This is a genomic window from Coprococcus phoceensis (genome assembly GCF_900104635.1).
Lineage (GTDB): Bacteria > Bacillota > Clostridia > Lachnospirales > Lachnospiraceae > Faecalimonas > Faecalimonas phoceensis.
The window spans coordinates 1667462-1782804 of sequence record NZ_FNWC01000007.1 but is presented as its reverse complement, the minus strand read 5'-3'; the positions used below and the strand labels follow the sequence as shown (position 1 = coordinate 1782804).

At 41.7% G+C, this 115343-nt stretch carries 97 protein-coding genes, 1 tRNA gene, 5 pseudogenes and 1 other annotated feature (2 of these 104 running past the window's edge); of the genes and pseudogenes, 85 read left to right on the top strand and 18 right to left on the bottom strand.

Annotation, left to right across the window (positions count from 1 at the left end; genetic code table 11):
* From BQ5364_RS12425 to BQ5364_RS12320, 24 genes and pseudogenes are all read left to right on the top strand, one after another.
* A protein-coding gene (locus tag BQ5364_RS12425; protein ID WP_004611458.1) for an ABC transporter ATP-binding protein crosses the window boundary here: on the top strand, window positions 1-1347 show its 3' portion. It extends 426 nt beyond the left edge of the window; only the last 1347 of its 1773 coding nucleotides appear in the window; its start codon lies off the left edge, out of view; it ends in the stop codon at window positions 1345-1347.
* 1 nt (window position 1348) lies between these two features.
* Window positions 1349-3082: an ABC transporter ATP-binding protein gene (locus BQ5364_RS12420; protein WP_071144397.1), complete on the top strand. Its 1734-nt coding sequence runs from the start codon at window positions 1349-1351 to the stop codon at window positions 3080-3082.
* A gap of 23 nt (window positions 3083-3105) precedes the next feature.
* Window positions 3106-3912 carry a class I SAM-dependent methyltransferase gene (locus tag BQ5364_RS12415; RefSeq protein ID WP_044986622.1) on the top strand — a complete coding sequence of 269 codons (807 nt, stop codon included), beginning with the start codon at window positions 3106-3108 and terminating at the stop codon, window positions 3910-3912.
* A 218-nt stretch (window positions 3913-4130) separates the two neighbouring features.
* A complete protein-coding gene (locus BQ5364_RS12410) occupies window positions 4131-5093 on the top strand; it encodes a helix-turn-helix domain-containing protein (protein ID WP_330673895.1) in 963 nt (320 codons plus the stop codon).
* A 126-nt stretch (window positions 5094-5219) separates the two neighbouring features.
* A complete protein-coding gene (locus BQ5364_RS12405) occupies window positions 5220-5831 on the top strand; it encodes an MptD family putative ECF transporter S component (protein ID WP_055151428.1) in 612 nt (203 codons plus the stop codon).
* Window positions 5828-6529, top strand: a complete 702-nt coding sequence (locus BQ5364_RS12400; RefSeq protein WP_004611453.1) for an energy-coupling factor transporter transmembrane component T family protein — start codon at window positions 5828-5830, stop codon at window positions 6527-6529. The genes BQ5364_RS12405 and BQ5364_RS12400 overlap by 4 nt, the downstream gene beginning before the upstream one ends.
* A 10-nt stretch (window positions 6530-6539) precedes the next feature.
* The gene (locus BQ5364_RS12395; RefSeq protein WP_004611452.1) at window positions 6540-8018 is read left to right on the top strand and encodes an ABC transporter ATP-binding protein; all 1479 of its coding nucleotides are present in this window, start codon (window positions 6540-6542) and stop codon (window positions 8016-8018) included.
* 2 nt (window positions 8019-8020) lie between these two features.
* Window positions 8021-9847, top strand: coding sequence for an ABC transporter ATP-binding protein (locus BQ5364_RS12390; protein WP_004611451.1), 1827 nt, complete (start codon window positions 8021-8023; stop codon window positions 9845-9847).
* Window positions 9840-11573 carry an ABC transporter ATP-binding protein gene (locus BQ5364_RS12385; RefSeq protein WP_004611450.1) on the top strand — a complete coding sequence of 578 codons (1734 nt, stop codon included), beginning with the start codon at window positions 9840-9842 and terminating at the stop codon, window positions 11571-11573. The genes BQ5364_RS12390 and BQ5364_RS12385 overlap by 8 nt, the downstream gene beginning before the upstream one ends.
* A 148-nt stretch (window positions 11574-11721) precedes the next feature.
* Window positions 11722-12147 carry a metal-dependent transcriptional regulator gene (locus BQ5364_RS12380; protein WP_071144762.1) on the top strand — a complete coding sequence of 142 codons (426 nt, stop codon included), beginning with the start codon at window positions 11722-11724 and terminating at the stop codon, window positions 12145-12147.
* Window positions 12148-12642: 495 nt separating this feature from the next.
* Window positions 12643-13147, top strand: a pseudogene (locus BQ5364_RS18860) (recombinase family protein); the annotation flags it as partial.
* 72 nt (window positions 13148-13219) lie between these two features.
* Window positions 13220-14251 (top strand): annotated as a pseudogene (locus BQ5364_RS18855) (PDDEXK nuclease domain-containing protein).
* On the top strand, window positions 14248-14574 hold the full coding sequence (locus tag BQ5364_RS12370; protein WP_004611445.1) for a hypothetical protein: 327 nt from the start codon (window positions 14248-14250) through the stop codon (window positions 14572-14574). The pseudogene BQ5364_RS18855 and the gene BQ5364_RS12370 overlap by 4 nt, the downstream one beginning before the upstream one ends.
* Before the next feature lie 46 nt (window positions 14575-14620).
* Window positions 14621-15562, top strand: a complete 942-nt coding sequence (locus BQ5364_RS12365) for a DUF1848 domain-containing protein (RefSeq protein WP_004611444.1) — start codon at window positions 14621-14623, stop codon at window positions 15560-15562.
* Window positions 15563-15712: 150 nt separating this feature from the next.
* Window positions 15713-17545 (top strand): NAD(P)-binding protein, encoded by a 1833-nt coding sequence (locus BQ5364_RS12360; RefSeq protein ID WP_071144761.1) that lies wholly within the window; start codon window positions 15713-15715, stop codon window positions 17543-17545.
* Window positions 17539-19311 (top strand): [FeFe] hydrogenase, group A, encoded by a 1773-nt coding sequence (locus BQ5364_RS12355; RefSeq protein ID WP_071144396.1) that lies wholly within the window; start codon window positions 17539-17541, stop codon window positions 19309-19311. Before BQ5364_RS12360 ends, BQ5364_RS12355 begins: the two co-directional genes overlap by 7 nt.
* Before the next feature lie 183 nt (window positions 19312-19494).
* Window positions 19495-20139: a pyridoxamine 5'-phosphate oxidase family protein gene (locus BQ5364_RS17500; protein WP_136017826.1), complete on the top strand. Its 645-nt coding sequence runs from the start codon at window positions 19495-19497 to the stop codon at window positions 20137-20139.
* Window positions 20093-21363 (top strand): annotated as a pseudogene (locus BQ5364_RS12350) (ABC transporter permease/substrate-binding protein). Before BQ5364_RS17500 ends, BQ5364_RS12350 begins: the two are co-directional and overlap by 47 nt.
* An 11-nt stretch (window positions 21364-21374) precedes the next feature.
* Entirely contained in the window at window positions 21375-22169 is a 795-nt protein-coding gene (locus BQ5364_RS12345) for an ABC transporter ATP-binding protein (RefSeq protein ID WP_004611436.1), read from the top strand.
* A gap of 136 nt (window positions 22170-22305) precedes the next feature.
* On the top strand, window positions 22306-22845 hold the full coding sequence (gene rbr, locus BQ5364_RS12340; RefSeq protein WP_022250578.1) for a rubrerythrin: 540 nt from the start codon (window positions 22306-22308) through the stop codon (window positions 22843-22845).
* 191 nt (window positions 22846-23036) lie between these two features.
* Entirely contained in the window at window positions 23037-24473 is a 1437-nt protein-coding gene (purB, locus tag BQ5364_RS12335) for an adenylosuccinate lyase (RefSeq protein ID WP_022250579.1), read from the top strand.
* 14 nt (window positions 24474-24487) lie between these two features.
* The gene (locus BQ5364_RS12330; RefSeq protein WP_071144395.1) at window positions 24488-25765 is read left to right on the top strand and encodes an adenylosuccinate synthase; all 1278 of its coding nucleotides are present in this window, start codon (window positions 24488-24490) and stop codon (window positions 25763-25765) included.
* Window positions 25766-25913: 148 nt separating this feature from the next.
* Window positions 25914-27344, top strand: a complete 1431-nt coding sequence (locus BQ5364_RS12325; RefSeq protein ID WP_044986660.1) for a radical SAM protein — start codon at window positions 25914-25916, stop codon at window positions 27342-27344.
* 190 nt (window positions 27345-27534) lie between these two features.
* Entirely contained in the window at window positions 27535-28593 is a 1059-nt protein-coding gene (locus tag BQ5364_RS12320) for an STAS-like domain-containing protein (RefSeq protein WP_004611431.1), read from the top strand.
* Between the two features lie 26 nt (window positions 28594-28619).
* On the opposite strand, the gene BQ5364_RS12315 is transcribed toward BQ5364_RS12320, so the two are convergent.
* Both BQ5364_RS12315 and BQ5364_RS12310 read right to left on the bottom strand, forming a co-directional pair.
* Window positions 28620-30797, bottom strand: a complete 2178-nt coding sequence (locus BQ5364_RS12315; RefSeq protein ID WP_022250581.1) for a YhgE/Pip domain-containing protein — start codon at window positions 30795-30797, stop codon at window positions 28620-28622.
* Between the two features lie 4 nt (window positions 30798-30801).
* Window positions 30802-33327: a YhgE/Pip domain-containing protein gene (locus BQ5364_RS12310; RefSeq protein ID WP_044986617.1), complete on the bottom strand. Its 2526-nt coding sequence runs from the start codon at window positions 33325-33327 to the stop codon at window positions 30802-30804.
* A gap of 197 nt (window positions 33328-33524) precedes the next feature.
* Here BQ5364_RS12310 and BQ5364_RS12305 point away from each other — a divergent pair, with 197 nt between their 5' ends.
* The 5 genes from BQ5364_RS12305 to BQ5364_RS12285 all read left to right on the top strand — a co-directional run bounded on the left by BQ5364_RS12305 (window position 33525) and on the right by BQ5364_RS12285 (window position 40427).
* Window positions 33525-34118 (top strand): TetR/AcrR family transcriptional regulator, encoded by a 594-nt coding sequence (locus BQ5364_RS12305; RefSeq protein ID WP_083382837.1) that lies wholly within the window; start codon window positions 33525-33527, stop codon window positions 34116-34118.
* A 201-nt stretch (window positions 34119-34319) separates the two neighbouring features.
* Window positions 34320-35156, top strand: coding sequence for a BglG family transcription antiterminator LicT (licT, locus tag BQ5364_RS12300; RefSeq protein ID WP_071144393.1), 837 nt, complete (start codon window positions 34320-34322; stop codon window positions 35154-35156).
* A 139-nt stretch (window positions 35157-35295) separates the two neighbouring features.
* Complete coding sequence (locus BQ5364_RS12295) at window positions 35296-37185, top strand: beta-glucoside-specific PTS transporter subunit IIABC (protein ID WP_022250584.1); 1890 nt, start codon at window positions 35296-35298, stop codon at window positions 37183-37185.
* Window positions 37186-37204: 19 nt separating this feature from the next.
* On the top strand, window positions 37205-38659 hold the full coding sequence (locus BQ5364_RS12290; protein WP_004611425.1) for a glycoside hydrolase family 1 protein: 1455 nt from the start codon (window positions 37205-37207) through the stop codon (window positions 38657-38659).
* Window positions 38660-38706: 47 nt separating this feature from the next.
* Window positions 38707-38967: a binding site (T-box leader), on the top strand.
* An 83-nt stretch (window positions 38968-39050) separates the two neighbouring features.
* Window positions 39051-40427, top strand: a complete 1377-nt coding sequence (locus BQ5364_RS12285) for a TrpB-like pyridoxal phosphate-dependent enzyme (RefSeq protein ID WP_004611423.1) — start codon at window positions 39051-39053, stop codon at window positions 40425-40427.
* 41 nt (window positions 40428-40468) lie between these two features.
* On the opposite strand, the gene BQ5364_RS12280 is transcribed toward BQ5364_RS12285, so the two are convergent.
* Window positions 40469-40690, bottom strand: coding sequence for a helix-turn-helix domain-containing protein (locus BQ5364_RS12280; RefSeq protein WP_004611422.1), 222 nt, complete (start codon window positions 40688-40690; stop codon window positions 40469-40471).
* A gap of 128 nt (window positions 40691-40818) precedes the next feature.
* Here BQ5364_RS12280 and BQ5364_RS12275 point away from each other — a divergent pair, with 128 nt between their 5' ends.
* The 18 genes from BQ5364_RS12275 to thiI all read left to right on the top strand — a co-directional run bounded on the left by BQ5364_RS12275 (window position 40819) and on the right by thiI (window position 66073).
* The gene (locus BQ5364_RS12275) at window positions 40819-43104 is read left to right on the top strand and encodes a diguanylate cyclase (RefSeq protein ID WP_071144392.1); all 2286 of its coding nucleotides are present in this window, start codon (window positions 40819-40821) and stop codon (window positions 43102-43104) included.
* Window positions 43079-43246: a response regulator transcription factor gene (locus BQ5364_RS18340; protein ID WP_004611420.1), complete on the top strand. Its 168-nt coding sequence runs from the start codon at window positions 43079-43081 to the stop codon at window positions 43244-43246. The genes BQ5364_RS12275 and BQ5364_RS18340 overlap by 26 nt, the downstream gene beginning before the upstream one ends.
* Window positions 43247-43366: 120 nt before the next feature.
* The gene (locus tag BQ5364_RS12270) at window positions 43367-44680 is read left to right on the top strand and encodes a uracil-xanthine permease family protein (RefSeq protein ID WP_004611419.1); all 1314 of its coding nucleotides are present in this window, start codon (window positions 43367-43369) and stop codon (window positions 44678-44680) included.
* 124 nt (window positions 44681-44804) lie between these two features.
* The gene (locus tag BQ5364_RS12265; RefSeq protein ID WP_004611418.1) at window positions 44805-46844 is read left to right on the top strand and encodes a HelD family protein; all 2040 of its coding nucleotides are present in this window, start codon (window positions 44805-44807) and stop codon (window positions 46842-46844) included.
* Between the two features lie 20 nt (window positions 46845-46864).
* Complete coding sequence (locus BQ5364_RS12260; protein WP_004611417.1) at window positions 46865-47845, top strand: alpha/beta fold hydrolase; 981 nt, start codon at window positions 46865-46867, stop codon at window positions 47843-47845.
* A 19-nt stretch (window positions 47846-47864) separates the two neighbouring features.
* A complete protein-coding gene (gene rsmH, locus BQ5364_RS12255; protein WP_071144391.1) occupies window positions 47865-48914 on the top strand; it encodes a 16S rRNA (cytosine(1402)-N(4))-methyltransferase RsmH in 1050 nt (349 codons plus the stop codon).
* A 106-nt stretch (window positions 48915-49020) separates the two neighbouring features.
* Window positions 49021-50247, top strand: a complete 1227-nt coding sequence (locus tag BQ5364_RS12250) for a [Fe-Fe] hydrogenase large subunit C-terminal domain-containing protein (protein ID WP_004611414.1) — start codon at window positions 49021-49023, stop codon at window positions 50245-50247.
* A gap of 85 nt (window positions 50248-50332) precedes the next feature.
* Window positions 50333-51502: a flagellin lysine-N-methylase gene (gene fliB, locus BQ5364_RS12245; protein ID WP_022250591.1), complete on the top strand. Its 1170-nt coding sequence runs from the start codon at window positions 50333-50335 to the stop codon at window positions 51500-51502.
* Between the two features lie 11 nt (window positions 51503-51513).
* On the top strand, window positions 51514-52728 hold the full coding sequence (locus BQ5364_RS12240) for an exonuclease SbcCD subunit D (protein WP_071144390.1): 1215 nt from the start codon (window positions 51514-51516) through the stop codon (window positions 52726-52728).
* Window positions 52715-55795 (top strand): AAA family ATPase, encoded by a 3081-nt coding sequence (locus BQ5364_RS12235; protein ID WP_071144389.1) that lies wholly within the window; start codon window positions 52715-52717, stop codon window positions 55793-55795. Before BQ5364_RS12240 ends, BQ5364_RS12235 begins: the two co-directional genes overlap by 14 nt.
* Before the next feature lie 75 nt (window positions 55796-55870).
* The gene (locus tag BQ5364_RS12230) at window positions 55871-58555 is read left to right on the top strand and encodes a cation-translocating P-type ATPase (protein ID WP_022250593.1); all 2685 of its coding nucleotides are present in this window, start codon (window positions 55871-55873) and stop codon (window positions 58553-58555) included.
* A gap of 42 nt (window positions 58556-58597) precedes the next feature.
* A complete protein-coding gene (locus tag BQ5364_RS12225) occupies window positions 58598-59875 on the top strand; it encodes an L-cysteine desulfidase family protein (RefSeq protein WP_004611409.1) in 1278 nt (425 codons plus the stop codon).
* A 40-nt stretch (window positions 59876-59915) separates the two neighbouring features.
* Window positions 59916-61106 (top strand): dicarboxylate/amino acid:cation symporter, encoded by a 1191-nt coding sequence (locus tag BQ5364_RS12220; protein ID WP_022250595.1) that lies wholly within the window; start codon window positions 59916-59918, stop codon window positions 61104-61106.
* Between the two features lie 202 nt (window positions 61107-61308).
* Window positions 61309-61872: a manganese efflux pump MntP gene (locus BQ5364_RS12215; protein ID WP_022250596.1), complete on the top strand. Its 564-nt coding sequence runs from the start codon at window positions 61309-61311 to the stop codon at window positions 61870-61872.
* Window positions 61873-61947: 75 nt separating this feature from the next.
* Entirely contained in the window at window positions 61948-62901 is a 954-nt protein-coding gene (prmA, locus tag BQ5364_RS12210) for a 50S ribosomal protein L11 methyltransferase (RefSeq protein WP_004611406.1), read from the top strand.
* 10 nt (window positions 62902-62911) lie between these two features.
* Window positions 62912-63649, top strand: coding sequence for a 16S rRNA (uracil(1498)-N(3))-methyltransferase (locus BQ5364_RS12205; protein ID WP_004611405.1), 738 nt, complete (start codon window positions 62912-62914; stop codon window positions 63647-63649).
* A 42-nt stretch (window positions 63650-63691) separates the two neighbouring features.
* A complete protein-coding gene (locus BQ5364_RS12200) occupies window positions 63692-64849 on the top strand; it encodes a cysteine desulfurase family protein (RefSeq protein WP_004611404.1) in 1158 nt (385 codons plus the stop codon).
* Window positions 64850-64888: 39 nt separating this feature from the next.
* Window positions 64889-66073, top strand: coding sequence for a tRNA uracil 4-sulfurtransferase ThiI (gene thiI, locus BQ5364_RS12195; RefSeq protein WP_022250598.1), 1185 nt, complete (start codon window positions 64889-64891; stop codon window positions 66071-66073).
* A gap of 97 nt (window positions 66074-66170) precedes the next feature.
* Here the strand turns inward: thiI and BQ5364_RS12190 are convergent, their stop codons facing one another.
* On the bottom strand, window positions 66171-66404 hold the full coding sequence (locus BQ5364_RS12190) for an HPr family phosphocarrier protein (protein WP_004611402.1): 234 nt from the start codon (window positions 66402-66404) through the stop codon (window positions 66171-66173).
* Window positions 66405-66543: 139 nt separating this feature from the next.
* Here BQ5364_RS12190 and mtaB point away from each other — a divergent pair, with 139 nt between their 5' ends.
* The 8 genes from mtaB to BQ5364_RS12150 all read left to right on the top strand — a co-directional run bounded on the left by mtaB (window position 66544) and on the right by BQ5364_RS12150 (window position 73015).
* Window positions 66544-67836, top strand: coding sequence for a tRNA (N(6)-L-threonylcarbamoyladenosine(37)-C(2))-methylthiotransferase MtaB (mtaB, locus tag BQ5364_RS12185; protein WP_004611401.1), 1293 nt, complete (start codon window positions 66544-66546; stop codon window positions 67834-67836).
* A gap of 57 nt (window positions 67837-67893) precedes the next feature.
* On the top strand, window positions 67894-68157 hold the full coding sequence (locus tag BQ5364_RS12180) for an IreB family regulatory phosphoprotein (RefSeq protein WP_004611400.1): 264 nt from the start codon (window positions 67894-67896) through the stop codon (window positions 68155-68157).
* 7 nt (window positions 68158-68164) lie between these two features.
* Complete coding sequence (gene ruvX, locus BQ5364_RS12175; protein ID WP_004611399.1) at window positions 68165-68596, top strand: Holliday junction resolvase RuvX; 432 nt, start codon at window positions 68165-68167, stop codon at window positions 68594-68596.
* Window positions 68597-68622: 26 nt separating this feature from the next.
* Window positions 68623-68883, top strand: coding sequence for a DUF1292 domain-containing protein (locus tag BQ5364_RS12170; protein ID WP_004611398.1), 261 nt, complete (start codon window positions 68623-68625; stop codon window positions 68881-68883).
* Between the two features lie 27 nt (window positions 68884-68910).
* A complete protein-coding gene (locus tag BQ5364_RS12165; protein WP_004611397.1) occupies window positions 68911-69378 on the top strand; it encodes a Fur family transcriptional regulator in 468 nt (155 codons plus the stop codon).
* A 19-nt stretch (window positions 69379-69397) separates the two neighbouring features.
* Entirely contained in the window at window positions 69398-71062 is a 1665-nt protein-coding gene (locus BQ5364_RS12160) for a ribonuclease J (RefSeq protein WP_022250599.1), read from the top strand.
* Window positions 71063-71134: 72 nt separating this feature from the next.
* A complete protein-coding gene (locus BQ5364_RS12155) occupies window positions 71135-71785 on the top strand; it encodes an O-methyltransferase (RefSeq protein WP_004611395.1) in 651 nt (216 codons plus the stop codon).
* Between the two features lie 3 nt (window positions 71786-71788).
* Window positions 71789-73015: a peptidase U32 family protein gene (locus BQ5364_RS12150; protein ID WP_004611394.1), complete on the top strand. Its 1227-nt coding sequence runs from the start codon at window positions 71789-71791 to the stop codon at window positions 73013-73015.
* Between the two features lie 29 nt (window positions 73016-73044).
* Here the strand turns inward: BQ5364_RS12150 and BQ5364_RS12145 are convergent.
* Window positions 73045-73404: pseudogene (locus tag BQ5364_RS12145) on the bottom strand (sigma-70 family RNA polymerase sigma factor); the annotation flags it as partial.
* Window positions 73337-75190: a recombinase family protein gene (locus BQ5364_RS12140; RefSeq protein WP_071144388.1), complete on the bottom strand. Its 1854-nt coding sequence runs from the start codon at window positions 75188-75190 to the stop codon at window positions 73337-73339. The pseudogene BQ5364_RS12145 and the gene BQ5364_RS12140, both read right to left, overlap by 68 nt.
* A 313-nt stretch (window positions 75191-75503) precedes the next feature.
* Between BQ5364_RS12140 and BQ5364_RS12135 the strand changes: the two genes are divergently transcribed.
* The 10 genes from BQ5364_RS12135 (at window position 75504) to BQ5364_RS12090 (ending at window position 87543) form a co-directional block, all read left to right on the top strand.
* Window positions 75504-77132: an ABC transporter substrate-binding protein gene (locus BQ5364_RS12135; RefSeq protein ID WP_071144387.1), complete on the top strand. Its 1629-nt coding sequence runs from the start codon at window positions 75504-75506 to the stop codon at window positions 77130-77132.
* Window positions 77133-77347: 215 nt separating this feature from the next.
* Window positions 77348-78301 carry an ABC transporter permease gene (locus BQ5364_RS12130; protein ID WP_071144386.1) on the top strand — a complete coding sequence of 318 codons (954 nt, stop codon included), beginning with the start codon at window positions 77348-77350 and terminating at the stop codon, window positions 78299-78301.
* A gap of 33 nt (window positions 78302-78334) precedes the next feature.
* Window positions 78335-79168, top strand: coding sequence for an ABC transporter permease (locus BQ5364_RS12125; protein ID WP_071144760.1), 834 nt, complete (start codon window positions 78335-78337; stop codon window positions 79166-79168).
* 20 nt (window positions 79169-79188) lie between these two features.
* Window positions 79189-80181: an ABC transporter ATP-binding protein gene (locus tag BQ5364_RS12120; RefSeq protein WP_071144385.1), complete on the top strand. Its 993-nt coding sequence runs from the start codon at window positions 79189-79191 to the stop codon at window positions 80179-80181.
* A gap of 1 nt (window position 80182) precedes the next feature.
* A complete protein-coding gene (locus BQ5364_RS12115) occupies window positions 80183-81169 on the top strand; it encodes an ABC transporter ATP-binding protein (protein ID WP_071144384.1) in 987 nt (328 codons plus the stop codon).
* The gene (locus tag BQ5364_RS12110; protein ID WP_071144383.1) at window positions 81166-82518 is read left to right on the top strand and encodes a hypothetical protein; all 1353 of its coding nucleotides are present in this window, start codon (window positions 81166-81168) and stop codon (window positions 82516-82518) included. The genes BQ5364_RS12115 and BQ5364_RS12110 overlap by 4 nt, the downstream gene beginning before the upstream one ends.
* A gap of 15 nt (window positions 82519-82533) precedes the next feature.
* Entirely contained in the window at window positions 82534-83568 is a 1035-nt protein-coding gene (locus tag BQ5364_RS12105) for a Gfo/Idh/MocA family protein (RefSeq protein ID WP_071144382.1), read from the top strand.
* 47 nt (window positions 83569-83615) lie between these two features.
* Window positions 83616-84725 (top strand): uroporphyrinogen decarboxylase family protein, encoded by a 1110-nt coding sequence (locus BQ5364_RS12100; RefSeq protein ID WP_071144759.1) that lies wholly within the window; start codon window positions 83616-83618, stop codon window positions 84723-84725.
* Window positions 84726-84749: 24 nt separating this feature from the next.
* Entirely contained in the window at window positions 84750-86036 is a 1287-nt protein-coding gene (locus BQ5364_RS12095) for an L-cysteine desulfidase family protein (RefSeq protein ID WP_071144381.1), read from the top strand.
* A 13-nt stretch (window positions 86037-86049) separates the two neighbouring features.
* Window positions 86050-87543, top strand: coding sequence for a xylulokinase (locus BQ5364_RS12090; RefSeq protein WP_071144380.1), 1494 nt, complete (start codon window positions 86050-86052; stop codon window positions 87541-87543).
* A gap of 66 nt (window positions 87544-87609) precedes the next feature.
* Here BQ5364_RS12090 and BQ5364_RS12085 read toward each other — a convergent pair whose 3' ends face one another.
* Window positions 87610-88398 carry a DeoR/GlpR family DNA-binding transcription regulator gene (locus BQ5364_RS12085; protein WP_071144379.1) on the bottom strand — a complete coding sequence of 263 codons (789 nt, stop codon included), beginning with the start codon at window positions 88396-88398 and terminating at the stop codon, window positions 87610-87612.
* A gap of 283 nt (window positions 88399-88681) precedes the next feature.
* Here BQ5364_RS12085 and BQ5364_RS12080 point away from each other — a divergent pair, with 283 nt between their 5' ends.
* From BQ5364_RS12080 to BQ5364_RS12055, 6 genes are all read left to right on the top strand, one after another.
* Window positions 88682-89701 (top strand): Gfo/Idh/MocA family protein, encoded by a 1020-nt coding sequence (locus BQ5364_RS12080; protein ID WP_071144378.1) that lies wholly within the window; start codon window positions 88682-88684, stop codon window positions 89699-89701.
* A gap of 49 nt (window positions 89702-89750) precedes the next feature.
* Entirely contained in the window at window positions 89751-90803 is a 1053-nt protein-coding gene (locus tag BQ5364_RS12075; protein WP_071144377.1) for an alcohol dehydrogenase catalytic domain-containing protein, read from the top strand.
* Between the two features lie 12 nt (window positions 90804-90815).
* A complete protein-coding gene (locus BQ5364_RS12070) occupies window positions 90816-91880 on the top strand; it encodes a Gfo/Idh/MocA family protein (RefSeq protein ID WP_071144376.1) in 1065 nt (354 codons plus the stop codon).
* 92 nt (window positions 91881-91972) lie between these two features.
* Window positions 91973-92686: a deoxyribose-phosphate aldolase gene (gene deoC / locus BQ5364_RS12065; protein WP_071144375.1), complete on the top strand. Its 714-nt coding sequence runs from the start codon at window positions 91973-91975 to the stop codon at window positions 92684-92686.
* Complete coding sequence (locus BQ5364_RS12060; RefSeq protein ID WP_071144374.1) at window positions 92673-94094, top strand: alpha-amylase family glycosyl hydrolase; 1422 nt, start codon at window positions 92673-92675, stop codon at window positions 94092-94094. The genes deoC and BQ5364_RS12060 overlap by 14 nt, the downstream gene beginning before the upstream one ends.
* Before the next feature lie 193 nt (window positions 94095-94287).
* Complete coding sequence (locus BQ5364_RS12055; protein ID WP_071144373.1) at window positions 94288-95313, top strand: carbohydrate binding domain-containing protein; 1026 nt, start codon at window positions 94288-94290, stop codon at window positions 95311-95313.
* Between the two features lie 217 nt (window positions 95314-95530).
* Here BQ5364_RS12055 and mobQ read toward each other — a convergent pair whose 3' ends face one another.
* The 8 genes from mobQ to BQ5364_RS17495 form a co-directional block, all read right to left on the bottom strand.
* Window positions 95531-97240: a MobQ family relaxase gene (gene mobQ, locus BQ5364_RS12050; protein WP_071144758.1), complete on the bottom strand. Its 1710-nt coding sequence runs from the start codon at window positions 97238-97240 to the stop codon at window positions 95531-95533.
* Window positions 97161-97514, bottom strand: a complete 354-nt coding sequence (locus tag BQ5364_RS18035) for a hypothetical protein (RefSeq protein ID WP_162493662.1) — start codon at window positions 97512-97514, stop codon at window positions 97161-97163. Before BQ5364_RS18035 ends, mobQ begins: the two co-directional genes overlap by 80 nt.
* Before the next feature lie 86 nt (window positions 97515-97600).
* On the bottom strand, window positions 97601-97822 hold the full coding sequence (locus tag BQ5364_RS12045) for a DUF3847 domain-containing protein (RefSeq protein ID WP_071144372.1): 222 nt from the start codon (window positions 97820-97822) through the stop codon (window positions 97601-97603).
* 115 nt (window positions 97823-97937) lie between these two features.
* Complete coding sequence (locus BQ5364_RS12040; RefSeq protein WP_227077107.1) at window positions 97938-98750, bottom strand: ATP-binding protein; 813 nt, start codon at window positions 98748-98750, stop codon at window positions 97938-97940.
* Complete coding sequence (locus BQ5364_RS12035) at window positions 98747-99295, bottom strand: replication initiator protein A (RefSeq protein ID WP_071144370.1); 549 nt, start codon at window positions 99293-99295, stop codon at window positions 98747-98749. The genes BQ5364_RS12040 and BQ5364_RS12035 overlap by 4 nt, the downstream gene beginning before the upstream one ends.
* A gap of 33 nt (window positions 99296-99328) precedes the next feature.
* Complete coding sequence (locus BQ5364_RS12030) at window positions 99329-99706, bottom strand: adenylate cyclase (RefSeq protein ID WP_071144369.1); 378 nt, start codon at window positions 99704-99706, stop codon at window positions 99329-99331.
* Complete coding sequence (locus BQ5364_RS12025; RefSeq protein ID WP_071144368.1) at window positions 99703-100626, bottom strand: ParM/StbA family protein; 924 nt, start codon at window positions 100624-100626, stop codon at window positions 99703-99705. Before BQ5364_RS12025 ends, BQ5364_RS12030 begins: the two co-directional genes overlap by 4 nt.
* A 235-nt stretch (window positions 100627-100861) precedes the next feature.
* The gene (locus tag BQ5364_RS17495) at window positions 100862-101176 is read right to left on the bottom strand and encodes a hypothetical protein (RefSeq protein WP_162841123.1); all 315 of its coding nucleotides are present in this window, start codon (window positions 101174-101176) and stop codon (window positions 100862-100864) included.
* Window positions 101177-101282: 106 nt separating this feature from the next.
* Here BQ5364_RS17495 and BQ5364_RS12020 point away from each other — a divergent pair, with 106 nt between their 5' ends.
* Window positions 101283-101498 carry a helix-turn-helix domain-containing protein gene (locus BQ5364_RS12020; protein WP_071144367.1) on the top strand — a complete coding sequence of 72 codons (216 nt, stop codon included), beginning with the start codon at window positions 101283-101285 and terminating at the stop codon, window positions 101496-101498.
* A 64-nt stretch (window positions 101499-101562) separates the two neighbouring features.
* On the opposite strand, the gene BQ5364_RS12015 is transcribed toward BQ5364_RS12020, so the two are convergent.
* A complete protein-coding gene (locus tag BQ5364_RS12015; protein ID WP_330605076.1) occupies window positions 101563-103872 on the bottom strand; it encodes a tetratricopeptide repeat protein in 2310 nt (769 codons plus the stop codon).
* A 209-nt stretch (window positions 103873-104081) separates the two neighbouring features.
* On the opposite strand from BQ5364_RS12015, the gene BQ5364_RS12010 reads away from it, so the two are divergent.
* The gene (locus BQ5364_RS12010) at window positions 104082-104294 is read left to right on the top strand and encodes a hypothetical protein (protein WP_207744723.1); all 213 of its coding nucleotides are present in this window, start codon (window positions 104082-104084) and stop codon (window positions 104292-104294) included.
* Between the two features lie 48 nt (window positions 104295-104342).
* Here BQ5364_RS12010 and BQ5364_RS12005 read toward each other — a convergent pair whose 3' ends face one another.
* Window positions 104343-104888, bottom strand: a complete 546-nt coding sequence (locus BQ5364_RS12005; RefSeq protein WP_083382833.1) for a helix-turn-helix domain-containing protein — start codon at window positions 104886-104888, stop codon at window positions 104343-104345.
* 62 nt (window positions 104889-104950) lie between these two features.
* Window positions 104951-105259: pseudogene (locus tag BQ5364_RS18850) on the bottom strand (sigma-70 family RNA polymerase sigma factor); the annotation flags it as partial.
* Between the two features lie 211 nt (window positions 105260-105470).
* Here BQ5364_RS18850 and BQ5364_RS11995 point away from each other — a divergent pair.
* The 12 genes from BQ5364_RS11995 to BQ5364_RS11940 form a co-directional block, all read left to right on the top strand.
* Window positions 105471-106997 carry a YifB family Mg chelatase-like AAA ATPase gene (locus BQ5364_RS11995; protein ID WP_071144365.1) on the top strand — a complete coding sequence of 509 codons (1527 nt, stop codon included), beginning with the start codon at window positions 105471-105473 and terminating at the stop codon, window positions 106995-106997.
* A gap of 4 nt (window positions 106998-107001) precedes the next feature.
* Complete coding sequence (dprA, locus tag BQ5364_RS11990; protein ID WP_004611390.1) at window positions 107002-108078, top strand: DNA-processing protein DprA; 1077 nt, start codon at window positions 107002-107004, stop codon at window positions 108076-108078.
* Between the two features lie 26 nt (window positions 108079-108104).
* Window positions 108105-110189 (top strand): type I DNA topoisomerase, encoded by a 2085-nt coding sequence (topA, locus tag BQ5364_RS11985; protein WP_004611389.1) that lies wholly within the window; start codon window positions 108105-108107, stop codon window positions 110187-110189.
* A 120-nt stretch (window positions 110190-110309) separates the two neighbouring features.
* The gene (gene codY, locus BQ5364_RS11980; protein WP_004611388.1) at window positions 110310-111092 is read left to right on the top strand and encodes a GTP-sensing pleiotropic transcriptional regulator CodY; all 783 of its coding nucleotides are present in this window, start codon (window positions 110310-110312) and stop codon (window positions 111090-111092) included.
* A 58-nt stretch (window positions 111093-111150) separates the two neighbouring features.
* Window positions 111151-111480, top strand: a complete 330-nt coding sequence (locus BQ5364_RS11975; RefSeq protein WP_004611387.1) for a hypothetical protein — start codon at window positions 111151-111153, stop codon at window positions 111478-111480.
* Between the two features lie 83 nt (window positions 111481-111563).
* Complete coding sequence (locus BQ5364_RS11970) at window positions 111564-111848, top strand: co-chaperone GroES (RefSeq protein WP_004611386.1); 285 nt, start codon at window positions 111564-111566, stop codon at window positions 111846-111848.
* 27 nt (window positions 111849-111875) lie between these two features.
* Entirely contained in the window at window positions 111876-113498 is a 1623-nt protein-coding gene (gene groL / locus BQ5364_RS11965) for a chaperonin GroEL (protein WP_004611385.1), read from the top strand.
* Window positions 113499-113723: 225 nt separating this feature from the next.
* Window positions 113724-113915, top strand: a complete 192-nt coding sequence (locus BQ5364_RS11960; protein WP_071144364.1) for a helix-turn-helix domain-containing protein — start codon at window positions 113724-113726, stop codon at window positions 113913-113915.
* A gap of 19 nt (window positions 113916-113934) precedes the next feature.
* Window positions 113935-114453, top strand: coding sequence for a phosphoadenosine phosphosulfate reductase domain-containing protein (locus BQ5364_RS18480; RefSeq protein ID WP_071144363.1), 519 nt, complete (start codon window positions 113935-113937; stop codon window positions 114451-114453).
* Window positions 114435-114857: a phosphoadenosine phosphosulfate reductase domain-containing protein gene (locus BQ5364_RS18475; protein WP_268874317.1), complete on the top strand. Its 423-nt coding sequence runs from the start codon at window positions 114435-114437 to the stop codon at window positions 114855-114857. Before BQ5364_RS18480 ends, BQ5364_RS18475 begins: the two co-directional genes overlap by 19 nt.
* Window positions 114858-114876: 19 nt before the next feature.
* Window positions 114877-114950, top strand: a tRNA-Ile gene (locus BQ5364_RS11945).
* A 189-nt stretch (window positions 114951-115139) separates the two neighbouring features.
* A protein-coding gene (locus tag BQ5364_RS11940) for a hypothetical protein (RefSeq protein WP_071144362.1) crosses the window boundary here: on the top strand, window positions 115140-115343 show its 5' portion. It continues 168 nt past the right edge of the window; only the first 204 of its 372 coding nucleotides appear in the window; the start codon lies at window positions 115140-115142; its stop codon lies off the right edge, out of view.

Below are 115343 nucleotides of genomic sequence, written 5' to 3'. Positions count from 1 at the left end.
GACAGAGCCAATGCCATTGCAACCCCCTGCGGTCTTTTGGTGCTGTTGTTCGTGTTTGACTGGAGACTGGGACTATTGAGTCTTGTTCCGGTTGTGCTGGGGTTTCTGATCATGATGGCAATGACCGGAAAGCAGATGCAGGAAAAGATGAAAGAATACCAGAATGCGCTGGATGATATGTCCAATGAAGCGGTAGAGTATGTCCGTGGGATTCCGGTGGTAAAAACCTTTGGCCAGACGATCTTTTCCTTTAAGAAGTTTAAAGACTCCATTGACCGGTATAAAGTATGGGTGATTGCTTATACCAGGCAGCTTCGGACACCGATGATGTTCTATACAGCTGCGATCAACGGCGTTTTTGCCACACTGATTGCCGGAGGACTGTTGCTTACGCAAGACGGTGTAACTTCCGGTTTCTTACTGGATCTTATTTTCTATATCATCATTACACCGGTTATTTCTGTCACACTGACACGCATTATGTTCCAAAGTGAAAACGCCATGATCGTAGACGACGCTTTACAGAGAATTGACAGCGTTTTGCATTTGAAGCCTCTGGAGGAAACGAAACATTCAAAGCATCCTCAAAACGCTTCCGTGGAACTGAAATCGGTTCATTTCAGCTATGATGGAGAAAAAGAAGTATTAAAAGATATTTCACTGACCATTCCTGCAGGACAGACGGTAGCTTTTGTAGGTCCATCCGGCGGTGGAAAAACAACCCTTGCCAACCTGATTTCCCGATTCTTTGATCCCCAGAGCGGAATGGTAAAAATCGGTGGTGTTAATGTGAAAGACATCCCGAAAGAGGAACTCATGAACACGGTGTCTTTCGTATTTCAGAACAGCCGTCTGATCAAGGCATCTATTCTGGAAAATGTGCGTATGGGAAAACCGGAAGCTACCCGTGAGGAAGTTCTGACTGCCCTTCATCACGCGCAATGCGATGATATTCTGGAAAAACTCCCACAGGGTGTGGATACGGTCATCGGTACAAAGGGTGTCTATCTTTCCGGCGGCGAGCAGCAACGAATTGCCATTGCCCGTGTGATGCTGAAAAATGCTCCGATTATCATTCTGGATGAAGCCACTGCCTTTGCTGACCCGGATAACGAAAGCCGCGTACAGGCTGCTTTCTCAAGACTTTCCGAGGGTAAGACAGTGATTATGATTGCCCACAGGCTTTCTACCGTAACAAATGTGGATCAGATTTTTGTCATTTGCGACGGACGGGTTGCCGAGTGCGGAAACAGTCGCGAATTGCTTGCAAAAGACGGTATATTCAGCCGTATGTGGAAAAATTACCAGACTTCCGTGCAATGGAAGGTAACAAAGGAGGTGCAGTGATATGATCAAAAAACTGCAGAAAAAATATGCCCTGTCTGAACAGGGAGCAAAAGACCTGATCAAAGGCTGCCTGGCCTGTGTCCTTCAGAATCTGTCTTTTATGTTTCCGGTGGGACTTTTATATTACCTGGTCAGCGATCTGATGAACGGGGGTGTTCCCGGCGAGAAAATTCCATTTTATGTGGCAGGCTGCGTGGTGTGTATCGGCTTGATTCTGCTGACCACTTTCTTTCAATACAATGCGACCTATTTTGCCACTTACAAAGAAAGCGGTATCCGCCGCATTACCCTGGCAGAGCATCTGCGCAAAATCCCCCTTTCCTTTTTCGGGAAAAAGGATTTAGCCGATCTTACCAGTACCATTATGGCGGATTGCACCTTCCTGGAGCAGAGTTTTTCGCATTTTATCCCTGAGCTTGCGGGTTCGATCATTTCTACAGTTCTGATTTCCATTGGTCTGCTCTTTACGGACTGGAGAATGGCACTGGCTGCCTTATGGGTTCTGCCAGTTGCCTTTGCGATTGTGGGATTTTCCGCAAAGATTCAGGAAAATCTGAATCAGAAAGCCATGGATGTAAAGATGGCCTGCGCAGACGGGATACAGGAGTGCATTGAAACGGTTCGTGACCTGAAAGCGAACAATGCGGAGCAGGCATATTTAAAAGGTCTGGAAAAGAAGATCCGTGCCGTGGAGCATCGTTCCATCCTCAATGAATTCGGTCTTGCTGTTTTTGTGGTTTCCGCATCGCTGGTGCTGAAGCTTGGTATTGCAACGGTTGCGCTGGTGGGAGCTGTTTTGCTCATGCAAGGAAGCCTCTCCGTGCTTACATTCTTTATGTTCCTTCTGGTAGTATCCCGTTTATATGACCCTCTGCAGGGCGCACTCCAGAATCTTGCGGCAGTCATCAGTACACGAACCAACATTGCCCGTATGAATGAAATTCTCGATCATCCGATCCAGCAGGGCAGCGACAGGCTTTCCAATCAGGGGTATGATATTGTCTTTGACCATGTTAGGTTTGCCTACAATACCGGAGAAACCGTATTGAAAGATGTTTCCTTTACGGCAAAACAGGGAGAGGTTACGGCTTTGGTCGGCCCATCTGGCGGCGGAAAAACAACCGTATCCCGGCTGGCAGCAAGGTTCTGGGATATTAACAGAGGAAAGATTACCGTGGGAGGCATGGATGTATCCCGAATTGACCCGGAAACACTGCTTTCTCTGTATTCCATCGTATTCCAGGATGTTACACTGTTTGACAATACGATTCTGGAAAATATCCGAATCGGAAACAAAGACGCCACAGATGAACAGGTCATTGCTGCTGCGAAACTTGCCAATGTGGATGAATTTGCGGAAAAACTGCCGGATGGATGGCATACCAATATCGGGGAAAATGGCTGTGAACTTTCCGGCGGAGAGCGCCAGCGTATCTCTATTGCCCGTGCATTTCTGAAAAATGCGCCGATCATTCTTTTAGATGAAGCCACTGCTTCCCTGGATGTGGAGAATGAAACTCTGATACAGACAGCCCTTTCCCGTCTGATCGCAGATAAAACGGTTCTGGTCATCGCCCACAGGATGCGTACCGTAGCAGGAGCAGATAAAATTGTTGTCCTTTCTGATGGCACCGTGGCAGAAGAAGGATCACCAAAGAATCTGGAAGAAAAGAATGGTGTATATGCCCATATGGTAAAACTGCAGACAGAAAGCCAGAATTGGAAACTTGCGTGAAGAGGCAAAAAGGAGGACTGGTTATGCAAAAATTAGGCGTTTTGGAGGATACCTTGTTTATCCCTATGCTGGGCAGAATCTATGCCAGTGAGCATTGCCCGCAAATTTTATATGATAAAAAAGCATTGGAATTGAAAAAGAAGCTGCCTTCAGGCTTGATCGAACAGAATATGCAGAACCAGTATACCCTCTTGGCCTCTGCTTCCCGGTCTGCCAATATGGATCGGATTATTCGGTCTTTTCTGGAACGCAGACCGGACGGTGTGATTGTTCAGCTGGGCTGTGGTCTGGAAACAACCTATCACCGATGTGATAACGGAAAGGCACACTGGTATGCCGTGGATCTGCCTCATGTGATCGAATACCGGCGAGATCTTCTTCCCGAACCGAAGCGGGAATTTTATATTTCCGGGGATGCCTTTGTGAAGGACTGGATCAAAAAAGTTCGCAATGATGTACTTGATGCTCCTATTCTCGTTACTGCAAGCGGGTTATTTCATTATTTTGAGGAACATAAGGTCATTGCCCTTCTGCGTATGATTGGGCAATTTGGAAATATGGAAGTTGTTTTTGATACGGTGAACAAAAGAGGCATGACCATGATGAAGAAAAAATATATGAAACAGGTCGGCCATGCCGATGCACAGATGTTCTTTTATGTGGATTCAGCGGAAGAACTGGCAGCAAAGATCGGGGGTAATGTGAAGGTGATTGCGGAGGAACCATACTATCGTTATATTCCTAAAAACGACTTAAAGCTATCCACAAAGGTCAGTATGGCAGTTTCTGATCAATTCAAGATGGTGAAGATGATACAGTTGAAATTATAGATACTTTTGCGCGGAAAAGAAAAGAGGTGAAATCTTGTTATGACATATAATAATTGTTACCTCAATCAACTCTACAGTGATTTGCTTTTCAATGAATTAGAGCGAGGATGTATTACTCAAATAAAAATTAAGCACGGGGTGATTTTTTCTAATTGGTAATGAAACTACCAAAAAAACTATTATATAATTAGTTTATATCAACTGATAGGGAGGTGGAAATGAGCATGAGTGAACTCCACAAACCAGAATGGTATGGGGAATATGCTGTAATTAAAAATAAGTATAATGATTATGTTCAAGTGGAGTATAAATGCAATGGAACAGGAAGCCTATATGACTATGACCTTTTCCCTGGTATTGACTTGATTTTTATGGATTTTAATTGTTCAGATATTTTCCATGAGCCTATTCCTAATAAGAATATCATTGAAATCCGGCATTACCAAAAAGGACGTGTTGAGTTTGAGCTAAGAAATAACAAAGTGTTCCACATGAAAGAAGGAGAATTTTGCATTAATGCTCTTGCAAATATTCCTGCGGCGTATTCCTTCCCCTTTGGATATAGTGTGGGGCTAAGCTGTGTGATCGATAAAGATTCTGTCGATGTGCAAACGCAACAATTTTTTTCTTACTACAACATTGATGTTCTAAATCTTGGGCGAGAATTGGAATTAGAAAAAAATTGGTTTTTATGTCGAACACCACAGCGATTGTTGCATATCTTCGATGAATTGTACGCCGCAAAAGGTATTGAAGGGAGAGATTACTTCCGTATTAAATTATTGGAACTCTTTTATCATATCAAACAACTGCGGATTGAAGATCAGTATGAAGCAACATATTATGCCAAGGAACAAATTGAAATTATCAAGCGAATCCGGCAACAGCTTATAGAAAACCTCGACAAAAAAATACCTATAGAAGAACTCTTACAAAGAGAGCCAATGAGCAAAGTCACATTTCAGGCTATTTTCAAACAGATTTATGGCGAACCCCCCTATGCGCATATCAAAAATTACAAAATGAATCTTGCAGCTGTTTATTTGCAGGAAACAGATCAATCTATCACGCAAATAGCTGGTGAACTTGGATATTCAAATATTAGTAAGTTTGCGAGGGCTTTTCAAGAAGTGTTTGGAATGCTTCCAAAGGATTATCGTAAAGTAAAAAAATCAAATTAACTTTTGGGCTGTTTTGGGCGACTGTCTTTTCATTTGGAGTAGTTAGCGGATGCGAACTACTGTATAATAGCGTCGTGGTTAGTTTTAGCTAACCGCGACGCTATTATATTTAAGGAGGGTTCTGGAATGGAACAAACGGTAAAGAAAAAAATAGGTGTTCGCGATGTTATGACGATTGCCGCAATGATGGTCATCAATTTCGCGATTGCAATGGTGATTGGTATGGTTACATTGCCTTTCCCGGTAGTATATTTGTACGGTTCCGCTGGAATTGATGCATTTGTCGGAGCAACTTTTTATTTGGTTGCGGCAAATCGCATTAACAAACACGGATTGTTGTTTGCTTGGGCTGCAGTTTATGGACTAATCCAAGGTGTTATGGGTTATATGTTCTTGGTTCCCTATTTCTTGATTGTAGCCCTCATTGCCGAGTTATGCATGGTTGGCAAGAATACATACCGAAGCGCAGTTCGCAACCGAATTGGCTGGATGGTCAACTCAATCGGAAATTTTGTAGGCTGTGCCGTACCGCTGTGGTGGTCTTGGGACAGCTATCAGGAAATGGCAGCAAGCAGCGGTTTTGATGCAAATACCTTGAATATGCAGCTCTCTATGGTGACTTCTCCGGCGCTGATGCTTCTGGGTGTTGTCATTACTGCGGTTCTTGCAATTCTTGGTACATTGTTCGGCCAGCGGTTGCTCAGAAAGCATTTCCAAAAAGCAGGTATTGTAGGATGATGGTCGGAGAAAAAAAGCAAAAACGCATTGACCAGATCGATGGGCGCACAGTTCTTTTCCTTACGCTGTGCGCCTGCATCGTGACCTTTCTTACAACAAGTTTTTTAGGGCATGGTTGTTTTAGCTTTTTGATCTTTTTAATCCTCTGCTGGTTCGGCTTATATAAACAGGCTCTGGGATGCTTTGCGGTCTATTTAGTGGCGATTGTATGGCTGATGATCGAGACAAAATATCAGATCAGCATCCCCTCTCCGCTACTACTCAGCATGATTTACAAGCTGTTGCTTCCCGCTATGCCAGCTTATCTTCTGGCTAAAATCCCGTCCGGGAAACTGACAGCCAGCCTGCGAAAAATGCCGATTCCTACCCGTATCATGCTTGTATTGATTGTCATGCTCCGGTTTGCTCCTACTGTGCTACATGAATTTGGAGAAGTCAGGGAGGCCATGAAAATTCGTGGTTTCTTAAAATCGGTTGGCAATGTTTTGAAACACCCAATGGATACATTGGAATATGCCATTGTCCCGATGGTATTTCGCTCCTTAAAGATCGCGGACGAGTTAGCCGCTTCTGCCATAGTCAGGGGAATTGAAAGCCCCTACAAGAAAGAAAGTTACTATGTCAGCCGGATTGCTGCGCTGGATTGCTTTTTGATTGTTGTCAGCGTGGGAGCTACTATGTGCTGCTGTCTTTTATAGGAGGAATGGAATGGGAAAAGAAATAATGATCCGTGACCTGACCTTTTCCTATGGCGGGAACGGAAATCAACTGGAACATATATCGTTAGACATTGCTGCCGGAGAAGTCATTGTTATGACCGGCCCATCAGGAAGTGGAAAAAGCTCTTTGACAAGAGTGATTAACGGACTGATCCCCTATTTTTACGAGGGGGAATTAAGCGGGGATGTTTTTGTGGACGGGAAACCGCTGAAAGAAATTCCGTCCTGGGAGCGCGGCAAAATCGTAGGGAATGTATTCCAAGACCCCAGGAGCCAGTTTTTTGCCAATGAGGTTGCCGGTGAGGTTGCTTTCGGCTGTGAAAACTACGGTTATTCCCATGAGGAAATTCGGAACCATGTTCACCGGGCGGCGGCGGACATTAAGATTCAAAACATTCTGGATCATAGCCTGCACAGCCTGTCCTATGGAATGCGCCAGAAGGTTGCGATTGCATCGGCAGAGGCGATAGACCCGGAAATCTATGTAATGGATGAACCGTCTGCCAATCTGGATATTGCATCTACTTATCGCTTTGCGGACATTATCTGCGATTTGAAACAGCAGGGAAAAACCATTATCATAGCAGAACACCGGCTTTATTATCTGATGGATCTGGCAGACCGCTTCCTGTGTGTGCAGAAAGGAAAAATTGTGCGTGAATTTACCGCACAACAAATGAAAGCTCTGACTAATAAGGAAATCCAGGCATTGGGACTTCGCACTCCTGACCTGCATCAGATTGAGCAGACGGAAATCCCGTCTGCGGCAACCGGCGAGGTTGTCCTGAAAGTGAAAAAACTGAACCACTCTTTTGGTGAAACAATTGTAGCTAAGGATATTGACTTTCAATGCCGTAAGGGAGAAGTGATTGCCCTGATCGGCCCCAACGGAACGGGCAAAAGCACCATAGGGCGAATCTTGGCAGGGCTTTTGAAAGAGAAATCCGGCGAAGTCGTTTTATTCGGAAAGCATTGCAGACCCAAAGACCGCTTGGGAAAGGTCTGGTACATTCCCCAGGATTTAGACAGCCAGCTATTCGGTGAGGATTTGCTGGACGAACTGACTACTGGCTCAGAGGCCAGCCCGGAGCGGAAGCAAGCGGCAGAAGAAATTCTGGAAGCCCTGGAACTGACGCCGTTCATCAAACAGCATCCCTCTACGCTGTCAGGAGGGCAAAAGCAGAGGCTGGCTCTTGGCGTAGCTCTGATACACGAAGCACCTATTATCATACTTGACGAACCTACAAGTGGGCTGGACGGCACGAATATGCGGAATGTCAGCCGGATGATCCGCAAACTGGCGAAGATGGGGCGCACCATTATCGTCATTACCCATGACGCAGAGTGTGCGCTTGCCTGTTGCGAGCGGGCAATGCGCCTTGAAAACGGATATATTACTGATGATTTTCAAATCAGAGGAGCAGAGCTTCTTTTGAAAAAAATTGGGTATGACCAAAAGGAGGGTTAGGAATGACACAGCAAAATGAGAAACAGCCGAAGGCAAAGACTGGACTGGCGCGTTGCCTGGAATTAGCTTCGGGTCATAAATGGCTTTTGTTTCTATCAGGGTTTCTGGCTGCGCTGGCAGCAATTTGTTCTTTTGCACCTTGTTTATCAATTTATTACATCGTTCGGGAAATCCTGTTTGTTTACCCGGATATGTCGCTCTTGAATGTTTCTGCAATCTCAACCTGGGGCTGGCTTGCCCTGGCTGGTATTTTGGGGAACATCGTATTTTACTTTTTTGCCTTACTGTGTTCCCACATTGCAGCGTTTGGAACGCTTTATGAATTGAAGGTGGCCTTTGCCGACCACATTATGCATATTCCGCTTGGGTATCATCTGACCTTGGGCAGCGGCAAACTGAGAAAAATCATGGACGAAAACATTGAAAGCGTTGAGAAATTTATTGCTCACCAGCTCCCGGATTTTGTCGCCTCTTTGGTCGCACCGCTTGTTCTGGTCATTATTCTTCTTGGGATTGACTGGCGGTATGGTGTGGTTTGTCTGGTTGGTATTGTTCTGGCCTTCATCGTTCAGTTTGCAGGATTCAACGGTGAAGCAAAGGAAAAAATGCACCGTTTTCAGACCGCCCAGGAGAACATGAACAGCGCCTCTGTGGAATATGTGCGCGGTATGCCGGAGATCAAAGCATTTAATCAGACCGCAGATTCTTTTAAGCGGTTGAGCAAATCTATTAAGGACTATACCTCTTTCGTGCTGGAGTACGCATTGGGCTGGCAAAACTGTATGCCTGCATTTACCACAATCATCAACAATATTTATCTGTTTTTAATTCCGGTAGGTGTTCTGATCGGGATGCATACTACGGATTTCAGAGAGTATTCGTTGACATTCATTTTCTACCTGATTATTGTACATGCGATTTCCGGTATCCTGAATAAGATCATGTTTATCTCGGAGTCCTTTACGCAGATTGACGGCAATGTAGAGCGCATGGATGAAATCTTGCGTATCCCGGTTCTGCCGGAAAAGAATACAAAGGCTGTTATACAAAACTATGACATTGCTTTTCAGGATGTCAGCTTTTCCTATGAAACTGATTCCCAAGTCAAGGCCCTGGCTCATGTCTCTTTCCTTGCGCCTCATGGCAAGGTAACAGCCGTTGTCGGCCCTTCCGGTGGCGGTAAAAGTACCATAGCCAACCTAATCTCCCGATTTTATGATGTGACGGACGGAAGTATTCAAATCGGTGGTGTTGACATTCGGGATATTCCGCTGGATGCGCTGATGGATAAGGTCAGCTTTGTATTTCAGGATACATTCCTCTTTAAGCAGAGCATCCTGGATAACATCCGCATGGGAAATCCAGATGCTACGGAGGAACAGGTGATTGCGGCGGCAAAGGCGGCAAGATGCCACGAATTTATCGAGCAACTTCCAAACGGTTATCAGACTGTGATTGGAAGCACCGGCGTTCATCTCTCAGGTGGTGAACGCCAACGGATTGCCATTGCAAGTGCTATCGTAAAGGATGCCCCTATCATCGTACTGGACGAGGCAACCGCATTCAGCGACCCGGAAAATGAGTACCTGATTCAAAAAGCCTTTGAAAAGCTAATCCAGAATAAAACGGTTGTAATGATTGCCCATCGTCTGTCTACGATTCGCAACGCTGACCAGATCCTTGTCATGGAAAAAGGACACCTGATTGAATCTGGCACCCATGACGAGTTGCTGAAGAAGGGTGGAAAATACGCGCAGATGTGGAGCAGCTATACGGAGTCGATCAACTGGAAAATCAGTACAAGGAAAGGCGGTGTGATCTATGAGTAAGCTGAAAGAAAAGTTAATGCTATCGGAGAAAGGCTACTCCGACTTAAAAAAAGCAATTACAGCCTGCACAATAACCAATATTGCACTGCTACTTCCTTCAATGGTAGCCTGCCTACTTTTTTGGGAACTGCTGAAACCGTTCACCGGAGAAGCAATTTCATGGGACGCACTGTGGAAGCTGCTGGGACTGGGAGTGGTTGCGGCTATTCTGGTATTCCTGGCTGCAAAAAATGATTATAGAAAAACCTACATTGCTTCTTATAAAGAGGCCAGCACGACCAGACTTCGGATCGCAGAACATCTTCGCAAGCTCCCCATGAGCTTCTTTAACACAAAAGATTTATCTGATATTACCACAAACATGATGGCGGATTGCAGCAGCATGGAATCCATGCTCAGCAGTACCATTCCGCCGCTGATCGCAAATATTATCTCTGTCACCCTGACCTGCATTTGTCTGGCATTTTTTGACTGGAGAATGGCCCTTGCGATTTTCTGTACGATGCCGGTCACATTTCTTATCATCTGGTGCAGACGCAAGCTGCAACTCCGTCTGTTTGATAAACAGGTGGATGTGAAGTTGGAGGCGTCCAGCCAGATTCAGGAATACCTGGAAGGTATCAAAATTATTAAATCCTGCGGCCTTAGCGGTTCCCGTTTCTCCACGCTGGACAAAGCACTCCAAGCCATGAGAAAAATCGCCATCAGGGTGGAACTGGCCTCTGGTATTCTGGTTCAGGGAGCCAGCCTGGTTCTGCAAGCAGGTCTTGGTATCACCATTTTTATTGGAACGGTACTGATAACTGGTGGGCAAATTGAACTGCTTCCTTTGCTGGTGCTGTTCATGTTCTCCACGCAGATTTACGGCCCAATCCTTGCCATCCTTTCGCAGTTAACCTCTCTGTTTCATTTGGGGACTGTTACCAACCGTATGCGTACCCTGCTGACCACCCCTGTTATGGAGGGCGAAGATAAGGATATGGCTAACTATGACATTGAATTGAAAAATGTCACTTTCGGATATAACCGGGACGATGTTATCAAGGATGTATCTTTTTCTATTCCAACTGGCAGCGTAACAGCCCTAGTAGGGCCTTCCGGTAGCGGCAAAAGCACAATTTCCAAACTCATTGCCCGCTTTTGGGATGTAAGAAAAGGTCAGATTTCCATTGGTGGTATGGATGTCCGCACCATTGAACCGGAACACCTGATGCGCTGTATGTCCTTTGTATTTCAGGATGAGACCTTGTTCAACGACACTGTTTTTAATAACATCCGCGTAGGCAACATGAACGCTACCGAAGAGCAGGTCATGGCGGCGGCAAAGGCAGCGTACTGTAACGAATTTATCCAGCGATTGCCGGATGGTTATCAGACTATCTTGGGGGAGAACGGCAGCACTCTTTCTGGCGGAGAACGTCAGCGAATCTCCATTGCCCGCGCTCTGCTGAAAGATGCCCCGATTATTCTTCTTGATGAAGCAACAGCATCTCTTGACCCGGAGAACGAGGTTTTAATCCAGCGGGCCATTGCAAAGCTGGTGGAGGGTAAGACGGTCATTATGATTGCTCACCGGCTCCGTACTGTGGTGGATGCCGACCAGATCATCGTTTTGAAAGATGGTAAACTGGTCGAGCAAGGAACGCATGGAGAATTGATGAAAAAGAAAGGGCTGTATGAAAAGTTGTATCATATTCAGCAGGAAAGCCTTGGATGGACTGTGTAATTGGTATATGCAGGAGCATAACACTGGGAGTATTTGGAAATCATCTGCTAGCAAGAAGAAAGGGGGGCGCACATGGATGTTTTCATTGGTTATTCGTGAAGCATGGGAAGAATTGCAAAAAAAACAGACGAAGGAAAGCAAAGAGTTTATGAAGCCCGTAATAACTCCGTCCGGGGAGGACTATCTGGAAACCATCCTTGTTCTCCATAAGAAAATGGGTATGGTGCGCTCCGTAGATGTTGCCCGGCACATGGGAGTGTCAAAACCGAGTGTTTGTGTGGCGGTCAACACCCTGAAAGACGGCGGCTTTCTCATAATGGATGAAGATCACCTTCTCCATTTGACCGATGTGGACCGCGAGGTTGCCGAAAAGATTTATGAACGTCATTGCTTCTTTACAGAACAGCTTATCGCAGCAGGTGTTGATCCAGAAACTGCAGAGGTCGATGCCTGCCGTATAGAACATGTAATCAGTAATGAAAGCTTTGAACGGTTGAAAAAGGCTGCCTTTAGAAATCAGGAAAACGAGATTTCTGCCCTGTCAAAAGAGATAAAGGATAAGCCCACCGAATAAAAAAAACGGTGTTTCGGTGGGCGGCTTCATCATGCCTTATTACACATCTTCCCTCTGAACCCGTTTTGAGTTTGGAGGGATTTTTTATGTGCTGGTCTGCTTCAGACGCCCCGCTGCTTATTCAAAGCAGCAACTACCTACATAATTTCATATAGGAATGAGGATAGCCTCTCAAAAAAACCTTCTTCTGTTGGTGGCACTCTCACGCCCCTAATATAGAAGTTTTAGTTGTTCATAATGAACCTCCTGAAATAAATGTTGCTTGTAGTAAATAGTGAAAACAAACAGCAAAACGGAGGTGGGCGAATAAAAAAATCAGATATGTAATTGTTGAATGATACAAAATGTGATAGATTAATCATAGCAGTTCTTTTGTTGTGTGAGTTTGTTGTGTTAGGGGTAATTCAACAATATAACATATACAAAAAAACTGCTACTTTTATTTGAAAAAAGCAACGATTGTATTGTACGTAATGCTAGCCATCGCGCTAGCGATTTGGTACAATAAGTGATGAAGAAAAGAAGAGTATAATTACTTATCTTATAAAGGAAGTTCAAATTTATCCGCATGGTGAATCGGAAATGCCGTTAAAGTCTATTGAGTTTAACTTTCCGATATATCGTGATGGTAAAGAAGTAAGGAAGATTTTGTGGGAATCTGGTAATACCGTTGAAAGTATCATGCTTTTGTCCCGAAAATAACCAGATAGTGTTATCAATGCGAAGGAAAAGTGCCGCTTGATAATATAATATTGCTAAGAGAGCCGTTGCGTACAAGCCGAAAGAGCGCGTGACCAACAAGATGATTAAGGAATACATAGAAGCGAAATATGGCTTCAAGATACATACCGCATACATCGCAGAGGTGAAGTGAAAATTGGGCTTGCCGATGTATGATGTTCATAATGCGGTGGAAGAATTGAAACAGCCGAGGAAACATCCGACAGCAGAGAAAGTGGAAGCAATAAGGGATGCATTGAGATATTTTGAAGTAATATAGCTTGTATTGCAAAATATTAGAAAGATTAATAGATAATTTGTAAATGAGAGGATGCTTTGATATGATGAACGAATTTTTTATAAGGAAATTAAAGAAATTTTAATTTCAGCAAGAAATAAAGTCTATCAGACAGCCAATTTTGCAATGGTTGAAGCCTACTGGAATATCGGGAAATCAATCATTGAAGAACAAGGTGGTAATGAGAAAGCGGAGTATGGTACAGGTTTACTAAAAGAGTTGTCAAAGCAAATGACACAGGATTTTGGAAAAGGATTTACCGTTGCCAATTTGAAAAATATGCGACAGTTTTATTTGACATTTCCAGATGGCTACGCATTGCGTATCGAATTGAGTTGGACGCATTATCGGCTTCTGATGCGAGTAGAGAATGAAAATGCAAGAGAATTTTATATGCAGGAAGCTGTAAAATCTCAATGGAGTACCAGATAACTTGAGCGACAGATAAATTCATTTTTTTATGAAAGGTTATTATCCAGTAAAAATAAAAAGCAAGTTGCAGAGGAAATACAGACATTAGAGCCAGCGAAAAAAACAGAAGATGTTATACGTGACCCGTATGTGTTGGAATTTCTTGGGCTGACACCTAATGATGATTTTTATGAAAGTGATTTAGAGCAAGCGTTAATTACACATTTGCAGAAATTTCTTTTAGAACTCGGTAGAGGATTTTCTTTTGTTGCCAGACAGAAAAGAATTACTTTCGATGGTCGTCATTTTAGAATTGACCTTGTATTCTATAATTACATTTTGAAATGTTTTGTTCTGATGGATTTAAAAGTTGGTGATTTAACACATCAGGATTTAGGTCAGATGCAAATGTATGTTCACTATTATGAGCGGGAGCTTATGAATGAAGGGGACAATCCTCCGATTGGCATTGTATTATGTGCAGATAAAAGTGAATCTGTGGTTAAATATACGCTGCCTGAAAATGAAACACAGATTTTTGCTTCAAAATATAAATTATATTTACCAAGCGAAGAAGAATTATTGAGGGAGTTAAATCAGGAATATCAAGCGTTGGAGTCTAGCAAGACAGTGGGAGAAGATATTGGTAGTGAAAAAGAGGAGGGGAGATATTGAAATATACAGGAAAATATAAAGAAATGGCGGAACAGTTTCAAAAGGATGGTTGTGATGAATATACGATAGAGCAATTTATTAGGCGAGAGATGGAAACAGATGGGTTTACTAAGGGCGGTGGAACAACAGACCTAGAAGCTGTGAAGCTTTGGAAAAGCTATCCGGATGAGATGAAGGAAATATGGTTTCACAATGCGTTCTGTATTAACTGCGGAAAAGTATCATTTAAGCCGGGATATAGTCTGCGGAAAGATAAATTTGGCGTGGTAATTGAAGGCTTCTGTGCTAAATGCGGAGAACGGATTATAAGGTGCTGTGACTGATGAATAGGATAGAAACTGCAAAACAGTGAAAAAATGAGGAATCACCATGATATTAAGTGCAAGCAGAAGAACAGATATTCCGAATTATTATTCGGAATGGTTTATAAATAGAATAAGAGAGGGCTTTTTATATGTGCGTAACCCGATGAATGCACATCAGGTAAGTAAAATCAATCTATCACCGGACGTGATAGATTGTATTGTATTTTGGACAAAAAATCCAATCAATATGTTAGGAAAACTAGAAGAACTAAAACCTTACATGTATTATTTTCAATTTACACTGACTGGGTACGGAAGAGATGTGGAACCAAATCTTCCGCACAAGAGGGAAGCACTGATTCCCACATTTCAAAGGTTATCTGAGCAAATTGGAAAAGAGAGGGTGATATGGAGATATGATCCGATATTTCTAAGTGACAGATATACGGTAGAGTATCATATAAAAGCATTTGAGGAGATTGCGGCGAGTCTTGCTGGATATACGGATAAAGTTGTGATTAGTTTTATAGATTTCTACAAAAAAACGATGCGAAATACAAGAACTCTTGCAATTCAGCAGATGACGGCTCAGAAGACGAGAACTCTTGCTGAAAAAATGGCAGAGATTGCTTTAAGATATTCGTTGGATATTGAGACATGTGCTGAGAAAATCAATCTTCAGGAGTTTGGAATTTCAAAAGGGCATTGTATTGATAAAAGGTTGATTGAAAAGCTTTTAGGATGTGAGCTGAGCGGACAGAAAGATAAATATCAGAGAGAGTCTTGTGGTTGTTTGGAGAGTGTTGAAGTGGGAACATACAATACGTGTTTCAATGGTTGTAAATATTGCTATGCAAATTTCCATGAAACAAAGGTAAAAGAGAATGCGAGACAATATGATAAAAGTTCACCGCTGTTATGCGGAACGCTTACACAGTATGATAAGATTACGGACAGAAAAATAAAGTCTCTCAAGGATGGACAATTTTCGCTTTTTAGAGAGTGACGCTCTGTTAAAAATCTAACCATTTTGTTAAATAAACTACTTTTAGCAAAAATAATTACAAGCCTCTCGCTTGATGCTATAATAGCTACTATTACGTTACTACACTACAGTGAGCGTATTTGTAAAACAAAAGAAGGGATGGTAAAAGCAATGAGTAGATTAGAGCTTGCGTCGCCTACAAGAGCTGATATTATTATGGAAGAGCTCTATAAGGATTTGGAACGCAGAATTGAATCGAGCCCGCCAGGATTATGTCCGGTTGATATGGCGCGTGCATTTTTGGAACTATGTCATGCACAGACTTGTGGAAAATGTGTGCCATGTCGAATCGGTCTTGGACAATTGAATGGTTTCATCAAGGATGTGCTGGATGGAAATGCGACGATGGAGACACTGGATATTATGGAGCAGACAGCGCTTTCTATTATGGAGTCGGCGGACTGCGCCATCGGCTATGAGGCGGCTCACACAGTATATAAAGGATTGATCGGTTATCGTGATGACTATGTGGAGCATATAAAAAATGGGCGTTGTACCTGTACATACAGCCAGCCGGTGCCGTGTGTATCGTTATGTCCGGCACATGTGGATGTTCCGGGATATGTAGCGCTTGTCGGAGAGGGGAGATATAAGGATGCAGTTCGTCTGATTCGTAAAGACAATCCGTTTCCGACTACGTGTGGGTTTATCTGTGAGCATCCATGCGAGGCGAGATGCCGTAGAAATATGATGGATGATGCCATTAACATCCGTGGTTTGAAAAGAGTGGCGGCGGATTTTGCAGGTGAGGTGGAACCACCGGCTTGTGCACCGTCCACCGGAAAGCGTATTGCAGTGCTCGGCGGAGGCCCGGGAGGATTAAGTGCGGCATATTATCTGCAGCTTATGGGACATCAGACAACCGTCTATGAGATGCTTCCGAAGCTTGGAGGAATGCTTCGTTACGGAATCCCGAACTATCGTCTGCCAAAAGAACGCCTTGAAGAAGATGTGAATGCTATTTTAAAAACAGGTGTTGAGGTAAAATACGGTTTGAAGATCGGAACAGATATTACGATTCAGCAGCTTCAGAAAGAGTATGATGCAGTGTTAATTACCATTGGAGCAAGTACGGATAAAAAACTGGGCTTGGAAGGCGAGGATGCAGAAGGGATCTTTTCGGCAGTGCAGTTTTTAAGAAATGTAGGTCAGAATATCATCATGGATCTGACAGGGAAAGAAGTTGCGGTAATCGGAGGCGGTAATGTTACAATGGATGTTGTTCGTACAGCAAAACGTCTTGGTGCGAAGAAAGTCAGTGCCGTATATAGAAGAAGGGCTGCCGATATGACAGCGCTTCCGATAGAGATTGAGGGTGCAGTGGCAGAGGGCATTGAGATGCAGACATTAAAGGCACCGGCTTCTTTAGATGTGGATGAAAATCATCACATCAAGGGGATCTATGTGACACCGCAGATGATCAGCGCAATTAACAATGGTCGCGCAAGTATCAAACCGACCGGTGAGGAAGATGTGTACATTCCTTGTGATGTTTTAGTTGTTGCAGTAGGTCAAAATATAGAGACGAAACATTTTGAGGAGGCCGGAATTCTGGTAAGCCGCGGGAAAATCGTCACAAAGAGTAATGGTTCTATAGAAAATCTGCCGGGAGTATTTGCGGGTGGAGACTGTGCAAGCGGACCAGCTTCTGTTATCAAAGCGATTGCGGCGGCGAAAGTGGCGGCTGCCAATATTGATGAGTATTTGGGATATCGTCATGAGATTTCCTGTGATGTGGAGATTCCGGAAGCGCATTTAGATGACAGAACTCCTTGTGGCAGAGTGAATTTGACAGAGCGTGAGGCAAGCGAGCGTGTGAAAGACTGGGAAGGCTGTGAGAATTGCATGACAGAAAAAGAGGCAAAGCAGGAAGCCGGTCGCTGTCTGCGATGTGACCATTTCGGATATGGAATCTTTAAAGGAGGCAGAGAAAAAATATGGTAAATCTTACAATAGACGGAAAGCAGATTACTGTAAAAGAGAATAGCACGATCATGGAGGCAGCTGCCCAGAATGGGATTCCGATTCCACATCTATGTTATCTGAAAGGAATCAATGAGATTGCAGCCTGTCGCGTCTGTGTGGTGGAGTTGGAAGGAAAAGAAAGACTGATTACCTCGTGTAATAATGTGGCAAAAGAGGGGATGGTCATCTACACAAACAGTCCGAAGGTGAGAAGGCATAGAAAAACGAATGTAGAATTGATTCTTTCACAGCATAATTGTGAGTGTGTTACTTGCCCGAGAAGTGGAAACTGTATGCTGCAGACTGTTGCGAATGATTTGAACATTCTTGAAATCCCATACAGGATGCAATTAGAGAAACAGATGTGGAACAAAGAGTTTCCATTGATTCGGGATTCTTCCAAATGTATCAAATGCATGCGTTGTATTCAGGTTTGTGATAAGGTACAGTCATTGCATATCTGGGATGTGGAAGGAACAGGCTCCAGAACAACGGTAAATGTGTCTGGACATAAGACGATTGAAGAGTCAGCCTGTTCGCTCTGTGGTCAGTGTGTTACGCATTGTCCGGTGGGAGCTCTTCGAGAGAGAAATGACACGGAGAAAGTGTGGGAGGCTCTTTCAGATCCAAATAAGATTGTAGTGACACAGGTGGCTCCGGCAGTGCGTACCGCATGGGGAGAAGAATTTGGGCTGCAGCCAAATGAGGCGACAGTGGGCATGATCCTGGATGCACTCAAGAAAATGGGAGCCGATTATGTGTTTGATACCTGCTTCTCAGCGGATCTTACGATTATGGAGGAAGCAACGGAGTTTATTCAGAGATTTACTTCAGGAGAATTAAAGGATCGTCCAATGTTCACTTCGTGTTGTCCTGGATGGGTTCGATTTGCAAAATCCCAGTTCCCTCATATGGTCAAATATGTTTCTTCTGCAAAGTCACCGCAGCAGATGTTTGGTACAGTTATGAAGACGTATTTTGCGCAAAAACTAGGCGTAAGTCCGGAGCAGATTTTCACAGTCTCAATCATGCCGTGTCTGGCAAAAAAAGGAGAGCAGGAGATGGAGTTGTTCCACGGAGAATATGCAGGTAAAGATATTGATGTGGTACTTACGACAAGAGAATTCGTGAAAATGATTCGAGCAGCGCATATTAGTCCGGAGACATTGAAAAATCGAGAAAGTGATCGTCCAATGCAGGAGGGAACAGGAGCCGGTGTGATCTTTGGAACGACTGGCGGTGTAATGGAAGCGGCGCTTCGCAGTGCATATTTTTTCCTTAAAGGTGAGAATGCAGCGGCTGATGCATTTCAGGCAGTGAGAGCGGAAGGCTTCAATGCAAACCACGGCGTGCAGGAAGCAGAATTTCAGATTGATGATATTACCGTGCGGACAGCGGTGGTAAGCGGACTTGGAAATACAAGGGCGCTGATGAAGAAAATCGAGAGAGGCGAAGTACACTATGATTTTGTAGAAGTGATGGCATGTCCGGGCGGATGTGTAGGGGGCGGCGGACAGCCGATTCACGACGGAGAGGAGCGGGCTTTTGAAAGAGGCAAGAGGCTTTATCAGTTAGATGCAGATGCGAAAATCCGTTATTCACATGACAATCCGGATATCAAGCGCCTCTATGAAGAATATTTTGGTGAGCCGAATGAACATAAGGCGCACATGCTGTTACATACAGATCATCTGGAGAGTATGGAACGATATGGAACAGGATATCGGAATTATAGAGAAGAATAAAACATTTGAAGCAGCAGTTAATCTGTAAGATTGACTGCTGCTTGTTTTAGAATGAAGTTTTTGGACGAATGTCTGAGGTGTAAAATATAATGACGAAATGGTTGTAACTATTGACAATACAACGGAAACGTGGTAGATTTGTTGTAACAAAAAATATTACAACAATTACTTGGAGGAATGGATATGAATGTTCAGAGATGTTTGGAAATATTACGTGAAATAAAGGATGTTGCGTTTGCCACAGTTGATGAAAAGGGACTTCCTCAAATTCGTATTATTGATGTGATGCTGGTTGAAAATGAGAAACTGTACTTTTGCACCGCAAGAGGAAAAGATTTTTACAGCCAGATTATCAAAAACAGTCAGGTTGCCATTACTGGAATGAATCAAAATTTTCAAATGATCCGGTTAGACGGTAAGGCTGAAAAATTGGAAGAACACAGAAAGTGGATTGACAGGATTTTTGAGGAAAATCCGTCCATGAACACCGTTTATCCTAATGAGAGCAGATATGTACTCGAAGCGTTCTGCATTGAGAATGGTTCTGTTGAGTTTTTTGACTTGGGAAAAGAGCCGATTGTCAGAGAAGGTTTTATGCTCGGAAGTGCAAAGACAAAAGAAAACGGGTTTTTTATTACAGATGCATGTATTCAATGTGGAAAGTGCGAAGATATTTGTCCGCAAAAGTGTATTACAGAGTATGTGGTTGGTCTTTATAGAAAAAAAGGCTTTCTTTTTGAATCTATTATGGGAGCATTTAGAGATTTCTCTGGTTGCTATTGTGATAGCTGTTTTATTCGGTGGCATAGTCGGAATCCTGATCAGTGAATTTCAAAAGACAGCAAAACGGACTTTGGGAATAATAAATTTTTTATATACAATCCCATCTATTTCTATGCTTGGCTTTTTAATTCCTTTTTCGGGTGTTGGAAATGCGACTGCTGTTATTGCACTGACGGTTTACGCTCTTTTGCCAATGGTAAGAAATACCCACACCGGAATAGCAAATGTTGACCTTGCTATTTTAGAGGCGGCAAAAGGTATGGGAAGCACAAGAATGCAGATTCTTTTCAAGATAAAACTGCCGCTTGCGATGCCGGTTGTTTTGTCCGGAATTCGCAATATGGTTACAATGACAATCGCCCTTGCAGGTATAGCTTCGTTCATAGGTGCAGGAGGTTTGGGTGTTGCGATTTACAGAGGTATCACGACAAACAACGCTGCAATGACTATGGTTGGCAGCTTACTCATTGCTCTGCTTGCATTGATCATGGATTTTCTGCTTGTTTTTTTTGAAAAACGAATCAGCAGACGCAGCATAAAGGCGAAAAAGACAAATCGTATAATAGCAATTGTCGTATGTTTACTTTGCCTGTGCATGGCGATTGGCACATTATTTCCTGTTAATAGACAGGATACAATACATATCGCGACAAAGCCGATGACAGAACAATATGTGTTGGGGGAAATGTTGGACATTCTGATCGAACAGGATACAGATTTAAATGTGGAATTAACACAAGGTGTCGGCGGAGGCACGTCGAATATTAAGCCTGCAATGGAAAGCGGTGAATTTGATATTTATCCAGAATATACAGGGACAGCTTGGAATATGGTTTTGAAAAAAGACAGCTTGTATTCGGAGCAGAATATGATTTCTTTGAGCGGGAAGATGGATATGATGCTCTTTGTGACGCTTATGGTTTCACATTCAAAAAGACCATGGACATGGATATTGGATTGAAATATCAGGCAATCAATGAAGGAAAAATTGATGTAATGGTCATTTTTACGACAGACGGACAGCTAAGCGTTTCAGATGTTACTGTTTTAGAGGATGATAAAAATTTTTATCCGTCCTATCTGTGCGGAAATGTGATTCGTTCTGAAGTTTTAGAAGAACATCCTGAATTGGCGGAAATATTTAACAAGCTTACAGGGGTTATTTCAGATAAAGATATGGCACAAATGAATTACGCTGTCGAGAGCGAGGGAAAAGAGCCAAGAGAAGTAGCCGAAACGTTTTTGCGAAATGCAAATCTTTTGAAATGAGGTGACAAGAAATGAACACAGCAATTGAATTTAAAAATATCAAAAAAGTATATGGGAACAAAGTTGTTTTGGAAAGATTCAACTTTTCTGTTGCAAAGGGTGAATTTGTTACGATCATCGGTTCTTCCGGATGCGGAAAAACAACGGTTTTAAAAATGATAAATGGTCTTATCGAGCCGACAAGTGGTGATATTTTTGTAGACGGAAGCAATATTCTGGATAAAAACTTGACAGAACTGCGGCCCAATATCGGATATGTAATTCAGGGGAGCGTTTTGTTCCCGCATATGACAGTAGAACAGAATATTTCTTATGTTCAGAATCTCATCAACAAGAAAAATAAGGAAAAGACCAAGCTTGCAGTTTCCAAATGGATGAAACTGGTTGGTCTTGACGAAGAGTTGAAAGAGCGCTATCCGGCTGAGTTATCGGGAGGACAGCAGCAGAGGGTTGGAATAGCAAGAGCACTGGCGGCATCTCCTGAGATTCTGCTGATGGACGAGCCTTTCGGTGCGGTTGATGAAATTACTCGTGGACAGTTGCAGATTGAGCTGAAACAAATCCATAAAAAAACGGGGATCACCGTTTTGTTTGTCACTCACGATATTTCGGAGGCGCTGAAACTTGGCACAAAGGTGCTTGTTATGGGTAAAGGTCAGGTGCAGCAGTATGCAAAGCCGGACGACCTTTTGCGTAATCCAAATACAGATTTTGTAAAACAGCTAGTGGACAAAGAGAGACGTACCTGTTATTTGCCTGATGAACGCTTAGAAGATTGTGAGTATAGCGGAGCAGGGAATAAGTAGTTCGGATGAGGCGGTGAAGAGATTTATAAATATTTTGATAAAAGTGGGTACAGCACGAAAAAACTGTGCTAAAATAGAAGCAAGATAAGCTGTTTTCCAAGTGATAAATATGTTAAAAAGTAAGGAGATGATTTTTATGAACAATAAGTATGTGGGAACAGAGACAGAAAAAAATTTAAGAAGTGCTTTTTCAGGAGAGTCGGAGGCGAGAAATAAATACACTTATTTCGCTTCCGTAGCAAAAAAAGAAGGTTATGAGCAGATTGCTGCATTATTCCAAAAGACGGCGGATAATGAAAAAGAGCATGCGAAGATGTGGTTTAAAGAATTAAACGGAATCGGAAATACGGCAGATAATCTGAAAGCAGCCGCAGAAGGTGAAAATTACGAGTGGACAGATATGTATGAGGGATTTGCGAAGACAGCAGAAGAGGAAGGATTTCCGGAACTGGCAGCAAAATTTCGCCTTGTAGCCGAGATTGAGAAGCATCATGAGGAACGGTATAGAGCATTATTGAAGAATGTCGAGACGGCAGCTGTGTTTGAAAAAAGTGAAGTGAAAGTATGGGAGTGCAGAAACTGTGGTCATCTTGTAGTGGGAACAAAAGCACCGGAAGTTTGTCCAACATGTGCTCATCCTCAGAGCTATTTTGAAGTTCGGGCTGAAAATTATTAAAATGAAACAGAAAACGGCTTATCTGCTTTAAATAAGGAATGTATGCAAACAAAAAACTTGACAATACTTTCTCATAGGTATATCATGTTTGACGTAAGGACAAAGGGGTCTTGAAAACAGGGTGTAACAGATGTTTTCATGGTATCTTTGTCTTATTCTATTTTATTTGACAGGTCAAAGTAGGAGGAAATATGAGAACAGATATTTACCAGTCGCCACTATGTGGCAGATATGCAAGTTATGAGATGCAAAATATTTTTTCGGCAGACCAGAAGTTTTCTATGTGGAGAAAATTATGGGTAGCACTCGCAGAGAGCGAAAAAGAATTAGGGTTGCCGATCACAGAAGAACAGATTGAGGAAATGAAGTCACAGATTCATAATATTGATTATGAAGCTGCGAAAAAGTACGAATTAGAACTTCGCCATGATGTGATGGCGCATGTGCATGCGTATGGAGATGCATGTCCGAATGCGGCTGGAATTATCCATCTCGGAGCAACTTCCTGCTATGTTGGAGATAATACAGACATTATTTTAATGCATACAGCATTAAAGAGAGTGCGCGTGCTTTTAGTCAATGCGATAGACGCACTCAGCAAGTTCGCGGAACAATACAAATCACTGCCAACACTTGCATATACACATTTTCAGGCAGCACAGCCTACAACAGTCGGAAAGAGAGCGTGCCTTTGGCTGAATGACCTGTTGTTTGATCTGGAGCAGTTGGACTTTCAATTAGATAGTATGAGACTGCTTGGATGCAAAGGAACAACAGGAACCGGAGCAAGCTTTTTAGAGCTTTTTGACGGAGATGAGAAAAAAGTAGAATTATTAGAACAGAAGATTGCAGAAAAGATAGGATTTTCAAAATGCCAGAGTGTAAGTGGACAAACGTATACACGTAAAGTAGATTTTGCTGTCTTACAGGTGCTTTCAGGAATTGCCCAAAGTGTATCTAAGTTTTCAAGTGACATCAGACTTTTGAGCCATTTAAAAGAGGTGGATGAACCGTTTGAGGAGAAGCAGATTGGTTCTTCTGCGATGGCATATAAGAGAAATCCAATGAGAAGTGAGAGAATGGCTTCTTTGGCACGCTATGTGATCTGTGACCTGCAGAATACCGCAGTGACAGCATCTGCACAGTGGTTCGAGAGAACATTGGATGACTCGGCTAACAAACGTTTATCTGTACCGGAAGCATTTCTTGCGGTAGATGCAATTTTGAATTTGTACATCAATGTAGTGCGTGGTATGAAAGTATATCCGGCTGTGATCAGACAGCATTTGGAAGAGGAACTTCCGTTTATGGCGACGGAGAATATTATGATGTATTGCGTGAAGAATAAAAACGGAGACAGACAGGTTCTGCATGAGGCAATTCGCCAGCATTCCGTGAAGGCGGCAGAACAAGTGAAATTGTATGGAAAGAAGAATGATTTGTTGGACAGAATCAAAGCCGACGACACATTTGCGCTTTCTGATGAAGAGATTGAGATGTTGATGCAGCCGGAGACATTTACCGGAATGGCTGCACATCAATGCGACAAATTTTTAAAAGAGATTGTGGCACCAGTGCTGGAACAGTCTAAGGATGAACCAAGTGTTACAGCGGATATTAATGTCTGAAAGGAGTTTGAAATATGTTAACAGCGATTGTAGGTACGAACTGGGGCGATGAAGGAAAGGGAAGAATGGTAGACCTTCTGAGCGAGGATTATGACGTAGTTGTTCGTTATCAAGGCGGAAACAATGCGGGTCATACAGTGATCAACGAAAAAGGAAAATTTATTATGAACCTGATGCCGTCAGGGATTTGCCGTGAGGATACGGTGAATATTTTAGGACCAGGAGTGGTAATAGATCTGGAACATTTATACGGAGAGGTACAAAAACTGGAGGAAGCAGGTGTTTCTGTAACTCCAAAGAATTTAAAAATCAGTGACAGAGCAACGATTTGTATGCCATATCACAAGCTTTTAGACTGTCTGGAGGAAGATCGTCTGGCAGATAAAAAGTTTGGTTCTACACGTCGTGGAATCTCGCCCGTATATGCGGACAAATATATGAAAAAAGCGTTCCGCATGGGTGATCTGCTTCACATGGATACATTGAAGAAAAGACTTGCAGATGTGCTTGAATGGAAGAATCTGACTGTGGAAGGCGGATATAAAAATGCGCCGGTTCAGGTGGACGAGATGTTTGCATGGCTTGAAAAATACGGTACATTTTTTGCATCATTTGTATGCAACACAACAGAGTATCTTTCAGATGCAATGAATGATGGAAAATCAATTATTTTTGAAGCACAGCTCGGAGCGCTTCGTGATATTGATTTTGGTATTTATCCATATACATCAGCGTCCACAACATTGGCAGCATATGCACCGATTGGAGCAGGCGCACCATTTGCAAAATTAGATGAGAGCATTGGTATTATGAAAGCGTACTCAAGTTGTGTAGGTGAAGGACCATTTACATGTGAGATGTTTGGAGAAGAAGCAGAGGCTCTTCGTATGGCAGGCGGTGAGTATGGTGCAGCAACAGGAAGACCAAGAAGAGTCGGTGGATTTGATGTGGTTGCTTCCCGTTATGGTGCGAAGATGCAGGGATGCACATATGTTGCATTGACAAAGTTAGATGTGCTTTCTTATATGGATGAGATTCCGGTTTGTACGGCTTATGAGTTGAACGGAGAAGTGATTCATACATTCCCTTCTGACATTGATTCATTGAATGCAGCAAAGCCTGTATATGAATATATGAAAGGCTTTAAGTGCGATATCAGTGGCTGCCGCACAAAAGAAGATTTGCCAAAAGAGGCGCTTGAGTATATCCAATACATTGAAAAAGTGATTGAGTGCCCGGTAAAATATGTTTCTGTAGGAGCAGAGCGTGACGCATATATTAAAATGTTTTAATTTTTAGATGATAAGTTGTTTGTCTTATGAGCAGATGAACAACTTTTTTTTATTTTTGTGCGATAACCGGTGGAAGTCAATTAAGAAAACAAGTATAATAAAGGAATGTAAAGTGCAAAATAATAAATTGAATGATGAGAGGTATGTTTTGAATAAGAAAGAGAAAGAACAAAGACATGTTATTAAAGAGGTGTATCCGGATTCAATCGCAGAGGAGTTGGAGATTGAGGCCGGGGATGTGCTCCTTGCAATCAACGATCAGGCGATACAGGATGTCTTTGACTACAGATATTTGATAAAAAATGAATATATTGAAGTGTTGGTCGAAAAACAGGATGGGGAAGAATGGCTTCTGGAGATTGACAAAGATTATGATGAAGATCTTGGAATTGAATTCGAGAATGGGCTTATGAGTGAATACCGTACCTGCAGCAACAAGTGTATTTTCTGCTTTATTGATCAGATGCCGCCGGGAATGCGCGAGACACTTTATTTTAAGGATGACGACTCCAGACTGTCCTTTTTGCAGGGAAACTATATCACGTTGACAAATATGAAGCTGCCGGATATTGAACGTATCATACAGATGCATTTGGCGCCGATCAATATATCCGTGCAGACTACTAATCCGGAATTGCGATGTAAGATGCTGCATAATCGTTTTGCGGGAGAGAAACTGAAATTTTTAGATATCCTATATGAAAACCATATCGAGATGAATGGTCAGGTTGTTGTATGTAAGAATGTCAATGACGGGAAAGAGCTGGAGCGGACGATCGACGATCTCTCAAAATTTCTTCCGTTTATGAGAAGTGTGTCTGCGGTGCCGGCAGGAATTACAAAGTACCGAGAAGGCCTGTATCCGCTTGAGTTATTTACGAAAGAAGAAGCAGGGCAGGTGATCGATATGATCGAGAGCCGCCAAAAGAAATATTATGAGGAATTTGGTCTTCATTTTATTCATGCCAGTGATGAATGGTATATTCTGGCGGGACGGGAATTCCCGGAAGAAGAACGCTATGACGGATATATTCAGCTGGAGAATGGTGTCGGAATGATGCGTCTTTTGATCAATGAATTTCAGGAGGCATTAGAGCAGCTTCGAAGAAGTCAGGAATATGAACAGATGAAGAAATCATTTTCAAGAACGGTTACAATTGCCACAGGTAAACTGACCTACCAGACAATCAGTAAGTTTGCTGAGACATTGATGGAAGAATTTCCGGGACTTACCGTTCATGTATATGCGATTCGCAATGATTTCTTTGGTGAGACGATTACCGTGTCAGGACTGATTACCGGTCAGGATCTGATCGGTCAACTGAAGGAAAAGAAGGAAAGTGGCGTGAAACTTGGTGATACGCTTCTGATTCCAGGCAACATGCTAAGAAGCGGTGAACAGGTATTTTTGGACGATCTGACAGTGGAAGACGCAAGGCGGGCACTTGAGATGGAGGTGACCGCAGTGGAATCAGGTGGACAAGATCTGATCGATGCGATATTGAATGTGGATTATGCTATGGAAAGAGAAAATGATAATTTTGTCTATATACAGGCATATAAAAAAGATGAAAAATAATAAAAAGTTGGGGAATTCTCCTGTGAGGAAATGAAATCACAGGAGAATTTTTTGTTGCGTTAGAAAATATTATAACAGGATATTGGAAACAATAAACAAATTTAAAATTATATTTTATTGTATTGAAATTCAAAAATAAAGATGATATAGTTTGTATATATAAAAATAAAGTTTGAATGAAGGTGAGAAAATGTCATTTACAGAAGAAAAAAGAGAATGGATTAAAAAGTATATGTTAGAGAAGATTCGTCAGGATGATGGCGCATATGCCCAGAAAACGATGGAAAACTTTGAGGTCTCTATTACGACTGTAAAAAGATATCTGAAAGAGTGTGTGGAACAAAAAATCATCGTTCCGAATGCGGATAAAGAATGTGGATATTGCTTGATTACTGTGGAAGAAGAGTGGGAGGTGGACAATGTTGAAGACTTGGAAGAAGATACATTTTACTTTGACAAAGTATTCCCGATTTTAAATGATCTTTCCGAGAATTCTAGAAAGATTTGGTATTATGCGTTTACAGAGATGATGAATAATGCAATTGAACATGCGAAGGCAAAAAGGATCTGTTGTAAGGTGAAGAAAGATGTACTGTATACAGAAATTTCCATTGCAGATGACGGGATTGGAATTTTTAACAGTATTCGACAATATGCCGATCAGCAGCTTCATATCAAGATGGACACGGCACAGGCAAGGATGGAATTGTATAAAGGAAAATTCACAACGAGTCCAGAGAGTCATTCCGGAGAGGGCATCTTTTTTACTTCCAAGATGCTTGCGCAATTTGCCTTGTGGTCAGAAGATGTGATGTATAGTAATCGGTGTGATGATGAAGCAAAATTTGTAAGAAGTCATTTGATTGCTTATTATACAAAATTGAATCGTATTGGAACGATGGTGCAGATGAAATTGGAAAATGATACGAAGAGGACGGCACGAGAAGTGTTTGATATGTTTGCGCCTCTTGGGGAAGGGGTTGTAAAGACTCTGATTCCAATGAAAGAATTTTGTCGTCAGGGCGAACCGGTTGCAAGATCGCAGGCGAGGAGAATTCTGAGTCGCTTGGAAGAATTTAAAGAAGTGATTTTTGATTTTTCGGAAATTGATTTTATGGGACAAGGATTTGCCGATGAGATATTTAGAGTGTTTCAGAATCGTCATCCGGATATTGTGTTGACTGTAAATAATGCGAATGAGGAGGTCGCAGGGATGATACAACATGTAAAAAGCAACGGAAACCACTAGTTTTTGTGATTCCCGCTGCTGATATATTAGATGAGATGTGTGCTCTCTAATTTCTCTGTAAAAGCGTCATTAAGTCGGATAACTGGCTTACGAAGTACAAGTCCAAGAAGTAATGCCGGTATCAGGAAGAGAGCAAGTGTACCAAGTTCTTTCCAATAAGTGTTTCCGTAGAATCCGGCGATACATTCGCGCATGGCGTTCATGCTGTGAGTAAATGGAAGCAGCGGATATACTTTTTGGAAAAATTCCGGTGCAACTTCAATTGGGAAGGTTCCACCACTTCCTGCAACTTGCATAACAAGCAGAACAACACAGATTGCTTTTCCGATATCTCCGAATGAAACAGTCAAAGCATAGATGATGCTCACATAGACAATACTTGTGAACCATCCGGCAAGGAGAAATAAAAATGGGTGTTCACATTGAATTTGCAAATAGAACAAATCTCCAAGACAAATGAGTCCGCTCTGTAAAAGTCCGACACCCAGTAAAAGGATACTACGTCCGATATACAACTGGTGAGCTTTCGGATTTCTGAGCTTGGAAACGGTACTTTCCGCTACGGTTACTTTTAACATGGCAACTAATACAATGCCTCCGACCCAAATTGCAAGTGTTGAGTAAAACGGTGCCATGGAAGAACCGTAGTTGCTGATTGGGTAAATAGCATGCTCTGACAGACTGACAGGAGAGGCAAGGAAAGCAGAGACGCTTTCGGAACCTTCTGACAGCAGAGAGGTCAGAATAGCCATGCCGTCGCTTCCGGAGAATGTCATAATCTGAGAAGCAGAACTTAGCTTTTCGGAAAGATCCGAAAGTAATGAGGCTGATTCATTTAGTGTGCTGTGTACTTCTGATAAATTTGAAGCTGATTTATCAGATGCTTTGGAGATGTTGGATACACTGTTATTCAGCTGCTGTAATAATGTTGAGACAGAAGATCCGGTATTATCAACATTGTTTGCTAAGTTGTCAAGTTCATCTTTTACATTTGTTTCAAAACTATTTTTGACATCTGTAATCGATTGAACGCTGTCGGCAATCAGACGATCGACATCTGCTTTTAAAGCGGTGGCATCTTGGGTAGTGCCGGTGATTTGCGATTGTGCAGAATCTAGTTCATTTTTGATAGATGTCTGATGTTCGATTGCTTCAGCAATACGCCGATTGATTGCATCTACAGAAGGAGTCAGAATAGGATAAGACTCTTTGAGTGCAGTCAATGAATCGGACAGGGAAGTATAGCCGTCTATAAGCTTTTGCACCCGGTCTCCGACAGAGGAAAGTGCTGATGCAGCTGCGTCACTGTCAGAAGAAAAAGAACTAAGAGCAGAGTCTAAAGCGTCTGAGACAGCTGTATAAAACTTTTTGTTGTCTGCCAATGCCTGATTGACAGCGGTGGTAGTTCCGGTAATTGCGGAAGTGAGAGAACTGATGCCATCTCCTGCATCGTTCAGCGCATTCAGGCTGTCCTGTGTTCCGTTTCCGGATTGTTCGAGAAACTCAGAAGTTGTATCGAGCATAAGGGAAGCGGCGTCTGACATATCTGAAAATGCTTGTACAGTGCCGGCGGCAGAGGACAAATCCTGTGAGATATTTGCAAGCGATGCCGCAAGGTTATCTGTTAATGTTTTGTCTCCGGATTGCTTAGAGATATCAGCAACATACTGGAATGCTTCTAAGGCAGTCTTAGAGATAGTCTCTGTAAAGGTACTGTTTACCTGTTGTTGTACAGCAGTTGCCCCCTTGTCTGTTATCTTTGGAGCAATTGCATTTTCTTTTTCGTTGATATAGTAAGTGATCTTAGGATGTGTGACATCAGGAGAAAAAAGACTCATCATGTCCTGGCTAAAATCTTTTGGAATCACTAATGCTGCATAGTAACGTCCTGACTTGACTCCTTTTTTAGCATCCTTTGCATTTGTGAAGACCCAATTGAGTTGTGTGTTTTCGTGCAATTCAGATAGAATCTGATCACCTAAGTTTAGTTTGACCGGAATCAGTTCACCGTCGTACCCTTTATCCTGGCTGGCTATAGCAACTTTCAAGTCTCCTGTATTTCCATATGGATCCCAGCTTGCAGCAATGTTGAACCACGCATAGAGGGAAGGAACAATGGTAATTCCGAGAATAACAATCAACGCAATGACGTTTTTACGGATTTTCTTGATGTCGTGATAAAAAATCTGAAATATATTCTTCATGGTCTTACTCCTCCTCCTTTTTGCGGAATGATTCCAGCATTTCATTGAAAGACATACCTGCGAGTTTCTGTTGATTGGCAAATGCGCTGTGGAAATATTCCACTATAATAAGCCATGTTGCAATCAAAATGATGGATAGAATCCAAAGAACAAGGAATACGAGTTTGGATTCCAGACTGAACATCAAAATCAGGAAAATCAGAGGAACAATCAAAATAGCAAGGAACCCAATTTTTATCATTTTCTGATAGTTCTTTTCAAATGCCTGTGCTTTGGAAGCGGTTTGTATCTGCAATTCTTCTTGTGACAACGAAGCAGAAAGAAGCATAGAAAGCTGTAGCTTTTTTCCTACCACTTCAGTTGGCGTTTCGCCGATCATCAATTCCGTCTCGGCTAATTTCTGATCAAACAGTCGGTTGAGCCCAGATAAAAGAGGTCTGATACCAAGTCCGATCAAAAGGGAGATTGGCACATACAGTAGTAAAATGAGCAGATTATGTATATAAGTGCTCCCGTACATTCCAGCAATACATTCTCTCATTGCAGTGATACCATAAGTAAATGGGAGCAATGGATGCAGATTTTGGAAGAAGGCAGGGGTCATCTCGATTGGATAGGTTCCGGAGGAACCTGGAATCTGCAGAATTACCAGTATGACACACAATGCTTTTCCGATATGTTTGAATGTAAGGGAAAGAGCATAAATAATATTTACATATACGAAAGAGCAGACTGCTCCCGTCAGTATTAATGCTGCCGGATTAGTACATTGTACACCCGGAAGGAAAATGTCGCCGGCAGTAACGATAATTCCCTGTACGACACCTACAGTTACATACAAAAGCCAACGTCCGAAGTAAAGAGAAACAGAACCATAATTGCGCATGGAGTGATCTTTGTCTACTTCCATTTTAAATATGGCAATCAGTACGATTCCGCCTACCCAAATAGCGAGGTTCGTGTAGAACGGTGTCATGGAAGAACCGTAATTTTTTACCGGATACAGTCGTTCTGTCTGAATCTCTACAGGAGAAGACATGAAGGAAGCAACAGACTTGTCATCGACCCCTTCTAATGAGAGCAGTGTCTGAAAAGCATCAGAACTTGCCAGTGCATTGATATCTGTCTGGATGGTATCAATGTGCCCCTGAACATTCTGCAGAGCGGTTTTTGTGCCGTCAAGTGCTTCGTTTGTACTTTTAAGGCTCTTTTCAAGTTGTGACAGAATTCCATTCATTTGATCTGCCGTGGCAGGAACACCATTTAGAAGTCCTGTCAGTTCACCGGTTACAGAAGAAAACAGATCTAAGGTCTGATTCAGCTGAGGAAGTACATTCTGATCCAGTGTAGAACGGAAGGTATGAAGACTGTCGATGCTGTCAGAAGCAATTCCGGCAATCTCTTTTCGGGAAGTAGATGCAGTTGAAATAGCATCTGAAATACCTTTGTTTCCGGCAGTCAAAGAATTTACCAATTCCTGATTACTCTGATTTTGTGCTTGAAGTTTTTGGATACTTTCCGTAATCTTGTCAGGTAAGAAAGAGCTGAGTTCTTCCAAATCAGCTAAAATCTTTCCGTTTAACTCGGTGACAGAATTTGCGGCATCTAAAGCATTGCCAATAGAGTTATTGACAGATTGAGCTTTGGATTCCAGACTGTCAAGTCCTGAAGAGATGGAACTGCTTGCTTGTCCAAGGAGATTTTCACCTTGTGAAACAGAACTAGAGAGAGCGGAAGAAAAATCTCCAGCTGCACTTCTGGCGTCCTTTAGGATTGAGATAGAGTTTTCAAGTGCGGAAGCACCTGATGTCGCTGAATTTTTTAAAGATTCTGAAGTCTTGGCAGCGTTTGCAATGGAAGACTGCGCACTGGCAGTGTCAGAAGAAAAGGTCAGAAGAATCTTTTCGTAGGACGCAAGGTTGTTCTCAGTCTTATTGAGCATTGCAATTACATTGGAATTTACTGTCCCAAGTGTGTTGGACAGCTTTCCGGCAGATTCTTTAAGTATGGAGGAGACAGACTCCGATGCCACAGCGGAAAATGTACTGTTTATCTCTTCCTGAATCGTGCTGGCACCACTACTTGTTATTTTTGGTGCGATCGCATTTACTTTTTCGTTGATATAATAGTCTAGTTCCGGAGTTTTTAAATTTCCGGATAAGATACTAAGCAGAGAACTGCTGAAATCTTTCGGGATTACAATGGCAGCATAGTATTTGCCTGATTTAACCCCGTCTACTGCTTTTTTCTCGGAGGTAAACACCCAGCCGAGTTGTTTGTTTTCTTTCAGATTATCTAAGATTTCCTGTCCGGCATTAATTGTGATATCTTGATCAGTTGCCTGCGTGTCATTGTTGGCGACTGCGATTTTGATACCGGATGTATTGCCATATGGATCGATATTGGCTGCAATATTGAACCATGCATAGAGCGATGGCAGCAGGCAGACGCCTATTGTGACAAGAATTGCGGCCCGATTATGCATAAGTCTTGATAAGTCGCGTCGGAAAATTCGAAATGATTTTTTCATAAAATACAAGCCTCTTTTCTAAAAATATTCTAGTAAATAGATACCATGTTGATTTTTTTAACAAAAAGTATTATATTAATGAAAAAATCGATTTACAACCATTAATAGTTAAGGGAAATGTTGAATTATAGACAGATATGAAAAAAAATGTTGGGATACATATAAAATTATATAAAATAAGGAAAGGAAAGAAGAAAATGGATCGCAGAGTCAGAAAGACAAAAAGCCAGTTGAGAGCCGGACTGGCACAGTTGATGAGGGAGAAGAGTATTCGAGAAATTACGGTGAAAGAGTTGGTTGATAAAGTGGATATTAATCGTTCAACCTTTTATCTCCATTATTCTGATATTCCAGGAATGCTCAAAGAGATAGAAGATGAGATTTTAGAAGAGATGGGGAGAGCAATTCAGGAGCATCCGATTGAGGAAGGAGAAAAAAGTATTTATTTTTTTATGCAGGATATGTTCCGGGTGCTGGCAGCAAACAGGGAAATTGGCTGTGCGCTTGTGGGGCCTCACGGGGATATTGCGTTTGTGAGCCGAATTGAAAACTTTTTGGAACAATATAGTCGGCATGTGCGAGGAGATATGCTGCCTGAGCAGCTTGCTGAGATGAAGTATTTTTACTCATTTTGCTGGAATGGATGTCTGGGATTTGTGAAAACATGGCTGGAAGAAGGCGAGGATAAATCTCCGGAAGATGCGGCAAAATTAATGTTTCAGATGGTGACCAGTTCCATGCGTGCATTTTTTGACAACGTAGGTGGGAAAACATTAACCGAAAATATTTAGAGAACATGCATAAAAACAGAAAGATAAAACTGTGTAAAATCAATAAAAATAAAAAAGGGTATGGACAAATAGGGAGCGTACTGTTATCCTAGTTACAGATATTAAGTTTGTTATTACGTGAGGGTAAGCAAGACTGTTTATAATACTTTAGAGAGCGGTATTATAAGCAGTTTTTTTATTCTATAGGAGGGAGCACGCAGATTGAAGATTCTTAGAGTTTTGAACACAAACTCCGTTGTGACAATCGATGAAAAGAAAAGAGAAGTGATTATCACAGGTCCCGGGATTGGGTTTAAAAAGAAAAAAGGTGAGTGTATAGACGATACTCTGATTGATAAGATATATTGCCTGGAAGATCATGACAAGAATCACACATTACAGGAAATTGTTAAGGCGATATCGGAACGATATCTTGAAATTGTAGGAAAAGTAGTGCAGGCAGCAAAAACGGAGTACCATCTGAAGATAAATGAAGTGTTGTATATCACACTGACAGACCATATTAATTCGGTGATTGAAAGACATGCCGAAGGTATTCATCTAAAGAATATGATAAAGATGGATATTCAGAAATTCTATCCGAAAGAATATGAACTGGGAGAAAGAACTGTAAAGTGGATACAGGAAGAAACAGGAATTTCACTGGAAAATGATGAGGCGGCTTTTATTGCTATGCATATTGTTTCATCAGAGATGGAGAGTAGTGACACACCGGTTGTGAGAAAGATTGTAGAATTGATAAATGCGATTATGCAGATTATCAGAATTCATTTCAAAATAGAGTTTGATGAAACTTCAGTCTCTTATCAGAGATTTCTCACACATTTAAAATTCTTTTCAGCAAGAATTTTTAGTGGAAAAACATATAAAGATAGTATGCATGAGATTTATGATGTTATGGTAGAACAGAATGCATACGCATATAAAGGTGTGGAGAAAGTGTCCACGCTGATCAAAAAACAATATGATTATACGTTGAGTATTGACGAACAATTATATTTGTTGATTCATATAAAACGAATACTAGATGAACAATAGAATAGAATTATTAAGTTTGTTATTATTCAGTTAAGCAAGACTTGATCATAAAAAGAGGCTATCCCGGGAAATGGCGTCTTTTTGTGGTCGAGTCTTTTTTATATTAAAATCAATAAGCAATGAAGAGAGGGAAAAAAGTATGGATTACGAAAGCGTAGCAAAGAAAATTTTACAACGTGTAGGTGGAGCAGAAAATGTTACCGGACTGGTACACTGCATGACCAGACTTCGTTTTAATTTGAAAGACGAGTCCATCGTAGATGATGAGGCGGTCAAAAAGACAAAAGGTGTTATGGGGGTTATGAAGAAAGGAGGACAATATCAGATCATCATAGGAAATGATGTGGGATATGTCTATGAAGAATTGAACAAATTGGGGAAATTTTCAAATCAAGTACCGAAAAAGAAGGAAAACAGCACTGAGAAGAAAAATATTTTAACCATGTTAATGGATACGATTTCAGGAATTATGACTCCTGTCATTCCGGCGATTATCGGAGCTGCGATGATCAAAGTGCTCTTGACATTGCTGCCAATGATTGGAGTGCTAAATACAAGTGGAGATACATATCAACTCTTAACTGTGATAGGAGATGGTGCATTCTTCTTCATGCCGGTTCTCATTGCAGTGTCTGCATCTAAAAAATTTGGCACGAATGTATATTATGCGGCAAGTATTGCATTGATTATGCTGCATCCTAATTTCATCAGTATGATGACAACCGCGCACGATGCAAATGAGACAATTCGATTTTTAGGCCTTATACCTGTGACATACGCAACCTATTCTTATTCGGTCATTCCGATTATTTTAGCAGTGTGGTCACTGAAATATGTAGAAAAATTTGTGGATAAAATCACACCGGTCATTACGAAAAACTTTTTAAAACCAATGCTTGTCGTATTGATAGAGGCGCCGATTGCATTGATCATATTAGGACCACTTGGTGCTATTTGCGGAAATGTTTTATCGGATGTGGTTTATTTCATTCATGATAAATTAGGCTTTATTGCGGTCGGACTCGTTGCAGGTATTTATCCGTTTGTAGTCATGGCGGGAATGCATCATGCATTTACACCGATTAAACTTGGCATGATCGCAACAACAGGATATGAGAATTTTATTTGTATTGGAGAACTTTGTTCCAATATGGCACAGGGAGCGGCATCGCTTGCAGTTGCCATCAAAAGTAAAAATAAAGATTTTAAACAGATTGCAGGTTCCTCAGCATTTTCAGCACTTCTTGCGGGAATTACAGAGCCGGCTCTTTACGGAGTAACATTGCGATTGAAACGGCCAATGCTTGGAGCATGTATCGGGGCTGTGGCAGGTGGTTTGTTTGGAGGATTCTTCCAACTGAAATGCTTTGGAATTGCCACACCTGCGATTGTAACGATTGTTCAATATGTGGAAGAAAGCCGTCCGATGAGTCTTTTGATTGCAGCGCTCACAATCTTGATCACAGTGATAGTTGCATTTATTGCTACTATGCTAATCGGGTTTGAAGATGTTGTAGATGAAGATGACGAAGAAGAGTATTTTGAGGAAGTAAAAGAAGAACCAGAGTTGACAGATGGCGAAGAGATTACAGTCTTAAACCCATTAGCAGGAGAAATTGTTTCGTTAAATCAGGTGAAGGATGCAACTTTTTCACAGGAAATCTTAGGAAAAGGGGTTGCGGTGGTTCCGGCTGAAGGTGTTGTATATGCGCCATTTGACGGTAAAGTAGATATGATGTTTGAAACTGGTCATGCAGTAGGTTTAACGAGTGATAAAGGTGTGGAGCTGCTGATCCATGTTGGTATCGATACTGTTAACTTAAAAGGTCAGTATTTTCATCCGATGAAAAAGACAGGCGATGAGGTAAAAAAAGGAGATGTGCTTCTTACTTTTGAAAAGGAGAAAATAGAGCAGGAGTATGATCTTATGACACCGGTGATTATTTCAAATACAAACCGATATCAAGAAATAAAAGCTGTAAAAACAGGAAAAGCAAACGTGTTAGATTCAATTTTGACAATCAGATAGTAAGTGTGAGAGGAGAAAAATGATGGAACAGATCGAAAAAACAGCATTTCCAAAAGACTTTTTATGGGGAAGCGCCTCAGCAGCATATCAGATTGAGGGGGCATATGCGGAAGATGGAAAAGGAATGACAAACTGGGATGAGTTTGTCAGAATTCCGGGGAAGACATACAAAGAGACGACAGGCGATGTTGCGGTTGATCATTATCACCGCTATAAAGAAGATATCAGGCTGATGGCGGAGATGGGATTGAAAACATACCGGTTTTCCATTTCGTGGGCGAGAATTTTCCCAAAAGGAAAAGGCGAGATCAATGAGAAAGGGATTGCTTTTTATGGGGATGTGATTGATGAGTGCCTGAAAAATCACATTGAGCCAATGGTGACAATCTTTCACTGGGATTTGCCACAGGCGCTTGTGGATTCCTATGGCGGATGGGAGAGCGCGGAAATTATTGACGATTATGTAACCTATGCAAAGACATTGTTCCAAAACTGGGGAGACAAGGTAAAATATTGGATTACATTAAATGAACAGAATATTTTCACTTCACTTGGCTGGCTGACAGCGCAACATCCGCCGGGAAAATTTGACGATCAGAAGATGTTTTATCAAGTAAATCATCACGCTTTTATGGCGCATGCAAAAGCGGTTCTTGCTTATCGCGAGCTGGGATACAAAGGTGAGATCGGAGCAAGCTTTGCATACACACCTTCTTATGCGCTGGATTGTAAGCCGATCAATGCAATGGCAAAAAGCAATTATGATGATTTGAAAAATTATTGGTGGATGGATGTCTATGCATATGGACGATATCCGAAAGCGGCAATGACCTATTTGAAGAAAAAGAAAATTGCGCCTCAAATGCAAAGCGGTGATGAAGAAATTTTGAAAGAAGCTGCAAAAGAGATCACTTTTATGGGTGTAAATTATTACCAGAGCTGCGTATGTGAATACAATCCATTAGATGGTGTTACGCCGTATGGAACAATGAACACAACAGGGAAAAAAGGAACTGCACAGGAAATCGGAATTCCCGGAATTTATAAAAATCCGGCGAATCCGTATCTTATGACAACAGACTGGGATTGGAGCATTGATCCGAAAGGACTTCAATTTTGCTGTCGCGAAATCACGAGCCGCTATGCGCTGCCGATTATCATATCCGAAAATGGATTGGGGGCATTTGACAAATTAGAGGAGGATGGCGCAGTTCATGACGTATATCGTGTTGAGTATCTGAAAGAGCATTTGAAAGCACTGGGTGAGGCGATCGAAGAAGGGTGTGAAGTGTTAGCATATTGTACATGGTCATTTACAGATTTGCTAAGTTGGCTGAACGGATATCAGAAACGATATGGATTTGTATATGTGGATCGCAACGAAGAAGGAGGAACGTTGAATCGCTATAAAAAAGACAGCTATTACTGGTATAAAGATGTGATTTCCACAAATGGTGAAAATCTATATAAATAAAAGAAAACTTCTTGACAATAATAAATTAGCGTGGTAAAGTACTAATAAATAAACCGATGAGGAAGAGTAAGTATCTTCAGTGTTTGCTTCACAGAGAACTGCAGATGGTGGGAGTGCAGTAAGATGTAGCTGTAGAGAATGGGCTTCCGAGGGCGAGCTGAACGGCAAAGATTTACAGTAGGTGAGCCGGAGACAGTACTCCGTTAACAAAGTTCGCATATGTCAGTATGCATAAGTGGGTATATAGTGAAAGATATACCAAGCCGGGTGGCACCGCAGGAGTTGAATTATGTACTCTTGTCCCTGCAATAGATATTGTATGGGACGAGAGTTTTTTGTTATATAGAATTTCTTGTCCCGCAGATTTCATATTGAAAAGGAGATAAACACAATGAGCGAACGAAAAATCCCTTATAAAATCTATCTGGAAGAAAGTGAGATGCCAAAGACATGGTACAATATGCGTGCAGATATGAAGAACAAACCGGCGCCGCTTTTGAATCCGGAGACGTTGCAGCCGATGACAGAAGAAGAACTCTCGGTTGTGTTCTGCAAAGAGCTGGTGGAACAAGAATTGGACAACGATAACAGATACATTGAGATTCCGCAGGAGATACAGGATTTTTATAAGATGTACCGTCCGGCGCCGCTTGTAAGAGCATATTGTCTGGAAGAAAAACTGCAGACTCCTGCAAAGATTTACTATAAATTTGAAGGAAATAATACGAGCGGAAGTCACAAATTGAATTCCGCCATTGCGCAGGCGTATTATGCGAAGAAACAAGGATTGAAAGGTGTTACGACCGAGACAGGAGCAGGACAGTGGGGAACAGCACTTTCGATGGCGTGTTCTTACCTCGGCTTAGACTGTAAAGTATTCATGGTGAAATGTTCTTATGAGCAGAAACCGTTCCGGCGAGAAGTGATGCGCACCTACGGCGCGAGCGTGACACCGTCACCGTCGATGGAGACGGAGGTTGGACGCAAGATTCTTGCAGAACATCCGGGAACGACAGGAAGTCTTGGATGTGCGATTTCGGAGGCTGTGGAAGTTGCAGTGGGAAGTGAAGGGTATCGTTACGTGCTTGGAAGTGTTCTGAATCAGGTTGTACTGCATCAGTCAGTCATCGGTGTAGAAGCAAAACTTGCAATGGATAAATATGGTGTTACTCCGGATATTATTATCGGATGTGCCGGAGGGGGATCGAATCTTGGTGGATTGATCTCTCCGTTTATGGGAGAAAAATTAAGAGGAGAAAAAGATTATCATTTCATTGCAGTGGAGCCGGCGTCTTGCCCGAGTCTTACAAGAGGTGTATTTGCATATGATTTCTGTGACACCGGTATGGTGTGTCCGTTGGCGAAGATGTACACACTGGGAAGTGGATTTATTCCGTCGGCAAATCATGCGGGAGGACTTCGTTATCACGGAATGAGTCCGGTGCTGTCACAGCTTTATGCGGATGGATATATGGAAGCAAGATCGGTAGAACAGACAGCTGTATTTGAAGCGGCGGAGCAGTTTGCGAGAGTGGAAGGAATCCTGCCGGCGCCAGAGAGCAGTCACGCGATCAAAGTTGCAATTGATGAAGCGCTTAAATGCAAAGAGACAGGAGAGGAAAAGACGATTTTGTTCGGACTTACCGGAACCGGATATTTTGATATGTATGCGTATGAAAAATTCCATGATGGAAAGATGTCAGATTACATTCCGACAGATGCGGATCTGCAAACAGGATTTGATGGCATTCCAAATATTTCTTTATAAAATCAATAGCCTTTATCTGAGTGAAATATCTTAGATAAAGGCTATTTTTCAGTGTCTTCAGAATCTTCAAATGTGATTTTGACGATATTTTCAATTGGAACCTCCAAGATTCGACACAGCGATTCGATTGTGTGAAGGGTTACATTTCTGTTATGCTTTAAAGAGTCAAGGGTGCCTTTGGAAAAGTTATACTCTTTCAGTAAGCGGTAAGTAGTAAAATTTTTTTCTTCTAAAGTTTTCCAAAGCGGGCTAAAATCAATCATATAAAATCACCTTTCTTAATATCATTATATTTAGTAAAAATGTGCTTGGATATACCCGATATATAGGGTATAATATGTGGAAAAAAAGTAGATATTATGGTATAATATGCAAAACAAGGGAGGACGCTATGAATAGATTAATGGACAAAAAGGCAAAAACAGTATTTTTAATTACATTATGTTCCGCAATGCTGATTGTTCATGCGTTTGCAAGGTTTGGCACTTCGTTTTTTAAAACGGAGATGTCAAGAACACAGGATGAATTGGAGGAGATGGCGGAGTCTGGTATTCGTGAAACAAAGGAAAAGTATGCAGGTATGATATCTTCTCTGAAGACGTTGGCAGTTGCATTCAACGGTTTTTCCTCTATATATGATGAGTCAATTTATAAGCAATTAATCTTTTTTAAAGACATGACTTTTTTTGATCACATTGTGATCGCGGATATAGATGGAAATACAGTGGATTCAGATGGAAATAAGACGAATATTAAAGAACGAGAGTATTTTCAAAAAGCAATAAACGGAGAAACTGTTATTTCAGAGATAATGGATTCTCGAATCATACCAGATAAAGAGATTCAGGTCATTGCGGTTCCGATTGAAAGTGAGAACGTGGTGACAGGAATTTTGTTTGGAATATTAGATACTGGTACATTAAACCAGGAGATAGGGGATTTGTATCTGAACCATATCTATATACAGATTGTAGATTCCGAAGGAAATTATATTACGAGATTTAAGTCAGAAGATGCGATTATGAATCATGCGAATGTTTGGGACGATCTCGAAGAGTTCGAATATCAGACCGGAAGTCTTGAAGAATTGAAGGAAGACATTTCGAATGAAAAAGAGGGGCATTTCACTTTTCGAAAAGGAGAGGAGGAACGAGTCTCATATTATGCACCACTAGGTGTAAACAATTATTATATTTTTGCCACAACAAACAGTAAATATCTAAAAGAGCATATCAGTAATATTAATCTGAAAGTATTGGGAATGGCAACGGAGATGACGGCGGCATTTTTAATCTTGATTTTGGGGTTATATTGGTACAATGGAAAAGTGCGCAAGGCGATTTTGCAGTCGCATGAAGAGGTGCTGAGCAGTGAGGAGATGATGCGTATTGCGATCAGTCAATCCAAACAGACCGTGTTTGAGTACAGTGTAAAGACTAAAGAACTGCATGCGAAAGTCGGAGAGCAGAATCCGCTGTTTCAGAAAACATGCCTCTCCAATGTCCCGGAATCTATTTTGGAAAGAAACGTGATTGACGAAGAATCTGCTGATAACTTAAAAGAGACGTTTGAGCTGATCAAAAGAAAGGAATTGTGTGAAACAGAAATCAAAGTCTTATATCATGGAGAGGTGCAGTGGTTCCGGATGATTATGAAGAATTTATACGATGAGAAACATCAGATTGTGAATACAGTGGGAATTCTGGAAAATATCAGTGAGAAGAAATATCAGGAGGAGCTATTGGAAGAAAAACAGCAGATTCAGGATGCACTGAATGCAGATGCATTTTTGCGATGTAAAATAGATCTTGAGACAGAGATGGTTGTGGAAGTCGATGGGAAAATTTTGAAAGAGCAGATCCCTTATCAGCAGTATTTGAAAGAAAATATTTTATCTGTGACAGGAAAGGAAGACTGGAAGAATGTAATCTGTCAATCTTCAAAAGAATATTTGATCGACGAGTATCAAAAAGGTCAGGATGTTATTGAAATCCAGTTTCAGATGCAGTATCAGGGAACGGAAAGATGGGTATCCTGCATGATTTATCTTATGACAGACAATTGCAGGAATGGTCATATCCAGGCGCTGATGATTTTAAACGATATCGACAAACGCAAGCGTGAAGAATTGCGTCTGAAAGAAAGAGCAGAACGAGATGGCTTGACAGGACTTTACAATGCGACTACTATGAAGATGAAAGCAGATAATTTTTTGCAGTCACTGTGGGCATTGGAAGGAAATCATATCTTTATGCTGATGGATTTGGATTGTTTTAAACAGATCAATGATACGTTCGGACATCAGTATGGAGATCAGGTATTGAAAGATGTGTCACAGACATTGACGAAAACATTTCGACATAATGATCTGATAGGAAGAATGGGCGGAGATGAATTTGCGATTATGATTTTGAATGTTTCTGATTTTTCAGTGATAGAACATACTGTACAGCAATTGTTAAAGGAATTGCACAAATCATATGAGCAGAATGGAAAGACGGTTGAGGTATCGGCATCTTTGGGCATTGTGACTGCCCCTGAACATGGAACGACGTTTGAAGAATTGTATCAGAAGTCGGATCAGATGTTATATGAAGTGAAAAGAAGTGTGAAAAACGGATATCGGTTGTATCAGGAGAAGGAATCAGAACATGAAACAGATTTTAATTGTAGATGATGATGTCAGCATCGGAGATATGCTGGAGGAGATATTAACAAAAGAGGGGTATGGCGTAAGCCGTGCGTATTCGGGGACGGGAGTGTTTTCATTCATATTATTTTTGAAAAAGAACAACTTCCTGCTTATGAATAGCTATTAAAATAACTAATGGATAAGGTGTTTGTCAATCATTGACAATGTATCTAAATATTTCCTATAATGATATGCGGCAGTATCGGCAGAGCACCGGTGCGAGACGAGTGAGAGGAGAACTATAGGAATGAAAACAGATAAGAAATATGCATCTGTCTTTGAATTGAATGGAATGCCGAAGTTTTCACAGGCATTTCCGCTTGCACTGCAGCATGTAGTGGCAATGATTGTTGGATGTGTAACCCCTGCGATCGTGATTGCAGGAGTGGCAGGATTAGAAGGAAACGATAAGGTTATTTTTGTGCAGGCAGCGTTGTTTATTGCTGCAATTTCCACATTGATTCAGTTGTTTCCGCTTGGAGGAAAGATTGGTTCCGGTCTTCCGGTCATCATGGGAGTCAGCTTTGCGTATCTACCAAGTATGCAGGCAATCGCAGGAAATTTTGATATTGCGACTATTTTAGGAGCGCAGTTGATCGGCGGTATTGTGGCTGTGTTTGTCGGAATTTTTGTAAAGAAATTGAGAGTGTTGTTTCCGCCGTTGATTACGGGAACGGTTGTGTTTACGATTGGTCTGTCATTGTATCCGACTGCTGTCAAATATATGGCAGGAGGAGCATCTTCACCGAATTATGGTGCATGGCAGAACTGGCTTGTTGGATTTATCACACTGGCAGTTGTAATTGCGCTGAACCATTTTGCAAAAGGAATTTTGAAACTTGCATCTATTTTGATTGGTATGATTGTCGGATATATTGTGTCAGGATTCTTTGGCATGATTGATTTTTCAGCGGTAGGTTCGGCAGGAATGTTCCAAATCCCGCAGCCGATGTATTTCGGAATGAAATTTGAGGTATCTGCAATCGTTACGATGGTATTACTTTTCGTGATCAACTCTGTGCAGGCAATCGGAGATTTTTCAGCGACGACAGGCGGTGGACTTGACCGTGAGCCGACCGATAAAGAGCTGTCGGGCGGTATTGTGGCATATGGTATCACAAATATTTTCGGATCGTTCTTTGGAGGACTTCCGACAGCTACTTTCAGCCAAAATGTGGGAATTGTTGCAACTACAAAGGTTGTGAACCGCATGGTGCTTGGACTGGCGGCAGTGATTATTCTGCTTGCAGGGTTCGTCCCGAAATTCTCAGCGCTGTTGACAACGATTCCGCAGTGTGTACTCGGAGGTGCAACGATTTCGGTATTCGCATCGATTGCAATGACAGGTATCAAGCTTGTCGTACAGCAGCCACTTACATACCGCAGCACTTCAATCATTGGTCTTGCAGTCGCACTTGGAATGGGGATCACACAGTGTTCAGATGCACTTGCAAGTTTCCCGGCATGGGTGACAACGGTATTTGGAAAATCACCGGTTGTTGTTACAACAATCGTGGCAATTTTGCTCAATTTGATTCTTCCAAAAGATAAAAAACAATAATAAAAATGGGTTAGATTCCGTTCGAAAAAATGATTTTTCGGACGGAATTTTTTTGTTCATAACATAAAAATACGTGGTATAATAGAACACTAAGATTTAAGAAATTGAGAAAACAGATAAGGAAATGGATGACAACATGAGTATAGATGGAACATTATTTTTAGAACAATTGACAGAAAAATTAAAATATCGGATAGAGGAACTGGATGTAGTCATTTCAGAAGGACAGAAAGATGTCGAGAGTATGCATGAATACTACTGGGAGAATTATACTGAGATGGACGAGTATGGGTATGAGAACTATGACAACCAGCAGGCATTGCTGCGGCAGGTGAATGCGAATCAGGACAAGCTTTTGTTAAAGCACCGATTTGAAAAAATGTTGGATTCGCCATTCTTTGGGAGAGTTGATTTTATCTATGACGGGGAAGATGAGGCGGAGTCGTTCTATATCGGGATTGGCAATTTTGCAGAGCGCACAGGGAGTGTGCCGCTTGTGTATGATTGGAGAGCGCCCGTGAGCGGACTGTTTTATGATTTTGATCAGGGCCCGGCATCTTATGAAGCTCCACTTGGGACGATTGAGGGTGAGATTGTGTCAAAGTGGCAGTATAAGATTCGAAATGGAAAGATGATCTATGGATTTGAGAGTGATGTGAAGATCGATGATGAGATTTTAAAGCAAGAGCTTGGAAGTAATGGGGATGTGCAGTTAAAAAATATTGTGCGGACAATCCAAAAAGAGCAGAATGCAATTATCCGAAATACAAAAGACAAGATTCTCATCATTCAGGGGGCAGCAGGAAGTGGGAAAACTTCGGTGGCACTTCACCGGATCGCATATCTGTTATACCACGACAGAGAACATTTGAAATCTTCAAATATTTTGATTCTTTCTCCGAATAGTGTGTTTGCAGATTATATCTCGCACATTCTGCCGGAACTTGGAGAGGAAAATATACAGGAGATGAGTTTTGATCTGTTTGCATATAAAGAACTCAAACATGTAGTCTCTGATTGTGAGGATAGATACCATCAGATTGAACGGCAGTTAAAGTGGATGACAGACGAGGAAGAAGAGAGGTACAGACAGAAGCAGTCAGCAGAATTTATCGGTCAGACAGAAGGATTTTTGGCGGGGCTGGAAGATGAATTGATGGATTTTTCCGAGATAGAATGGAAAGGGTTAAAAAAGACAGAGCAGGAGCTGATTGAGCTGTTTTATTTTAAGTTTCAAGATGTGCCTCTATTGTCGCGTATGGATGCGGTGATGGAATATGTGATTGATGAGTATGAGACACTCTATGACCGGACAGTGTCGGAAGAAGAATGTGAGATACTCAAAAACCGATTTATGGGGATGTATGTGACAAGAGATCTTTATGAGATTTATAATTGGCTGCTTGAGGAGGCAGGGTATCCAACCCTTCCGGAAAGGTCTTACGAGAAACGAACCCTTCCGTATGAAGATGTATATCCGATGCTGTATTTGAAATATCGTCTGCAGCAGAAAACGTCAAGGCAAAAGATCAAACATCTGGTCATCGATGAGATGCAGGATTATTCTTATCTGCAATATTATATTCTGAAACAGCTGTTTTCTTGTAATATGACGATTCTTGGGGACAGAGCGCAGACGATGGACGACAGAGAACAGGACGTGCTGACATTTTTGCCGGGCATATTTGGGAAACAGGTAAAGAAAATTGTGATGAACAAAAGCTATCGAAATACGATGGAGATTGCAGCATATGCAGGAGCAATTACCGGAATTCAGGATCTGGAGTTGTTTGAACGGCATGGAAAAGAAGTGACCGAAGCAGTTTTTGAAAGGAAAGAGGATGCGCTGGATGCATTGGAACAGGAACTGCGCCTTGCGGAAGATGCGTTTGAGACTGCCGCTGTACTTACATTTACTGAGGAGGAGGCAAAAGCAGTCTATGAGGAACTGAAGCATCGTGGGAGAGAGGCTGCCTATATTGACAGGGACAGCTCTACTTTTCGAAAAGGGCTGACGGTGACAACCTTTTACCTTGCAAAAGGGTTGGAATTCGATCAGGTATTTGCTGTCTGTCCTGGCAGAGAGGATGCACTTGCAAAGCAGGCGAGATATATCTGTGCGACGAGGGCGCTGCATGAACTTTATATGTATGAGATCAAATAAGCAGGAAGGAGAGACATGCGATGAAAAATGGTATTTTAAAAGAACAGGACTATCAGGAACAGATGGAACATGTTGTAGAGCCGTATTTGCATTCTAAAGAGCGGGAGCTGTGGCTTGAAAGAGAGCACGGGAAACAGATTTATGTAAGGTGTTATCAGGCAAAGAAGGCGAGAGGAGTTGTTTTAATCTCGCATGGATTTACGGAGACGAGCGAGAAGTACAAGGAGTTGATCTACTATTTTCTGAGAGGCGGATATCATGTGTATATACCGGAGCACTGTGGGCATGGACGCAGTTATCGTCTGGTGGAGGATCCGTCGCTTGTACATGTGGATTCTTACAAGCGGTATGTGGCAGATCTTTTATTTGTGGCAAGGACAGCGAAAAAAGAGCATAAAAATCTAAAACTATATCTGTTCGGGCATTCTATGGGAGGCGGTATTGCAGCAGCCGCAGTGGCAGCGAAGCCGAAATTATTCGAAAGACTGGTCCTGTCTTCGCCTATGATACGTCCTTTGAGCGGGAAAGTACCGTGGCATGATGCGCGAACGATTGCGACAGCTTTTTGTAAAGCAGGGCAGGCAAAGCGGTATGTGGCAGGACAGAAGCCTTACAGTGGACCGAGAAGGTTTGAAAATAGTTCGTCCACCTCAAGAGTTCGCTATGAATATTATCGGGCAAAGAAAGAGAAGGAGCCGTTGTTTCAGATGAATGCGGCATCGTATGGCTGGCTTCATGCGGCAGCATGTCTGAACAGGGATCTTCAAAGAGATGGAGTCAGACGGATTCGAATACCGGTTATCTTATTTCAGTCAGAACATGATCATTTGGTATCGAAAAAGGAACAGGTACGGTTTATATTAAAATTGAACCAAAATGGAAATACATATGCAAAGCTTGTGCGGGTACCTGGGACAAGACATGAGATATGGGGAGCAGATGAGAAGATTTTAAGAGGATATCTTGGAATGATCTTCCGGTTTTTATCGGGACAAAAATAAAACAGACAAAGGAGAATATATGGAAAATCAGGAAAAACAACATAAACGGCGAGTGCGTTATAAAGGCACCCACCCAAGAAGTTATAAAGAAAAGTATAAAGAGCTGAATCCGGAAAAATATCCGGAGACCGTTGAAAAAGTAATCGGAAAGGGCGGGACTCCCGCCGGGATGCATATTTCTATCTGTGTAAAAGAAATTTTGGATTTTTTCCAGATAGAACCGGGACAGAAAGGGTTGGATGCAACCCTTGGATATGGCGGTCACACATTGGAAATGTTAAAATGTCTCAAAGGTGAAGGGCATCTGTATGCGCTCGACATTGATCCGATTGAGTCGGTGAAGACAAAAGAACGTTTGAAGAACCTTGGATACGGAGAAGAGATGCTTTCTATCCGTCATTTGAATTTTGCCGACATTGATCAGGTTGTCGAAGAAGCCGGACCGTTTGACTTTATTCTTGCAGATCTCGGAGTATCGTCCATGCAGATTGACAATCCGGATAGAGGATTTACATACAAAAGCGAAGGATCTTTGGATCTGCGTCTGAATCCGGAAAAGGGAGAATCTGCCGCAGAACGCTTAAAAAATGTGACGGAAGACGAATTGGAAGGAATGCTTGTGGAGAATTCGGATGAACCATATGCGGCAGAGATTGCACAGCAGGTTATGAAAAAACTCAGACAGGGAGAAATGATTGACACGACAACTAAATTGTATGAGACGATAGAGGAGGCGCTTTCGTTCATTCCGGAGAAAGAACGGAAAGAGGCAGTGAAAAAGTCATGCCAGAGAACTTTTCAGGCACTTCGAATCGATGTAAATAGTGAGTTTGAAGTGTTGTATGCATTGATGGAAAAGCTCCCAAGCGCTCTGAAAAGTGGTGGTAAAGTGGCGATTTTAACATTCCATTCCGGGGAAGACAGAATTGTGAAGAAGGCATTCAAAGAGTGGAAAAAGGCCGGTGTTTACAGTGAGATTGCAAATGATGTCATCCGACCGTCTGCAAAGGAATGTGTCCGTAACAGCCGGGCGAAATCAACGAAGATGAGATGGGCGATCAAGGCATAAGAAGCAGGAAAGACAGATGGGGATTATTAAAACAATTGTGGCAGTGTGATAAAACGAAGCTTTTTTGCTCATAATAGCATTATGATCAGAAAAGAGAGGAAATCCTATGAAAACATTTCAGCAATTATACGAAGATTTGCTGCGGCAAAAAGTTTCGGTGGAGGAGCCGCTGCCGAAGGAATATGATCCAAAGCATCTGGATTGTCTTTTGTATCCGGAAGAATACGCCCCTGTTATTTCGACGGATACATGCGCAGATTGTTTCGAGAGAGCATGCCAGAAAAGCTGCATATTTGATGCGATTGAGACAGGAAAAGAAGGAGAGCTTTTTATCAATCCGTCACGTTGTGAGGGGTGCGCAGCCTGCATAGACGCATGTAAATCCAATCATCTTGCAGCAAGTAAAGATGTGCTTCCGGCGATGAGAGCGGTGCGAAATGCAAGTGGTCCTGTTTATCTGATGATTGCTCCGGCATTTTCCGGACAGTTTCGCGGGCATGTGACGGCGGGAAAATTAAGAAGTGCGTGCAAAGCGCTTGGATTTACCGGAATGGTGGAGGTGGCATTGTTTGCAGATATTCTGACACTGAAAGAAGCGCTGGAGTTTGAACGACATGTCAGAGAGCCGGGCGATTTTCAGCTCACAAGCTGTTGCTGTCCGGTTTGGATCGCAATGATCCGAAAGAGGTATCACGAATTATTACCGCATGTTCCAGGGGCAGTCTCTCCGATGGTTGCCTGCGGACGGTTTTTGAAGCGAATCCATCCGGATGCGGTGACGATATTTGCAGGTCCTTGTCTTGCAAAGAAAAAAGAGGCAAAAGAGCCTGATATTGCTGATGCGGTGGATTATGTGCTCACCTTTCAGGAAATGCAGGATATATTTGATGCGGCAGAGATTTCTTTGGAAGAACTTCCTGAGGAGGAAAAAGAACATGCTTCGAAAGCAGGCAGGCTGTATGCTCGTACAGGCGGAGTGAGTCAGGCAGTGGAGGAGATGGTGCGGCAGCTTTCGCCGGATGGAAAGATCGGTGTTCGCTGTGAACAGGCGAATGGAACAAAAGAGTGTATGGAGATGATGAGGCGCATTCAAAATAAAGAGACAGATGCGAATTTTTTTGAGGGGATGGGATGCGTTGGCGGCTGTGTGGGAGGTCCGAAAGCAATCATAGACAGTGAAAAAGGGAAGCGGTATGTGGACGAGTATGCAAAAAACTCAATCTACCAGACGCCGCTTGAAAATCCTTATGTACGAAAGCTGCTAGAGGAGCTTGGATTTGAAACCGTGGAAGAACTTTTGGAGGACAACACGCTGCTGACCAGAGAATTTTAGCGGCGTTAGTAGCGAAAAAGCCTGTTTTATTGTATAATACTAGCGTCGGCATACACTAAATGGTGAAAAATAGAAAGGACACGTTATGAAATATACAATACCACATTATTTTGAACAATTTCGCTGTACAGCAGCAGAATGTGTGGATACCTGCTGTGCAGGATGGGCGATTATGATTGATGAGAAATCATTAGAAAAATATAAAAATACAGAGGGGGCTTTGGGAAACCGCCTTCACAATTCAATCGACTGGGAGGAAGGAAGTTTCCAACAGTATGAGAAAAGATGTGCATTCTTGAATGAAGAAAATCTCTGTGATCTGCATTTGGAGGGCGGCGAGGAGATGTTGTGTGACACGTGCAGAAATTATCCGAGACATATGGAGGAGTTTGACGGTCTGCGGGAAGGCTCTCTGTCGCTGTCTTGTATTGAGGCGGCGAAGATTATTTTAGGATGTAAGGATCCGGTTCAGTTTATTACGATGGAAGATGACACCGAGGATGAAGAAGATGAAGAGTTTGATTTTCTGTTATTTACAAAATTGATGGATGCACGAGAGGCAATTCTTAAGATGCTGCAGAACAGGGAAGTTGATATCTGTGTACGTATGGGAATGGTCTTAAATCTTTCAAAAGAGATCCAGATTGCGGTGGATCATGGAGAATTATTCCAGATTGATGAGTTGTTGAAAGATTTCGGAGAGATGGATTCTTTGCTTGAAATGCAAAAACAGATCGGGGAAGATCCAATGGGCGAGAATGAATATTGCAGTGAGATGCGCAAGATGTTCCGCACATTTTCCAAGTTGGAAGTGCTGAAGGAAGATTGGCCGGAGTATGTAAGAAAGGCGGAAAGGCTTCTGTTTGGAGAAGGACAGCGGGAATATCTAGAAAGGCGTAAGGCATTCCACAAAGCGATTGGATTAAAAAGTGCTTCCTACGATGTGTGGTCGTGTCTGCTGGAGCAATTGATGGTATACTTTGTGTTTACTTATTTCTGCGGAGCGGTCTATGATGATCACATTCTTGGAAAGATGCAGACAGCTGTGGTCAGTACTATATTGATTCAGGAATTGGCGCAGGCAGTTTGGCAGGAAAAACAGGAGGCGTTTACGTTTATGGATTTTGTAGATGTGGCGCACCGTTACTCCAGAGAGATTGAACATTCTGATATTAATCTGCTGAGGCTTGAAAAACTGTTTGACAGGCTGCCGCTGTTTCAGCCAAAACAATTGATTCGCATTTTATCTGTATAAGGAGAGGGTATATGAGACTGATACATACAGCAGACTGGCATCTCGGAAAACATATTGAAGGTCACAGCCGGTTGGAGGAACAAGAACTGTTTTTAGAGGATTTTGTGAATATCGTGAAAGAAAGAGATGCAGATGTTGTTCTGATTGCCGGCGATATCTATGATTCCTCGAATCCACCGGCGAAAGCGGAACAGTTGTTTTATGATACACTGAAAAAGATTTCAGACGGAGGCAGAAGACTTACGATTGTGATTGCGGGCAATCATGATAACCCGGAGCGTCTTGTGTCGGCGACACCGCTTGCGATGGAGCATGGAATCATCATGGTGGGAACACCAAAGACGGTGATTCCAAAAGGGCAGTATGGAAGCTGGAAGGTCTGCAGAAGTGGAGAAGGATACATTAAGATTGAGAGAAAATCTGAGCAAGCGGTCGTTTTGACCGTGCCGTTTCCAAGTGAGAAAAGGCTGGAAGAGGTACTTCATTCGGAGATGGAATCGGAAGAAATACAATTGGAAACGTATAATGAGAGGCTGAGGTGTCTGTTTGACAGACTGGCAGATCAGTTTGAAGAAGAGACGGTCAATATCATCGTCTCTCATTTGTTTGTAATGGATAGTTTGGAAGAAGGTTCTGAAAGAAGCATACAGCTTGGAGGAAGTTATCTGGCAGATCCGGATATTTTTCCGAAGCTTGCAGATTATGTGGCACTTGGGCATATTCACAGACCGCAAAGTGTTCCGGGACACCCGAATATTCGCTACTCCGGTTCACCGATCGAGTATCGGAAAGGAGAAGAACGTTACCCAAAACAAGTGCTGTGTGTGGATATCAGAAAGGGCGAACCGGTTAAAGTTGAGCCGATCGAATTAAAACAGTACAAACCAATCGAGGTGTGGAGATGCACGAGTATATCGGAGGCAATCATGGTCTGTGAGGAGAACCGGGACAAGAACTGCTGGGTGTACTTGGAAATTGAGACAGAGCGCGCCATTTTGGAAGATGAGATCAAGAAGATGAAGCAGACGAAAAAGGATATCCTGGAAATCCACCCGATCTTGCGGGAAAAAGACACGGAAGAGGCAGAGACATCGTGGAAGGATCGTCCGTTTCCGGAAGTGTTTGCAGAATTTTACAGACGGGAACGTGGTGTGGAGATGTCTGAAGAGACGCGGGATATGCTGCTGAAACTATGTGAAGAGGAGGAGCCGCATGAGACCGATTAAATTAAAGATCAAAGGGCTGAACAGTTTTGTGGAGGAGCAGACAATTGATTTTGAAAAACTGACGAAACAAGGCTTTTTTGGAATTTTTGGTCCTACGGGAAGTGGGAAATCCACAATTTTAGATGGAATGATTCTTGCACTTTACGGAATGAAGGCAATGTCACGGGGAACGAATGAGTTTGTCAATAAAAATTGCAAGAGTGCGCTGGTGAGTTATGAATTTCAGATTACTGCGGCGCAGGTAAAGCGTTACCGGGTGGAGCGTGAGTTTAAAGCAGGTGAAAAAGGGACAAAATCCGGAAAATGCAGACTTTTGGATGTGACAGATGGAGAGACTGTATTAGAAGAATCTGTGACAGGTGTGGATCGTGCATGTGTGGAGATTATCGGTCTGACTGCAGATGACTTTATGCGGACGGTTGTTTTGCCACAAGGGAAATTCAGTGAATTTTTAAAGGTGAGTGGAAAAGACCGAAGAGAAATCTTAGAGCGCCTCTTTCGTTTGGAGGAGTATGGTGTGCGTCTGGAGGAGCGCATCGCCTCTGCAATCAAAAAAGAGCAGTCAGAGCACACAAGACTCTGCGGACAGGCGGAGGTCTACGGAGACTGTAGTGAGGAAGAGCTAAGAGATGCACGGGAGCGAAAAGATAACTATCAGACGGAGATTGAGTTGCTTGAAAAGGCATTGCGGGAACGTTGTAAAGAGGCAGAAATTTATAAAGAAATATGGAATCTTCAAGAAGAACAGCAGTTATTAAAGCAGAAAGAGAAAATGCTTTTTGAAAAGGAACAAATCATTGAAGAGAAAAAAAGGAGCCTGACGCTGTCTGATAAAGCAGGGCATGTCATGCCTATTCTTCGTTCGGTGACTGAACTGGAAGACAAAGAAACAGAACTTTTGCAGAAATTGGAACAAGAGACGGCGCGGTATGAAAAACGGAAAGAAGATGTCAAAGTAAGAAAGAAACATTTTTCCAAGCTGGAGACAGAAAAAGAGTCAAAAGAGTCAGGACTTCTCTCCTCGATTGAGCGGGCAAAAGAAGCGCTAAAGGATTATCGGGAACTGCCGCAATTGCAAAAAGAGCAGAACTGCAGCGAAGCATTGTGGAATGAGAGCAGAACACAGGAGCAATCGCTCAAAGAAAAGGTACAAAAGACCCAGCTGAAAAAAGAGTCACAGACAGAAGAATTGCGAAAAACAGAAGAAATGCTGAGCCGGCGTATGATCACAAGTGAATACAGGGAGGCGTTGGAACAGTTTACGCTGCGCTACAATGAACTGACCGGCATTTTGAGGGAGCGAAAGGAAAAAGAGCAGAAGACAGACCAGAAGAAAGTGCAGTTGCAGGTACAAAAGCAGGAGATTGTCGCACTGAAAGAAAAGATGACGGTTCTCGAAAAGCAGCTGGAACTTTGGAAAGAAGAGGAAGCCGAGTTCAATAAAGATATGGAGCAGACTCAGATTTTGAATCTGAGGAAAAAACTCAAAAGAGGAGAGCCTTGTCCGGTCTGTGGTTCTCGTCATTTTGTATATGAAGAAAATGACGGTGGGGAAGAAAAAGGACAGGAAAGCGTTGACTTAGAAAAACTAGAGACATTAAGAAAGCAAATTGAGAACCGGGAGAGCGTTTATAAAGCAGCCGAGCAGGAATATCAAGTGAAGCAGAGCCTTCTCCTTGCAGCACAGGAAGAATACAAGGAGCTTGAGGAAAAAACAGCGGCGATTGCAAAGGAGATGGAAGAGAAAAAAGATTCTTTGCAGGAAGAGCTTTTAGCATATGGTATTCAAAGTTTGAAAGCAGAAAGAGAGCGTGTGCGAAATCTGGATCAGGAAAGAGAAAGACTGGAAATTGAGCGAAATCGCATATATAGACAGCAAACAGAAGTTGAGCAGATATTAGGTAGAGCTCAGGAGGAATGGAAAAATAAGGAGCAACAGACAAGACAATTGGAGATTCTGCTTATCCCGCTAAAAGAAAAAGTGACACAAAAGCAAGAGCAGATTCGGGCAAAGATTGGGACAGAGACGAATCCGGAAGTTTATTTGCAGACACTGGAAGACAGCCTTTCGAACCTGCGCAAGATATACCAGGAGGCAAAGCGCAAAAAAGAAGAGGCGGAGAATTTACTGAAACAAAGTGAAGAAGTATGGCAGATTTTGCAGGGCACAAAGACAGGTAATGAAGAGGCATTGAAAAATGCCCGCACATATCTGGAAGAGGAACTAAAACAGCAAGGATTTTTGAACCGGGAAGAAGTGAGAAAGGCATTGTTAAGTAAAGAATGTCAGGAAAGATATCGGGAAGAGATTGAGGAATATGTGCGACAGCTGCAGCAGACACAGGCACAGATTGAGAATGTCGAAAAGCGTCTGGCTGGAAGAAAGATAGAAAAAGTGATTTACGAGGAAGCAGTAACAAACTGTGAGATGCTGGATCGTGAAAAAAGGGAGAAAGAGGAGATACTGATTGCGACAAGACAGGAGATTAAAAGAATGGAGGAACACTTAAAACAGCAGTCTGAAATTCGAAAAGTGATCTCAGAGATTGAACACCGTCTTGCGATTTTGGAAGACTTAAGAAGTGTGACAAGAGGGAAACGATTTGTAGAGTTTTTGGCGACAGAACGCCTGCGATATATTTCTAAAAGCGCATCCAAACGGTTGTATGAGATCACAAATGGCAATTATGAGCTGGAGATTAATGAGGATGGAGAATTTATCATTCGGGACAATAAGAACGGAGGCGTACGCAGACAGACTGCCACATTATCAGGAGGTGAGACTTTTGTCACTTCCCTGGCATTGGCGCTTGCGCTGTCGGCGGAGATTCAGTTAAAAGGGACAGCTCCGCTTGAATTGTTCTTTTTGGATGAAGGTTTTGGCTCATTGGATGATATGCTGCTTGATATCGTGATGGAGTCTTTGGAAAAGATACATAATGACCACTTAAAAGTGGGGATTATTTCCCATGTGGAATCCGTAAAAGCACGAGTGCCAATTAGACTGATGGTGACTCCTGCTGAGACCGGAGTCAGTGGAAGCAGGGTAAATATTGAATATTCATAATCCGTACTGCTTGGACATACAGTAGTAAAACAGCCGATCATAGCTGTGAGAAATCAAAATGCGAGGAGGAAATGTATGTTTGAGCAAAAGTCGGCAAAGGAGACGATTCTAGAGCTGCATAGCAGTGCGGGCAATGGATTAAGCGAGGCGGAAGCAAGAAAAAGACTGGAACAAAATGGGAAAAATGAACTGAAAGAAGGAAAGAAAAAATCTGTGGCGGAAGCATTTTTTGAGCAGTTGAACGATCCGCTGATCTATGTACTGCTTGTGGCGGTAATTATTTCGTTGCTGCTTCACGAAGTAAGTGATGCGATGATCATTCTTGTTGTAGTCACAGTAAATGCAGTTGTCGGCGTCATTCAGGAAGGAAAAGCGCAAAAAGCTTTGGAAGCGCTCAAAGGGCTCACGATTCCAAAAGCTATCGTAAAACGTGAAGGAAGAAAAAGGGAGGTTTTATCCTCAGAACTGGTTGTGGGTGATATTGTATACTTGGATGCGGGAAGGCAGATTCCGGCGGATCTTCGTCTGCTGGAAACCGTCAGCATGAAGGTGGAAGAGTCTGCATTAACAGGGGAGTCACTTCCGGTGGAAAAGGATGCTTTGTTTCAGGCAAATCAAACATGTCCGGTCGGTGACCGGAAAAACATGGCATATATGTCTACTGTGGTCACATATGGAAGAGGAACAGGGATTGTCACTGCAGTAGGAATGGATACAGAGATTGGGAAAATCGCAGCGATGATTGACGAGGCTCCGCAGGAACTTACGCCGCTTCAAAAAAGGCTTGGGGATCTTGGAAAGCTGCTGAGTATTGTGGCTGTGGTTCTTTGTGCGGCTTTGTTTGCGATTGCTGTGATACAGAAGCGAGATATAGCGGATATGCTTATTACAGCGATATCGCTCGCCGTGGCAGCAGTGCCGGAAGGTCTTCCGGCTGTGGTGACAATCGTGCTGGCGCTGAGTGTCTCAAAGATGGTAAAGGTCCATACGATTGTGCGAAAGCTTCCTTCCGTGGAGACGCTGGGGGCAGTCGGTGTTGTCTGCTCGGACAAGACCGGAACGCTGACACAGAATAAGATGTCAGTCACAGCATGCTATGTAGATCAGCATATGTGTGATGCAGGCGAAGCAGATGCAAGAAAAAACCGTGAATTTTTGGAGTGCTGTGTGTTGTGTAATGATGCGGCGGTTTCTGAGACAGAGCGAATTGGCGATCCAACCGAACTGGCATTAGTAGATTTTGCAGAAGCACATCATTTGAATCGAAAAGAACTTCAGACAGACATGCCAAGAATCGATGAGGTATCCTTTGATTCCAAACGGAAAATGATGACGACACTTCATCAAAGCCGACATGGAAAGATTTCTTATACAAAAGGGGCGGCAGACCGGGTGATTTCCAAATGTACACATATTCTGATCAACCAGAAACGGATACCGCTTACCGACATACATAAGAGGCAGATCATGATCGCAATGGAAGAGATGTCGGCGCAGGCGCTTCGGGTTTTGGCTATTGCCATGTGCCCGAATGTGACGATGCCAAAAGAGGAGGGGCTTACATTTCTTGGTCTTACGGGAATGATAGACCCGGCGCGACCGGAGGCAAAAGAGGCGGTTCGCACGTTTCGGGAGGCATCGGTAGATACAATCATGATCACAGGAGACCATGTTGATACAGCATTTGCCATTGCAAAGCAACTTGGAATTGCGAACAAAATGAGTGAGTGTATGACGGGAGAAGAATTAGAGCGGTTGTCTGCCGGTGAATTGCAAAGAAAACTAAGACAGACAAAAGTGTTTGCCCGTGTGGCACCGGAACATAAGGTGCAGATCATAAAAGGCTTAAAAGCTTCCGGGAAGATTGTGGCAATGACAGGGGACGGGGTCAATGATGCACCGTCTCTGAAAGCGGCAGATATCGGCATTGCCATGGGAGAGACAGGAACAGATGTGGCGAAGAATGCATCCGATATGATTTTGACTGACGATAATTTTGCGACAATCGAAAAGGCGATTGAAGAGGGAAGAGGAATCTATGAAAATATCCGGAAATCCATTTTGTTTTTGCTGTCTTCCAACTTTGGAGAGATTATCACCATGTTTCTGTCTATTTTGTGCGGACTTGCGTCTCCGTTAAAGGCAAGCCATATTTTATGGATTAATCTGATCACGGATTCGCTGCCGGCATTGGCTTTGGGCGTTGATGAAAACGATAAAAAGAGTTTGATGAGAAGACCTCCGAGAAAGGTGCAGGAAAGTTTGTTTGCAAACGGAGGACTTTCTTGCACATTGTTTTATGGAGTGCTGATTGCAGGAATCAGTCTGACTGCATTTTTAAAGCTGCCACTGGAAGTGCTGACTGAAAGAAACGCAGTTGTAAGCTTAGAAAACCTGATAATTGTACTGAAATCTCCGGAAATCTTAAATCGGGCACAGACATATGCGTTTACCGTGCTCGGCTTATCACAGCTTTTTCATGCAGTCGGAATGCGGGATGTGCATAAGTCTGTATTTTGTATGGATCATAGTGCAAACAAATTGATGATAGCTGCATTTTTCGCAGGGTTTGGGCTTCAGATACTGGTGACGGAGATCCCTTATATGGTGGAGATTTTTGGAACGGCAGCTTTGACGATGGGAGAGTGGATTCAGCTTATTATTTTGTCCGCATTTCCGCTTATCGCACATGAAATTATGGTGCTGTTTTCAGTGGGGACAGTATTTGACCACCGCAGAGAAAATGTGGTATCCTATTAGAAAATAAAGAGATGTTTATTAAAAAAGGAGGGTAAAGTACCTATGAAAAAAGAAGATGTAAAGTATGGCGCGTACGTTCAGATTTTGAAAGAGGAGCTGGTCCCGGCAATGGGGTGTACAGAGCCGATTGCACTTGCATATGCCGCGGCGAAAGCAAGAGAAATACTGGGGAGTATTCCGGATAAGGTTGTGATTGAAGCAAGTGGAAGTATCATCAAAAATGTAAAAAGCGTCATTGTGCCAAACACAAATCATCTGAAAGGAATTCCGGCGGCTGCCACAGCGGGAATTATTGCGGGAAGAGCGGAGAAAGAACTGGAAGTGATTGCACAGGTGACAGAGTCAGAGATTGAGCAGATGAAACAGTTTTTGCAGACGGCGGATATCAAAGTTGTACATGCAGACAATGGAATTACATTTGATATCATCGTGTCAGTTTACAAAGGAAGCTCTTATGCGAAAGTCAGAATTGCGAATTATCACACGAATATTGTGCTGATGGAAAAAGATGGAGAAGTGCTCTATGAAATAGCGGTCGAGGGAGAAAAGGAAGAGGGATTGACAGATCGAAATCTTTTGAATATGAAAGATATCTGGGATTTTGCGATGACTGTAGATGTGAAAGATATAAAAGAGACGTTAGACAGACAGATTGCATATAATACGGCAATTGCGGAGGAAGGCCTGAGAGGAGATTACGGCGCCAACATTGGAAGTGTGCTTTTGGATACGTATGGAGATGACATTCGTACAAGAGCAAAGGCAAAGGCGGCGGCAGGCTCTGATGCAAGAATGAACGGATGTGAACTTCCGGTGATCATCAATTCAGGAAGCGGCAATCAGGGAATGACTTCATCTATTCCTGTCATTGAATATGCCAAAGAGTTCGATGCGGATGAAGATACCTTGTACCGTGCGCTTGCTTTGTCAAATCTTGTTACAATCCACCAAAAGACAGGAATCGGACGTCTTTCTGCATACTGTGGAGCAGTCAGCGCAGGAGCAGGAGCAGGTGCGGGAATTGCATATCTCTGTGGAGGAGGTTATGAAGAAGTGATTCACACAGTTGTCAATGCACTTGCAATTGTCTCTGGGATTGTCTGTGACGGTGCGAAGGCGTCTTGCGCAGCGAAGATTGCATCTGCGGTGGATGCCGGGATTTTAGGCTATAATATGTATAAACGAGGACAACAGTTCTATGGCGGTGACGGAATTGTCACAAGAGGAGTGGAGGAGACGATTCAGAATGTGGGACGTCTCGGAAAACAGGGAATGAAAGAGACCAACGAAGAAATCATCAAAATCATGGTTGGTGAATAGAATAAAGAATGAGAAAAGAAATGAAAAGGGGAAAGCGTTTATGAAAAAAATAGTTGGAAGCCTGCCTTTTAAACTTGTTCTTGGAGTTGTGATCGGCATTTTAGTCGGACAGGTGGCAAATGAAGGTGTTATGAATGTTGTGGTTACGATCAAGTATATTCTGAATCAGGTGATCAATTTCTGTGTTCCTTTGATCATCATCGGATTTATCGCTCCGTCTATTACAAAGCTTGGGAACAACGCGTCCAAAATGCTTGGTATAGCTCTGGTGCTGGCATATGTTTCGTCGCTTGGCGCAGCGTTGTTTTCGATGGCGGCAGGATATGGTCTGATTCCGCATTTGTCCATTGATGCAAATGTAGAGGGGTTAAAAGAGCTTCCGAAAATCGTATTCCAGCTTGATATTCCTCAGATTATGCCGGTTATGAGTGCGCTCGTATTTTCTGTGTTGATTGGACTTGCGGCGACATGGACAAAAGCAAAGACAATCACGACTGTTTTGGAGGAATTTCAAAAAATTGTGCTGGATATCGTCACAAAAATTGTCATTCCGATTCTTCCGATTTTTATCGGATTTACTTTCTGTGCATTGTCATATGAAGGAACGATTACAAAACAGCTTCCGGTATTTATTCAGGTTGTGCTGATTGTTATGATCGGTCATTTTATCTGGATGGCATTGTTGTATGTGCTGGCAGGGATTTATTCAGGAGAAAATCCGTGGACAGTTGTAAAAAACTATGGACCTGCATATATTACGGCGGTTGGAACAATGTCTTCGGCAGCGACGCTCGCAGTGGCGCTTCGCTGTGCAAAAAAATCAGAATCACTTCGTGATGACATGGTAGATTTCGGGGTTCCGCTGTTTGCCAATATCCACCTGTGTGGCTCGGTTCTGACAGAAGTTTTCTTTGTGATGACAGTGTCAAAAATCTTATATGGGAATATTCCGTCGTTTGGGATAATGCTGTTATTCTGTGTACTGCTTGGTGTATTTGCAATCGGAGCGCCGGGAGTTCCGGGAGGAACAGTGATGGCATCTCTTGGATTGATCACGGGAGTGCTTGGGTTTGACGAGACAGGAACGGCGCTGATGCTTACGATTTTTGCACTGCAGGACAGCTTTGGAACAGCCTGCAATGTAACCGGTGATGGAGCGCTGACATTGATGCTGACAGGATATGCGAAGAAACATCACGTAGAAAAACAGACCATTTCTGTTGATTTATAGGCTTGACAAGTGCAGTGAGACTTCCTATAATGTTCAGAGACGATAAGGGAGTAGTTGGCGTAATTACGTAGTATTGTCAACATACTGGCAGTTTGACTGTCTGGCATTACTTTAAATAATGAGACTTATCCGTAGATATAAGGCTACGGGTAGGTCTTTTTGTTTGGAGTAATTGCAAGGAAACGAAAAGGAGAAAAGGGAAATGGGTATTGTAGAATTATTTTTAATTGCGGTAGGATTGTCGATGGATGCATTTGCGGTTGCAGTCTGTAAGGGGCTGGCAATGAAAAAATGTACGTGGACGAAAGCGGGGATCGTAGGTCTGTATTTTGGAGTGTTTCAGGCTGGAATGCCGTTGATCGGATATGTTTTGGGCGTGCAGTTTAAAGACTTTATCACATCAATCGACCACTGGATTGCGTTCATCCTTCTTGGGATTATCGGATTTAATATGGTGCGAGAGTCAAGGGAAGAGGAATGCGAGACGGCGAGCGAAGCTTTGGATGTGAAGACGATGATAGGGCTTGCGGTTGCGACGAGCATTGATGCGTTGGCAGTCGGAGTGACATTTGCATTTCTTCAGGTGAAAATCGTGCCGGCAGTCAGCTTTATCGGAGTGACTACATTTATCATCTCGGTGGCAGGTGTGAAGATCGGGAATATCTTCGGGGCAAAGTACAAATCAAAAGCAGAGCTTGCAGGAGGGATCATTCTGATTCTGATGGGAGTCAAAATATTGTTGGAGCATTTGGGATTCTTGGGATAATCAGAATCCCTTTTCGTTGCGTTTTTTTAGAATATTTGTTATACTTTTAAAAGATTAAGAAGAGGTGAACAGAAAATGAAATGGAATAAATTTAGATTGAAAACAACGACAGAAAGCGAAGATATCGTCAGCAGTATGCTGATGGATCTTGGAATTCAGGGCATTGAGATTGAGGACAAGATTCCGTTGACACAGTCTGATAAAGAGCAGATGTTTGTGGATATCCTTCCGGAGATTGAAGCAGATGACGGTGTTGCGTACATTAGTTTTTATCTGGAAGAGGACGAGGACAAAGAAGAAGTTCTTGCGAATGTAAAAAAAGAATTGGAAGAGATGCGGGCATATACGAATGTGGGGGCGTGTACCATTGAAGAATCACAGACTGAAGATGTGGATTGGGTCAACAATTGGAAACAGTACTTCCACCAATTTTATGTGGATGATGTGCTCATCATTCCGTCGTGGGAAGAGGTGAAACCGGAGGATGAGGATAAGATGATCATTCACATCGATCCGGGGACTGCGTTTGGAACAGGAATGCATGAGACAACACAACTTTGTATCCGCCAGATCCGCAAATACGTGACACCGGATACGACAATTTTAGATGTAGGATGCGGAAGCGGGATTCTTGGAATGCTCGCCTTAAAATTCGGGGCAAAATATTCGGTTGGAACGGATTTGGATCCATGTGCTATCGATGCGACTTATGAGAACATGGAAGTAAACGGAATTACAAAAGATCAGTATGAGGTCATGATCGGAAATATCATCGATGACAAAGAGGTGCAGGACAAAGTCGGATATGAAAAATATGATATTGTCGTGGCGAATATTCTTGCAGATGTGTTAGTTCCGCTTACACCTGTTATCTTACATCAGTTAAAGACAGGCGGAATTTATATCACAAGTGGAATTATCGATGCAAAAGAAGAGACAGTCGTGGAGGCAGTGAAAGAAGCAGGACTTGAAGTTCTGGAAGTGACATATCAGGGCGAATGGGTATCCGTGACGGCAAGAAAAAATTAGGAGAATCATTATGCATCAGTTTTTTGTAACACCTATGCAGGTGAAAGAGGATCATATCTATATAGAAGGTCTGGATGTGAATCATATTAAAAATGTGCTCCGTATGAAAGTGGGCGAAGCGTTAAAAGTCAGTGACGGAAACAACCGAAAGTATCTCTGTGAGATTGAGTCAATGACGGCGCAACAGGTCTGTGTCCGGATTGTAGAAGAACAGCAGGTGGATACGGAGTTACCGTCAAAAATATATCTTTTTCAGGGACTTCCGAAAAGCGATAAGATGGAATTGATTGTACAAAAAGCGGTGGAACTTGGAGCGTATGAGATTATACCGGTCGCAACAAAACGTGCGGTTGTAAAGCTCGACGAGAAAAAGGCGTTAAAGAAAGTGGAGCGCTGGAGAGGAATTGCGGAAAGCGGAGCAAAGCAGTCCGGGCGCAACGTAATCCCGAAAGTGACAAATGTGATGTCTTATAAAGATGCTCTGACATATGCGAGGGGACTGGATATCCTTCTCATTCCGTATGAACTTGCAGAGGGAATGAAAGAGACAAAGCAGGTGATAGAGGAAATCAAAAGAGGACAATCCGTCGGTATTTTTATTGGACCGGAAGGTGGATTTGAGACACAGGAAGTAGAGGATGCCATTGCAAATGGAGCGAGAGCCATCACACTTGGCAAGCGGATTCTGAGAACGGAGACAGCAGGTCTTACGACACTGTCAATTTTGATGTATCACTTGGAAGAGTGATGACATAACTTATATAGTAAGAAAGAAAAACAGGAGAAGATCATGGAAGTTTATTTGGACAATTCTGCAACTACAAAATGTTATGAGAGTGTCAGAGAGATTGTAGGAAAAGTAATGTGTGAAGATTACGGCAATCCGTCTTCAATGCACAAAAAGGGAGTAGATGCAGAAAAATATATAAAAGAGTCAAAAGAGACATTGGCGAAGCTTTTAAAAGTGCAGGAGAAAGAGATTTACTTTACTTCCGGAGGGACAGAGAGTGACAATCTGGCTCTGATTGGTTGTGCAAGAGCCAATCACAGAGCGGGAAAACATCTGATCACATCTTCTATCGAACATCCGGCAATCTTAAATACGATGCATTATCTGGAGGAGGAAGAAGGATTTCGAGTGACATTCCTGCCGGTGGATAAGGATGGCAGAATCCGTTTGGATGCATTGAAAGAGGCGCTTTGCGAGGATACTATTCTCGTGTCTGTCATGTATGTGAATAATGAGGTTGGTTCCGTGCAGCCGATCGAGGAAGCAGTGCAGATTGTGAAGAATTATAATAAAAACATTCTGTTCCATGTGGATGCGGTTCAGGGATTTGGGAAATACCGTATTTTTCCAAAGAGAATCGGAGTGGATATGATGTCGGTGAGCGGACATAAAATCCACGGACCAAAAGGAATCGGAGCGCTTTACATCAATGAAAAAGTAAAGATTAAACCAATTGTATTTGGTGGCGAACAGCAGAAAAATGTCCGCTCCGGTACGGAGAATGTTCCGGGAATTGCCGGACTCGGCGCTGCGGCAAAAGAGATTTATACCAATCTGGAACAAAAAGTGGAGACGATGAGGTCGCTTAAGAACTACTTTATAGAAGGAATTGCAAAGATTGAGAACACGACGATTCACGGACGAACCGATGAGACAAGCGCGCCGCATATTGTCAGTGTGGGATTTGCGGGAATTCGAAGCGAGGTACTATTGCATACGTTGGAAGAGAAAGGAATTTATGTATCTTCCGGATCTGCATGTGCATCAAATCATCCGGCAATCAGCGGTGTACTAAAAGGAATTGGAGCGGGAACAGAATATTTGGACGCGACACTTCGATTTAGTTTTTCTGAATTTACAACAAAAGAAGAAATTGACTATACATTGGAAACACTATATAATTGTGTACCGATGCTTAGAAAGTATACAAGACACTAAGAAATGATGGAACAAGACAAAAGAGAGGAAAATAAACGTATGATGTTTCAGGCTTTTTTGATAAAATATGGAGAAATTGGAATCAAGGGAAAGAACCGTTATCTGTTTGAAGATGCATTGATCAGACAGATGAAGTTCTCCCTTCAGGATGTGGAAGGAGAATTTCACATTCACAAATCACAGGGCAGAATTTATGTAGACTGTGAAGGATATTATGACTATGAGGAGACGGTAGATGCACTGAAAAGAGTGTTTGGAATCGTTGGGATTTGTCCGGTTGTTCATGTGGAAGACAAAGGATTTGAGGAACTGAAAAGAGAAGTTGTAGATTACATGGATAAGATGTATCCGGATAAAAATACGACATTCAAAGTGGAAGCGAGACGTGGAAAGAAAAGCTATCCGAAGAATTCTATGGAGATTAACTGTGATTTGGGAGAAGCAATCTTAGATGCGTTTCCGGAGATTCGTGTCGATGTGCACAAACCAGCGATTAAATTAAATGTAGAGATTCGAGAGAAGATTTATATCTATTCTGAGATTATTCCAGGACCGGGAGGAATGCCGGTTGGAACAAACGGGAAAGCGATGTTGCTATTGTCAGGCGGTATAGACAGTCCGGTGGCAGGCTATATGGTATCAAAACGTGGAGTTGCGCTGGAGGCGACATATTTCCATGCACCGCCGTATACAAGTGAACGTGCAAAACAAAAAGTAGTAGATCTGGCAAAACTGGTATCAAAATATTCAGGACCGATCAAGCTGAATATTGTCAACTTTACAGATATTCAGTTGTATATTTATGAAAAGTGCCCGCATGATGAGCTGACGATTATTATGAGAAGATATATGATGCGAATCGCAGAGCATTTCGCAAAAGAGAGCGGATGTTTAGGGCTGATCACGGGAGAAAGTATTGGACAAGTGGCGAGTCAGACAATGCAGAGTCTTGCTGCGACAAACGATGTGTGCACTCTTCCGGTATATCGTCCGGTTATTGGATTTGATAAACAGGAAATTGTAGAAATTGCAGAAAAAATTGATACATTTGAGACTTCAATCTTACCGTTTGAAGACTGCTGTACAATTTTTGTCGCAAAACATCCGGTGACAAAACCGAACATTAATATCATTAGACGCTCAGAAGAAAATCTAGCGGAGAAGATTGATGAATTATTTGAGACTGCGATAAATACAGTGGAGACAATTGTTGTCAAACCTTAGATAAAATGCAGCAGTTCTGGCATGAAAGTTTGAAATAACGGAACTGCTGTAAAAAAAGATGCCCCGCCAAAGGCGGAGCATCTTTTCAATCCGATTATTATACTGTGTATGCAGATAATACTTCCATGATAGTATCTAAGTTAGCGTTATCAGCGTGAATGTTTAATGTGATCGGTTTGGATAAATCTAAGCTAAAGATTCCCATAATCGATTTTGCGTCGATAACATATCTTCCAGATACAAGATCAAAATCAGAATCAAATTTGCTGATATCATTTACAAATGATTTTACTTTGTCGATTGAATTTAAAGAAATATCTACTGTTTTCATTAGAAAAAACCTCCTTGAATTTTGTTTTGTTCTATGACTATCTTAAAATGGATGGACACAAAAGTCAAGAAATAAATTGCCAAAGAAAACCGTAACATTTTCGGCAGATTAAACATATATAGAGAGAAAGGAAAAGAATATGAAAAGAGCAGCATTACATAATTTGGGATGTAAAGTAAATGCATATGAGACGGAAGCGATGCAACAGCTTTTGGAAGAAAATGGATATGAGATTGTGCCGTTTAAAGAAGGCGCGGATGTGTATATTATCAATACATGCACAGTGACTAACATGGCGGACAGAAAGTCCCGTCAGATGCTCCATCGTGCAAAAAAGATGAATCCGGATGCAATTGTAGTTGCAGCTGGATGCTATGTGCAGGCAAAAGAAGCAAGCGGAGAAATTGACGAGAGTATTGATATCGTTATCGGAAATAATAAAAAGAAAGATCTGATTCAGATTCTGGATGGGTTTTATGAGAAAAAACAAGGTCAAAATAAGGCTGTAATTGATATTAATCATACACACGAATATGAGGAGATGCACTTGAATAAAACAGCAGAACATACGAGAGCATACATCAAAGTACAGGATGGCTGCAATCAGTTTTGTACCTACTGCATCATCCCGTTTGCAAGAGGAAGAGTGCGAAGCCGTGCAAAAGAAGATGTGGTTCGGGAAGTGACAGAACTTGCAGCAAACGGCTATCAGGAAGTTGTGCTGACTGGAATTCACTTGAGTTCTTATGGCGTGGATTTAGAGAATGAGAATTTACTTTCTCTGATTTTGGCTGTAAATGAGATTGAAGGTATTAAAAGAATTCGGCTTGGTTCATTGGAACCACGGATTATTACAGAGGATTTTGTGAAAACGATTTCGGGTCTTGAAAAGATGTGTCCGCATTTTCATCTTTCGCTGCAAAGCGGATGCGATGAGACCCTTCGCCGAATGAATCGAAGATATACTTCTGAGGAATATTATGAAAAGTGTATGCTGCTTCGCAAATATTTTGCGCATCCGGCTCTTACAACAGATGTGATTGTAGGATTTCCGGGGGAAACAGAAGAAGAATTTGAAAAATCAAAAGCCTTTATCGATAAAGTGGATTTTTATGAGACGCATATTTTTAAATATTCAAAGCGGGAAGGTACAAAAGCGGCAGTGATGGACAACCAGATTCCGGAGCAGATTAAAACAGCGCGCAGTAATGAACTTCTTGAGTTGGGTCAAAAAAAGAGAATAAAATACGAAGAACAGTTTGTAGGAACTACGGTAGAAGTTTTGATGGAAGAACAGATAAAAATCGACGGAGAAAACTATCAGGTCGGACATACAAAAGAGTATGTGAAAGTTGCATTAAAGACGGAAGCAAATTTGCAGAATAAGTTAGTAGATATCCAAATTGATAATCATTCACAAATTATTCATTGAATTTCACAGAAAATTATATTAAAATAGAAAGTGAAGTAAACAAAAGGACGTGAGCAAATGAGTGAATTAAGTAACACACAATTTTTTCAAGTGGGGAACGCACCACAAATTCAGGCAAAAGAGATTCTTGAAATTGTGTATAAAGCTCTGCGAGAAAAAGGGTACAATCCGGTGAATCAGATTGTTGGCTATATTATGTCTGGAGATCCTACTTATATTACGAGCCATAATGGAGCAAGAAGTCTGATCATGAAGATGGAACGAGATGAATTGGTAGAAGAGATGCTGAAGTCGTATATCGAGCATCATTCATGGGAATAAAATAGTTATGAGAGTGATGGGATTAGATTACGGCTCAAAGACCGTGGGAGTGGCGATAAGCGACCCGCTGGGAATTACAGCTCAGGGAATAGAGACAATTCATCGTAAAGCGGAGAACAAGTTACGTCAGACACTTGCTCGTATTGAAGAATTGGTGAAAGAATACGAAGTGGACAAACTTGTGCTTGGCTTTCCAAAGCATATGAATAATACAATAGGTGATCGTGCGGAAAAATCTTTGGAATTAAAAGCAATGCTGGAGAGACGGACAGGTCTTCCGGTTATTATGTGGGATGAACGTCTGACGACTTTGGAGGCAGAACGGACATTGATTGAAAGTAAAGTAAGACGCGAAGACCGGAAAAAATATGTGGATAAGATAGCGGCAGTTTTTATATTGCAGGGATATTTGGATTCGATTCGCATGAATCACGAATAGGATGAAAGAATTCTTAAGGAGAGTTTATGGAAAAAATTAAATTTGTGTTTGATGATACAAAAGATGAAGTGGAATTTTTTGTGTTGGAACAGACAAAAGTAAATGGAAATTCGTATATTTTAGTGACGGATTCCGAAGAAGATGAGGCGGAGTGCCTTATTTTAAAGGATACAAGTGCGGCAGAGGATGTGGAGAGTCTCTACGAAGTAGTAGAAGACGAGAACGAGCTTATGGGAGTGCTGAAAGTATTCGAGGAACTATTAGAAGATATTGATATTGATATGTAACAGATGGCTGCATTTTGAGGGGGCACTATGTCAATTAACCAGGAAGAGTTTAAAGAAATGTTAAAAGCCAAGGGATTGAAGGTGACGAATCAGAGACTGATTGTTTTAAAAGTATTGGATAAGCATCGGGATATCCATATGGCAGCAGAAGATATTTATAAGTTAGTAAAAGCGGAATGTCCGGATATCGGACTTGCTACAGTGTATAGAACGGTACAGTTGTTGTTGGAGATGCAATTGGTGGATCGGATCAATTTGGATGACGGTTGTGTACGGTATGAGATTGGGCATCGGGTAGATGGAGAATCAAAACATACACATCATCATTTGATTTGCAAAGATTGCGGAAAGGTGTTGTCATTTAACGATGATCTTTTAGAGGAGTTGGAAAATCACATAGAGAAAATGACGGGATTCCGTGTGTTAGACCACGAATTGAAATTCTATGGACAATGTAAGGACTGCGCCGAAAAAAGTGCAGAAAAAGTTACATAAAACACATGGAGGTGTAAATTTGAAAAAAGAAAGTAACTCAAAATTGAAAATTATTCCACTCGGCGGATTAGAGCAGATTGGAATGAATATTACTGCCTTTGAATATGAGGACAGTATTATAGTAGTGGATTGCGGATTGGCATTCCCGGAAGATGATATGCTTGGAATCGATCTTGTGATTCCGGATATCACTTATTTAAGAGACAATATTAAAAAAGTAAAAGGATTTGTTATCACACATGGACATGAGGATCATATTGGCTCTCTTCCGTATGTATTGAAGGATATGAATCTCCCGATTTATGCGACAAAGCTGACAATGGGGATTATTGAAAATAAATTAAAAGAGCATAATCTGCTTCGCAGTACAAGACGAAAAGTAGTGCGTCACGGACAGTCGATTAATTTAGGACAGTTTCGTATTGAATTTATCCGTACGAACCACAGTATTCAGGATGCGGCAGCGCTTGCAATTTATTCGCCGGCGGGAACTGTAGTACACACAGGTGACTTTAAGGTAGATTACACACCGGTATTTGGCGATGCCATTGATCTGCAGAGATTTGCAGAGATTGGTAAAAAAGGTGTTTTGGCGATGATGTCAGACAGTACGAATGCAGAGAGACCGGGATTTACGATGTCTGAGCGGACAGTTGGAAAGACATTTGATCAGATATTTGCGGAACACCGTAATACAAGAATTATTATTGCGACATTTGCGTCCAATGTAGACCGAGTACAGCAGATTATTAACTCTGCATATAAGTACGACAGAAAAGTAGTTGTGGAAGGACGCAGTATGGTCAATATTATCTCGACAGCGTCAGAGCTTGGATATCTTCACATTCCGGACAAGACATTAATCGAGATTGACCAGCTGAAAAATTATCCGGACGAAAAGACAGTTTTGATCACGACAGGAAGCCAGGGAGAGTCAATGGCTGCATTGTCACGTATGGCGGCAGACATTCATAAAAAAGTGACAATCAAGCCGGGAGATACCGTTATTTTCAGTTCTAATCCGATTCCGGGGAATGAAAAGGCAGTGTCACGTGTGATTAATGAATTATCACAGAAAGGGGCAGATGTCATTTTCCAGGATGCCCATGTATCAGGACATGCCTGTCAGGAAGAACTAAAGCTGATCTATTCCCTGTTAAAACCGAAATATGCAATTCCGGTACATGGAGAGTATCGTCATTTGAAAGCAAATGCAAAATTGGCAGAAAGCCTTGGTATTCCGAAAGAAAATATTTTCATCATGCATTCCGGAGACGTGCTTGCATTAGATGAAAAAGAGGCAAAGATTGTAGATAAAGTACACACCGGAGCAATTTTAGTCGACGGACTTGGCGTTGGAGATGTGGGAAATATCGTATTACGTGATCGTCAGCATCTGGCGGAAGATGGTATTTTAATCGTTGTTCTTACGTTAGAAAAGAGAACGAATCAGCTTCTTGCAGGACCGGATATTGTATCCAGAGGATTTGTGTATGTGAGAGAATCTGAGAGTCTGATGGAAGAGGCAAGACAAGTTCTTCAGGAAGCACTGGAGAAATGTCTGACGAACCGGAATGCAGACTGGAGCCGTATTAAGCTTGTGATACGTGATACCATGAATGAATTTATATGGAAGAGGACAAAGAGAAAACCTATGATTCTTCCGATTATTATGGATGTATAGAATTAGAGAGAAAGACGGGGAAAATGATTTCTCCGTCTTTGGTTTCGTTATGAATAGAGGAAGGTAAGGGACATGATAGTAGATGAACGTATGGTGACGTTTATTCATTCGCTGGAGACGGAAAACAGTGAGATACTGGAGACGATAGAGAAAGAAGCGCTCGATACTTATGTGCCGATTATCCGAAAGGAGATGCAGAGCTTTTTGAAAGTACTTTTGCAGATCAAAAAGCCGATGCGGATATTGGAGGTCGGAACAGCAGTTGGATTTTCCGCACTTTTGATGAGTGAATATGTTTCGGAAGATTGTAAGATTACAACAATCGAAAAATATGAAAAGCGGATTCCGATCGCCCGCGAGAACTTTAAAAGAGCAGGAAAAGAAGAACAGATCACACTGCTTGAGGGAGATGCACTGGAAATCTTAAAATCACTTGATGAGACGTATGATTTTATTTTTATGGATGCGGCGAAAGGGCAGTACATTTATTATATGCCGGAAGTGGTTCGTCTGTTGGAACATGGAGGTGTGCTGGTGTCAGACAATGTGCTGCAAGAAGGAGATATCATTGAGTCCCGGTTTGCGGTAGAACGCAGAAATCGCACGATCCACAGCAGAATGAGAGAATATTTATATGAATTGAAACACCATAAATTATTGGAAACTTCCATTATCCCATTGGGAGATGGAGTAGCACTTAGTACAAAGATAAGAGAGGAATAAAAAATGGCAAGACATCCTGAATTATTAATTCCGGCAAGCAGTCTGGAAGTATTGAAAACAGCAGTTATGTTTGGAGCCGATGCGGTATATATTGGAGGAGAGGCATTTGGACTTCGGGCAAAAGCAAAGAACTTTTCGATGGAAGATATGCGGGAGGGAATCGCATTTGCCCATGAGCATGATGTGAAAGTGTACGTGACTGCAAATATTTTAGCTCACAATGATGATTTGGAAGGCGTGAGGGAATATTTTCAAGAATTGAAAGAAATCAAACCGGACGCGCTCATTATCGCAGATCCTGCAATTTTTGAGATTGCGGGCGAGATTTGTCCGGAGATAGAGCGTCATATCAGCACGCAGGCGAATAACACAAATTACGGTACATTTAATTTTTGGCATAAGCTTGGCGCAACCCGTGTGGTTACAGCGAGAGAATTGTCTTTGGAGGAGATCAGAGAGATCCGTGCAAATATTCCGGATGATCTGGAGATTGAGACATTTGTACATGGTGCAATGTGTATTTCTTATTCAGGACGCTGCCTTCTGAGTAATTTTATGGTCGGAAGAGATGCGAACCGAGGAGCATGCACACATCCGTGTCGATGGAAATATTCAATCGTAGAGGAGACAAGACCGGGCGAAGTGATGCCGGTATTTGAAAATGAAAGAGGCACTTATATTTTTAACTCGAAAGATTTGTGCATGATCGAGCATATTCCGGAACTTTTAGAATCTGGAATTGACAGCCTGAAAATTGAAGGTCGTATGAAGACAGCGCTTTATGTGGCGACTGTTGCAAGGACATACCGTAAGGCAATTGACGATTATCAAAAAGATCCGAAACTTTACGAAGAGAATATGCCATGGTATTTGGAACAGATATCTAATTGCACATACCGTCAGTTTACTACCGGATTTTTCTTTGGAAAGCCGGATGAGACAACACAGATCTATGACAGCAATACCTATGTGAAGGAATATACCTATCTTGGTATTATCGGAGAAGAAAAAGAGGGAACCTATCGGATTGAACAGAGAAATAAATTCTCTGTCGGAGAGACGATCGAGGTGATGAAGCCAAATGGCGAGAACGTTGAAGTCACTGTAAAACGGATTCTCACAGAGGACGGAGAGGAGCAGGAAAGTGCACCGCATCCGAAACAGGTGTTGTATGTGGATTTGGGAATCAAAGTGGATGCATATGATATTTTAAGACGACGTGAACCATAAGAAATTGTGGCAGTTAGAACTGCGGGATTCTAAAAAAATTCCCGCAGTTTTTCTATTGCACTTTTTTCAATACGAGACACATAGGAACGAGAAATACCAAGCTGAGCGGCGATTTCCCGCTGTGTATATTCTTCCTCGTCGTAGAGACCGTATCGCATTTTCAAAACAAGCCGCTCGCGAGGTGAAAGTTCAGATTCAACTTTTGTGTAGAGCATTTTAATATCCTCTTTGAGAGCAACCTTTGTCTGTGCATCATCATCGTCAGCTTCTATGATGTCAAAAAGCTGTATTTCGTTTCCTTCACGGTCTGTGCCGATTGGTTCATAGAGAGAAATCTCTTTCGATACTTTCTTTTTGCTGCGCAGCATCATCAAGATCTCGTTTGCTATCCTCACCCCAATGAGTTTTTGAGCCGTCAGCGATTTCATCTTCATAATCCACATCACTGAACCGTTCCAACTCTTCTAAGTCGTCTTCTGTGCTGTCTGCTTCATTTGCTTGATAGGAAAGCGGCGGATATTCAATTTCATCATCCTGCACCCCGAAGAGGATAATATGGGCGTTGACACCGTCCCATACAACTTTGCGGACGAGTGTGCGGATCGCCGCACGTTTCTGTTCTACGGTCATTTCATCTATGCTTGTCTTGAAAACGGACAGCAGTTGCCGCATGACGTCAAATTCGATATCGCTGAAAGTGTGCTGGGAAGTCAGTGCTTCCAGTTCATGGATCCGGGTGTCTGTTTCCTCACATTTCTGATTCAGCTGTTCAATGCGTCGTGCCACCTGATTCCTAACCGTGCTGTCACCCAAATCGGCCAGGGAATCAACCAGACCTTCAATTTTCTTTTCCAGTTCTTCTTTCTCATGACCGATAGAAGCCAGCTGATCTTCATAGGCTGCACGGTTGCCGGTATAGAATTTCCGGCTTTGTTCCAGCTGGTCAATGAAGAAACCTTTGTCATCTTCCAGCAGCTTGATCTGCTCGATCACAGCCAGATCCAGTGTGTTCCCATTGGCATTTTTACTGTTGCACATTGAACGTTTGCTGCGCTCTTTTAATTTGCATACATAAGTGTATATCGGCTTCCCGTCAGCAGTTTTTCGCTTGCTGATCTTCGGATACATACGGCTGCCGCAGGTGCAGTATAAAAGACCGGTCAGGAGTGCTTCGTTATTCCGAGGCTTTCGGTATGCCTTACTTTTATTCCGATCCAGAGACTCCTGTACAGAAATCCAGACTTTGCCCGGAACAATGCCCTGATGCAGACCTACCGCAACAATCCATTCATCGGGCGGAAGATAGGTGACGGCTTTCCCTTTTTCCTGTTTGGTGCGGTTATATACCATCATGCCATGGACGCTGTCGAATTCATCTTTGGCAGAATTAAGATCTGCGTTCTCTTTTACAAAAAAGTTATATGCGTTTACATCCGCGATCATGTAAACCGGATTCTGTAAGATAGACTTGATTGAAAAACGGGTAAAGAGTTTATTGTTTTTTGTTTTAAGTCCCCGCTTTATTAATTCTGCTTCTACAGAAGTCAGAGAATCGTGTTCGATATACAGGCTGTAGATCAGACGGACAATTTCTGATTCTTCCGGTATCAGTTTCAGCTTGCAGGCCTTTTTTGCTTTCCCGTCTATGGTAACTTTCTGTACCGATTCTGAGGCATATCCTGTGGGAGTTGTTCCCCCAAGCCATCGTCCGGTTTTCGCCAGTTCATGCATATTATCTCTGATACGCTCGGCTATGGTTTCACGCTCCAGCTGGGAAAAAACAGAAGCTATATACATCATGGCCCGTCCCATGGGAGTTCCGGTATCAAACTGTTCTCGGATAGATATGAAAGCAATGTCCAGTCTTGACAATTCTTCAATAAGGCTGGAAAAGTCACTGATATTCCGGCTGATTCGGTCCAGGCGGTAGACAATGATCGCTTTGAACTTACGCTGCCTTGCAGCTTCCATCATTTTTTTAAAGTCCGGCCGGTTGAGATTGCCGCCGGAAAAGCCTTCATCCTCATACACTAAAATATGATCCTGTGGAATTTCAGTATAATGAGTTTGAATATATTCTTTACAGAGTTCTATCTGATTCCCGATACTTTCGCCTTTTCCGGTAAACTTTGATTTCCGGGAATAAATGGCAATGTACTTCTCATTTCCGTTCATGGTTTCCTCCATATTTTATGATATATGACATATAAAATTATAACATAAAGTATAAATTGGGTAAATAAAAGATCGTGCAAGATATATAAAGCTATTTTGTTACATTGCTGAGATTTGTTTTGATAAATTATGATTCTTTGTTATATGTGTCGTTTTTTTCTTTTCAATGCAAAAAAATAGTAATATAAGCTCACGTTTTTATTAAAAATACTATCATTATCTATTGAAAGTTGTTGACAATATACAAAAACGAATATATAATAATAGAAAATAAAAACATACAAAAGTAAACGAAAAGACAAGGAGGAACTGTATGAAAAAAGCGAAAAAAAGAATATGGATTAGTGCGATTATTGTGGCTGTGCTTGCATTGACGGCATGTGGAAGCAAAACAGAAAGCACCGATTTGGAAGAAACAAATACGAGTCAGGAAGAAAAAGTTGTAACAATGGCATATGATCAAACATGGAACAGCTTAAATCCTTATTCGTCTACGGGGGTGGTAGGTGATACAGTTTGTAACCAGATGTTTGATAATTTGGTTGCAGTAGGTGCACAAGGAGTTTTGTATCCACGGTTGGCAGAGTCGTGGGAAATGAGTGATGATTATATGACTATAACATTTCATTTGAATCCTGATGCAAAATGGCAGGACGGCGAGCCTGTAACTGCAGATGATGTGGTTTTTACTTGTAAGATGATAACAAAAGCAGAAATTACGACAAGCAGAAGACAGTTTTTTCAGAATATTGCGGGAACAGATGAAAGTGGGGTAGAGACATCTACAGATAGCGTTGAGGTAGAGAAGATTGATGATTTAACAGTGTCAATGAATTTGAAAAAAGCAATGTCAGATACTATGTTTTTGAAGCAGGCATCCTACTTTTTTGTTTTGCCGGAGCATATGTTGAATGATTTGGAACCGTCGGAATTTATGGAAGCAGATTTTTGGAACAATCCGGTTGGAAATGGTCCGTTTATGTTTGAAAGTACAGTGCCAGGAGAACGCGTGGTATATACTACAAATCCCGATTATTATCTTGGGGATATTGATTTTGACAAACTTGTGATCAGATGTATTTCATCTACCAATATTCTTGCATCGTTAATGAGCGGTGAAGTTGATTTAGTACCTGGAGGAAGAGTGTCGTTCCCGTTGGAAGATATTCCGATGGCTGAAGAACAGGATTATCTGACAGTGGAGTCTTTGGAGTCTCCTGGTCAGGTATGGATTATTGTCGATAATGAGAAGTTTGATAAAACCACACGCCAGGCATTTGATATGGCTATTAACAGAGAGGAAATGGTTGAAGAATTATTGGATGGAAAAGGAAAAATTAGAGAAGGAATGTATGCAAGTAATAATAAATACTATGATCCTGCCATTTCAGAAGTAAGTTTTAGTAATAAGTATGATCCAGAACAAGCGAAAAAGATTTTGGAAGAGAATAATTTTGATTTTTCTCAAGAATTACTTATTCTTTATGTTACTGGAGACAGTCTTCGTGAGCAGACTGCAACGTTATTTCAACGTGATATGGAGGAAATAGGAGTAAAGGTAAATGCTCAATCAGTAGATTTGTCGACAATGATGCAGATGATGCGTGATAAGGAAGCTGATTTTGCAATAATGAAAACTTCAAGTGATGGTGCTAATCCGTTGGAAAATCAGGACTTCTTTACAATAGGGGGGGTATATAACCTTGCACATGTAACAGATCCAACAGGTCAGGAATTATATAGCAAAATTGCAACGGCACTTACGGAAGAAGAAGAAAAGAAATATACGAGTGAACTGCAATTATGGCAGGCTGATGCGTCATGCTATTACTTTCTTTATGCACCGGACATAACGGTTATTTATAATAATAGACTCAGCAATATGAATACAAGCGACATGTCTTCGTCTGTATTTGATTATTGGAATTGGAAAGTTAAGTAAATATATTTGCCCTTATTATATGGATTCTGCATTTGGGGTAATATAGTGATGAAACGGCGTATTGTTGAATTAGTTTTACAAGAATACGCCGTTTTGATTTAAAAAGCTTGAAAACGATAATAAACAATTGTAAATGAAAGAAAATATTGACAAATTAAATAATAAACGATAATATATAAGTATAAAAATAATAAGACAGGAGGAGTCGAGAATTAATGGCGAAGTATATTGTTAAACGAATGTTGATTGCCATACTTACATTTCTAGGAATAACAGTGCTTGTGTATGTTTTGGCATCTTTGGCTCCGGGGAGTCCGGTGGAAATGATACTTGGAAGTACTAGTAATTTGACGGAAAGTGACGTGGAAAGGTTAGAGGCTCAGTTAGGACTGGATCAGCCGGTATATGTTCAGTATCTCATATGGTTGAAAAATGTACTCTCGGGTAACCTTGGGACGTCGTATAGAACAATGCGACCAGTAGCGGGAATGGTTGCTGAGAGAATAGGTCCGACATTAATGCTTACGGTTACAGCCCTTATTATTGCCCTTGTTATTGCAATCCCGTTAGGGATTATATCGGCATATAAACCTTATTCTGCATGGGATTATGGCTCGTCTGTATTTGCTTTTATTGGTGCGGCAACTCCTAATTTTTTTGCGGCTATGATTCTCATTTATGTGTTTAGCATAAAGGCTGGATGGTTGCCAACAAGTGGCATGTATGATGTGCAGGGACCACAAAATTTAGCGACATTGGTACACCATATTATTCTTCCGGTTATAACTCTGATGCTTCAATATGTAGGTGTTTATACGAGATATATGAGAAGCAGTATGCTGGAAGTGTTAAGTGATGACTACATAAGAACTGCTCGGGCAAAAGGACTGAGAGAAAAAACGGTGATTTTTAAACATGCTCTAAAAAATTCATTGATTCCATTAGTTACACAAGTAGGTTTATCACTTCCGGCTTTGATTGGAGGCACTATTATTACAGAACAGGTGTTTGGCTGGCCGGGGATGGGTACGTTAATGGTTCAGTCAATTAATTACAGGGATTATCCAACAATAATGGGAATTACTGTGTTGATTGCAGGATTTGTTCTGGTAGGAAATATTGTGATTGACTTGTTTTATAGTGTACTGGATCCAAGGGTGTCCAGGTGATTGGAGGTAGATAAAGTGCAGAAGAGTTCATATATGAAAGATGTAATAAAAAGATTTTGCACACACAGACTGGCTATGGCAGGCTTATGCGTGTTGTTGGTAGAATTAGTTTTACTCTTTCTTTTGCCATTACTTATGAAGTTGGAACCTTATGAAATTTACAGCGGATTTGGTTCCGCCCCTAGTAAAGAACATATATTAGGGACAGACAGCACAGGTCGGGACTTGTTTGCGAGATTAATTTATGGTGGAAGGACTTCTTTATTTGTTGGATTTTTTTCTGTATTGATCAGTTTTGCAATCGGAGTTCCTCTGGGAATGATAGCAGGGTTTTATCGCGGAATAGCGGAAACAGTTATAATGCGTATTGCTGATGTTTTTCTGTCATTTCCATCAATGGTATTTGTATTAGTACTTGTTTCAGTGATCGGTCCTTCAATAACATCGGCGACTGTTGTGATTGGTATAATGGGGTGGCCAGGATTTGCCAGGCAACTATATGGAAGCGTTATATCTGTCAGAGAAAAAGATTATATAGAAGGGGCGAGAGCTATTGGAACATCTAATTTTGTTATTATGTTTCGCTATATTTTGCCCAACGCTTTTGCTCCAATTATTATTGCGTTTACTTTTGGTATTGCAAATGCTGTTTTGCAGGAATCGGGACTTAGCTTTTTAGGAATGGGAGTACAGGTTCCAGAAGCATCTTGGGGGAATATGTTGTATGCAGCACAGTCAGTTTCTGTTATATCTTCTAAGCCATGGATGTGGCTTCCGCCAGGAATATGCCTGTTGATAACAATTTTGAGCATTAACTTGTTTGGAGATGGATTGAGAGATGCTTTGGACCCGAAAATGAAAATATAGTCAGATTTGGAGGAGTGAAGATGGAAAGCACCGTATTGAATGTCAATAATCTGAAAGTAGGTTTCTGGTCAGATAAAGAACTGTTTTATGCCGTACAAGACGTCAGCTTTTCCTTACAGCGAGGAAAAACTTTAGGAATTGTTGGAGAAAGTGGATGCGGAAAAAGTGTAACTTGTTTATCGATGTTGAAACTGCTTTCTGAGAGAAATACAAAGATTGATGACGAGTCGTCTGTAAAAATTCATGATCGTGAACTGACAGAAGTAAGTAAAAAAGAAATGTGCCGAATCAGAGGAAATGAAATTGCAATGATTTTTCAAGATTCAATGACTTCGTTAAATCCGGTTATGACTATTGAGAAGCAAATGATGGAACCATTTATTATTCATCAGAATATGAAAAAGAAACAGGCACGACAGAAGGCGTTGGAGATGTTAAAAAAAGTTGGAATACCATCGCCTGAAGCAAAAATGAAGCAATATCCTCACCAGTTGAGTGGGGGACAAAGACAAAGAATTATGATTGCAATGGCGTTATCGTGCAATCCAGAAATATTGATTGCGGATGAACCAACTACCGCATTGGATGTGACGATACAGGCACAGATTGTGAAACTTATGAAGGAATTACAAACTAATTCCGGTACGTCTATTATCCTTATTACACATGATATGGGAATTGTTGCAGAAATGGCTGATGAGATTATGGTGATGTATGCGGGAAATGTAGTGGAAAAAGCAGAAAAGAGAGAGCTTTTTAAAAATCCCATGCATCCTTACACACGAGGATTGCTTGCTTCCATTCCCTCTTTGTCGAAAAGTGTTGATCGTTTATATACAATTGAAGGTGTTGTTCCGAGCTTGAAGAAAATGCCTAAAGGTTGTAGGTTTTGCGACAGGTGTCCATCAGCAATGACAAGGTGCAGAGAGGAGAATCCTGAATTGATACATAGGGAAGGACGGATGATTCGTTGTTTTTTATACGACGATACAAACAGAGAGGAGTCAAATTAGTATGGATCATAACGAGAGGTTTATACGGATTGAGGGATTGACCAAAGAGTTTGACGTTGGAAGAAGTTTTTTGGAAAAAGGACAAAAACTTAGAGCGGTTGATAATGTATCTCTTGACATAAAAAGAGGAGAGACTTTGGGGTTAGTTGGAGAAAGCGGTTGTGGAAAGTCTACATTTGGAAGATGTGTTCTTAGACTTATTGAGCCAACTGAAGGGAAAGTTTTGTATGAGAACAAAGATTTGCTGCAATTTAGTAAAGATGAAATGCGGAAAATGAGACGAAAATTGCAGATGGTTTTCCAGGATCCGTACGCGTCACTTAATCCGAGAATGACAGTAATGGAAATAATTAAAGCGCCGCTTGATGTGTATAAAATTGGAACTAAAGAAGAACGGATTGAAAAAGTGCTTGAAATGGCAAAAATAGTCGGCCTAAATGCTGATGCGATGAATCGGTATCCACATGAGTTTTCGGGGGGGCAACGTCAAAGAATAGTTATTGCAAGGGCATTGATTTTAAATCCAGAATTTATTGTGTGTGATGAACCGGTCTCGGCCCTAGATGTATCTATAAGGAGTCAGGTTCTAAATCTGATTCATGATATCCAGAAGAAATATAATTTGTCTTACTTATTTATTTCTCATGATTTAAGTGTAGTAAAGCATATAAGTGACCGAGTTGCAGTTATGTATTTGGGAAGTATTGTAGAAATAGCGGAGAAAAATGAACTGTTTTCTAATCCGCTTCATCCGTATACCCAAGCGCTGTTATCAGCTATTCCAATTCCGGATGTAGATGCAGAAAGAAAGCAGATTTATCTTGAAGGCGAGGTTCCGAGTCCGTTAAATCCTCCAAGCGGTTGCAGATTTCATACACGCTGTCAATATGCTTCCCAAAAGTGTAGAGAATTAAGACCTGAATTAAATGATATTGGAAACGGCCATTGTATAGCATGCCATTGTGCTGGGAAGGAGAAGGAAAGATGAATGTAGGGAAATGTATTATACAGCCTTTATATTTTAGGGAAAGAAACGAAAGAGAACAAAAAGAGTATGATGAGCAGATGAAAAATATTTCTGCTTTATACGAGGATGAAGCAGAATTCCTTCCTGAAAAGATGCTTGGTGAATGCGTGCCGGAACAGGCAGATGCGGTTGTTTTTCCGCAAATGATTGGTGCGGTATATCGGAGCGGTGAATTGATTAAATGCATTATGAAGCCAGTTATTCTTATGACGTCACAGTTTGGAACTGTTGAAATGTGGGATTGGGAAATTGCTGCATATTTAAGAGAAAATCTTAACATGGACAATGTTTTTACACCGTACAATGTAGATATAGGAAAAACAATTCTCCGTTCAATTGCATTGAAAAAGATTTTAAAAAATAAGTGGAAATTTCTTATTTTTCAAGATTCGCCGGGAGAAGGTATGCAAGCCAATATTTTTAAACGATTCTATTGGTGGGAAAAAGAATGCGTCAATAAAATAGAGGATTATTTTGGTACAAATATTGTTTATAAAAGCTGGAAGGAGATAAATCAAAAAGCTGAAACTATTTCCGATGATGTTGCCGAAAGAGTTTGGCAGGAAAAAAAGGTGCCTGCAGAAGGAGTGGACAGACTATCTGCTGTCAGGGCAGTTAAATTGTATTTGGCAATTCGAGATGAAGTAGAAAAAGAAGGAAATGTATTGGGGGTAGGAAGTAATTGTCTGAATGAGTCGTTCCTTTCTGGAACAACACCTTGCCTGGCTTGGAACTGGTTATTTGAATATGACAAGATTTTATGGGCGTGTGAGGGTGATTTGGTTACTCTTCTGAGTGAAGTTTTGTTTTATTATTCAATGAAAAAACCGTTAATGATGACAAACATCTATCCATTTCTTGTGGGAATGGCAGCTCTTAAGCATGAGAAAATTGATAGTTTTCCTGAAATAGAGGACAGTGATAATCATGCGTTAGGTGTACATTGTGGATATTTTGGTTTTTTGCCCCAAAGTTTTTCTGAAAAATGGATTTTAAAACCCAAGGTGCTGGAAATTGTAAATGATCATGCCGTTATGCCGGATGCAGAAATGTCTTGCGGCCCTGTGGTTTTGGCAAAGATTCATGCCAATATGAGGAAAATAACAGTTATAGAAGCAGAATTGAAGAGATATGTAGGATATCCTGGTTCGGATTGTAGAAACGGGGCAATTTTCCATTATAAAAACAAGAGTGGGCATAAAATTATGGAAAGTTTGTCTTCTCATCATGCTATTGTGATTCAAGGTGATGTTGCACATCTTATTCAGCAGATGGGAAAGGTTTTTGATATAGAAGTAGAACTGTTTTAGTGAGGGAAATAATAGATGAAACTTAAAGTCGGTGTAATAGGTTGCGGGGGGATTGCCACTGGAAGGCATATTCCGGCGTATATCAATAATCCCAATACAGATTTGGTGGCAGTGTATGATTCGTCTGTAGAAAAGGGAGAGAAAATTGAAGAAGAGTATGGAGTAAAAGCGTATAAGAATCTGAGTGAGATGTTAATGCATCCGGGGCTTGAAGCTGTAAGTGTATGTACGCCGGAAATGACTCATAGAGATATTGTTATCGAGGCATTGAAATCAGGAAAGCATGTTTTATGTGAAAAGCCAATGGCTCTTGACTCAAAACAGGCGGAAGAAATGCTTAAGGTGGCAAAAAAAACCAAAAGGATTCTTATGATCTCGTATAATCAGCGGATTTACGAACCTCATTGGAAAGCAAAAGAGTTGTTAAAACAAGATATAATTGGAAAGCCAATAGCTTTTCGAAGTTTCTTATCGCATGGTGGTCCGGAAATACCGTATATGGAAAGGACTGGGCGATCCGATTTTTTTGACAAAAACGGAGGGAACGGTGGCGTTCTTTTATCGGTAGGCTGTCATCGTATTGATCTGATTCCTTGGATGTTTGAAACGCAGATTACAGAAATTATGACTTTTGCAACTGTGTTGGATAAGAAAAAATCAAATGGAATACCTATTGATAATGAAGATACCGCTATGTTGCTCCTAAAGTGTCAGAATGGGTTAAGTGGCATGTTATATACAAGTTGGTGTGTGTATGGGTGTAATGATCGTGAAACTCATATTTTTGGTACAGAAGGGGTTATGAAATTGTTTGAAGACCCATGGTCGATTGCAGTTTATAAGAAGAATGGTGAAAAAATATTTTATGATTTAAAAAAATGGGCGGCAAGAGGATCTGAAGGAGCAACGGAGATTATAAACAGATTCATTTCTTGTGTCCTAGAAAAGAAAACACCATTTGTAACGCCGGAAGAAGGAGTGCAGTGCATGAAAGTTCTTGACGCTGCGCGTAGATCGGCTAAGACGGGAACATGGGAAAAAGTATATTAAAAACAGACAAGTTCTGTTTTGATAAAAAAGAAAAGGAGGATGTGTATATGATAACACACAAACAAAGAATTGAAGCTGCATTGGAAGGAAAAATTTTAGATCGCCCGGCATACGCTATGTGGGGGCCACATTTTAATCTAGAAGATAGAAATGTTAAAGATTTTACTGATGCAACTATACGGTATCAGGAAGCCTATGATTTTGATTTTATTAAAGTGATGCCGAATGGAATTTATTTTACGGAAGATTTTGGACAGGTTATTCGTCCGGCAGAAAATTATTTGGATGATACATGGATGAATACACTTCAGTTTGCGATTAAGGATCCTCATGATTGGGCGAAAATAAAAGTGCCGGATTTAAAAAAAGGTGCGCTTGCAAGGGAAATAGAAGTGGTGAAAAGATTGTGTGATCATTATCAAGGGGATGTGCCTGTCCTTCCTACTATTTTTAGTAATATTGTATGGATGGGGGAGATGACAGCAGGACATTATCATCAGGAAGTCATTGTTTCCCAATTTAAACAATCTGAGAAATACGCAAAAATGGGTATGGAAGTAGTTGCTGAGACAAATGAACGACTGATGGAAGCGTTTGTAGATGCAGGTGCCGATGGTTTCTTTCTTGGATATCAAATGGGAATGTATGAAAAAATGGGTAAAGAAATGTATGAGGAATGTGCTGCGAAATATGATCTTAGGAATCTAAATGCAATAAAAGATAAAACATGGTTTAATCTTGCACATTTGTGTCATGGCGATAGAAATGATACCGATCAGTTTATGGATTATCCTGTTCAGGCATTTAACTGGGCGGATACACATAAAGAACATAGAACGTTAAGAGAAATGAGGGAGATTACGGATAAAGTTTTGATCGGTGGTTTGGATCATGATTTGGGATCCAGTGGCTATCTGTCTATTGGAGATGGTTCTGTCGCTCCGGGAACGACTGATCTTTCTGGATCAGACAGGGAAAAAGTTAAGCAGGTAATACGGCGGCGCTTAGAAGAAGGAATGAAAGCCGCAGGTCCCAAATTTGTCCTTTCAGGTGGATGCGGATGGAATCATGATGCACTTCACAGATTCCCTCTGGTGCGTGAGGTGATTGATGAGGTGGCAGATGAGATTGCAAAAGGAAAAAATTTTTACGAATAAAATGGAGTAAAACGGAGTGAAGAAATGAGACCAGAGCTATATGGAAAATATATTCAAGTGTTAAAGGAAGAACTTGTTCCGGCACTTGGTTGTACAGAACCGATTGCGGTTGCGTATACAGCGGCATATGCGCGAAACGTATTAGGCGAAGAACCACAGATTATAAAAATTGTATGTAGTGGAAATGTTATTAAAAATGTCAAAGGCGTTACAGTGCCAAACTCTGACGGAATGAAAGGGATTGAAGCCGCTGCGGCTCTGGGGACCGTTGGTGGAGACCACAAAAAGGGATTGGAGGTGCTTAATGGAATAAAAAAGAGCCATATAGATAAAGCGAAACAAATAATAAAAGAAAAAAGAATCTCATGTGAACTCAATGCTGGGGCAGATAAGTTATACATATCTGCCCGGGCTGAAAAAGGGAAAAAGAGTGCGGTTGTAACAGTAATTGGGAGCCACACGGGCGTGGTAGAAATTCGAAAGAATGAAATAATTGTATGGAAGAAGGATTCGTTGGAGTCTTCTGACAAAAATGAAGAGTGCCTGAAGTATGATAATAGGAATTTTATGGATTTGAATGGCATCTTTGAATTTGTTGATTCGGTAAATTTATCCGATATTAGTGAAGTACTAGAGAGGCAGATTAATTACAATTCTTTAATTGCAGAAGAAGGGATGAATAAGCCGTATGGAATGTGCGTAGGTCGAATTCTGATGGAAAGTTATGGCGATGATTTGAAACATAAAGTAATCGCATATGCCGCAGCTGGAGCTGATGCCAGAATGAGTGGTTGTTCAATGCCTGTAGTAATAAATTCAGGAAGTGGGAATCAAGGAATGGCTGTTTCGATTCCGGTAATTGAATATGCGAAAGAAATACACGCAAGCGAGCAAACATTATATCGCGCACTTGTATTAGCGAATTTGGTATCGATTTATCAAAAAGTCTTTATTGGAAAACTTTCTGCATATTGCGGGGCTGTATCGGCAGCGGCTGGTGCTGTAAGCGGTATAGCGTGGCTTGATGGAGAAAGTGAGGAAATAATCAAAAAGACAATAATCAATACGATATGTACGGTGGGCGGAATGGTTTGCGATGGTGCAAAACCGTCATGTGCATCAAAAGTTGCAGCCGCACTTGGTACAGCTATTTTATCTTTAGAAATGGCAAAAAGAGGAAGTGCTTTTTCGGTTGGGGAGGGGCTTGTGATGGATACAGCAGAAAACACCATAAAAAGTATTGGAAGAATGGCCAGCCAGGGGATGGAAAACACGGATAATATAATTTTGCAGATTATGCTTGGAAATTAGGGGGGATTTGATAATGCCTTTATATATAGTAAGTGTTGATATAGGGACTCAAGGATGTAAGGCGGCTCTGTATGATGAAAATATTAATAAGGTATCATCATCTTTTAGATCTCTTCGATTAATTGGAAATGAGAAAGTGGGGATTTGGCAGGATCCGGAGGAAATATACAAAGCATGTTTGGGGGCCATTCAAGAACTTGCAGAAAAGGAACCGAATGCGATAAATAATGTTGCGGCAATTGGGATAGATGGACAAATGGCCGGAATTATGGGAGTGGATGAAGATGGAAAAGCTGTTACCTCCTATGATTCTTGGCTGGATACACGTTGTCGGAGTTATGCTGAGTATATGCAGAAGGAGTGTGCGAGTGATATTACAAAAATAACTGGCGGTCCCGTTTCGTTTACCCATGGTCCTAAAATATTGTGGTTAAAGAATGAATATCCGGATTTATATAAAAAAGTGTATAAATTTGTGACTATTTCAGCATTCATTACAGGGAAAATTTCTGTATCAAAGGAAGAAAAATATTTCTTTGATTTTACAGGGCTTCAATATTCGGGTTTTGGTGATAATCTTAATAAAAAATGGTCAGATGAATTGTTAAACAATTTTAAAATAGATAAATCCAAAATGGCAAGAATAATCGATCCTTGCGATATAGTTGGATATACGTCGCGAAATTTTGAGAAAATAACGGGGGTGAAAGCGGGTATTCCTGTAATTGCTGGATGCGGTGATACATCGGCATCCATATACGGGGCAGGTGTATTGGAAAAAGGAAATCTTTTGGATTGTGCAGGCACAGCTTCTGTGTTATGTACTTCAACAGATATTTTTTTGCCCGATATCGAAAAACAGACAATTACAATGATGCGTGCTCCGATAGATGGTGTGTGGTATCCGATGGCATACATTAATGGAGGCGGGCTTTGTGTTAGGTGGGCAAGGGATTGCCTGAAAGGAAGTGGAGAGCTAGAATATGAGGCTTTAGAAAATGCGGCAGAAAAAGAAGAACCAGGATGTAAGGGAATGATAGTGATTCCTCATTTTGGAGGCAGAATTTTACCATATGCACCAGAAATGAGAGGTGGGGTTATTGGTTTGACGTGGAATCAGACAGAAGGTGCAATATATAGAAGTATCATGGAGGGGATCGCATATGAATATGCTGGTTATGTAAAAAGATTTAAAGAAATGTATCCGCAATATTTTTTCGATAAGTTATATACCATGGGAGGCGGAGCAAAATCCAGATTGTTCCGCCAGATTAAAGCAGATGTTCTAGAAACAACAACTTTTATATGTAATGAAGTCGATACAGCATTAAGGGGAACAGCACAGCTTGCCGCAAAAGCCATTGGTGTTTCGATTGAATTTGAAAGGGCGGTGAGGGAAACGGATGTGTGCAAACCAGATCCAGAGAGAGTTGAAACTTATAAAGTAATGTTGGAAAGGTATCAGAAAGCAATAAAGATGTTTGAAGATTATTATAAAAGTGAATAAATATGCTTTTTCAAATTAAATACAAACCGGGAAAAGTTCCTTAAAAGAAATATCCCGGTTTGTAGATCAGACGATGGCAAGCTTTAATGTATCTTGATAACCGTTTAATATTGCTCTGTCTTCAGATGAAAGAAGGTTATCTGTAATCAGTTGGTCGATGTCTTCAAGTTCAGCAAATCTATAAAAGGCAATGCAATTAAATTTAGAACTATCAATAAGCATATTTACTTTTGCAGCGGAATGAATCATGGCTCTTTTTACTTCTGCTTGTTCAGTGCTTGGTGTAGAAAAACCAGATTCAAAGGAAAATGCGTTAGAAGCAATAAAAGCTTTGTCTACATTGAAAGGTTGCATCATTTTTGCGGCAAATGAACCTGCGGTACAATTGAAGCCTCTTCGGATGATGCCGCCCAGCATAATAACTTTTGCGTCAGAATTTTGTTCTAGAAAAGTTGCAATTGCAATATCGTTTGTGATGACGGTGAGTCCGTGCTTGGAAGGAAGCAATTTTGCTAATTCTAGAGTGGTGGTTCCGGTGTCCAATGCTATTGTGTCGCTGTTTTCGATAAGCTGTATTGCATATTCAGCTATTTTCTTCTTTTCTTCGCTTTTTTGAGATAATTTAAAATCAGATGTTGGTTCGTAAGTTGCCTTGCTTAATTTTACGGCGCCGCCATGGGTGCGTTTTAATAAGCCTTCATTATCTAAGATACGGAGATCGGTTCGGATAGTTGCAGGTGAAACATTAAAAAAGTCACATAGATCAGGGACGAAAACTTTGTTTTGTTTTTCAAGCAGATCTAGGATTTCTTTTTTTCTTTCTTCTGCAAAGAGTGGTTGCGATACATTTTTCATATATACCTCCATTTATACATTATTAGATTTTTTTTGAGGGAAATATACATATTGCGAAAAAAGAAAAAGTAATCGAAAAAACACAGATGCATTAAATTTCGCATAAATATGGTATTTATTACTAATTATAGGATATTTTACTTTTAGCGTCAATGTTAAAAAAAGAATAAAATGATCAAAAACAATAGAATAAGAATGTTTAAAAGAGAGGAAATAAGCTTAAATAATATATATAAAAATGAAATAAATCGAAAATAAACAAAAGAAACGGAGGAAAACGAAAATGAAAACAAAAGTCAAGCTTTGCATAATTGGAAGTGGAAGAGCTGGAATGATTCATGCAAGAAATTTTCACTATAAAATACCACAAGCGGAAGTGATTGCGATATCAGATATGTGTGTTGAAACGGCTAAGTCTGCCTCTGTTGAACTTGATGGAATACCCTATTATTGTGATTATCTGGAAGCAATTGAAAAGAGTGGGGCAAATGCAGTAGTGATAGCTACGCCTACGAAATATCATTGTGAGATTGCAGTTGCGGCGGCCAAGAGAGGATTGCATATTTTTTGTGAAAAGCCGATGGCAATGGATACTTATGAATGCGAACAAATGATACGCGTAGCAAAAGAAAATAATGTTATTCTTCAAATTGGCTTTATGAGAAGATCGTTTAAAGATTTTATTCATGCGAAAGAAATGATCGATTCAGGTGCAATCGGAAAAATTGTGACAATAAGATCGTTGACCAGAGGTCCGAGTACTCCTCATGAATGGATGTATGATATAAGGAAAAGCAATGGTCCGTTAGCGGAGGTTAACAGTCATGATATTGATGCGTTGAGGTGGTTTTCTGAAAGTGAACCAGAAAGTGTATATGCTTTAGGAGGAAATTACAGATGCCCTGATGCAAAAAACAAATATCCGGATTTTTATGATACAGTCGTAATGAATATAAAAATGAAAAACGGAGTCATTGGTTGTATAGAAGGCGCTCAAGGAGTTGGATATGGCTATGATGCTCGTATGGAGATATTAGGAACAAAGGGGATGATTACAGTTGGAAATCTAGAGTCAGATTCAGTGCGGACGTATATGTTCTGTGGAGAGAAAAAGGAGGAAATAGTTAAGGGGTGGAGAGAGCTGTTTATATCCGCATATGAAAATGAGGATCGTGCCTTTATTGATTCTATTTTGAAGGGGAAGGAGCCTTTAGTAGGAGGGGAGGATGGATTAAAAGCAGTAGCAATAGTGAGTGCAGGAAATGAATCTATAATAACTGGAAAGATTATTAAAATAAAGTGATGAGAGAGCTGCTGAAAACGATAGGCATATTTAATGGGAGGAATTCTAAATGTTTGCGATTAAACTTTTCGGAGCAAATGATGTAAGGTTGGTAGAATGTGAGATCCCCAAAATCGAGGAGGAAGAAATTCTGGTCAAGACATGTGTTGCTGCAATTTGCGGATCAGATCTTCGTATGATAAAGAATGGTTATCAGGGCGTAGATGAAGAACATCCACTAATACTCGGGCATGAAATTAGCGGAGAAATTGTTAAAGTAGGAGAAAAAGTATCTTATTACAAGGAAGGAATGCAAGTAGTGATCGCACCAAATTTTGGGTGTGGTGAGTGTGATTTCTGTCAAGAGGGTAATTCTCATTTGTGTAGCAATTATCAGGCTTTTGGAATAAACATTGATGGTGGATTTGCAGAATATGTCCGGATCCCAAAAGAGGCTGTGCGACAAGGAAATGTGATATGTATTGATGAAAAGACAACTATGCGAGCTGCGGCCTTAGTTGAGCCTGCAGCGTGTGTGTTGAATGGACAAGAGAAGATCGAAATTCATGAAAAGGATTGTGTACTTATTGTAGGAGCAGGTCCCATTGGAGTTCTTCATGCTATGCTTGCAAAAGCACAGGGGGCACATAAGATTATTGTTAGCGACCTATCCCGGGATCGATTGAACAGAGCTGCAAAAGCTGCTTCTTTTATTATTACAGCAACGCCTGAAAGAGCGGCCGACATCATTGACAAGGAATCAAATGGAAAAGGCGTGGATGTCTGCATCACTGCGTGTGCATCTAAAGATGTTCAGGAAAAAACTTTCTCTATTATGAATACAAAAGGACGTATTTTATTTTTCGGAGGCTTGCCTAAAAATAAAGATGAGATTAAAGTGCATTCAAACCTTTTGCATTATAAAGAATTAAAACTGTGTGGGTCGACAAGATGTAGTGTGAATCAGTGCAAAAAGATTTATGAGATGGTAAAAGAGGGGCAGTTATCTCTGGAGGATCTGATTACAAAAGAATTTGCTGTGCACAATTTTTTGGAGGCTTTTGCGTATGCGGAAAGTGCAGTGGGATTGAAGACAATAATTTGTTTTGGAAAAGAAATGTAAAAAGGAGGAGCAATGATGATAAAATACATTGTTATAGGGTACGGTTGGCGTGCTGATTTTTATATGCAGGCAGCCAGAAAAATGCCGGATAGATTTTGTGTTACGGCTAGGGTAGTAAGGACAGAGTCAAGAGCTAAAGAATTGAGCTGCAAGGGAGAGAATGCAACAACAGATTTAAATGAAGCTCTGAAATCTGAGTGCGATTTTGCGGTGTTGTGTGTTCCAAGAAGTGAAGTGAAAAAGTATTTAAATATACTGGCGAAAAAACAGATTCCGATTTTGTGTGAGACTCCTCCGGGAGAAAATGTGAATGATCTTAATGCACTCTGGAAATTGGCAAACGAAAATTCGATGAAAATTCAGGTGGCGGAACAGTATATTTTCTGGCCGTTTTACAGTGCAATAAAGAATATTATCAACAGGGGAATAATAGGTGAAACGCAATCGATTATGATTTCTGCAGTTCACGATTATCATGCAATGAATCTGGTTCGAAAGTTTTTGGATATAGGATTTGAAACATGTAAAATACAAGGAGCATCATTTCCCACGAGTTTGGTTAAAACTGAAAGTAGGGAAGGATTTGATTATTCGGGAGAAATTATATCGGCACAACGCGATATAGCTTTAATTGAATTCAGTAATGGAAAAACTGCAATTTATGATTTTAACGGAGAACAATACAATTCCGTAATTAGAACTCGACGAATAAATATTCAAGGAATTAGAGGGGAAATAAACGATTTTACCGTCAGGTTTTTGAATGACAGAAATGAAGGGATTGAATCAGAAATTCGGCGAAAAGATATAGGGGTTATGGGGAACAGTGGTTGGAGCCATTACGGTATGCAATTTGGAGAAGATTTCGTTTATAAAAGTCCATATCCAGGAATTCGAATAAATGATGATGAGATCGCAGTGGCAGTATGTTTAGAGAAGATGAAAATCTATGTGGATAGCGGAACGGAATTTTCTTCATTACGGGATGCTTTGCAAGATACATATCTTTCTTTTGTGATGCAGGAATGTATGAAGGGAAGGAAGAGTGTGACTACGACTTCACAATTATGGGGGTAAATTAAAAAAGAACTTTAGTAAAGAAAAACAGTTACTCTATAGAAAGGATATGTATGAGAATATGCTTTTGCAAGCATCGTACGGAGAATGATATGAAAAGTGAAAATATTACAAGAGAACAGTTGTGTGCTATGTTTGATCATACAAATTTAAAACCATATGCAGTAAAAAATGATTTTGAAAAATTATGTGCTGAAGCGTCTGCTAATAATTTTGCTATGGTTGCGGTTAATTCTGTACAAACGGCAGTGTGCAAAGAGTTTCTGAAAGGAACTTCTGTTCATGTAGGGGCGGCAATAGGATTTCCGTTGGGACAAGTTTCAATGGAAGTGAAAATATTTGAAACAAAAGTAGCGATTGCTGATGGAGCAGATGAAATAGATTATGTTATTAATATTGGAGAAGCAAAAGAGGGAAATTGGGATTATATCAGAAATGAAATGAAAGAAATGGTTTCCTTGTGTAAAAAGAGCAATGTAATATCAAAAGTTATTTTTGAAATATGCTATTTAACAGAGGAAGAGATTGTAAATATCGCAAAAATAGCTAAAGATGTCCAACCGGATTTTGTAAAAACAAGTACAGGGTTTGGCACTGGGGGTGCAACAGAGGATGTTGTTCGGTTAATGAAAAAGACAGTAGGGAGCTGCGTTAATGTAAAAGCGGCAGGTGGAATCAGAGATTGGGAAACTTGCGCAAAAATGATCGATGCGGGTGCTGTAAGAATTGGAACAAGCAGTTCGATAAAAATCCTTGAAGAGTTTGAAGATTGGAAGAGAAAGAAGGAGAACAATGGCTCATATTGAAGTAAAAACAGAAAATCCCACTCCCTCTCCTCAATGGCTTAAAAATGCAGTGATTTATGAATTGAATCCTAAAACATTTACTTCTCCAGATGGAGAAGGAAGTGGATCAGGAAGCGGGACGTTTAGAAGTACAAAAGAAAAATTGGAATATTTGAAAGAGCTTGGGGTTAATACTATATGGTTGGCTGGAGTGACACAAGGAAGTGAGTTCTTTTCTGGGTTTTGGACAGTTTATGCTATGGTTACACCAGAATATCCAGATGAAGAGCTGGGAAGTGTCGAAGAACTAAAAGAACTGGTGAACGAGGCTCATAAATTGGGGATTCGTGTTATTGCAGAAGCAGTGACACATGGTGTGATTTTCGAGAGTCCATTAGTACAAAAGCATCCGGATTGGTTTCGAGGAAGCGAATGGGGGATGGCAGATTTTGATTATTCTAATTCTAAATTTCGTCAGTGGTGGATTGATCTTTGGATTAAGAACACGATAGAATTTGGATTTGACGGATATCGGTTAGATGGTCCGAACGGTGTTTCTTCTTTTGAACAAGTTCTTAGTGTATGGGATGAAATTGCCTGGGAATGTCGTAATAAGGGCCATGAGATTGTTATTATGGGTGAAAACAGTCGTTACCATATTAGACAATGTGATAGAGATAACTTTAGTCATGATATGGCAGCTGATTTTAGCCCGAATCCGCAATATGCAACTATGCAGATTAGCTGTCATGATGAAGGAATTCTAATGGGAGAGGGAAATTATTATGCACTTAGAGGGAGCAGATTCAAATTTGGATATTGCGCAGTGTTTGGGTATAACATTCCTCTTTTTATGGCAGGAGAAGAGTTTAATGCAAACGTGCATTGTGTTAGTAAATTGCAGAAAAAGATTTATGATGGATTTGAAACGAGTAAAGAAATTGATTTCTATGATGATAATCATGATACACCAGCAGGAGGCTGGCTGTTAGGAAATAGGTTGAATTGGTCAGAAATTGATTTGCCTACAAAAAAGGAGATGTTGGAAGACTGCAAAAAAATATTACGTATTAGAAACGAAAATTCGGATTTGCTTCATTATGACAGAAAAGCTACAAACATTCTTTCTACTAAATGTATTCCTAAGAGTGGTTCGACTCCATATATAAGATATAATGCTTTTGGACAGGCCATTTTGGTTGTGGGAAATGAGGGGATAGAAGAAAGGGATTTTGTTATTAAAATTCCTTTAAATGAGATGGGATGGAAGGAAGAGGGCGAATATAAAATTACAAATTTATGGACAAATGAAATAAAAATTGTGCGGGCAAAGAATATGAAATGCCTTAAAGTTACTGTTCCTGGTGATTATAATGCCGGGGGAGGGGTACGGGCATACCGTATTGAAGAAATTTGCTCGTTAATGTGATATATGTGCATTTACATGCAATAATCTAATTTATATCGTTCAAAAAGGGATTGAGACTTTTATCAAAGCATCAATCCCTTTTTATCTGAAAAAATATATGATAAAATGTTTGAATCATAATAAAGATTTACAAAACATTTTAATGATGTTTTTATATTGTAAGTTCGTAACACAAGGAAGAGGTTCAGGAAATATGAAATATGACAGAATACGGAAGGCTGTTTTTATAGAAAGACCAAACCGTTTTATCGCCCATGTGGATCTGGAAGGAAAACGGGAGACTGTTCATGTGAAAAATACAGGACGTTGTGCGGAACTTCTCGTTCCGGGGACAGAAGTTTATATCCAGGAAAGCAGCCTGAGCGAAGACAATGCTGCGGATTTTACAATTAATAATACAGGAGATGCGGCATGGAAGATCCAGCTGAAGCAAAACAATGTGGAACTTGAAAAGGGACAGTGGTACAGGCTTTCTCTTGATGCTAAGGCAAGTATACCAAGAGAGCTGATGTTTGCGATCCAGAGAGATGGATCTAGTGATGATGACGGGACACCTTATTCGGGAGAAAAAATCGTAGAACTGGGAACCGATTATAATAAATATGAGACTGTTTTTCAGATGACAGGCGAAACAGATCCGAAAGCGCTTCTCAGTATTTCTATGGGAGCAGTTGGAGGAAGGCAGATAACAGAAAAACATCGGATATGTATTGACAATATTAATCTTGAAAAAATTGATGCACCGGATATCGGTGAACAGCCAGTAGGAGAAAACCTTCTGGTAAACAGTGATTTTTCTTCCGGAAATGAAGGCTGGGAGAATGCGGTTACATCTCCGGGAGCAGCGGATGTTTCTTTTGAGAATGGGCGTGCCGTATATAAGATTAGCAATGTTGGAACCGAGGACTGGAATGTACAGCTAAAACAGAATGGAATCGTTCTTGAACAGGGAGAGCACTACAAAGTTACATTCAAGGCAAAGTCTTCAGAAGCCCGGACGATCAAACTGGCAATGCTCAGCCCGAGCTACAATTGGTTTGGTGGAGAAGACCTGGTGCTGGATAAAGATCAGGAGGAAGAGTTTACAGTAGAGTTTACAATGAATGACGAAACAGAGACGAATGCTTCTATGGTTATCTCAATGGGAGCAATTGCAGAAATTGATACCCTTGCTTCAACAGTAGAATTGTCCGAATTTTCATTGATCAGGACAGCGTAGAAAGATTCATTATCCCATAAAAATTTTATAAACTTCTCCTGCTATACCTGAGAAACACAGAGTTTTAGATATAAATATGCCCTCCTGCGCTCGGATTAATGTTGGTTTGCAAACTGCAAATAAACAGCGCAGGAGGGCATAAAATTGATATTTAAAATTTCGTTTATATAAATATTATATAGTTTTGCACATAAATATTAGAGAAAGGTGATCCCCTTTATCGTTGATAATCTTGAATTTTTCTTTTTTGCAGGCTAGATTGATCTTTCCTGAATCCCAATTCTTTTGCAATCTGTTTTTGAAAAGCTTGGGTACGGAATGCTTCTGAATCTTCAAGTAGGCGGTTATCTATATCTCTGACAGAGTCATAAAACAGGGATGTATCGAATTCCTGTCCTATTGTCTGAGATAATTTCTGATAAATCTGATTTCTGACGGTTTCTCTCATATCAGCTCTGGTGTCAAACAGTTCCTCCAATTTTTCAGAGCAAACAGTTTTTTTTATTTCCTGAAATAGTTTTTGATTTTCTGTTAGCTGGTTCCATAAGTTTTCGTTTTGTAAGTTCAGTTTATTTAAAAAATCTTGCTGTTTTTGTAGAGTTAATTCGCTAGTTTTAATTTCAGATTCATTGTGAAAATAATTATCAGAGATAAGTCGTTCTTTCAGCGATAGTAATTCCTCAATATCCTCAGTAAGAGTCGTGATCTTCCGGCTGATCTGATAGTACTGAACCGGCTGCAGAAAGTTGAGTTCCTTTTTCTGTGACTGGAGGGACTTCTTTTCAGCCTGCTTTGTCCGGATTGTCTTTGTGATGGCTTTGTATTTCTTCAAAACCGGTGTGATCATAGAGATCCATTTACTTGCGGAGGATGCCTGCATACGGTTATGGAACAGATAATAGCGGATCATAATCATTGTACCCCGGAGCTGTTCCAATCGTCTGGCGATGGCAGGGATATTTGCGCTGATTGTCTTTGCCAGTTTTTCTACCTGCCGTTTTAATTCCCGGAAGAGTCGATTGTCTGATCGTATCTGCCGGTTGATCTCACAGCGGTCGGAAATCAATCCTTTCTTCTCCATATCTCTTGCATGGTATCCCTCATGGATGGTAGGCTGTTCATCACGTCCCTGATCAGCAAAACTACGGTGATCTATCCGGGTGTCGATCTGATGTTCCTGTAAAGTATGGTTGACTGCATCTGCCCATGCTTTCCGCCATTCTCGAAGCTGTGCTTCGCTGTTCCACTGTTCTGAAACAGGATTCTGTCTGCCGAAACGGGTGCTTTTCGGATGTTTGTCTGCTCGGATATAACCATGTTCCTGGGCTGCTGAAGGTGTCATATATACCTTTTTTTTTCCGACTTTATAAGGATATTGCTTTTCCCACCCCTTTGTCTGAGCATCTTTAAATTCGGAGGCAGTAAAGCCTTTTTCTTCCCCATTCCTGATGCAGAGGTATTCTTTCTGTGTTTTATACTGCCAGGTTCCGTCAGTTTCCAGCGGGCGGACGGTTAGCAGGATATGGGCGTGGGGATTATGACCGTCTGTGTCGTGGATCGCAAAGTCAGCACACATTCCCATATCGACAAAATTATTTTGGATGAAATCACGGAGTAATGAGATTTGTGCCTTCCTTGGCAGTTCAATGGGAAGTGCGACAACAAATTCTCTGGCAAGCCTGCTGTCTTTGGTTTTCTCGGCTCGTTCCACGGCATTCCAGAGCTGCTCCCGATCTTTCCATTCTGGTGAAGCCTTTGGAGGGAGAAGGACTTCCTGAAAAATAAGTCCCTGTTTCCGGGTATAATCATGCTGGACACCATCGTAATCATTATACATGCGACTGCAACTAAGATAGGCAGAAGCAGCAACGGCGGAACGGCCTGCGCCACGGCTGACCACTTTTGCCGACATATGGTAAATTGCGATAACGATCATCTCCTTCCTGTGAATATCGCTGTACTATAAAGGAGCATGGTTGTTTCCATGTTTTTCTACAGAAAAGCTGCCGGTGGCAGGTTTTCTCAGACAGCCATCTCCGGCTGGAGGATCCTGCCGGAAAATTTGCCGGTGTTCTTCCGGCAGGTGTATCCGCCGGAGTCTGGCGGATGGATGGCTGCATAGCCGGTGCTGCCTGCCAGCAGCGGATAGCCCTCGGCAGAGCGCACGAGCCCGACCAGCGGGAGGGATACCACCGCTTCACGGGGATCCCGCAAAGCGGACTTTGCGACGACGAAGTGGTGAGTAAGTGCGCCCTTCGGGAATAAAAACATGCAGAGCTATTGCTGCTTAAGAATGTTTCTGTAAATGGAGCAGAAGAAAATGCCGAAGCTCCTCCGTTGTCATCTCCCGGACTTCCGGTACAACACGTTCCAGTTCCGCTCCTTCCAGGATCAGACGCCTTGTCCGGGCGCTCCGCTCTTTTTTCCGGTCTCTGGCCTGGGCAGCCTCCATCCGGTGTTTTGCCTGCAGTAACTGCTTTTTTGTTTCTTCTGTTGATAATTTTTCCATAAAAGTTCCTTTCCGGTATCTGTCCGGTACCGGCTGTGCCGTGTTCCGGTACTGATACCTGTGTGCGTGTGAGGTCTTGATCTGACCGGTATGGTTTTCCTGTTCTTCTGGTATGCTATTTCCTGTCCACGGTGTCAGATTGGAACAGTTTCCGTACTGCTTTCAGGTTAGAAGCGGCATTCATCTCCCGTATATTCTGACGGCTGATCTTCACGGGAATACAGCGCTCCAGTATGCGGTCATAAATTCTGGCGTGTGCCAGATCCTGCGGTTTTTTCAGCTCTTCCAGAGTCAGATTTGTTGTGATGATTATGGGTTTCCTGCTCCGGTAACGGCTGTCGATGACACTGAATACCTGCTCCAGGGCAAACTCAGAACTGCGTTCTACGCCAAGGTCATCGATGATCAGCAGGCTGTATTGATTGAAGCTTTCAATGAACCGGTTCCGGTCATCGGAGTACATCCCGGTCAAGGTGTTCAGGATGCGGGCAAAATTGGTCATCAGAACCGGCACGCCCTGTTCCAACAGTGCGTTAGCGATACATCCGGCAAAAAAGGATTTCCCTGTTCCTACATCTCCCCAGAGCAGAAGCCCCAGAGACTTTTCTTTCATCTCCTTCCAGTGGGCGACATACTCATGTGCTTTCCGGATTTCCGGATTATAGCCTTTGTTATTGGAAAAGTTATAATCCCGCAGCGCTTTGTCCTGCAGGCCGCTGGCTTTGAGCCGTGAGATATGCTCCAGGAATTCCCGCTGTTTCCGTTCTTTCTCCTGCTGTTCGTATGCGTCCTGCTGACAGCGGCACCGTATGGCCGGACGGAATTCTTTCCCGCCAAGCTGGACTCTGCACTGCCGCGGCGTATGGCATTTGGAACAGTAAATGAGCCCGTCCGCTTCGTTTAAATATTCGTCCTCTTTTAAGGTCATAGGCTTTCCTCCTCCTTGCATTCATATTTCCGGTCGGAACCGGGGCCGTAAGGAATGCGGTTTCCCCGATCCCATCGGTTTCTCTCTTGATATTTGTTCTTCTTATTTTTACTACCGGACAGATTCCTGTCTTTCTGACAGACAAGATCCTGTCTCTCTGACAGACAGTTTTCTGTCTCCCTGATGGACAGTTTTCTGTCTGTGGACGGCAGGGCATCCGGATACTTTACATAGATGCGGTTAGGACGTCCGATCCCCTGACGCTTTCGATAAATGAGCTGTTTTTCTTCCAGTGCTTTCAGCGCCGTTTTGATGGTCATTTCGCTCTTATGCATGGCGTCTGCCAGAGAGGGTATGGTGAAGAAGAGGTATACATGGCCATTTTCATCCGTCCATCTGTCATTCTTCTGTGACAGCCTTGCCCGGTCGAGCAGGATCATGTAAAGGATCTTTGCTGTCTCATTCAGATCATCTATTTCCAGTAAAAATTTTGGGAATACCAGATAGTTCAGGATCTGGCTGCCCGGCGTGAGAAAATGTGTCATGTGCTACCTCCCCTCATATGACAGGTTCAGGGACTACTCGCCCAGAAAATCCCAGTCCACATCGGCGTCAGGGTCAGTCGCCGGAGATTCTGCAGGGGGAACGGCTGCATTGGACTTTGACAGCCCGGCCATGCAGCCGGCCAGAAAGACTGGAAGTGCTTTTTCCATAGACTTCTCCACCGCAGAGACGATCTGCTGTACAAACTGTTCTTCCCGCTCCCGAGTTTCCAGATAGGGATCTTCCCGGCTTTTGTAATAGCGGTCAAAGTAATCTACCAGAGCGGCGGCGATCACCTGACTGTAGGATTTGAATTCCTGCCTGTCCATAGTCTGGAGATACTGCCATGCCTGGGCAGGGATCTCCTTGTCCAGGTTAAACCGGACATTGGTGCTTCGGATTCTGTCTGTCATGGGCGCTCCTTCCTGCGGAGAGCGGCAAGCGCAAGAGCTTCATATCCTTTTGCCGTGGCACAGATATCATCAATGATCGTTACCCGGCTTTCCTCATACCGCCCGAAGTTTCGGATCAGACAGCCACCGCCGCCCACAATATACAGCCGCATGAGATCCGGATTGTATTCATACCGGCGCAGGGTGGTAAAAATATCTGCCACATACTGCCTTGCCGCAGAGGTGATACAGTCCAGATAAGGTTTCCCGATATCAGCAGTACCGTGGCGGAATACCTGTTCAATCGTTGCTTCATTGATCCTGACACCGAAGGTATCCATGACTGCATTTCGTGCTGCGGTCATGCACTGGCTGACACCGAACTTTTCTGTCCAGCAACGGCTCTCCACGGCCTTTTTGTTGTTGATATACAAAATGTTCATAGTACCGTTCCCGATATCTGCCAGAAGATTTGTCCCTCTGAAATCTTTGAGACGGCTGACAACGGCAGGGTATCCCTGGGGATACAGGCTGCATCCGGCCAAGCGGATGTGATACTCTTTTTTGTTGAACCGATAGGTTACTTCCGGATTACGGAGCAGATAGCTTCGGAATTCTTCCCGCTGTCTGCGGATCCATGTGAGTGGAAGTCCGGCCGCAAGATGAACGTCTGCTTCCCGGATGCCGTACAGGTTCAGCTCCCTTGCCACAGCCATCAGCGTGAGCAGGTAATAGTCCTCATCCGCAGCTTTGTCCGGGATAAATTCCTTGTGGCAGTCCCCGATCCGATAGTACATCCCGCCGTATTCCAGGATGTTGCCGGAGAAGATCGGTTCGGTCTCATAGGCTGTCACGCCGTTTTTAGTGACAGTACCGGCGGTCTTAATGTTGCCGTAGCCGTGATCCACGCCGATGATCATGAGATTTTTAAATTCTTTCATGCGTCTTTGCACCTCCCTGATTTGTCTTTTTGCTCATAAAATAAATCCTCCTTTCTGTAGATTTGTCTGGAAAGCAGCACCGGTTTTAAAGAAATGGTGCTGTATTCACTGCAAGTTCATTCTACTGAAAGAAGGCTGTAAGAACATTGAGAGGGGATTGAGCGGAAATTGAGCAAAAGAAAAGCACCGGTTTTCAGAACCGATGCTATATGATTTTGCCGGGATAATCCGCAAATTAATTATGAGTATAATTGAAGATTACTGTTTTAAATGGCCCTGATCCATGCCTGAGGTGCCAGCGGGAATAATAGAGATCCATCTCAAGAGAGGTCGGTGTGCCGTTGATCCGGTTATGCTCCTGCTCAATGGCTTTGACCGTATTGTCTATATCGTGATATTTGTAAATCACAACCTTTATTTCCGTATCCCGGGTATTTTTACTGCTAAATGATATACTGTTTACAACAACGTAGTCAGGCAGGCTGATATAATAGTAGATTGCCGATAATAGAATAACGGAAATAAGTAGGATGACCATTTTTCGCTTCATTTTTTTAACCTCGCTTTTCAACATGGGATAACTATATAGTACCTCACTATATAGTGAATTACTACATAAAGATTTATCAAATATACTTTGTGTTGAGGTGAGGAGAATGAATTATGGTCATCTGGAAATGCGAATAGAAGAATTGCTGAAAGAAAAGGGAATCAGCAAGAATACGATCTGCCGTGATCTGGATATTCCAAGAGCGAATTTTAACAGGTATTGCAGAAATGAATTTCAACGGATAGATGCAAATCTGGTCTGTAAATTATGCAGTTATCTGGACTGTGAGATTGGAGAACTGATCGTATATGTAAAAGAATAAAAAGCCTGACGGATTAGAAAAAATTTTCTGATTTCACCGTGCAGGCTTTTGTTCTTTTTGTTTTCTAATTATTAAGCAGCTGTTGTCCTAAGGCTATCCCTGTCTGTGTATAAGCCTGAAGGATTTCCTGCTTTTTTGTCTCAATCATATCCGGTTCCCCATTATGTACCGCTTCATAGATAGCCAGAGCTTTTTTGAAATGAGTGGTGGCCTGACGGATATCGCCTGTAGCCAGGCAGATACCGCCTATTGCTTCCTGAACTGTAGCGTAATCCATGGTCTGGTCAGAGTTCAAGTCCCGGATCATCCGGGATAGTTTTTTTAGAGCGGAGAGCCCTTTTTCCGGCTGCCCCATTTCAGTAAGGAGAACGGCATAGTTCGCAGTCTGGGCAATGCTGTCATGGTAGTAAAGCAGATCATACTGTTCCAGGATCCGAAGCCCCTGCTCCATAGCCTGCTGTGCCAGATCCCGTTTCCCTGCCTTTTTGTAAAGCCCGCCCAGATTGGAGTAGAGATTGGAAACAAGGTGAGCATTTTCTTCTGAGATCTCCGGGATCAGGGCGATGGCTTCCTTTTCCAGTTTGATGGCTTTTTCCGTTTTCTCTTCACAGGCGGCACGATAATCCAGCAGGACCGCCCGGTCTGTACTGCGCCCGACAGTTTCATCTGTGAGCAGCCCGGATAATTTGCCGATGATTAATTCCATTCCAGCTGTATAGTGGTACTTTTCCATGTAGGGAAATACATCTTCCAGAAAACTCAAATAAGCCGGCGTATTGTCATCTGCAATCTCCCGAATGATGTTCTCGATGGTCAGAAACAGCGGTTTGTACCAGGTGACGTCATGTCCATGTAGCAGACAGATGGTTTGCAGGCTGTCAAGCAGTACAGCACTGTTATTTACTGACGGTCTGGTCTCGTCAATTGCCACTTCCTGTATCATGGGATGAAGAGAAATCTGTCTTCCGGATTGTGTCTGTACAAAGCCTTTCTCAATCAGGTCATTGATCCTGTTCATGTCCGAAAGTTTCATCCAGTTTGCATACAGTCGTCCGCTGACTCCGCTGACGGGAACAAAAATCAGCCCCCGCATAATATTAAGTTCTTCCTCGGAGAGACGATACAGAGAAAACAACGTATGTATATGCTCATAATAGGTAGCTTTCCGACTTTGTCCGTCTTTTACGATATCAATGGTATCCGTTGCGCCAAGGGCAGATTTTTCAACCTGTAGCCGTGCCAGTAATTCCTGTGGTTCCAGGATACCTGTTTCCAACAGCCGTGCGGATAATTCTACCGCCAGTGTATGGCTGTGAACGGTCTGAATAATTTGTTTCAGGATAGACTGTTTCCTCTTTGCATCTGAGTAGAAATATCCCATTAGTGACAATAAAGCATCAGGATCAGATATTTCGCCAAGATTGAAAGACGCATAGTTATCAAAACGGCTTCGGGTAGTAAAAAGGATACGGCAGCGGTATTTTAACAGTACAGAGAAGAAGGCGTCTTTTCCGGCTGTAGTATTAAAGTTGTCTATGATAAGCAAAGTATCTTCTTTTAGTGACCGCAGGAAACGGTTGTGCTTGCGGAAACGGTCTTCTTCCGTGTCCTCCGGCAGATCATCCACAAAGTCCAGATCAATGATATCCTGCCGCAGATCACCGCTGTAGGTCAGATACAAAATATTTGTATAGTCTTTTCTGTAAGCTCTTGCATATGCTTTGGCAAGCTCGCTTTTCCCGATACCGGCAATCCCCTGCAGAAAAATGATCCGCTTTTCTGAAATTAATTCGTGAAGTGTGGAAAGCTCTTGATTCCTTCCGCAGAAATGAGCACACGCCTTGGGAACTTCTCCGTTATAAACAAAATCACTGATTACCGGAGACAGTGTTCCGGCAGCAAGCAGTTTTTTGGTGGCAGCGTTCCTTTTAACAAATGTCCGTTCCATTCCAAAGCAAAGAACAGACGCAAGAAAAGCAGCCTGTTCTTCAGAAGTATGACACGGGTAATCCTGAGTAAGCTGTTCTTTTTTCTGATCGGAAATAGTTCCATCCTGTATCAGGATCTTGTAGATTTCCTGTATTGCCATTGCGCTGTCACACATTAGCGGCAGAATATTTGTTTCTATATCATCAGCCAGACGGTTCCTGTTGTCTGTATGGAGATAATATCCGGAGATGCGGGGGCTGATCCGGGCCTGTCCGTTAAACCAGCGGCAGACAAGACCGTTGTCAAAATCAAAGTCCTGTGAAGATTCCTCTTCAAGAAAACCTTCAAACAATTCATAAAGCAGATCAATCTGATTCATTCCTCTGTCATCGCCGATATATTTGCGAACCGTGGTAATGATTGAACTGAAATCGCAGCGTTCCATATATTTCCTCCTGATCCTGGTCAATTTATGCTCAAACTGCGCTCAATGAGCTTTTGCAAACTCCCTGATAAGATGGTATCACAAAGAAGTTTTAATGCGTTTCTTCTATATATTATAACATCAAATTTAATCTGATGATGCAGAAAAAGGAAACAGTCTCCGGAAGAATAGCGGACAACTTCTCGTTCATAAACTGAAATACCGGGGAGGTGCGTGGTATCGCAAGGAAAAGTGCTCCGATCCATGTGATCGTTCATTATCCGAAAACAGAAGAGGGCAGACATGAGCTGGCAGTCCGGGCGGCAGGCGTCCACGCTGATATGGTCGGTCAGTATATCAACAGGTTGAATTGCCCCTCAGAACAGAAAATACAGTTGATTGATGAGATCATCCATTCAGCTGTCAAAGAAAAAACAGACTGACGATCTGGGTTCAAGATGGTCAGTCTGTCGAAGTATGACTTCAATTATTCAAATGTTATTCTGATTTGATGCATTCTGATTGGCTAAGAGCACTTCACGAAAATACTTTTCCCAGGTAAGCTTAAACATTCTTTTTTTATCTGATTCCCAGTTCCGGTAAGTATTTGGATCCACATGCAGCATTCTCGCAAAGGGTTTCTTCTTTAACCCCATTTTTTCCCGGCACTCTTTTAGCATTTTCCCCTGACCTTTATATAAGAAAAGATTGTATTCATCCAGAAGGTCTTCAACCGGGATATGATAGAAGTCTGCCAGCCTGTCCACCACTTCTTTCGGGTAGTAATCAACATATCCCACTTCATAATCTATATAGTGTCCTCTGGAGATTCCAATCTGTTCTGCAACCTCTTTCTGCATCAGACCCATGTGGTGGCGGCACCAGCGCAGACGGTCAGGAACATTTTGTATTTCTTCGTAGCTGTGATACTGCTGATTGAACTGCTGGGCTTCCAGGAGCTTGCGGGGAGCAATCAGCCGGAATGTATGGATGCACAGAGGAGCGTACTGTACAATGCCGTCTTCTGTTCTGCACATGAGATAATTTTCATCTGAAAACTTTGTAAATACCTTCCAATGTGACTGCAATCCTTGCTGGGGGATTTCTCCCGGGAGTAAAACCCCATTGGCGATAGGATAGCATTTTCAATACATCTTGCAGCATAGGTTCCGAGACGATTATTTTTAGAAGGATTAAAAGTTGCAACTGCTTTGATCAGCCCGATCGTTCCGATGGAGATCAAATCTTCCGGATCATCGTCTAAGTATTGATATTTTTTGATGACATGGGCGACAAGGCGCAAGTTCCGCTCGATCAAGATGTGTTTCGCCTCAAGGTCACCCTCGATATATTTTTGTATATAGTATTGTTCTTCAGCTGCAGTTAGGGGAATTGGAAATGATTTCAAGGAAAGCACCTCTTAGCGTATTTAGTATAATGTATGTGCGGACAAAAATATTTGTGCTTTTCCACTTACAAATATTGACAATGAATGAGAAGTATGTAAGAATAAGAGCACTATATTTCAGAAGATATTCGTTCTTCTATAGTACTATCAGGCAGTTCTGCCAGAGATTTCAACTAAGAAAAAAGGAATAAAGAAAGGAGCGTGCAAATGATTGTTTAGCACAGTATTATCCGCTGCACTACAAGGATTACAGGTAGAATTTATTGATGTGGAGGCGGATTTAAGCAATGGATTACCGATGTTTCATATGGTAGGATATTTATCCTCAGAAGTAAAAGAGGCAGGAGAACGGGTACGAACGGCAATTCGCAATTCGGGGCTTGTGATTCCGGCGAAGAAGATTGTTGTGAATCTTTCACCGGCAGATGTCAGAAAGAGAGGGACAGCATTTGACCTTCCGATAGCGGTGTCAATTTTGGCATCACTTGGAGTGGTAAGTCAGGAGAGGCTTGAAAAAACAGTTTTTGTTGGAGAGCTAAGCCTTGACGGAAGGGTGAGAAGTGTGCCGGGAATTCTGCCGATTGTCCTGGAGGCAAAAAAACATGGTTTTCAATCCTGTGTGGTGTCAAAAGAAAATGAAAGTGAAGGAAAGCTTGTCGAGGGAATTGAAGTGATCGGAGTGGAAAATTTAAAAGCGGCATGCGATGTGCTCAATGAGGGCGTTGCTGCAGATCCTACGGAGACAAGAACGGTGAGAGATGCAGGAGAGCATACATACGAATTGGATTATCAGGATATCAAAGGGCAAAAGCTTGCAAAGCGGGCGGCCGAGGTGGCAGTTGCAGGGAACCACAATATGTTGATGATCGGACCGCCGGGAGCTGGAAAAACAATGATTGCAAAGCGGATACCGACGATTTTGCCACCGCTGACAAAAGAAGAAAGCATGGAATTGACAAAGCTTTACAGTATTGTTGGAGGATTGAATGCAAACCAGCCATTGATTTTGGAACGGCCATTTCGGGAGGTACATCATACAACGACAACGTCTGCGTTGATAGGGGGCGGTCTGATACCTCGGCCGGGAGAGATTAGTTTGGCAGATAAAGGTGTTTTGTTTTTGGATGAGATTGCAGAATTTCAAAAGCCGGTGCTGGAAATGCTAAGACAGCCACTTGAGGAACATTTTATAAAAATCATAAGAAATCGGGGAGTGTATCATTTCCCGGCAGAATTTTTGCTGGTGGCGGCTATGAATCCATGTCCTTGTGGAAACTATCCTGATTTGAATAAGTGCCTTTGTACGTCGACTCAGATTCAAGCGTATTTAAGTAAGATCAGTCAGCCGATATTGGATCGAATTGATATCTGTGTTGAGGCTGAACGTGTGGCTTACGAGGATTTACAGGGAGCCCGTGAAGAGTCTTCAAAGGATATCCGAGAGCGTGTGATCATGGCAAGAGAACGGCAAAAGGAACGGTATAAAGGGGAGGGGATTACAACAAATTCACAGTTGAATGCAGAGAAGATAAAGCGATACTGTATTCTTGGAAGCGAGGAGGAAAAGATGATGCGGCAGGCGTTTGAAAAGTTAAATCTCACAGCGAGAATGTATCACAAAATCCTCTGTGTCGCCAGAACAATTGCAGATTTGGCGGGCGAGGAGAAAATCGGTTTGGCGCATTTGAGAGAGGCGATCGGATACAGGACATTGGATAAAAAATATTGGGGCAGGTGACAGGATGAAATATGAATATTGGTTTGCAAATATAAAAGGAATTGGCAATCAGAAAAAGAAAAGAATTCGTAAGCGCTTGGTGAGTGCACAAGAGTTATATTATATAGAAGAAACAGGCTTACAAGCACTTGGAGTGGAAGAAAAGGATGCTCAAATTATTCGGAAAAGTATAGAAACATGGGATTTGGAGGAAGAATATGAGAGGATGCAACAGAAGAAAATTCAGTTTTATCCGTTTTTTCACAGCGATTATCCGGAAAAATTAAAGCAAATCAGTTCACCGCCATATGCGCTTTATGTAAAGGGGAGACTGCCAAAAGAAGACAGGCTTTCAGTGGCGATTGTAGGAGCACGAGAATGCAGTCCTTATGGGAGACAATTGACAAAGGAATTTGCAAAAAAACTGGCAAGTGCAGGAGCGCAGATCATAAGCGGTATGGCAAAAGGGATTGATGGAGCCGGACAGATAGGAGCATTGGAGGAAGGCGGAGATTCCTATGGGGTTTTGGGGTGCGGGGTGGATGTCTGTTACCCTAGAGAACACATTGAGCTGTATACGGAGCTGGAAAGAAAAGGCGGGATTTTATCAGAGCAGCCCATCGGGACAAAGCCGCTGCCGCAGTTTTTCCCTGCCAGAAATCGAATTATCAGTGGACTTTCAGATATCGTACTTGTGATGGAGGCAAAAGAAAGAAGTGGATCTTTGATTACCGCAGATATGGCATTGGAGCAGGGAAAGGATATCTATGCACTGCCGGGACCGATAAACAGTCAGCTGAGCAGGGGGTGCAACCGCCTGATTAAACAGGGTGCAGGGATATTGTTATCGCCTGAGGATCTCTTAGAAGAGCTATCGTTTGTTTGTGAAGAAAAAGTGAAAAAATTAACGGAAAATAAAATAGCACTTGAAAGTCCAGAAAATTTGGTGTATAGTTGTCTCGATTTGTATCCAAAGAACCTAAACGAATTGGCGGACCTTACAGGGCTGACAATTCCGGCGTTGATGGATGTGCTGGTGAGTTTAGAGTTACAAGGATATATTCGTGAATTTTCAAAAAATCATTATGTTAGATTGAGATAGATAGAACGATAGTGGAGGAATTATAAATGGCACGTTATCTTGTAATCGTAGAGTCTCCTGCGAAAGTAAAGACAATTAAAAAATTTTTGGGGAGTAATTATGTTGTTACGGCGTCAAACGGGCATGTACGTGATTTGCCAAAGAGTCAGCTTGGAATTGACGTGGAACATGACTTTGAACCAAAATATATTACCATACGCGGAAAAGGGGATATTCTTGCTAATTTAAGAAAAGAAGTGAAGAAAGCGGATAAAGTATATCTTGCAACTGACCCCGACCGTGAGGGAGAAGCGATTGCATGGCATTTGTCAAAAGCGTTAAAACTGGAAGACAAAAAGATGTACCGTATCAGTTTCAACGAGATTACCAAGAATGCGGTAAAAGCATCGATCAAAGACGCAAGAGAGATTGATATGAATCTGGTAGATGCACAGCAGGCAAGAAGAGCGTTGGATCGAATTGTTGGCTATAAGATCAGTCCTCTTCTCTGGGCAAAAGTAAAGAGAGGCTTGAGTGCGGGACGAGTACAGTCTGTGGCGCTGCGCATTATTGCAGACCGTGAGGAGGAGATCAATGCATTTATTCCGGAAGAATATTGGACACTGGATGCAAAGATTAAAGTAGAAGGGGAGAGAAAGCCTCTCCTTGCAAAATTCTATGGAACAGATGGGAAAAAAATAGTCATCCATTCAAAAGAAGAACTGGAACAGATTATGAAGGCAGTCGAGGATGTACCATATTATGTAGACGATATCAAAAAGGGAGAGAGGACAAAGAAAGCACCTCTTCCGTTTACTACGAGTACATTGCAGCAGGAAGCATCAAAAGTGCTGAACTTTGCAACACAGAAGACAATGCGAATTGCGCAGCAGCTCTATGAAGGAATTGACATCAAAGGAAATGGAACAGTCGGTGTGATCACGTATCTGCGTACAGACTCAACAAGAATTTCCGAGGAAGCAGATGCGAATGCAAGAGAATACATTTCGCAGAATTATGGAGAGAGCTATGTATCGGCGGTGGCGAAAAAGGCGGATGACGGGAAGAAAATTCAGGATGCGCATGAGGCGATCCGTCCGACAGATATCACAAGAACACCGGCGGCTTTGAAAGAATCCCTTACAAGGGATCAGTTCCGATTATATCAGCTGATCTGGAAGCGATTTGTGGCAAGTAGAATGAACCCGGCAAAATATGAGACGACTTCGATCAAAATTGCAGCTGGCGAGTATCGTTTTTCTGTTGCGGCATCCAAAAACGTATTCGAAGGATTTCGGGCTGTTTATGTGGAAGCGGATGAGGAAAAAGAAGAAAACAATGTACTTGTAAAGAGCATCGATAAGGATTCGAAGCTTACAAAAGAAGAACTGGATCCAAAACAGCACTTTACACAGCCGCCGGCACATTATACAGAGGCATCACTTGTAAAGGCATTAGAAGAGCTCGGGATCGGGCGTCCAAGTACGTATGCGCCGACAATTTCAACAATCATTGCAAGAAGATACGTGGCGAAGGAAAACAAAAACCTTTACATGACAGAGATTGGTGAAGTTGTAAATAATATCATGAAACAATCGTTTCCAAGCATCGTAGATGAGAATTTTACAGCAAACATGGAAGGCCTGCTCGACATGGTTGCAGAAGGAAAAGTTGCCTGGAAGTCTGTGATCAGTAATTTCTATCCTGATTTGGAGGAAGCAGTGCAAATAGCTGAAAAAGAGCAGGAAAGTGTCAAGATTGAAGATGAAGTGACAGATGTAATCTGTGAAGAATGTGGAAGAAATATGGTGATTAAATACGGGCCACATGGCAGATTTCTTGCATGTCCGGGGTTCCCGGAATGTAGAAATACAAAACCATACCTTGAAAAAATCGGTGTACCATGTCCGGTATGCGGAAAAGATGTGGTTCTTCGAAAGACAAAAAAAGGAAGAAAATATTACGGATGTGAAGATAATCCGACTTGTGAATTCATGTCATGGCAAAAACCATCCAAAGAGAAATGTCCGAAGTGCGGAAGCTATATGGTAGAAAAGGGAAATAAACTGCTCTGCTCAAATGAAGAATGCGGGTATAAAACAGATATAAAAAATGATGAAAAAAATGAATGAAATGTTGAAAAAAAACAAATTGTATGATAACATACAACTATACACATATTTTTTCTGAGTTGTGTGTATGATTAGGTAAATAGTTTGTAAAATCAAGTGTCACATAATGGAGGCGAAGATATGAGTGTACAATTATTGGATAAGACTAGAAAAATTAACAGATTATTGCACAATAACAATTCAAGTAAAGTCGTGTTCAACGATATCTGTGAGGTATTAAATGAGATTCTCGCATCGAATGTATTAGTGGTGAGCAAAAAAGGAAAAGTGCTTGGAAGTGGCCAGTGGAAAGATGTAGAAGTGATACATGAGCTGATCGATAATGAAGTTGGAAGCCATATTGATGAGATGCTCAATGAAAGACTGCTTAGTATTTTGTCGACCAAAGAAAATGTGAATCTTCAGACACTTGGATTTTCACCAGAGGTTGTCAAAGGATATCAGGCGATCGTGACACCAATCGACATTGCGGGAGAAAGACTTGGAACGTTGTTCATTTATAAAAAAGATGAACTTTACGAGATCGATGATATTATTCTAAGTGAGTATGGAACAACTGTCGTGGGACTGGAGATGCTGCGCTCTGTCAATGAAGAAAGTGCCGAAGAGATTCGAAAGGAACAGATTGTGCAGTCGGCGATCAGTACACTTTCCTTTTCAGAATTGGAAGCAATCATTCATATTTTTGATGAATTGGAAGGAACAGAAGGAATTCTTGTGGCGAGCAAGATCGCAGACAGAGTTGGGATTACGCGATCTGTTATCGTGAATGCACTTCGAAAATTCGAAAGTGCCGGGGTGATTGAATCACGTTCGTCCGGTATGAAGGGAACATATATTAAAGTGGTAAATGACTATATTTTTGAAGAACTAGATGCGATCAAAAAGAAAAAATTGAAATAACAATAAGAGAAGGGGGTCAGAGTTCTGGCTCCCTTGAGTTGTACAAGGAGAGGGAAACATGTACGAAGGGAAAAAAGCAGAGTTAGAAATGAAAAAAGCGATTCTTGCCGGAGGAATATTGGAATCAAAAGTATTTCAGTGTAAGATTTTAGCATATCACGCGGAGGAGGAACGCGTATATTTACTTTTAGAAGATGATTCACTTGCGGATATTGTACTTGATGCAGTCTATGAATGTCGGATAGAGACAGGAACAACATGGCACGGCAGTGAGGGAAGAATAAAAGAACGCTACTACAATGAACACGGAAAAATTTTAGAATTCCAAATAGAAAATGGATTTTATAAAAATAGTATAAAGTCTGTTGACAAACAGGAAGTGGAGTGATATTTTATAACTAAAGCAAATTAGCACTCGGACAAAGTGAGTGCTAATAAACTGATAACATAGTATGAAGGAGGCAGTTTGATATGAAATTAGTACCATTGGGAGACAGAGTCGTATTAAAACAATTAGAAGCAGAGGAGACAACCAAATCCGGAATTGTATTGCCGGGACAGACAAAAGAAAGACCTCAGCAGGCAGAAGTTGTTGCGGTAGGACCAGGTGGAATGGTTGATGGGAAAGAAGTAACAATGCTCGTATCAGAAGGAGATCAGGTTATCTATTCGAAATATTCGGGAACAGATGTAGAATTAGATGGTGAAGAATATATTGTTGTAAAACAAAGTGATATTTTAGCTGTTATTAAATAATAAAAAGATAATAGGAGGCAAATAATCATGGCAAAAGAGATTAAATATGGAGCAGAAGCCAGAAGTGCTTTAGAAGCTGGTGTAAATCAATTGGCAAATACAGTAAGAGTAACATTAGGACCAAAAGGAAGAAATGTAGTGCTTGATAAATCTTTTGGCGCACCGCTTATCACAAATGACGGAGTGACAATTGCAAAAGAGATCGAGTTGGAAGACGCATTTGAAAATATGGGTGCACAACTAATTCGTGAAGTTGCTGCAAAGACGAATGATGTTGCCGGAGATGGTACAACAACAGCAACTGTTTTAGCTCAGGCTATGGTTCATGAAGGAATTAAGAACCTTGCGGCAGGAGCAAATCCAATCGTACTTCGCAAAGGTATGAAGAAAGCTACAGATGCAGCTGTTGAAGCTATCGCATCTATGAGCAGCAAAGTAGAAAGTAAAGAGAGAATCGCAAATGTTGCGGCAATTTCAGCAGGAGATGTGGAAGTTGGAGCAATGGTAGCAGATGCGATGGAAAAGGTATCGAATGACGGTGTGATTACAATCGAAGAATCCAAGACAATGAAGACAGAATTGGATTTGGTAGAAGGTATGCAGTTTGACCGTGGATATATTTCAGCATATATGGCTACAGATATGGAGAAGATGGAAGCAAACTTAGAAGATCCATATATTTTGATTACAGATAAAAAGATTTCTAATATTCAGGATTTATTGCCACTGTTAGAGCAGATTGTACAGTCAGGAGCAAGACTTCTTATTATTGCAGAAGACATCGAAGGAGAGGCGCTTACAACATTGATCGTAAACAAATTACGTGGAACATTCAATGTAGTTGCAGTGAAGGCACCTGGATATGGCGACAGAAGAAAAGCAATGTTGGAAGATATTGCAATCTTAACAGGCGGACAGGTGATTTCTGAAGAACTTGGATTGGACTTAAAAGAGACGACACTTGATCAGTTAGGTCGTGCAAAATCTGTAAAAGTACAGAAAGAAAACACAGTCATCGTAGATGGAATGGGTGACAAAGATGCAATCAATGGTCGTGTTGCACAGATTAAGGCGCAGATTGAAGAGACAACATCTGAATTTGATAAAGAAAAATTACAGGAAAGACTTGCTAAACTTGCAGGTGGTGTAGCTGTTATCCGTGTGGGTGCAGCGACAGAGACTGAGATGAAAGAAGCAAAACTCCGCATGGAAGATGCACTTTCCGCAGCGAGAGCAGCAGTGGAAGAAGGAATCGTTGCAGGTGGTGGATCTGCTTATATCCACGCATCAAAACAGGTTGCGAAGCTTGCAGATGAATTAGAAGGAGATGAAAAGACAGGAGTTAACATTATCTTGAAAGCTTTGGAAGCTCCATTGTTCCACATTTCAGCAAATGCAGGACTGGAAGGCTCTGTAATTATCAATAAAGTAAGAGAACAAGAACCAGGAATCGGATTTGACGCATATAACGAAGAATATGTAGATATGGTGAAAGCGGGAATCCTTGATCCGGCGAAAGTGACAAGAAGTGCATTACAGAATGCAACAAGTGTTGCATCAACATTATTGACAACAGAATCAGTAGTGGCAAATATCAAAGAAGACGCACCGGCTATGCCAGCAGGTGCACCTGGAATGGGTATGATGTAATCAATGATATAAAATCAGAAGGCGGAGCTGTGAGACAGTTCCGCCTTTTGATTTTATGATAATTTAATTAGAAGAAAGCTGATAAGTTTTAGAATGAAATTCGACAAGAGAAATTAAAAATCTCTTGCCGGATTTCTTTTTTATTTATGGCAAGAAAAGAAAGCGTGCAAGAGTGTAAAAAGCTCTTGTGCGCTTATTTTATTTCAAGAGAAAGGAGCGGGAACGGTGGCAAGAAAATACAAAAGATTGCGCTATGAAGATAGGCAAGTAATAGAGAAAATGAGCCGGGCGGGCAGCAGGGTAGTAGATATTGCAGCTACTTTAGGAGTACACCGGGACACAATTTATAAGGAGTACGCCCGCTGCGGAGCTACGGCGGATACATATAGCGCAGAGAAAGCGCAGGAAACGCTTTAAATGCACAAAGGAGAACGAAATGGAAAAACAGGAAAAACAAGCAATAGAAATATTGCATATGATGTGCGGGAATAACGGGTGCGTAATTTCTGATAGTGGCGGGAAAGACAGCAGCGTATTAAAGCATATTGCATTAAAGGTAAAAAACAGATACGGATTGGAATACAAGATAAGACACAACCATACAACAGTAGATGCACCAGAAACTGTGTATTTCATAAGAAGAGAAAAAGAAAAATACGAGGCAATGGGAGTACCGTACGAAATATTCTATCCTGCACAATCAATGTGGCAGTTAATTGTAAGCCATGGAACACCGCCAACACGAATTATGCGGTATTGCTGTAAAGATTTAAAAGAAAATACAGGACTGGGCGAAAAGTTAGTAACAGGAGTAAGAAAAGCCGAAAGCAGGAACAGAAAAGAAAATCAAGGAATAGTTACAATTACGAACCCAAAGAAAAAATTAGTGAGTGAGATAGAAGAAAATGAAAATTTTCAATTAACAAACAAGGGGGGGTGGTTGTTCTTAATTTAGATAATTCGGAAACACGAAGAATAGTAGAAAACTGTTATAGGACACAAAAGACGTTAATAAATCCATTGATAGACTGGGACGATGATTTTTTATATTGGTACATACGAAAAGAAAATATTGAATTAAACCCGCTGTATGGTTGTGGCTGGGGTAGGGTTGGCTGCATAGGCTGCCCGTTGGCTGGTAAACATAGGTGGCGAGAATTTGAAAGATACCCAAAATATAGAGATGCGTATATTCGTGCGTTTGAAAAAATGATTGATGAAAGAAAACGAAGAGGGTTAAAAACTATGGAAATGTGGAGTACAGGGAAAAAAGTATTTAAGTGGTGGATGGAAGATGAAAATTTAGACGGTCAATTAGCATTTGATTTAGATGGAAATATTTACGAGGAATACACATAAGCGGCAATGAGCCGCACCAGTGCCGTTAGTTCAGTTGGTTAGAGCAACCGCCTCATAAGCGGTAAGTCATGGGTTCGAGTCCCATACGGCGCATTGAAAGCAGGAACGTGGCAACCTGCGACAGCGTGGCAGCAGGCGAACAACTACACGCTGGGTGCTGTGAATTTGGAGCAGTGGGCACGCCAACTAGAGAGTGTGTGGATGGTCAACAGGTTTTAGGCAACTTTTTAATGCGAAAAGGGGCAACACAGCATACAAAGCCACTACAGGAGCGTGGGCAATATGAAAACAAGAGCACCGCCGGGAAGAGAGGGAAGTATGGAACGCACAAAAGATTTTTATAACGGCATGAATTATGCAAAAAAACAATTACAGCAACGGGAACATGAAAGACGCAGAAGAAAACGATATTTCATTAAGCAGAAATTATGCGGGATTGCAGTAATAGCGGTGTTGGGAATCGCAACACCGTTTGCACCTCTTTTG

Excerpts from the sequence above, each read along its gene's own strand:
- BQ5364_RS12075 (WP_071144377.1), top strand. The coding sequence starts at position 89,751 with ATGTTTGCGATTAAACTTTTCGGAGCAAATGATGTAAGGTTGGTAGAA.
- BQ5364_RS12150 (WP_004611394.1), top strand. The coding sequence starts at position 71,789 with ATGGCAAGACATCCTGAATTATTAATTCCGGCAAGCAGTCTGGAAGTA.
- BQ5364_RS12190 (WP_004611402.1), bottom strand. The coding sequence starts at position 66,404 with ATGAAAACAGTAGATATTTCTTTAAATTCAATCGACAAAGTAAAATCA.
- BQ5364_RS12060 (WP_071144374.1), top strand. The coding sequence starts at position 92,673 with ATGGCTCATATTGAAGTAAAAACAGAAAATCCCACTCCCTCTCCTCAA.
- BQ5364_RS12280 (WP_004611422.1), bottom strand. The coding sequence starts at position 40,690 with ATGATTGATTTTAGCCCGCTTTGGAAAACTTTAGAAGAAAAAAATTTT.
- BQ5364_RS12230 (WP_022250593.1), top strand. The coding sequence starts at position 55,871 with ATGTTTGAGCAAAAGTCGGCAAAGGAGACGATTCTAGAGCTGCATAGC.
- BQ5364_RS12045 (WP_071144372.1), bottom strand. The coding sequence starts at position 97,822 with ATGGAAAAATTATCAACAGAAGAAACAAAAAAGCAGTTACTGCAGGCA.
- BQ5364_RS12155 (WP_004611395.1), top strand. The coding sequence starts at position 71,135 with ATGATAGTAGATGAACGTATGGTGACGTTTATTCATTCGCTGGAGACG.
- BQ5364_RS12115 (WP_071144384.1), top strand. The coding sequence starts at position 80,183 with ATGGATCATAACGAGAGGTTTATACGGATTGAGGGATTGACCAAAGAG.
- BQ5364_RS12100 (WP_071144759.1), top strand. The coding sequence starts at position 83,616 with ATGATAACACACAAACAAAGAATTGAAGCTGCATTGGAAGGAAAAATT.
- BQ5364_RS12040 (WP_227077107.1), bottom strand. The coding sequence starts at position 98,750 with ATGACCTTAAAAGAGGACGAATATTTAAACGAAGCGGACGGGCTCATT.
- BQ5364_RS17500 (WP_136017826.1), top strand. The coding sequence starts at position 19,495 with ATGAATGTTCAGAGATGTTTGGAAATATTACGTGAAATAAAGGATGTT.
- BQ5364_RS12215 (WP_022250596.1), top strand. The coding sequence starts at position 61,309 with ATGGGTATTGTAGAATTATTTTTAATTGCGGTAGGATTGTCGATGGAT.
- thiI (WP_022250598.1), top strand. The coding sequence starts at position 64,889 with ATGATGTTTCAGGCTTTTTTGATAAAATATGGAGAAATTGGAATCAAG.
- BQ5364_RS12250 (WP_004611414.1), top strand. The coding sequence starts at position 49,021 with ATGAAAACATTTCAGCAATTATACGAAGATTTGCTGCGGCAAAAAGTT.
- BQ5364_RS12400 (WP_004611453.1), top strand. The coding sequence starts at position 5,828 with ATGATGGTCGGAGAAAAAAAGCAAAAACGCATTGACCAGATCGATGGG.
- BQ5364_RS12365 (WP_004611444.1), top strand. The coding sequence starts at position 14,621 with ATGATATTAAGTGCAAGCAGAAGAACAGATATTCCGAATTATTATTCG.
- purB (WP_022250579.1), top strand. The coding sequence starts at position 23,037 with ATGAGAACAGATATTTACCAGTCGCCACTATGTGGCAGATATGCAAGT.
- BQ5364_RS12025 (WP_071144368.1), bottom strand. The coding sequence starts at position 100,626 with ATGAAAGAATTTAAAAATCTCATGATCATCGGCGTGGATCACGGCTAC.
- BQ5364_RS12220 (WP_022250595.1), top strand. The coding sequence starts at position 59,916 with ATGAAAAAAATAGTTGGAAGCCTGCCTTTTAAACTTGTTCTTGGAGTT.
- BQ5364_RS12015 (WP_330605076.1), bottom strand. The coding sequence starts at position 103,872 with ATGGAACGCTGCGATTTCAGTTCAATCATTACCACGGTTCGCAAATAT.
- BQ5364_RS12415 (WP_044986622.1), top strand. The coding sequence starts at position 3,106 with ATGCAAAAATTAGGCGTTTTGGAGGATACCTTGTTTATCCCTATGCTG.
- BQ5364_RS12130 (WP_071144386.1), top strand. The coding sequence starts at position 77,348 with ATGGCGAAGTATATTGTTAAACGAATGTTGATTGCCATACTTACATTT.
- BQ5364_RS12080 (WP_071144378.1), top strand. The coding sequence starts at position 88,682 with ATGAAAACAAAAGTCAAGCTTTGCATAATTGGAAGTGGAAGAGCTGGA.
- BQ5364_RS12395 (WP_004611452.1), top strand. The coding sequence starts at position 6,540 with ATGGGAAAAGAAATAATGATCCGTGACCTGACCTTTTCCTATGGCGGG.
- BQ5364_RS12070 (WP_071144376.1), top strand. The coding sequence starts at position 90,816 with ATGATGATAAAATACATTGTTATAGGGTACGGTTGGCGTGCTGATTTT.
- BQ5364_RS12310 (WP_044986617.1), bottom strand. The coding sequence starts at position 33,327 with ATGAAAAAATCATTTCGAATTTTCCGACGCGACTTATCAAGACTTATG.
- BQ5364_RS12020 (WP_071144367.1), top strand. The coding sequence starts at position 101,283 with ATGAATTATGGTCATCTGGAAATGCGAATAGAAGAATTGCTGAAAGAA.
- BQ5364_RS12135 (WP_071144387.1), top strand. The coding sequence starts at position 75,504 with ATGAAAAAAGCGAAAAAAAGAATATGGATTAGTGCGATTATTGTGGCT.
- BQ5364_RS12180 (WP_004611400.1), top strand. The coding sequence starts at position 67,894 with ATGAGTGAATTAAGTAACACACAATTTTTTCAAGTGGGGAACGCACCA.
- ruvX (WP_004611399.1), top strand. The coding sequence starts at position 68,165 with ATGAGAGTGATGGGATTAGATTACGGCTCAAAGACCGTGGGAGTGGCG.
- BQ5364_RS12055 (WP_071144373.1), top strand. The coding sequence starts at position 94,288 with ATGAAATATGACAGAATACGGAAGGCTGTTTTTATAGAAAGACCAAAC.
- BQ5364_RS11970 (WP_004611386.1), top strand. The coding sequence starts at position 111,564 with ATGAAATTAGTACCATTGGGAGACAGAGTCGTATTAAAACAATTAGAA.
- BQ5364_RS12225 (WP_004611409.1), top strand. The coding sequence starts at position 58,598 with ATGAAAAAAGAAGATGTAAAGTATGGCGCGTACGTTCAGATTTTGAAA.
- BQ5364_RS12005 (WP_083382833.1), bottom strand. The coding sequence starts at position 104,888 with ATGTGCAGAACAGAAGACGGCATTGTACAGTACGCTCCTCTGTGCATC.
- BQ5364_RS12315 (WP_022250581.1), bottom strand. The coding sequence starts at position 30,797 with ATGAAGAATATATTTCAGATTTTTTATCACGACATCAAGAAAATCCGT.
- BQ5364_RS12275 (WP_071144392.1), top strand. The coding sequence starts at position 40,819 with ATGAATAGATTAATGGACAAAAAGGCAAAAACAGTATTTTTAATTACA.
- BQ5364_RS12320 (WP_004611431.1), top strand. The coding sequence starts at position 27,535 with ATGTCATTTACAGAAGAAAAAAGAGAATGGATTAAAAAGTATATGTTA.
- BQ5364_RS12420 (WP_071144397.1), top strand. The coding sequence starts at position 1,349 with ATGATCAAAAAACTGCAGAAAAAATATGCCCTGTCTGAACAGGGAGCA.
- BQ5364_RS12405 (WP_055151428.1), top strand. The coding sequence starts at position 5,220 with ATGGAACAAACGGTAAAGAAAAAAATAGGTGTTCGCGATGTTATGACG.
- BQ5364_RS18480 (WP_071144363.1), top strand. The coding sequence starts at position 113,935 with ATGGAAAAACAGGAAAAACAAGCAATAGAAATATTGCATATGATGTGC.
- BQ5364_RS12390 (WP_004611451.1), top strand. The coding sequence starts at position 8,021 with ATGACACAGCAAAATGAGAAACAGCCGAAGGCAAAGACTGGACTGGCG.
- mtaB (WP_004611401.1), top strand. The coding sequence starts at position 66,544 with ATGAAAAGAGCAGCATTACATAATTTGGGATGTAAAGTAAATGCATAT.
- BQ5364_RS12140 (WP_071144388.1), bottom strand. The coding sequence starts at position 75,190 with ATGAACGGAAATGAGAAGTACATTGCCATTTATTCCCGGAAATCAAAG.
- BQ5364_RS17495 (WP_162841123.1), bottom strand. The coding sequence starts at position 101,176 with ATGAAGCGAAAAATGGTCATCCTACTTATTTCCGTTATTCTATTATCG.
- BQ5364_RS12030 (WP_071144369.1), bottom strand. The coding sequence starts at position 99,706 with ATGACAGACAGAATCCGAAGCACCAATGTCCGGTTTAACCTGGACAAG.
- codY (WP_004611388.1), top strand. The coding sequence starts at position 110,310 with ATGAGTGTACAATTATTGGATAAGACTAGAAAAATTAACAGATTATTG.
- BQ5364_RS12270 (WP_004611419.1), top strand. The coding sequence starts at position 43,367 with ATGAAAACAGATAAGAAATATGCATCTGTCTTTGAATTGAATGGAATG.
- prmA (WP_004611406.1), top strand. The coding sequence starts at position 61,948 with ATGAAATGGAATAAATTTAGATTGAAAACAACGACAGAAAGCGAAGAT.
- BQ5364_RS12085 (WP_071144379.1), bottom strand. The coding sequence starts at position 88,398 with ATGAAAAATGTATCGCAACCACTCTTTGCAGAAGAAAGAAAAAAAGAA.
- fliB (WP_022250591.1), top strand. The coding sequence starts at position 50,333 with ATGAAATATACAATACCACATTATTTTGAACAATTTCGCTGTACAGCA.
- BQ5364_RS12120 (WP_071144385.1), top strand. The coding sequence starts at position 79,189 with ATGGAAAGCACCGTATTGAATGTCAATAATCTGAAAGTAGGTTTCTGG.
- BQ5364_RS12385 (WP_004611450.1), top strand. The coding sequence starts at position 9,840 with ATGAGTAAGCTGAAAGAAAAGTTAATGCTATCGGAGAAAGGCTACTCC.
- dprA (WP_004611390.1), top strand. The coding sequence starts at position 107,002 with ATGAAATATGAATATTGGTTTGCAAATATAAAAGGAATTGGCAATCAG.
- BQ5364_RS12105 (WP_071144382.1), top strand. The coding sequence starts at position 82,534 with ATGAAACTTAAAGTCGGTGTAATAGGTTGCGGGGGGATTGCCACTGGA.
- BQ5364_RS12380 (WP_071144762.1), top strand. The coding sequence starts at position 11,722 with ATGAAGCCCGTAATAACTCCGTCCGGGGAGGACTATCTGGAAACCATC.
- BQ5364_RS11975 (WP_004611387.1), top strand. The coding sequence starts at position 111,151 with ATGTACGAAGGGAAAAAAGCAGAGTTAGAAATGAAAAAAGCGATTCTT.
- BQ5364_RS12125 (WP_071144760.1), top strand. The coding sequence starts at position 78,335 with ATGAAAGATGTAATAAAAAGATTTTGCACACACAGACTGGCTATGGCA.
- BQ5364_RS12235 (WP_071144389.1), top strand. The coding sequence starts at position 52,715 with ATGAGACCGATTAAATTAAAGATCAAAGGGCTGAACAGTTTTGTGGAG.
- BQ5364_RS12200 (WP_004611404.1), top strand. The coding sequence starts at position 63,692 with ATGGAAGTTTATTTGGACAATTCTGCAACTACAAAATGTTATGAGAGT.
- BQ5364_RS12355 (WP_071144396.1), top strand. The coding sequence starts at position 17,539 with ATGGTAAATCTTACAATAGACGGAAAGCAGATTACTGTAAAAGAGAAT.
- topA (WP_004611389.1), top strand. The coding sequence starts at position 108,105 with ATGGCACGTTATCTTGTAATCGTAGAGTCTCCTGCGAAAGTAAAGACA.
- BQ5364_RS18340 (WP_004611420.1), top strand. The coding sequence starts at position 43,079 with ATGAAACAGATTTTAATTGTAGATGATGATGTCAGCATCGGAGATATG.
- BQ5364_RS12290 (WP_004611425.1), top strand. The coding sequence starts at position 37,205 with ATGATGGAACAGATCGAAAAAACAGCATTTCCAAAAGACTTTTTATGG.
- BQ5364_RS12165 (WP_004611397.1), top strand. The coding sequence starts at position 68,911 with ATGTCAATTAACCAGGAAGAGTTTAAAGAAATGTTAAAAGCCAAGGGA.
- deoC (WP_071144375.1), top strand. The coding sequence starts at position 91,973 with ATGAAAAGTGAAAATATTACAAGAGAACAGTTGTGTGCTATGTTTGAT.
- rsmH (WP_071144391.1), top strand. The coding sequence starts at position 47,865 with ATGGAAAATCAGGAAAAACAACATAAACGGCGAGTGCGTTATAAAGGC.
- BQ5364_RS12285 (WP_004611423.1), top strand. The coding sequence starts at position 39,051 with ATGAGCGAACGAAAAATCCCTTATAAAATCTATCTGGAAGAAAGTGAG.
- BQ5364_RS12265 (WP_004611418.1), top strand. The coding sequence starts at position 44,805 with ATGGATGACAACATGAGTATAGATGGAACATTATTTTTAGAACAATTG.
- groL (WP_004611385.1), top strand. The coding sequence starts at position 111,876 with ATGGCAAAAGAGATTAAATATGGAGCAGAAGCCAGAAGTGCTTTAGAA.
- BQ5364_RS12360 (WP_071144761.1), top strand. The coding sequence starts at position 15,713 with ATGAGTAGATTAGAGCTTGCGTCGCCTACAAGAGCTGATATTATTATG.
- BQ5364_RS12345 (WP_004611436.1), top strand. The coding sequence starts at position 21,375 with ATGAACACAGCAATTGAATTTAAAAATATCAAAAAAGTATATGGGAAC.
- BQ5364_RS12170 (WP_004611398.1), top strand. The coding sequence starts at position 68,623 with ATGGAAAAAATTAAATTTGTGTTTGATGATACAAAAGATGAAGTGGAA.
- BQ5364_RS12295 (WP_022250584.1), top strand. The coding sequence starts at position 35,296 with ATGGATTACGAAAGCGTAGCAAAGAAAATTTTACAACGTGTAGGTGGA.
- BQ5364_RS12330 (WP_071144395.1), top strand. The coding sequence starts at position 24,488 with ATGTTAACAGCGATTGTAGGTACGAACTGGGGCGATGAAGGAAAGGGA.
- BQ5364_RS12305 (WP_083382837.1), top strand. The coding sequence starts at position 33,525 with ATGGATCGCAGAGTCAGAAAGACAAAAAGCCAGTTGAGAGCCGGACTG.
- BQ5364_RS12110 (WP_071144383.1), top strand. The coding sequence starts at position 81,166 with ATGAATGTAGGGAAATGTATTATACAGCCTTTATATTTTAGGGAAAGA.
- BQ5364_RS12410 (WP_330673895.1), top strand. The coding sequence starts at position 4,131 with ATGAGCATGAGTGAACTCCACAAACCAGAATGGTATGGGGAATATGCT.
- BQ5364_RS12205 (WP_004611405.1), top strand. The coding sequence starts at position 62,912 with ATGCATCAGTTTTTTGTAACACCTATGCAGGTGAAAGAGGATCATATC.
- rbr (WP_022250578.1), top strand. The coding sequence starts at position 22,306 with ATGAACAATAAGTATGTGGGAACAGAGACAGAAAAAAATTTAAGAAGT.
- BQ5364_RS12035 (WP_071144370.1), bottom strand. The coding sequence starts at position 99,295 with ATGACACATTTTCTCACGCCGGGCAGCCAGATCCTGAACTATCTGGTA.
- BQ5364_RS12095 (WP_071144381.1), top strand. The coding sequence starts at position 84,750 with ATGAGACCAGAGCTATATGGAAAATATATTCAAGTGTTAAAGGAAGAA.
- BQ5364_RS12260 (WP_004611417.1), top strand. The coding sequence starts at position 46,865 with ATGAAAAATGGTATTTTAAAAGAACAGGACTATCAGGAACAGATGGAA.
- BQ5364_RS12240 (WP_071144390.1), top strand. The coding sequence starts at position 51,514 with ATGAGACTGATACATACAGCAGACTGGCATCTCGGAAAACATATTGAA.
- BQ5364_RS12090 (WP_071144380.1), top strand. The coding sequence starts at position 86,050 with ATGCCTTTATATATAGTAAGTGTTGATATAGGGACTCAAGGATGTAAG.